Annotated in this window: 66 protein-coding genes, 1 tRNA gene and 1 riboswitch (1 of these 68 running past the window's edge); of the genes, 10 read left to right on the top strand and 57 right to left on the bottom strand. The window is 35.9% G+C overall.

What is annotated here, in order from left to right; all coding sequences use genetic code 11:
- Positions 1–367: 367 nt before the first annotated feature.
- Positions 368–470, top strand: a riboswitch (TPP riboswitch).
- Between the two features lie 99 nt (positions 471–569).
- From EQG49_RS13535 to thiE, 4 genes are read left to right on the top strand one after another with little or no spacing between them, the layout of a single operon-like run.
- Positions 570–1,271 (top strand): thiaminase II/PqqC family protein, encoded by a 702-nt coding sequence (locus EQG49_RS13535; protein WP_133364497.1) that lies wholly within the window; start codon positions 570–572, stop codon positions 1,269–1,271.
- A 1-nt stretch (position 1,272) separates the two neighbouring features.
- Positions 1,273–2,070, top strand: coding sequence for a hydroxyethylthiazole kinase (gene thiM / locus EQG49_RS13530; protein ID WP_133364496.1), 798 nt, complete (start codon positions 1,273–1,275; stop codon positions 2,068–2,070).
- Entirely contained in the window at positions 2,067–2,876 is an 810-nt protein-coding gene (gene thiD, locus EQG49_RS13525) for a bifunctional hydroxymethylpyrimidine kinase/phosphomethylpyrimidine kinase (protein ID WP_133364495.1), read from the top strand. Before thiM ends, thiD begins: the two co-directional genes overlap by 4 nt.
- A complete protein-coding gene (thiE, locus tag EQG49_RS13520) occupies positions 2,869–3,555 on the top strand; it encodes a thiamine phosphate synthase (RefSeq protein WP_133364494.1) in 687 nt (228 codons plus the stop codon). Before thiD ends, thiE begins: the two co-directional genes overlap by 8 nt.
- 1,097 nt (positions 3,556–4,652) lie before the next feature.
- Here the strand turns inward: thiE and EQG49_RS13515 are convergent.
- Positions 4,653–5,516 carry a tyrosine-type recombinase/integrase gene (locus EQG49_RS13515; protein WP_133364493.1) on the bottom strand — a complete coding sequence of 288 codons (864 nt, stop codon included), beginning with the start codon at positions 5,514–5,516 and terminating at the stop codon, positions 4,653–4,655.
- Positions 5,517–5,759: 243 nt separating this feature from the next.
- Here EQG49_RS13515 and EQG49_RS13510 point away from each other — a divergent pair, with 243 nt between their 5' ends.
- The 3 genes from EQG49_RS13510 to EQG49_RS13500 all read left to right on the top strand — a co-directional run bounded on the left by EQG49_RS13510 (position 5,760) and on the right by EQG49_RS13500 (position 7,273).
- The gene (locus EQG49_RS13510) at positions 5,760–6,578 is read left to right on the top strand and encodes a ParA family protein (protein WP_133364492.1); all 819 of its coding nucleotides are present in this window, start codon (positions 5,760–5,762) and stop codon (positions 6,576–6,578) included.
- A 31-nt stretch (positions 6,579–6,609) separates the two neighbouring features.
- Entirely contained in the window at positions 6,610–6,897 is a 288-nt protein-coding gene (locus EQG49_RS13505) for a hypothetical protein (RefSeq protein ID WP_133364491.1), read from the top strand.
- 169 nt (positions 6,898–7,066) lie between these two features.
- Entirely contained in the window at positions 7,067–7,273 is a 207-nt protein-coding gene (locus tag EQG49_RS13500) for a hypothetical protein (RefSeq protein WP_133364490.1), read from the top strand.
- 250 nt (positions 7,274–7,523) lie between these two features.
- On the opposite strand, the gene EQG49_RS13495 is transcribed toward EQG49_RS13500, so the two are convergent.
- The 12 genes from EQG49_RS13495 to EQG49_RS13440 form a co-directional block, all read right to left on the bottom strand.
- Entirely contained in the window at positions 7,524–7,778 is a 255-nt protein-coding gene (locus EQG49_RS13495) for a hypothetical protein (protein ID WP_133364489.1), read from the bottom strand.
- 19 nt (positions 7,779–7,797) lie between these two features.
- Complete coding sequence (locus tag EQG49_RS13490; RefSeq protein WP_133364488.1) at positions 7,798–8,358, bottom strand: hypothetical protein; 561 nt, start codon at positions 8,356–8,358, stop codon at positions 7,798–7,800.
- Entirely contained in the window at positions 8,351–9,505 is a 1,155-nt protein-coding gene (locus tag EQG49_RS14095) for a phage tail tip lysozyme (RefSeq protein WP_133364487.1), read from the bottom strand. Before EQG49_RS14095 ends, EQG49_RS13490 begins: the two co-directional genes overlap by 8 nt.
- A 12-nt stretch (positions 9,506–9,517) precedes the next feature.
- The gene (locus EQG49_RS13480; protein WP_133364486.1) at positions 9,518–9,808 is read right to left on the bottom strand and encodes a hypothetical protein; all 291 of its coding nucleotides are present in this window, start codon (positions 9,806–9,808) and stop codon (positions 9,518–9,520) included.
- Between the two features lie 17 nt (positions 9,809–9,825).
- The gene (locus EQG49_RS13475) at positions 9,826–10,056 is read right to left on the bottom strand and encodes a hypothetical protein (RefSeq protein WP_133364485.1); all 231 of its coding nucleotides are present in this window, start codon (positions 10,054–10,056) and stop codon (positions 9,826–9,828) included.
- A 4-nt stretch (positions 10,057–10,060) separates the two neighbouring features.
- Complete coding sequence (locus tag EQG49_RS13470) at positions 10,061–12,037, bottom strand: hypothetical protein (RefSeq protein WP_133364484.1); 1,977 nt, start codon at positions 12,035–12,037, stop codon at positions 10,061–10,063.
- A complete protein-coding gene (locus EQG49_RS13465) occupies positions 12,034–12,687 on the bottom strand; it encodes a hypothetical protein (RefSeq protein WP_133364483.1) in 654 nt (217 codons plus the stop codon). Before EQG49_RS13465 ends, EQG49_RS13470 begins: the two co-directional genes overlap by 4 nt.
- A 669-nt stretch (positions 12,688–13,356) precedes the next feature.
- Positions 13,357–16,341, bottom strand: a complete 2,985-nt coding sequence (locus EQG49_RS13460; RefSeq protein ID WP_133364482.1) for a VirD4-like conjugal transfer protein, CD1115 family — start codon at positions 16,339–16,341, stop codon at positions 13,357–13,359.
- A gap of 167 nt (positions 16,342–16,508) precedes the next feature.
- Positions 16,509–16,709: a hypothetical protein gene (locus EQG49_RS13455; protein WP_133364481.1), complete on the bottom strand. Its 201-nt coding sequence runs from the start codon at positions 16,707–16,709 to the stop codon at positions 16,509–16,511.
- Between the two features lie 26 nt (positions 16,710–16,735).
- Positions 16,736–17,236 carry a hypothetical protein gene (locus EQG49_RS13450; protein ID WP_133364480.1) on the bottom strand — a complete coding sequence of 167 codons (501 nt, stop codon included), beginning with the start codon at positions 17,234–17,236 and terminating at the stop codon, positions 16,736–16,738.
- Between the two features lie 182 nt (positions 17,237–17,418).
- Positions 17,419–17,697: an HU family DNA-binding protein gene (locus tag EQG49_RS13445; protein ID WP_133364479.1), complete on the bottom strand. Its 279-nt coding sequence runs from the start codon at positions 17,695–17,697 to the stop codon at positions 17,419–17,421.
- Between the two features lie 155 nt (positions 17,698–17,852).
- Positions 17,853–24,176, bottom strand: a complete 6,324-nt coding sequence (locus EQG49_RS13440) for a SpaA isopeptide-forming pilin-related protein (protein WP_133364478.1) — start codon at positions 24,174–24,176, stop codon at positions 17,853–17,855.
- 505 nt (positions 24,177–24,681) lie between these two features.
- On the opposite strand from EQG49_RS13440, the gene EQG49_RS13435 reads away from it, so the two are divergent.
- Both EQG49_RS13435 and EQG49_RS13430 read left to right on the top strand, forming a co-directional pair.
- Positions 24,682–25,749 (top strand): hypothetical protein, encoded by a 1,068-nt coding sequence (locus EQG49_RS13435; RefSeq protein ID WP_165964915.1) that lies wholly within the window; start codon positions 24,682–24,684, stop codon positions 25,747–25,749.
- Between the two features lie 315 nt (positions 25,750–26,064).
- Entirely contained in the window at positions 26,065–27,186 is a 1,122-nt protein-coding gene (locus EQG49_RS13430) for a hypothetical protein (protein ID WP_133364476.1), read from the top strand.
- A gap of 174 nt (positions 27,187–27,360) precedes the next feature.
- On the opposite strand, the gene EQG49_RS13425 is transcribed toward EQG49_RS13430, so the two are convergent.
- From EQG49_RS13425 to EQG49_RS13235, 41 genes are all read right to left on the bottom strand, one after another.
- On the bottom strand, positions 27,361–27,756 hold the full coding sequence (locus tag EQG49_RS13425; RefSeq protein WP_133364475.1) for a helix-turn-helix transcriptional regulator: 396 nt from the start codon (positions 27,754–27,756) through the stop codon (positions 27,361–27,363).
- Between the two features lie 341 nt (positions 27,757–28,097).
- Positions 28,098–28,955 carry a Fic family protein gene (locus tag EQG49_RS13420; RefSeq protein WP_133364474.1) on the bottom strand — a complete coding sequence of 286 codons (858 nt, stop codon included), beginning with the start codon at positions 28,953–28,955 and terminating at the stop codon, positions 28,098–28,100.
- A 92-nt stretch (positions 28,956–29,047) separates the two neighbouring features.
- A complete protein-coding gene (locus EQG49_RS13415; protein WP_133364473.1) occupies positions 29,048–29,845 on the bottom strand; it encodes a Fic family protein in 798 nt (265 codons plus the stop codon).
- Complete coding sequence (locus EQG49_RS13410; protein ID WP_133364472.1) at positions 29,842–30,048, bottom strand: AbrB/MazE/SpoVT family DNA-binding domain-containing protein; 207 nt, start codon at positions 30,046–30,048, stop codon at positions 29,842–29,844. Before EQG49_RS13410 ends, EQG49_RS13415 begins: the two co-directional genes overlap by 4 nt.
- 130 nt (positions 30,049–30,178) lie before the next feature.
- Positions 30,179–30,826, bottom strand: a complete 648-nt coding sequence (locus tag EQG49_RS13405; RefSeq protein WP_133364471.1) for a hypothetical protein — start codon at positions 30,824–30,826, stop codon at positions 30,179–30,181.
- Positions 30,827–30,991: 165 nt separating this feature from the next.
- Entirely contained in the window at positions 30,992–31,810 is an 819-nt protein-coding gene (locus EQG49_RS13400) for a class A sortase (protein ID WP_133364470.1), read from the bottom strand.
- A 17-nt stretch (positions 31,811–31,827) separates the two neighbouring features.
- On the bottom strand, positions 31,828–34,248 hold the full coding sequence (locus EQG49_RS13395) for a phage tail tape measure protein (RefSeq protein WP_133364469.1): 2,421 nt from the start codon (positions 34,246–34,248) through the stop codon (positions 31,828–31,830).
- A 45-nt stretch (positions 34,249–34,293) separates the two neighbouring features.
- Positions 34,294–34,395: transfer RNA gene (locus EQG49_RS13820), tRNA-OTHER, on the bottom strand.
- Between the two features lie 68 nt (positions 34,396–34,463).
- Positions 34,464–34,766, bottom strand: coding sequence for a DUF2834 domain-containing protein (locus tag EQG49_RS13390; RefSeq protein ID WP_133364468.1), 303 nt, complete (start codon positions 34,764–34,766; stop codon positions 34,464–34,466).
- 189 nt (positions 34,767–34,955) lie between these two features.
- Positions 34,956–37,400 (bottom strand): pLS20_p028 family conjugation system transmembrane protein, encoded by a 2,445-nt coding sequence (locus EQG49_RS13385; RefSeq protein ID WP_133364467.1) that lies wholly within the window; start codon positions 37,398–37,400, stop codon positions 34,956–34,958.
- Between the two features lie 179 nt (positions 37,401–37,579).
- Positions 37,580–42,184: a hypothetical protein gene (locus EQG49_RS13380; RefSeq protein WP_133364466.1), complete on the bottom strand. Its 4,605-nt coding sequence runs from the start codon at positions 42,182–42,184 to the stop codon at positions 37,580–37,582.
- A 187-nt stretch (positions 42,185–42,371) separates the two neighbouring features.
- On the bottom strand, positions 42,372–44,168 hold the full coding sequence (locus EQG49_RS13375; protein WP_133364465.1) for an AAA family ATPase: 1,797 nt from the start codon (positions 44,166–44,168) through the stop codon (positions 42,372–42,374).
- A 228-nt stretch (positions 44,169–44,396) separates the two neighbouring features.
- Positions 44,397–45,170: a hypothetical protein gene (locus EQG49_RS13370; protein WP_133364464.1), complete on the bottom strand. Its 774-nt coding sequence runs from the start codon at positions 45,168–45,170 to the stop codon at positions 44,397–44,399.
- Positions 45,171–45,184: 14 nt separating this feature from the next.
- Positions 45,185–46,957: a DNA topoisomerase gene (locus EQG49_RS13365; RefSeq protein WP_133364463.1), complete on the bottom strand. Its 1,773-nt coding sequence runs from the start codon at positions 46,955–46,957 to the stop codon at positions 45,185–45,187.
- A gap of 154 nt (positions 46,958–47,111) precedes the next feature.
- Positions 47,112–53,363: an LPD1 domain-containing protein gene (locus EQG49_RS13870; RefSeq protein ID WP_133364462.1), complete on the bottom strand. Its 6,252-nt coding sequence runs from the start codon at positions 53,361–53,363 to the stop codon at positions 47,112–47,114.
- 166 nt (positions 53,364–53,529) lie between these two features.
- Positions 53,530–54,603 carry a DUF669 domain-containing protein gene (locus tag EQG49_RS13355; protein ID WP_133364461.1) on the bottom strand — a complete coding sequence of 358 codons (1,074 nt, stop codon included), beginning with the start codon at positions 54,601–54,603 and terminating at the stop codon, positions 53,530–53,532.
- 12 nt (positions 54,604–54,615) lie between these two features.
- Complete coding sequence (locus EQG49_RS13350; protein ID WP_133364460.1) at positions 54,616–54,912, bottom strand: hypothetical protein; 297 nt, start codon at positions 54,910–54,912, stop codon at positions 54,616–54,618.
- Positions 54,913–54,938: 26 nt separating this feature from the next.
- Positions 54,939–55,652, bottom strand: coding sequence for a hypothetical protein (locus tag EQG49_RS13345; protein ID WP_133364459.1), 714 nt, complete (start codon positions 55,650–55,652; stop codon positions 54,939–54,941).
- A gap of 130 nt (positions 55,653–55,782) precedes the next feature.
- Complete coding sequence (locus EQG49_RS13340) at positions 55,783–57,129, bottom strand: DUF3991 and TOPRIM domain-containing protein (RefSeq protein WP_165964914.1); 1,347 nt, start codon at positions 57,127–57,129, stop codon at positions 55,783–55,785.
- A 331-nt stretch (positions 57,130–57,460) separates the two neighbouring features.
- Positions 57,461–58,288, bottom strand: a complete 828-nt coding sequence (locus tag EQG49_RS13335; protein ID WP_133364457.1) for a hypothetical protein — start codon at positions 58,286–58,288, stop codon at positions 57,461–57,463.
- Between the two features lie 422 nt (positions 58,289–58,710).
- Positions 58,711–59,409 carry a hypothetical protein gene (locus tag EQG49_RS13330; protein ID WP_133364456.1) on the bottom strand — a complete coding sequence of 233 codons (699 nt, stop codon included), beginning with the start codon at positions 59,407–59,409 and terminating at the stop codon, positions 58,711–58,713.
- A 119-nt stretch (positions 59,410–59,528) separates the two neighbouring features.
- On the bottom strand, positions 59,529–60,668 hold the full coding sequence (locus tag EQG49_RS13325) for a tyrosine-type recombinase/integrase (protein ID WP_133364455.1): 1,140 nt from the start codon (positions 60,666–60,668) through the stop codon (positions 59,529–59,531).
- Between the two features lie 303 nt (positions 60,669–60,971).
- Positions 60,972–61,517 (bottom strand): hypothetical protein, encoded by a 546-nt coding sequence (locus tag EQG49_RS13320; RefSeq protein ID WP_133364454.1) that lies wholly within the window; start codon positions 61,515–61,517, stop codon positions 60,972–60,974.
- The gene (locus EQG49_RS13315; RefSeq protein ID WP_133364453.1) at positions 61,514–62,110 is read right to left on the bottom strand and encodes a recombinase family protein; all 597 of its coding nucleotides are present in this window, start codon (positions 62,108–62,110) and stop codon (positions 61,514–61,516) included. The genes EQG49_RS13320 and EQG49_RS13315 overlap by 4 nt, the downstream gene beginning before the upstream one ends.
- Before the next feature lie 315 nt (positions 62,111–62,425).
- Positions 62,426–62,674 carry a hypothetical protein gene (locus EQG49_RS13310; protein ID WP_133364452.1) on the bottom strand — a complete coding sequence of 83 codons (249 nt, stop codon included), beginning with the start codon at positions 62,672–62,674 and terminating at the stop codon, positions 62,426–62,428.
- A 17-nt stretch (positions 62,675–62,691) separates the two neighbouring features.
- A complete protein-coding gene (locus tag EQG49_RS13305; protein WP_133364451.1) occupies positions 62,692–62,958 on the bottom strand; it encodes a hypothetical protein in 267 nt (88 codons plus the stop codon).
- A complete protein-coding gene (locus EQG49_RS13300) occupies positions 62,948–63,268 on the bottom strand; it encodes a hypothetical protein (protein WP_133364450.1) in 321 nt (106 codons plus the stop codon). Before EQG49_RS13300 ends, EQG49_RS13305 begins: the two co-directional genes overlap by 11 nt.
- A gap of 30 nt (positions 63,269–63,298) precedes the next feature.
- Complete coding sequence (mobL, locus tag EQG49_RS13295; protein WP_133364449.1) at positions 63,299–65,380, bottom strand: relaxase MobL; 2,082 nt, start codon at positions 65,378–65,380, stop codon at positions 63,299–63,301.
- Complete coding sequence (locus tag EQG49_RS13290) at positions 65,373–66,053, bottom strand: hypothetical protein (RefSeq protein WP_133364448.1); 681 nt, start codon at positions 66,051–66,053, stop codon at positions 65,373–65,375. Before EQG49_RS13290 ends, mobL begins: the two co-directional genes overlap by 8 nt.
- A 9-nt stretch (positions 66,054–66,062) precedes the next feature.
- A complete protein-coding gene (locus EQG49_RS13285; protein WP_133364447.1) occupies positions 66,063–66,563 on the bottom strand; it encodes a hypothetical protein in 501 nt (166 codons plus the stop codon).
- A 23-nt stretch (positions 66,564–66,586) separates the two neighbouring features.
- Positions 66,587–66,865, bottom strand: coding sequence for a hypothetical protein (locus EQG49_RS13280; RefSeq protein ID WP_133364446.1), 279 nt, complete (start codon positions 66,863–66,865; stop codon positions 66,587–66,589).
- A 339-nt stretch (positions 66,866–67,204) separates the two neighbouring features.
- Complete coding sequence (locus EQG49_RS13275) at positions 67,205–68,182, bottom strand: hypothetical protein (protein ID WP_133364445.1); 978 nt, start codon at positions 68,180–68,182, stop codon at positions 67,205–67,207.
- A gap of 109 nt (positions 68,183–68,291) precedes the next feature.
- Positions 68,292–68,762 carry a thioredoxin family protein gene (locus tag EQG49_RS13270; RefSeq protein ID WP_133364444.1) on the bottom strand — a complete coding sequence of 157 codons (471 nt, stop codon included), beginning with the start codon at positions 68,760–68,762 and terminating at the stop codon, positions 68,292–68,294.
- Between the two features lie 39 nt (positions 68,763–68,801).
- A complete protein-coding gene (locus tag EQG49_RS13265; protein ID WP_133364443.1) occupies positions 68,802–69,167 on the bottom strand; it encodes a hypothetical protein in 366 nt (121 codons plus the stop codon).
- Positions 69,167–69,373: a hypothetical protein gene (locus tag EQG49_RS13260; RefSeq protein ID WP_133364442.1), complete on the bottom strand. Its 207-nt coding sequence runs from the start codon at positions 69,371–69,373 to the stop codon at positions 69,167–69,169. The genes EQG49_RS13265 and EQG49_RS13260 overlap by 1 nt, the downstream gene beginning before the upstream one ends.
- Positions 69,374–69,398: 25 nt before the next feature.
- The gene (locus tag EQG49_RS13255) at positions 69,399–70,412 is read right to left on the bottom strand and encodes a hypothetical protein (protein WP_133364441.1); all 1,014 of its coding nucleotides are present in this window, start codon (positions 70,410–70,412) and stop codon (positions 69,399–69,401) included.
- Between the two features lie 424 nt (positions 70,413–70,836).
- The gene (locus EQG49_RS13810) at positions 70,837–71,103 is read right to left on the bottom strand and encodes a hypothetical protein (protein WP_165964913.1); all 267 of its coding nucleotides are present in this window, start codon (positions 71,101–71,103) and stop codon (positions 70,837–70,839) included.
- Between the two features lie 168 nt (positions 71,104–71,271).
- Positions 71,272–71,511, bottom strand: coding sequence for a helix-turn-helix domain-containing protein (locus EQG49_RS13250; protein ID WP_133364440.1), 240 nt, complete (start codon positions 71,509–71,511; stop codon positions 71,272–71,274).
- A 631-nt stretch (positions 71,512–72,142) separates the two neighbouring features.
- A complete protein-coding gene (locus EQG49_RS13245) occupies positions 72,143–72,703 on the bottom strand; it encodes a tyrosine-type recombinase/integrase (protein ID WP_133364439.1) in 561 nt (186 codons plus the stop codon).
- 96 nt (positions 72,704–72,799) lie between these two features.
- The gene (locus tag EQG49_RS13240) at positions 72,800–73,645 is read right to left on the bottom strand and encodes a helix-turn-helix domain-containing protein (RefSeq protein WP_133364438.1); all 846 of its coding nucleotides are present in this window, start codon (positions 73,643–73,645) and stop codon (positions 72,800–72,802) included.
- 246 nt (positions 73,646–73,891) lie between these two features.
- Positions 73,892–74,284 carry a hypothetical protein gene (locus tag EQG49_RS13235; protein WP_133364437.1) on the bottom strand — a complete coding sequence of 131 codons (393 nt, stop codon included), beginning with the start codon at positions 74,282–74,284 and terminating at the stop codon, positions 73,892–73,894.
- Between the two features lie 296 nt (positions 74,285–74,580).
- Here EQG49_RS13235 and EQG49_RS13230 point away from each other — a divergent pair, with 296 nt between their 5' ends.
- Positions 74,581–77,316, top strand: a complete 2,736-nt coding sequence (locus tag EQG49_RS13230) for a leucine-rich repeat protein (RefSeq protein WP_133364436.1) — start codon at positions 74,581–74,583, stop codon at positions 77,314–77,316.
- A 111-nt stretch (positions 77,317–77,427) separates the two neighbouring features.
- Here EQG49_RS13230 and EQG49_RS13225 read toward each other — a convergent pair whose 3' ends face one another.
- From EQG49_RS13225 to EQG49_RS13215, 3 genes are all read right to left on the bottom strand, one after another.
- Positions 77,428–77,811, bottom strand: a complete 384-nt coding sequence (locus EQG49_RS13225) for a hypothetical protein (RefSeq protein WP_133364435.1) — start codon at positions 77,809–77,811, stop codon at positions 77,428–77,430.
- A gap of 205 nt (positions 77,812–78,016) precedes the next feature.
- Positions 78,017–78,934, bottom strand: a complete 918-nt coding sequence (locus EQG49_RS13220; protein ID WP_165964912.1) for a C40 family peptidase — start codon at positions 78,932–78,934, stop codon at positions 78,017–78,019.
- A 576-nt stretch (positions 78,935–79,510) separates the two neighbouring features.
- A protein-coding gene (locus EQG49_RS13215) for a cation-translocating P-type ATPase (protein WP_133364433.1) crosses the window boundary here: on the bottom strand, positions 79,511–82,241 show its 3' portion. It continues 38 nt past the right edge of the window; only the last 2,731 of its 2,769 coding nucleotides appear in the window; the start codon falls outside the window, past its right edge — the gene reads right to left on this strand; it ends in the stop codon at positions 79,511–79,513.

The raw sequence follows: 82,241 nt of genomic DNA, 5'->3' as shown, positions 1-82,241 counted from the left end.
AAAGTACTTATATGAGCACATCACAAAATCCGCGATAACTGATTTGTTTAGGACTGTTTTTTGCTAGTTTGAGCATTATTCGTGGCTAATTGCTTGGCGGGCGTAGCCTTTACACCGCGACTGGGGATAGCCTATGCTTATGCCTGCGAACCGGCAACGCAAAACATCCCAGCATTTTGTTGCACAAAATACTGAATCTAATCCTAACGCGATTAGATTAGCCTTGCAGGCTGGATTGTCTTGCTTCCAGCGTGGTGCGCCAAGTAATTTCCAGACACGTAGTGGTCCCACACGCAAATACCAAACACGACACAAAATTGATAGTTGTCAATTAGTTTGCGACGTGCTATTCTATGCTCATATACAAATATTTCACTAGGGGTGTGACGATGCGTCACTGAGATCGGCTAGGCCGGGACCCTTGAACCTGTTGAGTTAAAACTCGCGTAGGAAAGTGGTTAATCAAAGTAACTCTTATTTGATGCTAACTCATACGCGGGTTAGCATCTTTTTTTATGGCAATTTACAAAATGTAATTGCGCTTGTTTCATAATAGATAGGAGACCACGATGAAATTTTCTGATTCACTGATTGAAGCTGCTAACCCGATTATCGATGCAATTTTAGCGCATCCATTTTTGCAAGACGTTGTGGCTGGTACGATTTCACCAGCCCGCTTAATTGCGTACGTCCAACAAGATGAACATTATTTGAGCGAATACGATAAAGGCTTCGCGCAGGCATTTACGATGACTGACAACATTGCCGAACAAGCAATTTTTGCGCCCTTAGTTGCGGTGACAACTGGCGAGAGTGTGGCCCACAACTGGTTACTATCAGCTGCTGGCACTAGTTTAGATGAGTTGGATCTTGGAAAAGCCAATCCCACGACCACCGCCTATCTTAACCATTTGGCATTGGCAGGTCAGCATGACTATCTCACACTAGTCGCGGCTTTGATTCCGTGTGCATGGACGTATCGGGTCTTTGGTGAGACGTTAGCGCCACAAGTTGGCGAAGAAACCGCATTACAAAAATGGCTCCATGTCTATGCCGGCGACTATCCCGAAATCTTAACGACTGAATTAGCTGATGAATTATTCAGCATTCTCGATTTTCACGCCGCATCCTTAACTACCGCACAACGCCAAACAATCCAAACGGTATTTTTACAAAGCTGTGAATACGAATGGCGCTTCTGGGATGCCGTCTACCACCAAGAAACTTGGACTTTTGAAAATACAATCTATCAGCAAGCGGAGGCCATCTAATATGTTAAATTACGAAATCTTGAACAACGTGCGGGCAGCCAATCCGGTGGTTGTGACTTTTGCCAACTTTGTAACACCCCAAATTGTTGCCAATGCCGTGAATGTGATTGGCGGTTCACCAATTATGAGCCTCGAACCGTTAGAAGCCGATGACATGGTCACAATCGCCAACGCCGTCACATTGAATCTCGGTACCGGCAAAGGCTCAGCTTATGATATGCCCGAATTAGTTGCCTTAGGTACGGCAGCAAACCGTTTACAACGACCAGTAATCATTGATCCCGTGGCCGTAAATATCCCATTTCGCAGCAAATTAGTCGAAGAACTGCGCGGCAAAATCAAAATTGATATTATTCGTGGTAACGCGAGTGAAATTGCGTATTTTGCTAATATCACAGCTGAATCGCGTGGTATTGATGCGGTTGGTGAAATAGATGTCGTCACAGTTGCCAAAACCGCTGCCCACAAGACCGGCGCCATTATCGCACTAACTGGGGCCCGAGACGTCGTGACTGATGGTGAAACGACATATGTCATCAATAACAACACGCCGTTATTAGCTACAAACGTCGGGTCAGGAGATATGTTGTCTTCGCTGATTGGTGCCTTTGTTTTACCTCACGAAAACCATGTTGATGCAGTTGCTACCGCAGTCCTTGCAATGGGTGTTGCCGGCCAATTAGCCGCACAGACGGCCCCTAATAAACCTGGCACATTTGCCGTTAATTTACTCGATGAATTATACCAATTGACCCCAAGCAAATTACAGGCATTTGGTGATTGGGAGCTAGTTAAATGAACGAACAACAATTTCCGCAAATTTTGACCGTCGCTGGGATTGATTCAAGCGGGGGTGCAGGTATCAATGCAGACGTTGCGACGGCATTTGCCCATCATGTGTACCCAGCAACGGTTGTAGTTGCAGTCACCGCACAAAACACATATGGCGTGCAAGGTGTTGAGTTAATGCCACTAGCGTTTGTGAGCCAGCAATTTGCAAGTATTGCAGATGATTTAGCGATTAAAGCGGTTAAAACTGGTATGTTGGGCGATGCGTCCCATGTGCGGTTAGTAGCCCAAGAATTGCGCAAATATAATTTTGGCCCGATTGTTGTTGATCCAGTGATGGTTGCCAAAGGGGGCGCAAAGTTGCTTGCCGATGACGCAATTGAAGCTGTCCGTGACCAGTTATTACCGCTAGCAACGCTGGTCACACCGAACATTCCCGAAGCCGAAGTATTAACGCAAATGCAAATTAATAGTGTCGCCGATATGCAGCAAGCCGCGTACAAGTTACAAAAACAAGGTGCGCAGAATGTCCTCATCAAAGGCGGGCACTTACTACAAGCTGAATTGACTGACGTAGTATTAATGGCCGATGGCACGTTCTTAACGTTGACTGACCGCAAGTTTACTACTAAGCGCACGCATGGAACTGGTGATACATTTGCCGCCGCAATCGCAAGTCAACTTGCGCTCGGTAAATCACTACCAGTAGCAATCCAGCTCGCCAAAGCATATTTAGTAGCGACAATTAGTACTGAAATTATTGTCGGGCATGGACACGGCCCGTTAAACCACTGGATTGAGGTGCAAGATGATTGAATTTGAACCACAGATGTTACAAGTGTATTTAGTCGCAGGTTCGAGTAATATGTCCCTTGGTGAGGATTTAATCACTTACGTCGAACGGGCGCTAAAGGCCGGTATCACAATGTTTCAGTATCGCGAAAAGGGACCAATCAAACGAACCCGTGGTGAAAAACTGGCGCTTGCCCAGCAACTGCGCAGCTTAACGCGCCAATATCACGTCCCACTAGTCATTGACGATGATTTAGAATTGGCAATTGCGATCGGTGCTGATGGCATCCATGTTGGTCAATCTGACACGCAAATTCAGCAGGTGGTCCGCCGGGCAAAGCAACAGGGTATGTTCGTTGGCTTATCCGTCAGCACACCCGCCCAGCTCGCAAATTCTGGCGATTTAACTGGTGTTAATTATCTAGGCAGCGGTCCAGTCAATGCAACTAAAACCAAGCTCGATGCTGATCCCGCAATTGGGATTCCCGGCTTATTAGCCTTACAAGATCAGACTGACTTACCAATTGTCGCTATTGGCGGGATTAATGTACCAATTGTCGCTATTGGCGGGATTAATGTACCAGACGTCGCCAAGATTGCCGCAACAGGGATTGCCGGTGTCGCAATGATATCGGCTTTAACCCAGGCTAATGAAGCTGATTTAAAATTACGGGTTAACCAAATAAAAGCAGCTTTCGCTTAACGGCCAATTTTCCGCAATAGACTTAACTTAGTTTTAACATAAGTGTAATGTTTGATTTGCGCAAAATCATGCTATACTCAATAAACCACATTTATTGGAGTATTAGGGATTTGATGTTATTAAGAATAATTGCCCCCGTAATTTTATTGGAAATCATTAGTGTGCTTATCGCTCGCCGCCAAGGCAGCGTATTGTTGCAATGGCGTGAAGTTGTTGCAATCACACTAATGTTAGTACTAGGCTTGGTTGCAATTCACTTTTTGTTTCCAACACTATAATATTTAAAAAGTACCAATTATGTTTCAAAAAAACAGCAACTACTGAGGTCTAGTAGTTGCTGTTTTTGTATTTCTGAGCCACAAAGTGCCGTTGTTTAGGCGTTCACGCTGAAATGTCAGTACGAATGCTACAACAGAGCTACCGAGCAATGCTTACAGTTAATGCGCATTTTAGATTAAAGTGTTAATAGTTAAAATAACAATGCCGCTAGTTTAGATCAGCATCATCAAAAGCTGACTAAGGATATAGTATAGATTCTCTAAATTTATTATCAGAGCGAGTACACGTAAAAGTAACTACGGATCTAATTTCACCACAGATTGATATATTTAATAACTGATTAGGAAGGCAGCACATCAGTAGTGCTTGCAATACGGACACAATTAGCGCAAAGGTGAAGAACACGGATAGTTCCTTACTTTTATGTTTCGCTTTCCACATCTTTGAATAATATATATTATGTAAACTAGGTGTATGGATTGAGCCGTAAACTCGTTACGCACAATGCAACCTAATGTCAGTTGTTTATTTATATTAATTTATGAACAGCCAATAGCCAATAGTCAAGAACAGTCAATAGTCAAGAACAGTCAATAGTCAAGAATAGCCAATAGTCAAGAACAGCCAATAATAACCAATGATAACCAATAATAACCAATAGTTAAAAGTCATAAACAATACTTGAATTGAATCCTGAGATAATAATAGCACATGTGTATTATTGTGCAAATGATTTAATTGTGAACACCATTCACAATTAAATCATAAAATGCAACTTCTCGTATATTTATCCAAGTTTTTAAAAAGCGCAAAAAGTTTTACCTAGTGAAGAATTTATGATATGAATCTAACAACGATTTTGATGAAACATGTGTATAAATCATAGTCGTTGATACACTAGAATGACCCAAAATTTGCTTAATACTTATCAAATCAGCGCCATTATCTAACAAATTAGTAGCCATCGTGTGTCTAAACATGTGAGGATAAACACGTTTAGACACGCCAGCTTTTTCACATATGTCTGCTACGATGAACTCAGCACGCTGCGAACTTAACCGTCTACCGTAACTATTAAGAAATACGTAATCGCTAAATGCTGGTATTTTTTCATTCCGTTCCTCAAAACAATATCTTTTTAATGCAAATTCAGCCTTACGACCTAGTGGAACATATCGTTCTTTAGAGCCTTTGCCCATTACTTTTAGGCGATGGTTTGCGTAGTCAACATTCGATATTTTCATACTTACAAGCTCACCAACACGAATACCCGTGCCATACAATACTTCAATCAAAGCCTCATCTCTCAAACCATTTTTAAAAGTCTCTTGTGTTGGCAAGTAATCAAAAATTCGATCCAAGTCAACTTGATATATAACTTTAGGCAAATGATATTTAGCGTGTACTTTTATACCTACTAAAACATCAAAAACATCATCAGAACGAGCACTTTCAGCAAATTTTAAAAACGCTTTAATTGCTGCAACCTTACGATGGATAGTACTACTAGCCAATCCCTTGTCATACAAAAACGTTAAATACTCGCGAATTCCTACACGGTCAATATAATCTTTATGCTCAATAAAACGGTCAAATTCCTTTAAATCAAAACCATATGAAGTAATGGTAAGTGGTGAATACCCCATAATTTTTAAATAATCCAAAAACTTTGTATAACACATATAATTCACACCCTCCACTTGTGATAACCAATTAAAACAACAGAAAGTTAGTATATGCCTATTTCGGTGCAATTCAACAAATTCCTTTAAACTTTCTTAATCTTTTTTTCGGAAAATACTTTAAAAAATTAATTTCCCTGAAATATGAAAATAGTCATACAATTAACTTACTTTAAACCGCCGAGAATATTAATTTTTTCAGCTATTCGACATATAAACATATGAAAATACAGGAGAAGAAAAATGAAAACAGGAATGTTTGTTTCAAGTAAAGGAGGTTCGGGTAAGACCACAACTGCTTTTAATTTGGCAGGTAAATTAGCATTACAAAACAAAAAAGTTCTAATACTAGACTTAGACGAAAATCGTGGACTATCAAAACGATTTGGGCTAGCAACAGAAGTTCATGGTACGACAAATGATATTTTTTATAACAAACCAGTCAGAGTAGAAAATCCAAAGAAAAATATCTTCATCATTCCTGGATCAGTTAATAACGGAGAATTATTAAATAAACACCTAAATGGAATGCCAGGATGGGAGAAAAAATTACTTAACTGGATATATACACCCACTGAAGAATACAATTGGTTCGACTTCGACTATATCTTCTTTGATACTCACCCAAATGATACGACGTTAAATAAAATAATAACCATGACTTCAGATGTGATTTTTGATTTTATAACAGGAGACAAAATCGGAGCACAAGATAGATTAGAGTACGAAGCTCAATTTGATTTATTAAAAGAAAATAAGATTGAAATAAATCTAGATACTAAACAATTTGAAAGTACAATCAACGGGAAACTATATCATATTGGTTCTGCATTTGATTTTTCAAAAACGGGAACACAAGAGTATGCTGAAACACAGAAAGATGTACTCCTAACGATTATTCCCAAATTCGCGCTCATTGAAAATTCAAAAAAATTCAATGTTAGTGCGAATGAACAGTTTAAGAACATGTACCCTAGTTTAAAAAAGAGAAATAAAAAATTGATGGAAGAAACTGATATTGCTTATAACAAAATGATTGAAGTTCTTGACGCTGCTGAATAGACAAATTAATATGAAAAATGAGGAATAGAAAATGAAATCACCAGAAGAACAATTAGCACCATACAAGAAAGCAAAACAAATGCAAAATGTCCCCCTTCATGAGTCAAAATTTGGTGTTGAAGCCAACTCATTAGAATTGCGCTTACCTCAAGAACGTATTTTTGAAGAACGCAAAAAGTATACATTCAATGCACGTCCATCCGTAATGAATGTTATTGATGAAATGGCAGCCAAACGTGGCATGAAGCGGTCTCCCTTTATTGAATTTCTCGTTGAAGAATTAGCCAGAGAAGAATTAGCTAAAAACGAAAAAAATTAATAAGTTTAGCATAGCGTCACGGCAAAAAAGCCAAACATGTTTAAATGTTTGGCTTTTTGTGTTTCTAAAATACTTAAAATCATGTATTATTACCTTATGGTTGAACTATGAAAATGGTTTAACCTACTGTCATAGTTCTCCTAATTACTAACGAAAGGAGGACGCACCAATGACAGCTTTATTTCAAAGTTTGTTAGAAGCGTGGCGGTCACTTGATCCGCCTAGTTGGGAAAGGAGTTTGCTTATGAGCCTTATATATGCAGCGTTAATTATCTTGATGTTATTTGTTATTGTATTTTTGATAAGAGTAACATTTAAGCAAGCGCGCTTATTAATTAAGGACGCAAAAAAAGCGCTTACCCCATCCAAAGACTAAGCGCTAACAAACATTTTTTAAAGATAACTTCTGCTATTAGTTTAGCAGAGGTTATCTTTTTTTACAATGATACAGTATTACTTTTTTCCAATAATGCGGTACTACTTTTTTTACAGTAATGCTGTATTACTTTTCGACCACACATTTTTTACTCCGAAACGATACTGTACGAATTGCGTACAACAATATGTTTAACATAGCGAACTGAAAACGTTTGCTGAATATCATAATTGTATGTGCCAAATGAAAATCATTCTTGACCGTTTTCAGCTAAATCTGTATTTGTTTCCATACTTTCATTCATTGATGAAAGTGTACCTTCCACCAAACTAAAAGCATCTTCAGGACTCAACCCACCAGGTACTACACTTAAAAATTTCTTACCAAGCTCTAAAGCTTGTTTATTTAATAATGCTTCCTTTTGTTTATTTAATTTGCGAATTTCGGACTTATGTTTCTCGATTTCACGATCAAAATCGTCTACTGTTTTATTTTTACCAGGCATATACCCACCTCCAATATTTTTAATTATCTTGCCATTCAACATCTGTTACATACTTCAACATTACAATCTTATTTTGACGAACATTATAGTGTATCTGATACAATCGCTTCGCCGGTTTAGGCTCTGAAGTCCCAACTGATGAATACACAGTAACTTGTACATACACATTCATAACCATACCCTGCTGAGTCGCGGGATAAATATCAATTGTTTTTAAATCACTAGAAATATCTGGCATAGTACCGTCAATTGATATAGGTTTAAATTGCGAATAAACATTTGACGAGACTAAATACTCAATTGCCTTAAAATTATCCACTCTAGTATCCTTAGAGAAGGTCAACATGCCCTTTAAAACCTTTTTAGTACAATTAGTCATAGCAGCCGTAGACTGGCTCTCATCGTTATTATTTAGGGCAATTTGTAGTTTGTCTTTCAATATTTGATTATTGAAAGATAATTTACTAATTTTTCCATTTAATTCACTATTTGCATTATCTTTTTCAACATTTTTAAAAATTGAAAAGGATAGTACGAGACAAAATATAAACACTATGATAATCCACACATTTTTACGCATTATCACCACTATCTTTCTTTACTCGTCCACCAAACTCAAAATGTCCTCCACCATCAATTGATGAAATGATACAACCTGTTTTTTCATCGGCTTCTTGCGCTATTTTTCCATCACCAATATACAATGCTACGTGATCGATATACTCGCTACCAAAACCATTGTGATAGAAAACCAAATCGCCTGGCTGTAGGTCATCTCTATCAAGTTTTCCATACGCGTCAGCTTGCTGTTGGGCGGTGCGCGGCAAAACAACGTTTGCAGCATGTTTCCACACGTAACTGGTAAAACCAGAGCAATCTGTGCCTGAAGTCTTGAGATTTTCAGGATTACCGCCTAACACATAACTGTATGGTGGAGTATTACTAGCTAATTCCTTTGCTAAAGTTACAACATCTCCGCCACCATCTGCCGAATCACCATCAACATAGCAACCATCAGAACTTGAATCCTCATCAGAACCGTCAGGAGCTGGAGACGTTGCTGTATTCACTGTGCTTTCAGTGATGGGATCTGAACCACCCAACTTTACATACCACGCGGTAGCACTGTTTTTAATTTCATCAGGTTTTGTCTGCGGATCATTCAACAAAACACCTTCATAATACTGAGACCAATCCAACGCAGCTTGTTCGGGATCTGTTTGTGGAGCAACTTTAGTCAGTGTCGCTTGACCATGACTTTCATTTTTAAATTCCCAACTCATCAACTTCATTTCATTATCAAATGTCCAAGTTGACTGGTCATCTGGATTCATAAAACCACCGCCAACCATTCGATTACCATTTGGAGAACCACCAAACGACCATTGAAAAAGACCCCCCACACCGCCGGAAGTATTAATGCTAGTCAAAGAAAACGAACTTTCACGTTGAGCATTTGCAATCGCACCAGCAGCACCAGCAGAAGTAAACCCATCATTAGTGGTTAAGTAATCATATATAGCTTTGGCTGTCTTTTCTTGATCAGCGTCTGAAGGTAAAACTATACTTTGAGAGGTAGAAGAATCATCACAGTCACTACCATCATCTTCATTAGAGGCTGACAGCCCCATAATTACTATGAATACTAAGAAAACACCCAAAATAACGAGGATAGTGCTACCTGAAAATATTGACATGAAAATATGTTTTTTGATCAAATTTATCAATATAAACACCGCCTATTCTATTTTTAAAGCTTCAACCCCCAGGACAAGCAACTCATTTTTATCATTAAGCACTCCGTTAAATTGCATAACTTGATCTTTAAACGAACCAAGTTCTTTAGTTTTCAGTTCATACAAATCTAAAGGCATTGAAACCTGTTGAGAAATAATATCATCAGTTTCACCACCGACTTGAACGACAGCTGTTTTCAAATTTGGCTCAACATCCTCACGGATTATAATAAAAGTGACAACACCAATGAGCATAAAACCATCACCGTTTAATTCAAAATTAGGATAAAACATATAATTCCACCTTTCCTTTACATAAATGCTAGCAGTAAGGCTGCCAGTGCTAATACACCGAAAAGTAATATTAACAACACAAAATTTCGCGATACCTTAGTACTTTCTTCACCAGTTGCCTCTCGTTTATTAATAATTTCAGAAAGCTCTTTTTTTGATTGTTCCATCTTAGTAGCAGTTTCCGACTTCAAAACGTCATATCGTCCGCTCAAGTTGAAAATCGAAGGAGTCAACTTATTCTTTTTCATCACGTTAAATACCCCCATCGAATAATTCATCTTCTCCTTCAAGCAATTGAACATGCCACTCAATATTTCTATCTCCCTGAATAATGGTTAACACATCGCCGCGATTGTAATCACTCACAACCTCAAGTTGATCAATCGTCACTGTCTTACGGAACATATGCGTCAATCGATCCATATCATCAGCAGGCAACTGAAACAAGTTCACATACTGCATCATTCCCATGATTTTAGAAATAGCATTCATATACCGTTTATCAACTGGATCAAAACTAGTCATCATGCCCTCCGGAATCATGTCCTTCATCGTCGGTGCTTGAATACTTAACGAAGCAAAGTTTTGCGCCATAATTTCCATCAAATCCGCAAAAGTCTCAACGCCTTCAATAAAATCACGATTCAAAATACGTTGTGATTCTTCAACGTTGATGTAATACCATTCAACATCTTCAATCGTGGCTTTGTTTTCACGTATTAATTGACGCCATTTTTGACCGTTATTAACAATTTCAGCAGTGGTTAAGAACAACGCTGAATAAACTTGCGAATTAAAAGTAGCAATCCCATGAGATTTCAAGTTATTAATATCAAAAACAACAAACTTCGTATCTGATAAATCGCGAATTGTAGTAGCACCGTCAAATAAATCCGGCTCTTTTGATAACATCATTTCAAAAGTGTTAGTCAACCGACTTATTGAAGAAATCTCATCACCAGGTCTGTTCCGTTGAACATAAGTTTCCGCAACCATTTTGATATACGACACAAAATTGTGAAGAACTGGATATTGGTCATGTGGCAACCCAGTTATTCGGTGTTGTAAGTTCATCTTAGGATTTTTAGCCCACAGCTTCTCTCTAATATAGAAGTTGGTTAAAACTCTGTCTAAGAGCACTATATCGTTCTCAGATAACGACTTATTCTGAAAGATAGCTATCGACTTAATTTTATTAATATTGCTAGCAAAACTAGAGATTTCATCGACTTCAAACTCTTTAGTTGTTCGATTCCAGACAACAGCAGTCGGAAAAATTTCAAACATGTTCACACGATTTTGCGAACCAGATAAATCAAGAATCGTGCCACCAGCAGCGTCAGCTAAAGTATGATACTCACTTTTAATATCAAAACAGCGGAAAAAATGATTCCGAATTATCATATTCTTCACGAATTTTTTCACTAATGTTGACTTACCTGTACGAGGATTACCAAAAGTCGCCATAAACGACCGTGTACGCTTGACTTGACCATCACGTTCTAAGTTATCGCGGTGTAAAAAATCAATAATAACAGCACCATTTTTACGAGTAAAACCAGCATAAAACCCATTAGGGTCATTCCAGTTAGTAAAGTTAAACCAGTAAATACCACCTAAATCAGTAGCTAAGATTGGTGTACCTTTTCTCTTGTTAAGTAAATCAACCTGGTTCATAGTATCCATAAAATTAGATTCAAATTCGTAGAGTTGTTCACCTCGTAAAGATTGAATTTTAAACTTAGATAATCGATCAATAATTCGACTAACTTGCTTGTTCAATTCTTCAAGAGACCGATCATAAACAAACATACGAATATAAACTCTTTTGGCTGGAATATTATTTGCTTTAATATCTTGATAGGCACGACGACTATCATCACGACTAATTTCAGCTTCATCTCGTTCAACTAAAGATTTTGCTTCATTTACCCGCAATGTCCGTTCATCAACAGACTTTTTAGTTTCCTTAGCCATTTCTTGCTGATCTTCTGTACCGATAGAAATTTGAGTAATAGTATTTTTGTTATCAACTAATGAATTGCCCCAAAAGTGAGATAATCCATCGGCGGGATACTCCAAAACTTGAAGCACTTTATAAAATCCATCACCAGCCTTAACAAAATCATCTTCAATAATTATATTTCCCTGGGGCTGAACCCTCCCTAACAGTTCGGGATCAGCACCGTCATCAATTAATCGCTTCCTTTGTCTTTTAGTAATCATCATTTAAGCCTCGTATTCATATTGTTAACACGATATAAAACATCAATTTTTTTGTCATATGATAAAACATCAAAACGCAATGTTTCACCGGCAATTGAATGAGCAAAATCAATATTGTCAGCAAGTTCTTTAGCTGTTTTCCCAAACAGAACCATAATGTATTCCATATTAGGCAAACCACCTTCAGCCTGTTGTAAAGCCCACAATTCTTCCTTAGCGCCACGCAATCTAAAATTGTAAAGTAACCTATCTTCGGAAGTTCTAATTTCATTAGCAGACCGAAGTAGAGCAGTAATTAAACGATTTTTCTTAGCCTGCTGAATACCAGTATCCGTTGGGAAAGAACTATTGAAAAATTGGAGACTAGGCTTATAACTAATTAAAAAATCGGTAAAATCATCAACAAGTTGAAACATCGAATCAGCAGAAATATTAAACAAACCGTTTCCGCGCACCTTAACAATTTCTGCATAGGTATTATCTTTCATTACCAAAAAATGGTTATCATCATTAGTAATATTTTTATAATTTAAAAAATCATACATTTCTTGACTCTTTAAATCTCTTGGTACCGCAGCAGTTTCAACATTGAAACTTTTATCATGCTTGTTCGCATTAATGTGAGCACGCCTTAGACTAAGATGTAAATTCATATTGAACTCCTTTAGTTTTAGTACGATCTAAAAAATCGACTTTTTCTACGAATTACGGGAATCAAGTATTCGAGAGTTTGATAGTTTCGTTTTCCTTTGTTTTTAGAAGGCTGCCATACTAACCATAAGTTAAGGCACAAACCTAAAATAATAAACAAAGCATGCCGTATAGGTGTAGTCGAAGGAAAATAATTTGCGAATAATAAAACAATTCCTGTTAATAAACCAAATACAACAACATCAATTACAAAAAACATAAATAATTTTGTTTGGCTTCTAATTGGTTGAACACCAAAATCCACTTTTGAGTTTCTACTCATTACACACAAACCTCCTATCCGTAATATCCGCGATAGCTTAACCTTATCAAGAATTATGCATATCAAGTTTTAAGAGTACTAACCTCAAAATACGTGAAGAATTATTGCAGAAACTTTGAATATAAGAACAATTAAACATAACAAATCCATTCTGCTAAATCTGAATTATAAATTGAACACAAAAAGGAGCTTTACCGATGGAAACATCGGCAAGCTCCTTTTCTATTATCATTACCAGGCAGTAACTGGTCAGTCACTAATAGTTCCTAATTTCCTTTTACGTGTTCTAAGCACCGCACCAATCATAATTATCAGTACGATATTTCCTAGAAAAAAATCTGATATATAATTATTCAACTTGTTTTGGATAAATTTTCCTTTGTTTTAGCTGCTCAACAAATTTTCCGTATAAAACATCACTTTTAAAATTGTGTTTCATTAGCGATTCAGTTTTTATTTTTGACAAAAAATTGCTCCAATACGGAGATATATTTCCATTTGTATCAATCATTGGTTTATCTGAAATCAATCCCGTAGTTTCTTCAGGGAATACCATTAAAACTGATTGTTTAACTTGAGCTTGATAACTGGAATCGTTTATTTTACTCAAATCTATCAACAATTCATCCGATTTAGTATGTTGTACATCTTCAACGGATAAGAGATTAGAGACAGCCTCATTATTCCCCAAAATTGGAATATTAACTGAACTACTTCTAGTATGGTTCCCAGCGTGTTGTTCAAGTGTAGTCGAAGTTGCAACCTCAAAATTCAGCTTTGCATATTGCGCACCAAAATCTTCAGTTACACCCCATAAATTTAAATCCCGGTGCAATGATTCAACCGGAATATCAGCCACCCTGGTATTTTCATCAAAAAAATCATTTAAAAACATCCAACGAGACGGCATTGAATATTCTCCCTTGTCATATATTGGGTATGCACGGACATTTTTATGTTTTAACGTTTGACGGTGCGTAGAACGACTTACAAACATCTCACCTACTTTGAAATTCATAAACTGATTAACATCAATTACATCTTGACCAATTCGACTTTCACTAACATTTACCGTCTGTAATTGTCCAGCCGTTGCACTTCTATTTTTGACAGTAACAGTCCGCTTACCAGCTAACTTCACCATCATTTCAGCCGTCGCAGTCGATTGCGTCAAAATATAAAACAAATTAGCAGCATTTGACATAATTGTTTGACTGTTCTCTTTAGAGTAGACCGTTTCCAACTGTTCCATATTCTGAATAATAATATTAAACAGAATACCTTGACCTAAACCAATTGATACCTTTGTTGCCATCGCATTTATCGGTGGTAAATTACCAAATTCATCAAGAATAAAATGAATTCTATTATGCAATTTACCGCCCGAGTTTAATGCTAATTCATAGTTCTGGTTAAATGCCTGATCAACAATGAACGATCCAAGAATGTTGTAATCCGCTTTCTGTGGAGGCATAACCAAAAACAACGCTGTTGGTTTATCAGAATATCTTATTTCATAACTGTCAGGATGTTTATCCATTGGCATATCCAATTGATTAGATAAATTTAAATCAACAAAATCAAGCACAGGAATATCTGAAAATTCATCTAATTTTGCTTTCCTGAAACCCGCCATCTCATAAATTTTTGACCCTTCAAATTTATAAACTAAGTCAGTAGATACACGATTTTTAAAAATAACTGTAACCGTAAAATTGTCTGGTAAAAACTCTTTAATTTCATAAGTTAGCCAACCTGCTTGGTCAACAAGCCGTTTTCCACTTGAAACCTCATTACCTTCATCATCGAAAAAAGTAACATCACAGCTTTTATTTTTTACAGAGATACCATCTTTGGAGGTAGGAAAATGAATTGAAAAACGTCTTGGAAAACCCAAATCCTTAAAATCAATCGAATTCTTACTAGTCAATCGAGCAATACCGGTCTGAGAAAATAAACGCAAGCCTTCCAATGCACTAGAATAAATTGAACCAGCCGTTTCATCACCGGCGAAGTTCGATTGTTGGAAATTATCATATGCCATAGACCTAAAATCATCTTTTGGCAGTTTTTGAAACTTCTCAAAATAAATTGATAACTTTGACTTACTTTCGTCAGCTCCTTCAGGGGTATCTTTTTCTTCACCTAAAACAGTCAACATTTTATATGCATTGTATAGCGTTACATCCTTCCAGCAATCGTCTAAATCCTTTTTTTCGGGGAATGAGCCTAAGTCCTTTTCTTTTCTTCTAGCAATATCAATCAGTGCCAAAATCAAAGCACTTAACAAATTCTTTGAGGAATTAATCCAAAAGGCGTCATTTCCACTTTTGCTAGCCCCAGGTTTCTCATAGATTGAAGTCGCTACGGCATTAACCGCTTCTTGAGTTTCATCAACGTATCCTTTTCTGGCATAATCAATAGCCACTTGTAATGGATTGTAAGACATTGAAAACGGCATATTAAGCAAATTCAACACCTGAACGTTGTAATTGCGCATTCTAAGCGTTTTATATGACATTCGGTATAATTCACCCTTGGGGTCAGTAACGACGATAGAAGCTTGTTTCTGCGCCCTTGAGAGTATATCGACAAGAATGTTTACAAACATTTCACCTTTACCCGACCGTGTAATACCAATAACAATTGTATTAACCGTATCTTGATCAATAAAATATTTCCCTGGCGCAGGGGATTTTGATTTAAAAATCTTTGAAGAATTCAAAGTATTTTGGAAAACAAATCCTTTAAAATCATCAGTTACTCCCATTGACTTAGCAAGTTTCTCACCCAACCGATTATGCACTAACTCGTGCATGACAGGGACACCACCATAACCAGCAAAAGTGTCATCAGGACGATATTTTAGCGAACTAGCCATATCATCAATTTCTACATATTGTTCTTTTACTTCTTCAGGAGTTGCCGTTCTTGAATTACCATACTCGTTATAATTCATATCACCGGTTGCAGTAAATGTTTTTCGAGTAAAAACAAGTGCTGCACTCTCAATTAATAAAGCTAACATCACCACAATTATTACGTGTTTTGAAACAAGTAAACTAAAATTCACAAAACCAAACAACGAGAACACGTGACTAAATGAAAAATTAGTACTTGAATTTAAAGCTCCCGATACATTTTTTGGAATAAACCAATTAAAAATATTCAAATGACTTAATTGAACTATGACAGTTACCAAGTAAAGTGAAAACAGTAAAGAAAACACTGCCATGACAATATACAGACTAATTCTCACTTTTGGATTATTCATTTTTATAAAATCAGGTACTTTGGAAGGTCTTTCAGTAAGTTCGTCTCTCAACCCGTTCATCTTTCTCACCCACTTTCATGTTTAATATTTTTAATAACATTAAGCGTACTATGACCTTTCATATCGCGGGTTTAAGAGTATTACTGCAAAAAAAATATGATAAAAATATTCCGTTACGAATACTTTTATCATATTTTTTACCCACAAAACACTGTAAATCTCTTTTATTAATCTCTTTTATCTTTTTTGGGATATGACAATACACCTAAACCAGTAAAAGCAAGCATGACAATAAAACTACCAATAGTACTTGTTAAAAAAGCGCCAAGTTTGCCAGCATACAGAAATGATCCAAAGAAATATTCTTTGTTAACGACAAAAACAATTGCGAGTATAAGAACTAAAATCAATCTCCGATATTTTTTCATAACAAATTCCTAACCAAATTATTTTACTATTTAACACGAGACCATGTAACCCAAGCAGCAGGATAATTACCATAAATGTTTGGTTTATAAACACACTTTACAGCCTTAATTTTACCACGCAAAATCAAGATTGCTGAATCTTTCCACCAATCTTTTTGTCTATCGACAATCTGACTTATGCTCCATGCCGTAGCCGTAGCAATAAAACCCCAAGGACCTGATTTAGTAATTAGTTTTGCCGCATATCCAAGTAAACCATCACCAATTGGGTTGTCAGCATAATGTAACCAATTATGAGATTTGTCCATTTTTGCAAGTTGTTTGAGAACTGCCTTCTTCTTCATGTATGTGACGCTTGTCCCATCACCATTTCCTTTTTTTGTAGCCACGATAAAAGTCAAAGTCCCCACCTTATTAGGTTGACTATTATGTGTTACCGAATCAGCACTAGCAACCGTTGGTACAAATACACTCAACAGTAGCATGATAACAAGACAAAAAGCCGAAATAATATTCATTTTTTTCAAATTAAAATCCCCCAAATGATACATAAACGAGCCTGTAACTTCCATAGTACAAGTTTTCAATTTATATTATTAAACAATAACAAATGCATTTCAAGTACCCCCACTCAATCAATTTTTATTTATAAAAAAAACTTGTCATAGTAGAATACAATCCCAACTGTGGCAAGCTTCATTTTATTCGATTAATTTTTTACTGCTTCTTTTAAAATCTTACCGGGTTTAAATACTGGTACTGTTGTAGCAGCAATCTCGATTTCAGCTCCGGTTCGTGGATTGCGACCCTTACGAGCAGCCCGCTCCTTAACTTCAAAATTACCAAAGCCGACAAGCAGTAGCCCTTGTCCCTGCCCTAGAAAATCAATGATTCCATTCAATACAGCGTCAACAACAATTGCTGAGTCTTTCTTCGTTAAACCAGTTTCTCCAGCAACATCTTTAATTAAATCTTGTTTATTAGCCATTCAAATTCTCCTATTGTTTAATATATCAATTATACCACACTATCCTTACTCTCCCACGGGATTCAAGGATTACCGCAATGGATTTACCATTGAATAATTTGGGCATATGTATACTCACATAATAAATATGTGAGCAATTTTTGTGACTTTCACTACTATCTTTTAATCTTGTATGCCTTGTAGCCAGCTAAAGCTGCTAAACCGGTAAACACAATTGCCATAAGAACAAACAACCAACGTCCTGAAGCAATGAAACCAGTGTTAGCAAGCCGTTCACCATCAACGTGAACAACAATTTTATTTGAGGTCAAATTATGGTCAGCTTTTGCATTAGAATCTAAAGATTGTGAGTTGAATAATAAATGACCTACATTCGGAATCGTGTAACCATTTTTATCCTTATCACGATACTTTTTCTGCATGTAATTCTTATTCAAAGTTACATTGAAGTATACATCTATAGACTTACCAGCCCACTTCTGAGAATCTTTGGCTTTCACTGAAGCAAAGCCACCAGCTTTCTTCTCAATTTTAGCGGTAAATTCTTTGGTAACGTTCTTACCATCAACTTCTACTTTAACTTCACCCGTTGGAGTAAATGCTTCTTCAAATTGATCGTTAATTTCAACATTCTTCAAATCATTAACACTAGGAACATGACCAATAATCAAAGCAGTCAATTTATCTCCCAAGCGAACATTTAGACTCTTTTTCTTACGTCCATGAGCGTCAACCCAGAACTTAGCTACTGACGCTTTTGGTTGTTTCAAATGAACATTTACCTTTGCACTAGTCAAATCAGTACCAGGTGTCTTAGTAGTCGCGTTTGCATTAGAATCAGCGTCCTTATTGTTGTAAGTCATATGACCCACATTAGGAATTACGTACTCATTCTTTTTCTTATTCCAGTACTTAGAATCCGTCGCATGAGCCGAAAGTGTGGCTGTAAAGTACATGCGCACATGTTTACCAGCCCAATCAGTCGGTTTCTTAGCAGTTACTTTAACAGTTCCGGCAACTTTCTTTTCAATGCTTTGTGTCCATTGCTTGGTTACGTCAGTTTCATTGTTTTTATCATCAACCAATGTAACCTTAGTAATCTCTTGCGGAATCAAAGCGTCAACTACATTGTCATAAATAGTGACATTATTGAAAAGTCCGTTATGAGCAAACGGATAGTAAGCGTCAACCATGTACTGAATTACATCAGTGTGTTGAACTGCCTTATCCTTAACTAACTTGTTATTTTCAGAAACAATACTCTTATCAATGCCAGGCATACGAACATGAACATCAACAGGTGGTGTAACAAGGTCATGTGCGTTAGCAGTTGTATTAGCATTAGAATCTAAATCACCACCATTAAAGTGTAAAATACCCACATTTGGTACAACATAATCACCAGTTTTACTATCCAAATATTTATGTTGGAATACATGACTATTAACTGTAACAGTTAAGTGCATTGCCAAAATATGACCATTAAATTGACTTGAGTCATTAGCAGCCCAATCAACAGTACCGCCAAATTTGCCCTTTGGAGCAGTGATTTTACCAAGACTTATTACATCTTTATTGTTATCAGTAACGTCAACAACCTTATCAACTTTAACGAAAGTGTAAGCTTCTTCAAGGTTGTCTTTCAAATGCACATCAGTTAAATTCTTAGCATTATCAAGTAAAGGTAATTGACCAGAAATCACAAAGTTTACATTTTGATCAACATCGTCTTGCGTGGTCTTAACATGTTCACCAACAGTGTCGATATACTTGTCAACTCCAGGTTTAGGTAAATCGGTAATTGGATCACTTACTGTGAATGCACTACCGGTTGGTTGAGCTTCAGCAACAGTTTTAACAGTTGCTACTTCTTTTGAACTATCTTCAGTATCAGCTGAAGTAGAAGTTGTATCAACCGCCGTATTATCATCAGTTGCTTCATCGTCAACTGTCGTATCAGTATCTTCAACAGGCGGTAGTTGTTCAGTAACATAAGCGTTATACAAATTAGTATTGTCAATCGAGCCTACTTGCTTACTGTTTACCGAAATTGTAGTAGCCCCCTTTTGAACGTTGATAGCATATACATCTGTATTAATTGCATGAGTTACATCACTTGATTTTGTTTCATTCATCAGGTATTCACCGACACCTAATTGCTTCCACGTAGCATTACCATTTTTATCTGTTGTTACCGTTTGAATAACTTTACCAGAAGCTGAATCACGAAGTTCAAATACCGCACCAGCACCAGCAATATAGTTATCACTACCAGTATACAAATCATCATTAATAACTTGATTTAACTTGTTGAATGGAACATCAGTTAAGAACAAGTTATTAAGAATATCAGTATCTGAAACAGAATCATCAGTAATTTCATCTTGCTTAATAACCGCGTCATCATTATCCGTAACAACTTCATTTGCAGTTACTTCACCGTCAGTTGGCGTTTCAGCTTCGGGTGCTGCGTCATCATCTGTTTCAGAACCCTTGTCTTGCTTAAATCCATTTGCATAAATTTGGAAGCTTTGAGTATTATCATTATTTTTAGGTGTGTAAGTAAAGAAGTACTTATTTGGATTCAATACATGCTTTGAACCAGAATCAACTTCTTGAACATAGTACTTTCCAGCAGGTAAAAATGTATCAAATTCAAACTTACCACCATTTACTTGAGCTAAAGCCAATGTGGTATCAGCTTTAACAGTAGCACCCATCAAACTGAAGTCGTCAGCATTACGAACGGCGAAAATCTGACCGTCTGTAGCGTCTTGCACCGCAATTTCAGGTTTACCGTCCTTATCGTAACCGTTAATTACTTGTTCTGCTTTATGACCTACAATATTCAATAATTGTACATCGTCATGAACAGTCGTTTCATAGTAGGTTGCCTTAACTGTCTCACCACCATAAGTGACTGAGAAGTCCCAAGGATCTGCAATTGTAACTCCTAAAGGTGCTTTAGTTTCGATTAATGTGTAATCACCAATATATAGAATAGTACCAGTACTTACTTTTCCATCTTCACCAGAGGTTAAAACAAGTCCATCAGACTTATCATCTACACCAGTACCATCAACAGAAACATACTGTCCCTTTTTAACACGAGTTGTACCATCAGGAGTAATCACATCGTCACGAGCTTGTAACATGAAGTCATAGCCAACTCCTGGAACTTCTGAATAATCAAGACCCATGAACGTACCTAAATCACTCTTTTGTTCACCAATTCCTGTAGCTGTCCTAACCACCTTAGTAATATCAAGTTGACCAGGTTGCGGGTCATCGGCAAAGTTAAATTCCATATAATCTTTACCATCAGAGTAATCAATCTTATCAACTGAAACTGTCATTGGTTCAGAAGCTAAGTTATAACCATAAGGGGTATGAACTTCAATCAATTGATAACGATCGACACCATAATCCAAAGGTTCAGTCGTATAGAAATACCCTTCTTCATTAGTTTTAAATGATGTCGTCTTATCAGTTTTATTTGGAACATTCATTTCCAGCAGCTTACCTGATTTTAAATCTAAGATATTAAATTCAGTATTAGCGAACGGAATTACTTTACCAGTTTGACTATCGACTTTATTTACCTTAATTGGCCATTTAAGCCGGTCATCGTCTACATCAAATGAATATCCATTTGCACGAGTAGAAGCACCGTCACTATCAGTAGTCCCATTCTTTTTATCTTCAGAAACATATACAGTGAATGGTTTCATAGCCATAAAGCCATCAGGAATATTTTTAGAACCATCTTGTTTGGTAGCTTCTTCTGAAATCGTATAGTGCCCAAATGGTAAATCTTTGAATACTGCATTACCATTCACATCAGATAAACTTGAGTACCAAACATTACCATCACCAGCTTTTGAAGTAACCGTACCAGTAGTCTTGTTGTACCCTGTTCCATCCGTCAAAGTAGCTTTAAACTCAATTCCTTGTAGCCGTTGTTGAATTGAATCATTGTATTCATCATCATCGTATCCCGGAATTGGTTGTTGACCATCAACCACGGTAGTTGAACCATCCGCATTTTTATGAATCGTAATATCATTACGAATAATCAATTCGGAATCACGGGCGGTTGCATTAACAGCCACACTAGCATTCATACCAGCATATGTGACGCTAAAGTTAACTGGTGTTGAATCAACCAAGTAGCCCTTAGAAGCTTTAGTTTCAGTCAATGAGTAATCAGCAATTTCAAAGTGAGTAGCGTCATACAGACCTAAATCACTCGAACTAAACTTACCACCATCGTGCGTGGTTAATGTCCATGTCTTACCATCGTACAAACGACGCAAAGTATATGTCGCACCATCTAATGACCCAGCACCCGCAGAGCTAACTGCATTCTTATCGCGGTCAGTTTTTTGGAAACTAAAACTACCAAATTGTTCATCGTTTTTCATGTCAATTGAAATATTATTATTTGAATCACTTGACGTAGTTAAACTAATTTTACCCACCCAACCACTATTTAAAATAAAACCATGAGCAGTAGAAATTTCTTTAACATCATATGCGTCCATTGGAACTCTTTGACTAGTCGCATGACCGCCTACGTCGGTAGCAAACGTGTTACCAACAGTTGTACTAGAATTTGAACGATATAACTGGAAAACGGCATCTAACACGCTATAAAAACTACTTGGCATTGCATTACCAAAGACAGTCCCAGTCTTGTTAACTGTTACATTAATCAATGGAATACGTGTACGAGTAGTTGCTGTATATCGAGTACGTAAATTACCCGAATTATCATCTGAATCTTCACCAGACTCAGCAGCACCGGAGTAGTTAATATAAATAGAACCTTGGTCAAAAATTTGTAAGTTGTTACCACTAGTATAATTTCCACCAGTCGTACTTACCGTGTCATTGCTTGAATGAGGATAAATCCAACCATTATCACCCATATGTGCTAATGCATAATCTGGGTTAGGAGTTACATCAATTAACAGGTGGTAAGCGCGATTTTGAAAAGAAATCAAACCAGAACCCATTGAGCCATTTGTAACTGAACTATTAATAGACGCTGAAACTGAAGTTGAACCGTTACTATTCTTAGTAATAGTAGCGTTATTAAACAACCTGTTACCTGCCGTTCCTGAACTATCAGTAACATCGAATAAATCAGAACCTGTTTCATCTGGATTACCGGCATGACTTGCAACAACACGAGCGCCAGTTACATTCCACATCGGATCAATAGTATCGCGTAATATGAAGTTATCTAAATCCCAAACATCATCAGGAATTGAAACAGAAACATCATATGTCTGAGCAGCACGAATTGTCGGTAAAGAATTCGTTTGTACCGCTGTTTCATCAGAATCAGTAACAGTTTTTGTTGGTGCAGGAACTGGATTTCCTACAACTAAATCGTAATTGGCTACCGAACCGAACCCAAGATACTCACGTCCAGAATATCCTTGGCTTACAGCATTTGTAATAGTATCTTGTTGACCAGCGGCAACCACCGAATTTGTATAAGGATAAGTATTACCTGAATTAGCACCTGTTGTTAGTTCAATTGTGTCATAGTGTTTATACCATGTTCCACTAAATGCGAAATTACCAGGTTTAAACATCGCAAATACACTATCAACAGGACGAGTATCTAAATCCATATTATTTCCAGCAACAAACCAATAACGTCCACTAGTGTCTTTACCGATACTAACACCATCAATTTGACGACCATAATAATCCATTGAAGTCCGTGGGTCTTTTGTAATCATCACTACATTATCAGATGTTCCAGCTCCAAAATTAACTGCCTGACTCGAATCAATATCAGTTAATTCAAGATAAGTTGCCGATGTTGAATCAAGATTAGGTGCATTATTCGTTCCGTGAGTAACCATACTATAACTAAAACTAACACTTGAGAAACCAGATTGGTTAACACCTAATAAATTTTTACGAAAGGAGATAATTCCACCATCAACAAAATTACTTTGAGAATCAAACGTTGCCGAGGTAATAGAAATTACAACATCTATTTGTTTACCATCTAAATCAATTTGATCCGTTGAATAAATCATCGTTGGGAGTTGAGTTGCTGATAAAGATGGATTATTCTGTTCATCACTCTTAGAAAAATAAAATCCATAACCGTCGGCGTCATCACCGTTTACCATTTGCTTAAGATTATATTGAGTCGCAATACTTCCAGACGAGCTTACACTTAACCCAGTTAAATGAGAATTGGAAATTTTGATTAACTTATGAATATTGAGTGGTACCTCAATAGTTCCACCATTCGGAACTAGTGAAACTCCACCATAATCAGTTGTACCAGTGGGCATGTACTGATCAGAATCAATATTACCGGCAAATACATTATCAGGAGAAATACCAGGACTTAGCCCTGCTAACCCGATTGTCCCTATTAAGCCCACTCCCAAAGCAATTCTTTTTAATCGCTTAATCCATTTCTCTTTTCTATTCAATTTACTCATATCATCTATCTCTCTTTCTAGTGTCTAAACACTATTTATATCAAACGTCAACAACTGATTTACAACTAAAAAACAGAGTATATATATATATTCGCATAGGCGAAAATTCGAAAGGTTTAACAGTATTAAAAGGAAAAAAAGTATGACAATAATATTCTTTACTGAATACTATTGTCATACTTTTTACTGATTTTCAGATGAATAAAACAATATATCAACGACCAAAAAACAAATTAAAAAAACAGCAAATCTACCCCTAAACGGCTCACATTTACCAGATTCTATTCAGCAAAAAGTAATATTTCCTGCTGTATTTATCCATATTTCTTGCTGAGAAACAAGCTCTAACCTCAGTAATATCAAGGGGTTAGCGGTATAATATAGATGGAGATAAAAGTACGCATAATCTCATAAAATCGAGCTATTTAAATTAATACAGTAAAGGAGAAAAATCATGAGAGTCTCAATAAAAAAATTAACCATGTTGGCACTAGTAACTAGTTTAATGCTTGGTGGCATGTTAGCCACTACGCAATCTACTTCAGAAGCTGCCACACGGTACACACACGTTGTTAAAATAACTAAGCAAAAGAAAAAATACTATCACGTTAAAAATGCGTCAGGAAATATCTACAAGTTTTCTGGTAAGCATATCAAGAAACATGTGACTTTAAAGAAAGTCTATAAAGTTAAGAAATTCAACAAAACAACCCTATCTTCTAAGAAACGTGTTGTCTTAATGAACAAAAAAGGGCTCAAGACAACTTACTACCTCATTAAGAAAGGTAAAAAATCATTGGGCTATGTTGCCAAAAACAAACTTTCCAGTGGAAAATATAATGCCTGGAAAAAGCCAACAGGTGCAACGCCCCAATTAAGTGCTTTGTTGGCTGATGACAGCAAAGTTCCCTATGCTGAAAAAGTTAAAATTACCAACAAATTGCTTACACCTGATAAATTTGGTGACATTCCATATATGCACTTAACTCAAAATCAGATGGAATGTATGCAAACCGGGAAAATGCTGTTCAATGGTATTCGTCGAGCTTCATTTCATGATAATAATATTCCTACACTTGACTTAAATGCGACTCAATCAACGTCAACACCTTTTTATGTAAATTCTTCAAAAATTTACACGACTACGGTTAAAGCAACTGGACATTGGTATACCCAAGCACAAGCAAGCTTAAAGTCATTTTCAACAACTCAATATGGAATATTTATAGGTAATGGATCAGGTACAGATTATATTTTCACTGGCTCAATCTCAAAAGCTATATTCTATAACCAAATTGGTACATCAAATAACTTTCAACTTGTTGAAGGCGCAATGGTTAAAGATTGTGTTTACACTGACCAGCTAGGTACCCCAGGTCATTTCACTATTAGGCATGACGTTTATATTTATAGCATTACAAGTAAAGCACGATTTGTTACGCCAGATGGAAATACAGAAATTTATTACTATGTGACAATTCCTGGAAATACAGGGATTAATGGGACAGGAAAAGATATACAAACTAGTGGCTGGCTACCAGCAAAAAACATTGAAGTAGGCACCTTTAGTTAATGACTTTAGGAATAAATAAGAAAGTATGACAATTGTATTATTCAGAAAATACAGTTGTCATACTTTTTTCTTATTTTTAGATGAAGAACAACAATCAAGAAGTAGACTGAAAAATTCAAATAAAACTTATTTTTGTCATATTATTTGCAGCAAATAGTAATATTTTTCTCTGAATTTATCCATATTACTCGTTGAGCTGTAAGCTCTTAATCCAGTAATACCAATGGATTAGAAGTAAAATGTAGATGGAGATAAGAGTGCACATAATCTCATAAAATCGAGCTATCTAAATTAATACAGTAAAGGAGAAAAATCATGAGAGTCTCAATTAAAAAATTAACCATGTTGGCACTAGTAACTAGTTTAATGCTTGGTGGCATGTTAGCCACTACGCAATCTACTTCAGAAGCTGCCACACGGTACACACACGTTGTTAAAATAACTAAGCAAAAGAAAAAATACTATCACGTTAAAAATGCGTCAGGAAATATCTACAAGTTTTCTGGTAAGCATATCAAGAAACATGTGACTTTAAAGAAAGTCTATAAAGTTAAGAAATTCAACAAAACAACCCTATCTTCTAAGAAACGTGTTGTCTTAATGAACAAAAAAGGACTCAAGACAACTTACTACCTCATTAAGAAAGGTAAAAAATCATTGGGCTATGTTGCCAAAAACAAACTTTCCAATGGAAAATATAATGCCTGGAAAAAGCCAACAGGTGCAACGCCCCAATTAAGTGCTTTGTTGGCTGATGACAGCAAAGTTCCCTATGCTGAAAAAATTAAAATTACAAACAAATTGCTTACACCTGATCAATTTGGTGATATTCCATATATGCACTTAACTCAAAAACAGATGGAAAGTATGCAAACCGGAAAAATGCTATTCAATGGTATTCGCAGGGCTTCATTTCATGATAATAATATTCCTACGCTTGACTTAAATGCGGTTCAATCAACTGCGACTCCTTTTTATGTAAATTCTTCAAAAATTTACACAACTGTGATTAACAAAACTGGTCATTGGTATACGCAAGCACAAGCACGTCTGAAATCATTTTCAACAGTACAGTACGGAATGGGTGGTGTTAGCGATGGAGCAGGCACAGATTACGATTTTACTGGTTCTAGTTCAAAATCAAATTTTTATAACCAAGTAGGTTCTTCAAATAATTTCCAACTTGTAGAAGGTACAAAAATAAAAGATTGCGCCTATACTTTTGAGATTGGAACCCCTGGTAACATTACTACCAAGCGCAATGTTTATATTTATAGCATTACTGGTAAAGCACGTTTTGTTACACCAGATGGGCACACGGCTATTTACTATTACGCCACAATACCTGGCAATACAGGAGTTAATCGAACTGGTGTTGAAATCCTCACTAGTGGGTGGCTCCCTGCAAGCGACATTCAAGTAAGTACCTTTAGTTGATAACTTTAAGAACAAACAAAAAAGTATGACAACCGCACTCTTAGTAGAATACAATTGTCATACTTTTTACTTACTTTTAGATGGATAACAACTATCCAAAAGTAGACTAAAAACTCAAATTCGGCTTATTTTTGTCATATTATTTGCAGCAAATAGTAATATTTTTCTCTGAATTCATCCATATTTAGCATGAAATGTTACAATCGCAGCCTTGAGACGCTCTAATTCTTCAGGACTAGCGTTTGGATCAATCATTCTGGCAATGTCTAATCGCATTTCAGTTTGAGTATTGTTTGGAATAATCATTCTGGCAATTTCTAACTGAGATTCTGTTAAAGGCATGAGTAGTTCTGATTCAAACATTTGCTTAGATGTTAATTGAATAACTTCAATTTGAAAGAATTGCGCTAATTTTTTTAGTGTTTTCCTTCTTGGAACCTTAACAACGTTTTCCCAATTGGAAATTGTTTGACCAGAATAACCAAGTTCGTCTCCTAGTTGTTCTTGTGTTAATTCTCTCTTTTCACGAAGGTACTTAATATTTTTTCCTAAATCTAAATTTTTGTTCATAGGTGCAATAATCGCCTTTCTACTATACGCATATTAGTATAGCAAAATACTATAACAAATAGTTTTAACGAGCAACTTTAGAATATTAATCTAAATCAAATCCCTTGTTAGTTTGTGTCACTGTTAAACTAACAGTAGCCCATTTTTGATAGTTCAGAATGCACCACTTTTGAATTCCAAAAATACTCATGTTGTATAAGCGATGCTTCAACATTATTATAAGTAAACAAACAAAAAAGTATGACAACCGTACTCCTAGTAGAATACAATTGTCATACTTTTTCCTTACTTGCAGATGAGCATAATCAGCCAAACTGCTTATTTTGTTTTAAAAATAAGGTTCACCGGTGCATATCCTTTTTGGAATTTTTTTTACCAATAAATCTACTTAATCGTTTTTCACGTTCTTCACGTTCTTTACGGTTAACTTCAAAATTAGCGTCATACCTACTTAACAGTTCAACGCGCTCACGTAATGTATCCTCAACGATGTTAGCAACCAACTGATTCATTGGCTCATGACTTGCATTTTCTGTGGCTTGCGTCATATACAAGGTGTCGTTGTACAATTTTCGCGAAGCTTCATCAGGTTTAATCGAGATAGGTAAATACCCCGATTTAGTTAACTGAAAATTCATCAGCAGCCGAGCAGTACGTCCATTACCATTGACAAAAGGATGTATCGTAACAAACCGCTGATGTATCTCACTAGCTAATTCAACAGAATGTAATTTTTGACCATCTGTATTAACCCATTCGACAAAGCTACGCATTAAATCGGGCACAAGGATTGGTGCAGGCGGTGTATGAAACCCGACGACAACTGGCACATCACGATATTGTCCAGCCGTCTCACCAGGCTTTTCTGTCGATTTATAAACCAACCGATTAATATCTTTTATTATTTGTTCATTAAACACTTCATCTGGATTAGTAGCTAACTCCGCCATATAATCTAACGCTTGACTAAAATTAACAACTTCTAAATAGTCTTTGATTGGTTTTTCCGAAATTGTAATTCCTTGTTCTAAAGCTACTCTCGTTTCACTTAAAGTTAGTGTGTTTCCTTCAAGCCATGTTGAGGCGTGAGATTCCTCAACCCGGTAATTTTGCCAAACAATCTTAGCTTGTTCAGAATCTAAAGAACGATACGAATACATTTGTACCTTTAACTTATCAATTTGAGTATAATCAACCAAGTTGCACCGCTTTCATTCTATCGACTGCGCCAGTAGTGCAGAAATGTATAATAGAAAAACCTATTTTTCATGAGTCAACCTATAAATTATTGTTACCTTTTAGGCTTTTTGGAGCTAGCTTTTGTACCACTGAAATGTTCATTATTATTCAACGTATTGTTAACACCTTGTTGTGGTAAATCAAAACTAGATTTAATTATTGATTCATTAATAACGGAGTTAACAATCATTTTGCCTAAATTTTCAGAATCTTCATTTTTCAATAAATTGATATATTCGTTTCTTTGATTCACTTCTATAATTACAGGATTTTGAAGTCTTTTCAAAGTTGCGTAAAGTAATAACATTCTACCTGTTCGCCCATTTCCATCGGGGAATGGATGAATTTTTTCAAAATCAATATGCTGTTGAGCAACTACGCTTGGAAAAAACTCATCACTAACATTTTCTAACTGGTAATTATAATTATCAACCCACTGCATTAACCGAAATGGGGTCTCACCGGGAGTGGCAGGTATAAAATTCGCTCCCAACACGATATTTTGCTGCGTCTTAAACTCACCAGCGTCATCACGAATATGATTTACCAAATCAAACTGAATTAATTTAATAAAATTCAAATCCATAGGTTCACCAGAAGCAATCTTATTCAACACATCTCCCATCGCCTCACGGTGATTAGCAACTTCATACAACTCACGTAAAGACTTCGATCCGTTAGGAGTCATTTCATCAACAAGCACAGAAATAGTATCACTCAGCGATAACGTATTTCCTTCAATTGCGCTTGAGTGATGAGCCATACGGACAAGCGTATTTAAAGCATATTCTGGTTTTAAAATATTTGTTTCTGCAACGATGTCTTGAAACTCACCACGCGTAATAGTCATTTTTTTGTACTTAGCCCCTTCAGTATTTTCATTTTTTCATCCCAGGTCATATCTTCAGCAGGACTCACTTTTAAAATATGTAACCCGTCCACTTCTTCAACTAAACTAACTGAATCCCCAATCTGCACGCCTAAAACGCGTAATTCGTCTGGAGACAATGTTATCGTAGCTGAAGTACCATTTTTGCTAATTTTCTTTCTCATAATTTTACACCACCCTATAAGTATATTATACTCCGTATACTTATAAAATGCAGTCAAATTACAATACTTCGATTTAATTCCTCTAACGCTTTCTTTTACCAGCCAAACGGAATACTTTTTCCATATTATTCTAACCCAACTTATATGCTCGAATAACTGCCCGAATACGTGCTTGACTAGTATTAAAATAGGCAGCCATCTCACCTACATTACTATCGGCACGTAACATCTCACGTAATTTATCAACACTAATGACAACGAATGAATAATTATTACGAGTTAGCTCAAGTACAACTGCCTCTTGTAGTAACTCAAAATCTGCATCCTCATCTGTAATCACTAAAGGGTGGTCACGAATAACCTTTTCCTTAATCAAAAATCTAAACACGCGCATATTTGAAACGTTTAATTCAAGTGCTATTTTATTGATACCAGCGCCCTCCGTGATACGTTTCATAATCTGATTAGAGAAAACTACTGAATCAAGCTTAGCATTCGATCGCAACTTTAACGATTTAATACGTTGACGTATGACAAAAGTTGAAAGTCCAAACTCCTTAGCAATCGCTTGACTTGAACTATTCAAGAAAACCATACGATGAAATTTTTCCAATTCCACCTTTGAAAAAAGAGTATCCGCACCATGTACTTCATACGTCACCATTAGTGCACCAATTTTTGATCGTTCAGTATTTAAAAAATCGGCTATTTGTTGATACGTAAAATCCTGCTCATTCAAATATTCAAGCAGTTCTTTTGTAATATGAGAATTTGACATGTTTCCACCACTTAATTAATTTTATTGTTTCAAATATCAAATATTCTCATATTACGAAGTGCACCTGTTTTAACAGTATTTCCAAACAAAAAGTATGCTAATCAAAATACAATTAGCATACTTTTGCCATACAATAATATTCTTTCTATCAGCAGCACATCTTATTTATTTCACCAAATCAGGTGAAATGTTAAAAAGCTTTTTTGCATTTTGCTTATTTAAATCATACTTTTTCAAAAAGTCACCACGGATAATAATTCGTTTACGTGCGTGTGTCCAGTATGGTGCCTGTTCAAAGCACGTTACCAGGGTAATAACTGGATTAATATCTGTCGCTTTCGTATTCTTAATCCACTCACTAGCTTCACCATCATTATTAACAATATATTTTGCCGTATGTTTATATTTATATACATACTTCCCATCTGTTACATATATATTGAACCCCTCGAGGGACGTTCCCATAATATGTCGTTGAAATGGACTAAAATAAGTCAGGTAATCAGCCATATTATGTCCAGAAAGCGCATAGTTAGAGGCACCTAGAACATCAGCTTCATTTAATATCCCATCGTGCTTTCCTTTCATTGTACCAGCGCCCATTGCCAGGGTGTACTTAGTAGTTCCCTGATAAATTGGTAATTCAATTCGTAATTTTGGAACAGCTATATATGCGCGCAACCGTAAACCAGAATCGTCCTTGCGAAGTTTACCTAATTCTCCCCATGTTGGCATATCAACGTTAGTTAGATATTTACCCTTTCCTTCACTCACAAAAGGATGACGTTTAGCTTCAGCCATTACAATACTTTGATTTAACCGACCTTGAAAGTACTCAGGATGTAATGACCACACAGTTGATATTCCAGCAAAAATCACCAACAATACGGCAACAATAATTGGAATTAAGCGCCTCCTTCGTCGAGATTTAATACGTATGCCTCGTGTTCCCATTCTTGTTTGTTTTGAGCTTTGAAAAAACATAATCTCACCTCAACATTCTATTTTTTTGAGTCTATGAGATTCAGCAACTGAGTGTTGTGACCTTCATTCGTATACGCAACCATTTTTGCTGAAGTAGTTGCACCAGTATCTAAAAAAAGCTTGCCTACAGCCAAAGTACGCGATTCAGTAACCAAATCTTTGCCAGCGAATTTGCGTTCATAGATAACCGTAGAACCAGCCTCAAGACTTTGATCCAATGCCGTAAACTTATTCTCATCTGACGTTACAACTGGCGGTTTTTCCTTAGATTTTTTTAACTCATCTGTTAAATCAGATACTTTTGATTGAGCTTTGTCATAATTAGCTTTTGTATCGTCAAGTTCTGCTTTAGTACTAGAAGCTTGTTTACTCATATCTGATTGTGCTTTTTGAAGAAGGTTTAATTGTTTCTTGTTTTTGGTCAGGGCAACTTGATGTTGCTTGTTACTAGTATCAATTGCAGACTTAACACCAATACCACCACCAATCAACAATAATAAGACAGCGCCCATACTAACCTTTTGCCAATTTTTCACATGAAACTGCTTTGCCCTCGTTTGAACTGAATTAGTATCTTGAGATATATTAGATGTTTCATCTTTTTGTAAATTTGCTAATGTCGTAGCAGTTAATAAACCAATTGAATCTTTAAGAACTCCTTCACCGCTATTTGACTTGTCCAAACTCATTTTAGTACGTAACCAATCGGCTTTTTCAGCTTCAAGTTCAGCAATACGGTCAGCTTGTTTCTGATTTTTCGATACCAGGTCATCAGATTTTTGCCGCACATCAGCTACATACTTTTGAAATTCTTCAATGCGCTGACGCGCGTCAAGTTCAAAACGTCGGTTACTAATAGCCCCAGCTTCATTTTCATGAACCTGTGAAGAAAAATCTTGCAAGTCATTATTCAACTTTTTATACAAATCACTGGAACTAGCTTCAAACGAACTAACAAGTGCAGTTCGATTTTTTATAATAGCTTGGTCAGCATATTTCCGACTTTCCTGAGTTAAATCAGCCTCTAAATCAGCATTTTCTTTCAGCTTTTGGGCTTCACGCTTTTTAAACTCATCTGCCATTGAGTGATTAACATCAGCAATTATTTTATCGTTACTAATCTGAATTGATGAATCCGCAACTTGTTTTAACTTTGCAATAGCCTGTTTGTGACGGTCATCTTCAATAGCCGTCTGTTCAGCAAGCTCATTCATAAATGCTTGATTAGCAGCATTAGAACGTCTTGCAATCTCATCTTTTGACTCTTCAGAAATTTGTTTTTGCAATACATCATAAAATTCATTTTTAGCTAACATATCAGTAATTTTATTAGACAAATTATCTTCAAAAGTCTTTCGTTGAGCAGCTAAGTTCTTAATAATTTCAACAGTAGCAATTTCTTCAGCTTGACTAATGACAACGTTTAACTGCTTCTTACGTTCATTTAAAAGTGCGTCCATTGCACCATCAGCCCCAGGGCTGTATTTACTTAAATCAGAATCATCAATCTCAAACTTCTTAAAATTCAAAGTAACATTATGAACTAAAGGATCAATTAACTTTATGTCCTTCACCGGTAAACTCAATGATTTACCAACTTTCGTACTTCCCGCTTCTTTATCATCTAACACCACACTTATTTTTTCGGCAGAAACAGACGGAGTTTCAGGAACAAGGTCAAAAATATTATCTTCATCATCAGAATCGTCGTGAGAACTACTATTAGAATCGCTACGAGCATTTAAATCACTTTCGGTGTCATTATCTGCTAATGGATTAGAATTCGTTACAGTGCTATCAGTGACGTCAGCCGAATAATCATTACGATTATATTCTTCATCATCAATTGAATCACCATGTACACCCAACGAATAATACAATTCAATATTATTCTTCTCAATATCACGATTGAAGATTTCTAAACTTGGATACTCAACAATTGGGTAACTAGACCCCATACTAGCAACTAATGATTTTTCAATATCCTGAGCTTCTTCTAATCGAGTGTCGTAATCATAATTAGAAGCGTCAAGATTAAATAAACTCTCAAAAATTGTTTTAGTTAAATTTACAAAATCGCTATTAATTTCCACGTCCAACAGTTCAAAAACCAATTCTGGACGGAAAGAACGTTTATGTACACCTTTAACCGTATAATTCTCAACAATTGATAAATTTTTTAAAATAATAGTTTTATTGGGTAAAAAACGTTTACGCAACACGCCAATAAATGATTCTAATGCAGCAATACCAATATACGGACTAGAATCATCCATTGGTGTTAAATTAGCTTGTCGCTGAACATCATTGGCTTCAAGTACTACAGCTTTAACTTCTTCATCCGTTAAATTATTTACTTTTTTTTCAGTTAAACCACTCCACATACCAGACCCAATCTTAAAAAAGAATCGGTCGTTAATTGCTACACCCTTGCTCATAACATTCCTCCAAACTATCTATTCGTACAAAATTAAAATTTATAACGCAAACACCAGGAATCGAACCTAGTTCTCAAAAGAAATGGAATCAGGGAAAGACCATTTTGAAAAAAGAACATTGACGCTCTACCATTGAGCTATGTTTGCAAATGACCTTAGTATAAGGTCATAAAATATCGAGATTGAAAAATTTGAAACTTATACTTGATTATTAATCAAGACGAAACTTGTGTTTGTAAGAATGAGATTGCGACTGCCGCGCTAAATCCAACGATAATAGCTACGGCAATAGCTAACCAGTGTTTCCGAACTTTACGCTTACCTTCGTCGCCTGAAAATATATAGACAATTGCGGTTACAACCGCAGCTAACACTGAACCAACGGTTAAAATAACTTGAGCGCGACCTGTCCACGTTTGCAACAAAGTCGTAGTTTTTGTGAACGGATCGCTCGCCAAAATATGTTGACTCAATTCAGGAAACTTTGAGAATAGTGTTGAAGTAATAATATCTAACATGCCCTTTTCCTCCAATTCTTGAAAATTTTATTCGGTTGGTTGAGTAACCGTTAAATTAACTTTAAGAGATTTATTAGGAGGCTAGTTTTAAGAGTATTGGTGCCAAAACCATTGAAGAAACCATGAATTGTATAGACAAAAAAAGACGAATATTATTCATATTTCGTCTTTAAAAAAATCTATTTTTTATTAATCTTCATCTTGATGTTCCATCAGTTCATTTTCACCTTGAATATGTGTCCCTTGGGACATTTTATTAAAATTCTGGCTTTGATTTTGAAGTGACATACCAACATTTCGCATACCTTCACCTATAGGTCGATGGTTTTGAACTGAACTTGGACTATGATCAATGTAACTAGAACTAGATTTAATTGAACTTGAACGGTCAATGGACGAGCCCGAATTGTGTCTCAAACTATCGTATGAAGCTTGTTGCGATTGAATACTACCACGTTCAGATCTAATTCCGCTATTACGGCTTGCATTCGAGTTATTACCACGTTGAGTCGAAATACCTTCACGACCTGAATTCAGATTTTTATCAGAATCACTAATCCCACCCTTACCGTTATTACCTGAAAGGTTATTAGGCGATTGAGATGTTTTAGAATTAAAATCAGTTTGGTTACTGTTAGGCATGTTGCCAGAATCAGATTGCGAATTTCGATTAAACTGTCCATTTTCACTACTTGGAATACCCATATTTTCGGGTTTTCCTTGGATTCCCGAATTAATTGCATTACTTGGTTGATTTACATCACTACTATTTCTGTCATCTTTAATTCCAGTAGCTTGACCCTCTCCATTCGTTTCGCTTTCAGGTTGAACCCCATTTTGTTGTTCTTCCTTAGTCTCACGATTAAGCGTATTAGAATCAGTAGCACTGTTTTGTGCATTTTCATCAACATCATTATTTTGATTTTCATTATTATTCTGAGTATTGCTTTGGCTATTTTCGTTACCAGCAGTATCACTAGCTACGTTGGTAACACCATCAGCTACAGTAGCCTCACCTGGTGCACTAGTATCAATTCCACCTTCAGATCCCGAACCCCAATTTCTAACCGACTCAGCCCCCTCCTTAAAAGGAGCAGTAGCAGAGTCCTTAATACCACCAGCAACTGCCTTAGCAGTCTGCCCAGGAGATTTAGCAGCTTGAAATGCTCCACCAATTCCCTTAGCAATATTAGACGCTCCACGAGAAACTGAATTAGCAATGCTGCTAGTAGCCGTCATAACTGAACCACCACCTCGCATTAACAAGCCGGCACCAGCCATCGTTCCAGCTAGAGACTCACCTTGTGATTGACTTACACCAGTAAGTTTTTCAATATATGAAACGCCTTGGAATGCAGCTAATATACCACCCGCATAAAGCATAATTGTAACGAACAAATTACCAATAATCCCGAGGTTAGCTTGACCTGCTATCATACCAGGTGCAACTGAGAAAAATTGATTCAAAATACGAATGACTAAAATTTCACCCCAAATTGAAGCTATTGCGCCCAATATTTGAGTTGTAATTTCTTTCAAGTGCCGGTTATCACGAGTATCAAGAAACAAAGCAATTGGAGCTACAATTTCAATAACAACAATATTAAACAGTGATTTTACCAACCTAATTCCCATCGACACAAAGAAAACTGCAAAAATAATTAATTGAGCGTAAATACCAATCCAATTGATTTTGTATCTAGGATAATACGAATCAAAAATTTTAGTAAATTTCATCGTTCCTTCGTTTGTCATAGTTGTTGGATTTTTAATCGCCCCCATACCCGCTTTATAAGCATTTGCAAACGGTGCACCAGCGGAATCATGCTTTTTATTAATCATTCCAACCATATTGTTATCACCACTATTGGAAATTAAATCACCAGACTGCTGAAGTAAAGCTAAAACATCACTTGAATCAGTAACACCAGCTTTATTATTAGTTTCAAGATTTTGATCAGGTTGTATAGCAACTTGACCATCAATCAAGTCAGGACTAATAAGATTTCCATTGTCATAAACTTTCCAATTGTTACCCGCAACAACAACCATGTCCGTCACATTCTGCAAAACAACCTGGTCAGCTAAACTAGAACCAGACTTTGAAAAATTAACTGCGTCAGTTCCAACAGCAGAAATTACTGAGTTCACTGTGGTTGGCAACACAGTACATACAAGACACCCAATTACCAAGTTTTGAAGTATGCTTTTATATTTCAAGGGTTTACCGAACACACTGAAAGCTATCATCATAACTAAAATAAACAATCCAAGTACTAAGCCAAACGCCCAAAAATAGGAGTACCAAGAATTGAACTCTGTTATCTGTGTAATATCAGTAAAACCAGTTAATTTAAAAAGTGCATTAAATGCACTTTCTATCGCCGATACCAATTCCCACAAACCAATCGCAAGTATCCCTAAAAGCTTTCTAAAAATACTAAAAAAACCGCTACTAAAATTTAAGTAACCATTCCATTGTTCGTAAAAATCAACCACCGCACCTGATGGTTTTCCATCGCCTATCCCAAAAAGATATGCAAGACCTTTGTTAGCCGTATCTGTCCAATCACTAGCACTTGGCGGCGAACTAGCGCTAGCTAACAAATTAAAAAAATTAGAATAATTAAACAAAATCTCGTCCTCCTTGTATTTCTTTTATACAATGATGACCGTAATTAGAGCAGAGCAGTTTTAACAGTAATTTGCGCATAAAAAAATATGACAGCCGTCAGCCAGTTGTCATATTTTTTCCATATTCAATTCTTATTACCGTCAGCTCAAATGCTGATAATAAACCTATTTTAGGCTGATTAGCGTCCCTTAATCCCGTTGCGGTTTAATTTGTCGCCTGAATCATCCAAATGTTTATCTGTAACTATTACTTTTTTATCAATATCTTCTACTGTGCCGACAGAAGGAATAATATGTTTACGTACATCTGCAATTTTTTCTTGAAGCATGTCTCCTACTGGATACGACTTATAACCAGTATTGGTTTCCAAATATGACAGCATATTAGCGTAATAACCATCCACTAAGTCTTTAGTTAGCGGAACAGTTGGTGTAGTTGCTATCACGTCGCCATGACTTCCATATATTACAGTTTTACCAATCAATTCATCTTCTTTACCTTTAACGAGCTTTTTTTCATCATTTGATAGGTTTTCATACGGGATTAGCGTTACAACTGCCTTAGTACCATTTGGAAAATTCTGTTCAACGTAGAATTGTTGACCATTTTCTAATGCAAGTGTAGCTGCACTATTACCAACAACAACATTTTTATACTCAGTTTGAACCTTTTCAACCAAATCATTAAATGGTTTATCAATTTCGACTTGATGATTAATAATAGATTTTTGAATCATATCATCATGTAATACCATATCCTCGACACTCAAGTATTGTTCATATTGACCATCAATCTCACGATATATTTTCGGTACTGGAATCCCATTAATCGGATTAAATGTATCTTCATCAATGAGAAACATTGTCTTATCAAGCCCGGGTAATTCATTATAAACAACGTCTAATTGTTTTTTTAATGAATCAGCAGAATCAATATCATGACCACTAATAGCTATACCATTCCATTTACTTGACCATGCCAAAATATTGACAATACTGTCATTGCTTTCTTTCACTTCATCAATAAAAGTCTTAATGTTTGGTGACTTATCGTCAAAGTAACGTTTAAAACGAGCAATTTCATTTAAGTCAAATACTACCACTTGCGGTTTATCTAGCTCTGAATCAAAATACACAAACTGAACCTCGTCATACTGACTTCGATAAGGGACGAATGCAGTTTCTTGTGCTTTCTCAAGCATTGAACTAGTTACATCGGGATTACCAAAATCATTAGTAATGCCACTAAAGTTAAACTGCCGGAACATATCAATGCCAATATAATCTTCACTATCTTGACCAGCAATTTCAGATAACATATCAACAACATTATCGTGATATGTTTCAGTTGAATCTTCTTCAAGTTCATTACTTAATTTCAAAACACATTGACCATCTTTATCAGCAACACTCAAAGAATATCCATTACCTGATAATAAATCACCAAGTTTTTCAGAAATATATTCGTTATTATGTTGATCAAATGTGTACACCGGTAGTTCATTCATCGCTTCAATTTTCTTTTCAATGATTTTTGAACAATCACTATTACCAATAACATTTTCAACTGTTTGTATTTTTTCATTATCGTTTGTTGTTGGAATGTTAAACATATTTTTTAAATCCGCATTATTCATTGATAATTGCGGAATTGAAACAAGACATGATTTTTTATATTCAATAAAATCTGCATAATGTTCCGAATCAACATCAACATCATTACTCAAACCATTTTTATCAAAATAAGATTTACATTCCTCATCAACAACAGACTCTGCAACATACTTAGCGAACTTATCAGAACTAATCAATTCTTCAAAGCTATCAAATTCTAACTCAGGAGCAAAAGCAACCACAATATGACCAGTTACAGAATCAATATTAATACGTAAATCAGTAACCATCTCCGCTATTTCGCTCACTTGTCGTCCAACGGTTTGCATAGGTTCGATTTTTACGTGACTTTTTAAATACATGCCAGCATTAGAACGAATTTTTTCAAATGATTTTGAATTATCCACTAATAACGCACTATGCTGATTAATCATGTGCATATTAACAAGGTCTTGTTTCCAATTACTATCAGAGAGTCCAATATCCTTAATGACCAATGAACTAAGTGCCAAATCATATGAATCTGATCCTACCAGGTCAGATATGAACCCATCAGCTTGAATAGAATCAGAAACAAAATCATCACGACTCAAACTACTACTCCAAACATTGTTATAACCATGCTGCCAAACACCACTAGAATCAGTACGGTAATCACAAGAAACTACATAATTATCTTCACCGTCAACATCATACAGCCCACTAAATTGACGACCTTGTTGTTTAGCATTAAGACGTGAATCCGCACTTAATCGTAATTGTGTACGCAAACCACTTTCAGAATTCAAAATTTCAATTACAGAACCATCGTATAATGCTTCAGCCATAGAACTAGCAGAATTTAATTGACCACTAATATCAGATTTTTCAACATCTGAAACATTCTTCTGTGAATCAATTTTAGCCAATTCAGAAATTGTTTGCTCTTGAATTCCAATATTATTAGCATTCGCTAATTCCTTAGCTGTATTCATCCAATCATAATAAATCAAATTTTTAATATCAGAGTTTTTATCTTGATATAGAGTATCCTCATCATATTCACTTGCAATTTCATCATGAATATCACTACGAACATTCATTGGATAACCTACATCACCATAAGGACTATTAACCGTTTGAACAGCAAAATCACCATTTTTATCAACGATAGCAATCACATCTTGATCCATACCATCTTCATCAAATTTCAAAAAGAAATTATCACCTTCACGGTTTGTACCAATTGGGAAGCTACCACTATCTAATTGTTTTAAAATTGCCGAAAAATCTAAATCTGAAAAATCAACATCAGAATACTTTTTTTGTAACGGAGATACTATGTTCAGTAAGCCCTCATCACCTTCAAAAAGCTCCTCACCCAATTCTTCAGCGGCTACATTAACATCCAATGCAATCAAGTGCGCTTTCGCGTCACTATTCTCCCCAAGTACCGCTTGTTCAGCGTCCAAAGAAGGCTTAAAGCTATCCATTTCAAGTAATTCAGAAACATTATCATACGTTTCTTGAAAACCTTTAATATCGCCCTTATTCCACACAGTACGTCGAATAACCTTAACACGAGAGTTATCTTCATCTGAAACACCATACAGCGTCTGCCATACATCTGTTTCATATTCACTACGATCAAATCCAGGGATAACGTTTGCAAAAGCGTCTAATTTAGCACTCGAAAAATCATCGGTAATATCCTTCACACGGACTGGTTTAATAGCTCCTTCAGAACTAGCAACCATATCTGTATACCACTGATTCATCGTTCGATAACCATCAAAAGGTAAATCGTAAAGAACGTCATACACCGTCTCTAATTTACCGAAATTGTTATTAAACTTAATATAATCATGAATTTGTTGCCCCGACACTTTGATATAATTTAAATCTTCAGATAAACGACCTTCTGTAACAGGATAATAACCAATCCTATATTTTTGTGCCATTGCAGAATCATTCAATTTCCTTTTCCCAGCACTAATCACAGTATCTACAAAATCATTATTATCAAATTGAGTCAAAACATCCTTAAATCCATTATCAATACTGCTACTCCAAGCTAAATCACTTAAATCATCAGTCACTTCTGAAGTACTCAAACCCGCTAAGTAATGCATACTAAGTTCAGCACGATTATCAGCACCAATATACACACGGTCACGGTCACTAAGCGTCTCAATTGCCATTGCGGCAGCTTCTTGTATATCTTTTTTAGTAATAATTTTCAAATTATCACTATCATCACCAATCACCTCTAAAGGTACATCATCTTGGCTTGAAAAAGCTAAAGGCGAATAGTAAACGCGATTAGGAACATCATCAGTTGAATCAGTATAAATTTGCCATACGCTATCAGTTTGTGGAGACTTCAAAATACTACCAATGCCATCATCAAAAAAAAGACCGGCGTCACGTAAAATCTGCTCCTCTTTTGAAAGACGCAAACCATCAAGTTTGCCATCATGATCTTCAAGTGCAATATTCAAAGAATTATAAGCCGACTCAATTTCATCGCGCTTTAAAACTTGGCTATTATCATAATTTGTCCTCATTCCAACCAATTCAGAAGCAGAAATATCACCCCAACTTTTTCCAGCATTAATCACATTTGCCGCATTAAGCGCAGCGTCAATTACACCATAACTCCGTTGCATGCCACCATAATTTTCAACATCATCAGCTAATTTACGAGCAATATTAACCTTAGTTGATTCATTACGAGGTAACGCATGAATTGATTCCAACATCGTATTAACTGCATGCTCATAATCAGAAGTTAACTTCCCATCTTTATCGAAAATCAAAGTGTTGGGTACATTGACCACACCACGTACTTTATCAATTTCAGGCTTATACACATCGAGAAAAGTATTAACCACCTCACGATTAATCACAATCGGAGCATTGTGAAATACCTCATGATTAGCATTATCGTAAATTGCAACCAACAGATACTTATCATCTGAATACGCGATACTAGAATTATTCTCAGAAGCTAATTCTTGTTCTGCCACATTTAATTGATTGTAATCAACTAGTGCCAAAGAAACAGTTGTACCATCTGGAAATTTAACCGGGTCAACATTTTTAACACCATCACCATTCTTCACTTCAAACAAATAATTAACATTTTCTTTCAACTGCAATTCTTCTTTTAAATAATTACTCTCAGCCATATATTAGTCTCCATATCGAATCAATTTTTAACATAAAACAATAATCTCATCTATAGAGTTGTAGCTGTTTCAACAGTATTTCAAATAAAAAAGTATGACAAGAGTATTCCTTTTGTCATACTTTCAGATGTTTATTATCCGTCATTTCACTTATTTTTATCATATATTTTCCGGTAAATCATGCGCGTCACTTTCCGAAATTATTAATACTATCCAAACGAATTTCCCTTGTTGAAAAAACAACCTCACGAGAACCATATCTGTCAGCATCAGAAGGTGCCTCACCAGTCACATCCGCAATAATCTGATATTTGACAGGCATTTCTCTCTCAACGGAACTAAACCGTAATACTTTAATCGCTAGCGTATCTTTCAAAACTCTATTCATTGCACGTTTTAGTGGACGAGCACCCTTATCACGGTCATAACCAATATCCATTAAAAAACTTTCTAAATCTTCCGTCCATTGAAAATCAATTGACCTAGGTAATAAGTCTTGGCGCAAAATGTTAAGCTGCTTATTAGCAATTTCACGAATAACAGGCTTTTTAAGTTGATTAAACGTAATTATATAATCAATTCGATTAATCAATTCAGCACGAAACTCTGCTCCCAATTGTTCTTCCATCATTGCGTCAAAACTTTCATCTGTCCCTTTCTCCCATGTTAAGTGGTCGCTAATAAGCTCTGCTCCCAAATTAGAAGTAATAATCACATAGGTATTCTTAAAAGAAACTTCACGTCCACGCTTATCAGCTAACCGTCCATCATCTAATACTTGCAATAGCAAGTCATGCGCCAAACGATGACCTTTTTCAATCTCATCAATCAAAACGATCGAATAAGGAGTATGACGTACTTTTTCCGCCATATCAAATTGCAAAGAACGTGCTGCCTCAGGCTTAGAATATTCAGACATATCAAACCTAATCATATTATCCTCGCTATCAAACATTGCTTCAGCTAAAGCTTTTGCAAGCTCTGTTTTACCAACACCAGTGGTACCTAGAAACATGAACGAGCCTAAAGGTTTATTCATCTCTTGTAAGCCAGCCAGCGCAATAGTAATAGCACTAACAACGACATCAATAGCCTCTTTTTGACCTTTCACACGTCCATTGAGTTTCTTCCTCAATGCACTAACTCTAGAAACATCATTTTTTAAAATTGAACTAACTGAAATACCCGTCGATTCCTCAAGTACTAAAGCAATCTCAGTTTCTGTTACTTGACCATGTGTTACTGAAACTAATGAACCACTGGCGTCTAGCAAATCAAACGCCTTATCGGGCAGAAAACGATCTGGAATATAGCGTTTAGACAATTTAACTGCCTGTATTATCGCCTCATCTGTATATGTTACTCCATGAAAATGTTCATAATTTGGCTTAACACCCTGCAATATTTCAATTGCTTGATTAACAGTTGGCTCATCTAGTTTAATTGTTTGAAAACGACGTTGCAATGCCGCGTCTTTAGCAATGTAATCTTCATATTCTTCAATCGTAGTTGCACCAATAATTTGTATTTCGCCTTCAGCCAATGCCGGTTTAATAATATTACCAGCGTCTAAAGCACTACCCACACTACCACCAGTACCAACTATCGTATGAATTTCATCAATAAATAGAATAACCGAATCAAAGTTATCAGTTGCTTCACGAATAATGTGTTTAAATTTTGAGGTAAAATCCTCACCATCACTTTTATCCATCAAGACAGATAACTCAATCATATAAACAGTCTTTTTTAATAATCTTTCAGGAACTCTATCATTCAGCACAATACGTTTGACCAACCCCTTAACCAAGGCTGTTTTACCTACACCAGCTTCACCAATCAATAATGGAGAGTTTTTAGTCCAACGAGTCAAATCATGAATAACCTGATCAATCTCACGGTCTCGACCAATTGCATTAGCTCGTTCTGGATTGGCTATTACTTTCTCATTCATATTTGTACCATACTTATTCAAATACTCCATTATTCACCCCCTACCGTCATTTTGAGCGATTTTGACATAATATCTATACCAATTACTTTAATGAACGATCAAAACGACAATGAACAAGTGGCACTGAATAAACATCAACACCACACTTAGATCCAAATTTAACATATGACACTAAATTATGAGATTGAATAGCTTGCAACCACTTAGAATGTTGACCAGTCATGATATTAGTGTTCGTTTTTTTTAATGGTCTCTTCATTACATATCATCCTCATCGTCAAAAACATTCAATATTTCTTCATTTGATTTTTTGCTCTCAGGTACAAAAGTATCAACACCACTATCCACATCAGTATCATCAGTTGCTTCAACGCTTTCGCGAACTTCAGATGAACGCTCGATTTCAACAGGTTCATCATTAACTGGCTTCTCAACAACGTCATCCTTTACGTTAGGATTAAAGTCGTGTTTCCGTTTTGCTAACACTGTATCCTCAATTAAAGCCGTTTTATCCAAATCAGGGTCTGGTGAAGCTGATTTCACCATTTCTTTAAATCCATCTAAATAACCGTCATCTACGTCTTTGTTTAGCAAATCAGTATGCGACTTAACATTTTTTTCTTCAACCACCTTTTCATTAACCCCAGGATAGTCAACATCGCTGACACTAGTATATTTATTTTCTCGATACCATTTTGATAACGCAGAAACCATTAACCCATAACTACCATTACTGTTAACTTTAGTAATATCAGAAGCAATCACAACCAATTCACCTTTAGGATTGAGATAAAGTTCACCACGAACTTCTACTAATCCGCGTTCTTCTAATTGATCTAATTTATTTACAAAATCATTACCTTTTACAATAACGCTAACTGCGTCATTAACCTCTGTATCATCAACAATTCGAGGCAAAATATATTCAGGTTGAACCTTGATTACCTGATATTTATCCGCTAAATCACTAATCATAGGCTTAGAATCCATTAATAATACACATCCAGTAAACTCAACGTAACTTTTTTTCATTTTCACTCTCCAATTTAAGCAGCAAACTCAGCAACTTTTTCTTTAATATCATCACGAACAATCTTAATAAATGAATCTAAACTAGCTTTACCTTCACCAATCAAACAAAGCTGTTCTTCCCACATAGTTGTTGTAGGAACATCAATAGACCCATGGATGAATTCAAGAACAATCGTCGCTTTATCGGTTAAAAAAAGTTCTTTTTTTTGTAGTTTCAAATATTGTTTTTTATTCAACAATTGATTAATAATTTCAGAACGGGTTGCTTCAGTTCCCAACTTTAACTTCTTGAGTCCCTTAACCAAAGTCGCTTGCGTTAACCGCTTAGGTTTTGTATTAACGCCCTCAACAAGTTTAGTCGAAACATTAATATAACTAGATACCGAATAATTTGGCATTTCAACATCGACAACACTTGTTTTATCAAATTCTCGCCAGCCTTGAGCAATTGTCACCTTACCAGTTGCCTTTAACTCAACCCCATTATCTAAAATGACCGTTGTTTCCTCGTACTCCCAATCAGGAGCAAACATCATCAAAGTAGCTTCAGTAACTAAACGTAAAATATTCGCTTCATCATCTGGTAACTTAGATAAATCAATAACATTTACAGAAGGAACGAGTGCATAGTGAGCCGAGACTTTAGAATTATCTACATATTCCTTACGTGGAGTAGTATTCACAGCGTCAAACTCTAATCCAACCATTTTTTTATAGTCATCTAAATGTTCCAACAAATAAGCGAACACTTCATCTGTAATATATCTTGATGAACCACGCGGATATGACATTAACTTTTTCAAATACAACTTTTCAATAAGGTCATCAACTTCAATTGGTGCATAACCCCATCGTTCACCAGCCAATTGCTCCACTTCAACCATTGACAATAATTTAGGAGCTGCTTTTGTTTTTTTTATAGTTTCAACCGAGACTACCTTAGCAGTTTCATCCAAACCAGAACATACTTTAGTAGCTTCATCAAATGAATCATATTGCACAGAATTATTAAATTGAATATTCGCAGACTTATCTATCGCGCTAATACTCCAATGTTTAATAGGTTTATACTCTTGAATCTGTTTTTCACGCATTCCAATTAACTGTAAAATAGGCGTCTGAACACGCCCAATCGAAAAACCACCCGTATTTTTAGGTGCATAATGCTCTTGATTTCTCAGACCGAGGGTCACAGCACGAGTCAAGTTATACCCAAACTCCCAGTCCGCAATTTGGCGAGCTAAAGCCTCAATATGAAAATTATACGTTTCCTTCCAATCGCGCAAATTTGCAAAAGCACGTTGAAATTCACGAGCAGTCATATCATTAAACCACGCTCTTTTTAGTGGTTTCGTTGGTTTATTGTTTTTCATAATGCCAATCCTATTTAAAACTAAATAGGCAATATGCTCACCTTCACGGTCTGGATCAGTAGCGATAATAATATTAGAAGCAGCTCTAACTTCCTTAGCTATTGACTCATACAATTTTTTTGACCAATCCTTTTGTTTAGATGTAAATCCAGAATATTGAAAACTGGGATTGTCAGGCAAGAAAAAAGGCAAATCACTCAACCGCCAATGATTACTATCAAGATTACTAAAATATTCTTCAGGTGATTTTAAACCAAATAAATGACCTTGAGCATGAACAATTTTTACATCATCGTTCAAAATATCAGAAAAACCAGAATAAACATTGATTCCTACTTTTGTAATTTTCCCGAATAATCCCAGCGCAATATTTTGTGCTTGGTCTGGTTTTTCTGCCAAAATAACTGTACTCATACTTATTCTCCAATCTAAATTTATAAATTAAAGTATGACATCAACATATTATTAACGGATATAAGAGTACTACGATAGAAACCGTTGAAAAAAGTATGAAACCAACAAAAAAAGGTGTGCTGAATTTCTAAAATTCAACACACCATATTCATATTTAGCGTCTTTTACCTTCAAGCTTTTGCTTAGCATTACCCAAACTTGGAATATCACTAAACACATTACCTAAACCATCAACATTTTTATTTCCACTCAAGTACCAATTTTTTAAATTTTTCAATTCTTCACTAGTAACATCAACTTTAGACTTTTTTACGGCATTCATGAAGTGCTCTAATGTTTGCAATTTATAATCATCTTGTTGAGGAGTAACATCAATTTGCAAGTTATTCTTTTTAATAATACTGCCAACCGTAATACCAGGTTTAACTTCAGTAGCAATAAATTCTTCAAGAACAGCTTGCACTTTTTTCTTCATTACCTTATCACATTTATCTAAACCGATTAAATTATCGGAGTACTTAACTAACCCACCATAACTATACTCATTGGCTAAATCAACAAAATGATAGTTTCCAGTTTGTTCATATTTTTGAAGTGAATTAACCACCTTTTCATCTAGCGGTAATTCATTTAATTCCAAATAATCACTCAACAAAGTACTAATGGGCTCACCTTGTTCTTTAGCAATTTCCATAAACCCAGCAGTAACTTTATCAACACGATTAGGGTCATCATGAATCACATCAAGTGCGTCAAAACATAAATCCCATTGTTCCTCATTCAAAAATGACAGTATATTTAGCACTTTATCATTTAAATCACTAATATTTGAATTTGCCACAGCAGAATCATAATCACTTCCACTTCCAATATATTTCAAGTCATAATTAGCAATTTCGTTTAAATCAAGTTTATTTGAGTACGCAACAGCTCCGTACTTATCGTTCTTATCATCATTTTTAGCAATAAATCCTTTGGGTTGCGCACCTAATCCAACTGGACGCTGCATTAATTCATACCAATACTGAGTTACATTGTTTGCCGAAACATCATTGCTAATCCCATCATCAACTGAAATAGCCATCTCTTTTTCATTTTCTGAAGGTTTAGTATCATTTGGGGTAATTACACTCTCATTTTGTTTAACAACGTTAGAAGCCACTTCTGTAACGGGTGAAAACACATTTAAATTGTTTTCTTCATAAAATTTAGGATTTAAGTCACCTTTATGCCATTTTTGTTGCAACTCATATTCACGATGTGCAACATTATACTCAAGTTTCTCAATACCATCATAATTATATACAGTAGCCCAACGCACATATTTTTTATCCATCATAGCCAACTCATCTGCACTAAAACGATTATCATCTGCATTGTATATCTTCTCTTGCCCCAAATTATCAGTAACAATTACTCGATCAAGAATGCTAATGACCCCTTTACGGTTTTGCAAATAACCATGTAAAAACAATGATTTAGAATCATCATTGTCAATTTTAGAGGCAATAAAGTTTTCGGTATTTAAATTTGAAACTGGTAAATCATCACTAATTTCATTTGTTGAGTTATCATGAGTATCTTCAATCTGCTCCACTTCCTCAACTTTAGAATCAGAAGTAGGATTAAAAGTATAATACGCAGCTTCTAACAACCCCTTTATTTGACTCGCAGTATTAACACCTAGCGAATCATAATTTCCACTCATAATAACAATATCTTTACCATCAACATCTTGATGAACCACAAAATCACAGCTTTTCTTTTCATCCCAGAAAATTGTATTCTTAAACAATAAATCTGAAGTTAAACTAATCCCATTGTCATATTTAATTGGAACACTCAATGACCGTAAATTTTCATTCTGCAATCGCTTATTTAAATCTTCTGATACTGTATCAAGCGTTCCATCTATACTTCCAACTAATAATTTTTTAAATTCCGAAGTTTCATTTTTTCCAAGATAATCGACAAAATATTCATTATTAATGATTAAATTTTTCAATTGCCCACCAATCTCATCCCAAGAAAGAAAAGAGTTAGGTACTTCAGCAGTTGTAGCTGCAAAATGTAGTCCGTCAACACCGATTACAACATCATAACTTTCCTCACTAGAAATACCATAAATTGCATCTTCTTTTGATCCAGCTAAATGAATTTTTTCTTTATTACACTCATTTGCTAAACTTTGTCCAATTTCTGAATCGCTTAAACTAGGATTATTATGAACAAGCATTGCTAATTTTAGTTTCGTATCAGTGCTAAACTTCTCTCTAAGCCAACCATCAGTAACTTTTTTAATCGGATATGAATCTACATATTCTGGATATAATCCATCATTTTCATCACGTCCTCCGCTGATATTTTCAGCTTTTCTCCAAGAATTCCAACTATTAACAAAACTTGCCTTAAACTCATTAGTAGTCAAATAATGTGAAATTCCAAATGTTAAAAATTCATCATGCTCCTGCCAATTATGGTCTAAAAAAACCTGATAATTCACTGCAAAATCTTGATTTACATTTATCCGAATATTACTATCACCAATTGAAACATTATAGGTAACATCACCATTAAATTTAAAATTTGGTGATATTGTTACTTCATTTTCTTGAGTTGCCATCTTAAATGTTGAAGCATTACCACTCTCAACCACTTTTTGGAACTCATCTTTAAACGTCTCACTGGCGAGATAGGCATTATGACCAGACTCCAAAACGTCTTTTCTTGCGTCTACATTATCATCACTGGAATCCGCTGCATAACCATTTTGAATCACTTGTTCAGGCTGATAAACTAGCCCTTTATCGGTCAATAATTTGTTAGCAACCGCTCCTACATGGTTCCAGGAAACATGTTCAGAAGAAAGTAACGCAGATGACGAAGTAACTTGCATACCATTCTCAGAAACATGGATAAAAACATCACCTGTGGGATAATCATAATAATCATCCACCATCGACTTAATTAAAGTACCTAATTCACTATCACCCATGCTAGATTGTTCAGACAACAGATCAATAATGCTTTTTGTTTCAGTTCCTTCTCTGTTTTTCAATAACTCGTACTCAACAACCGAATCAATTGAACTAAACTTGTCATGAAAAGATATATCTTGAAAATTTGCTAACTTCTCACCGGGTATATCGACCTGTTCAAGCCGAATAGCGGAACTATCCAAAATGCCATCGTCGGCAACAAGACCATTCCTAGCGTTCGCGTTACGGCGATACTCATTCCAAGAATTAACATATGCGCTAAGGAAATCTGAACTTTCAACAATTTCTTTAAGTCCAAGATAATTGCTTACTAAAACAAAATCATCGGCTTGCCTTGAATCCGTTTCTAATCGGTATTTTGACGATTTATTATCAAAAACTATGCGTCCATTAAAAGACCGTGCACGACCATCGTCAAAGCCACTAGTAACAGAAATAACAGCGTCATCATGACCAAAAACGGCTAAATATTTTACGGAACCTACTCCGGCAACATTTAAAACTTGCTCAGTACCAATGTTGCGTAACGCACTATAAAGACCTTCGCTAACTTCATGCTCAGTTTCTTCTATACCAGAATTATCTAAATCATTATCAGGTGCCACATTCATTGGTTTTTCACCTCCCAATTGCCAAACCAAATTAGTATCTGGACTTAAAACTTGATTAACTGCACTTAATGATTCACTTAAATCCAGTCCTTCATCTATTTTGCGTCTCTCAACGTCCCACCCCAATAAGTTAGCTTGTTGGAAAAGTGAAACACGCTGATATTTGCTATGATTCTGTACATTTTCATCTTCATGATGAATATACGCTTGATGAATATCGTTCATGGAATTCATAAACTGTAATACAAAACGACTTCTATTATCCTGTAAATATTTAAATTGTTCTATCGGTAATACATTTCCGTTAGTCAGTTCAAAATCAACATCATTGGGAACAACCAAAGCTTTTGAAAAATCAAAATAAGAGTCAGGAGCGTTGTTTTGAGGAGCTGCAAATTGGAAAACATCACGACCATCTTTTTTTGCATAAAAATCTCTTTTGGTAGAGCCTGGAATGAACATTGTCACTTCACTGTTTTGAAACAATAAATTCGTTAAGTATGGACGTTTGTTATTCTTATTATTTTCTAGTTCTGTATTTTCTTGTTCGCGCTCATCTAAATATTCTTTTGGTAACTTATAACTCGCTAATTTCAATCCCAGTTTCAATTGGAGCTTATTGTTAGGTTTGTCAAAATCTGCTATACTTTTAGTTAAAGGGAGAGTTTGATTTGTATGATTTGAGTAGCTCTCACTAAACAAAAACTCATCATTCTGTGTGGAGGTTTTAAGGGGCGAAGTTATCCACGTTAAACTAAAAAGCTGTAAAGAAGAGTCTGGCAACGTAGGTTGTTGGACTTTTTTTGTGCCCTCGTTTGTCTGAGTAATCTTGCTTGCCTCTAACTGCTCAACACCATTATTCGCCATTTCTTTTTCAATAGATTCCTTACCGATATTCAAACCAACTTTATCAAAGTACGCAAAGGCAAGTTCTTTCAACCCATTGTTCAACAATTGATAATCAGTTTCATTGTCATAAGTTTTTTGAGGAGCCAAAAACATATTTTTATCATCGTTTTCTTGGCTTTTCTTATATAGCTCAAAAGCTCTAGCAAAAACTTCAGTAGGCGTTGAGAAATACCCTTTATGTTTATACACATAACTATCATGATCAAGCTCATCAATCCTATTTCTATACGTATCAACAATTTTCATAAAATCATCGTCCATAGACAAATTTTTACCTGGCTTGAAATGATAGTCCAAATAGTGAGCATATTCATGCGTAAGTGAATAAATACTATTACCATCAATAGCAATTGAATTAGCACCGGGAAAGAAAATACCTGCTGACCGATAATTACCTAGCTTTCGGAATCTAATATCTGGTTGCTCAAACGGTACTTCAGGAAAACTATAAAAATAATTAGCCCATTCCGCTTCAATGGTACCTATACTACCTAAATCAACATCATTATCAAACTCGACATATTTAAACCCATTTTGATAAAATGATGAATTTTCCATCGCTGCTTGAGTTGACTTATTGATGTTTTTCTTAGTCATAAACGGCTTAGCATAATCAGAATCCAGCTCTTTTTCATAATCATTCATTAACTTGTAATTTAAAAACTCATCATACTGTGCTTTAAAAGAGTCAAGAGCATATACAACGCCATAGCGAGGAACACTCACACCAGCACGCCAGCCCTTGGCGTTATAATATAATGTGTCAAATTTCGTGGACTTCCCATAAGAATGCCGTTTTAGCCTATCCTTAAACAAAAAAGCAATACTACCTTGTTCTTTTTCAGGAGTCATTTCACTAATTTCGTCCAAACCATTAATACTTTCATCTCGGACTTTTTTTATTTTTTGAATAACATCTTCATCAATTAAAATTGGTTTACCTTTTCCACCACTAACATATAACTTGGAACATGCTAAAGCAGCCGAAACAATTGATGTATCAGATGAAAAGCCACCATTTTCATAAAAATCATCAAGAGAAAGACGGTTATTAACAAAAGAACCTTGCTGCAATACAAAATAATCACTCAAAGGACGAGTTCCGTCAGCCAATTCATTTCTAGCAACTTCAATTTTATGAATTTCAGTATCAAACGGTGAAGCCAAATTACGTTCTAGTCCAGCAACATCAATAGCACCGCCCTTTTCCTCAAACCTTTTCTTAGTAACTTTATACAGATTATTAATAGCAACTAAACGATTTGCGTTGTGAACGTTCCAAGAGCTTATCCAAGGTTTGTCACCAGACTCTATAGTTGGAAAAAACTGGCGTAACATGTACTCCCCAGAATCATTATCTTTAATATCATTTTTTAAAGAAACAATTTGAACACTTCCAAATACATTATCAACACGTTCAGAACCATCACGCCTTACAAATTTCTTAGGCTTTGCTTCATCAGATTCACAATAAAACGCAAAATCAGATATATCAAAACCATCAATATCACCCAAAATATCTTTAACCGAAGTATTTGTCTCAACACCATTAATGGTTAGCATTTTATTATTAACAGTTCGTCCACTAGACAAAGTACGTACAACGTCAACAACACCAACATCTAATTTAACAAGTTTCTGCTCAATAGAAGCATTCACAACTAATTCATTCACAGCCTCACTTAATTCTTGTGTGGTATACTCTTGATTCTTTGTCATCCATAGCACCGCTTTTTCAAGCTGATTTGGATATGGATTATTTTCGTTCACCGTGAAGTTACTTGGTTCATTCTTTGTACCAAATCCCAAATTCTTTTTAAAAATAGAATAATAATCGTCACTAGCAATAAATCCTGTATCCGTAGTGTTATCAACCGTTTTTTCCATGTCTACACCTCGTAATCTATTTATATATAAAGTATCGACGAAACTTGAAGAAACCGGTTTTAACAGTAAAAACGGCAAAAAAAATATGACAAATTGAATACAATTGTCATATTTTTTGCGTTTTTTCGTATTCTCTTTTTCATACAGTTCGAAAGTACATAAATCTTTAACGAGAAATACCGCCCTTGTTTTTATGAACTTCAACAACTTGTTCTTTCGATTTAGTTTCTGTCTCTACTTGAGAAGCTTGAGCTTTTTTTTCAGCACGAACCTTAGCGCGTTGCTCAAAATCATGTTCGACAACCGGTTTATCAGTTGGTGAAACATTTTTTGCCCATACCGCATTTGAAAAATGTTCTATATTTTCATGGTCAGTATAATCCTTTCGTAACGCCACTTTAATTTTGAGCGGTTGATTCAAAAGAACTTCCTTAGCTTCTTCAAGATTAGTGATTTTCTTGTCGCCTAGCAAACCAGCCGCGTCGGCAATATCATTCAAGTGATCATATCCCGCCTTCAAACTACCGTCGTTGGCTGCCCATGTACGGTCAGAAAAATTCATACCAGCCCCATGAGCATATTTCTGTTCAATATCATTGCGGAACGTATATTGAGTTGCAAGAAATTCCCGATTACCTTTTGCCTTGGACGGACGCTGCTTAATATCCGTAATAATCATTTCACCAACCGTGTTTGCACTTACTGGTGCGAAAGTATAATCACGGGCATTTACCTTTTCTTCAGCCATTTTTTCCACCTTTTTTTCTCTTTCTATGGTTTCTAAATTAACAAGTGTTTTAAGCGTTTTTCTATTAGACAATTTAACCGAAACATTATTAGCATAATTAATGAAATTAACGTCACATAAATCAATTCCATTTTGTTGCAATGTTTCAAAAATTGTTGTCAAAGTATTGTTTACATTTTTGTATTTTTCAATGAAATCAAGCTTAGATGACTTAATATTGATTACATGATTAGCACGGTTCAAAGAGTGATACTGATTATCATAACTATGATTCGATAGGCGGACGCTCCAGCCATCAAAATTCTTTGCTTTAGTACGTCGATCTAAACCAGTCTCTTGATTAAACATAAAATAAACAGAATCCAAATGCGACGAAATATCAACCGTTGTATTTCTAAAATATGTTGATATTTCTTCCAGCTCTGAAGCATATTCTCTAGCTTGGTTCTTACTAACATTAAATGACCTTTTACGATACGAGTTATACGCCATACGTTCACCCCTCTAACTCAATTTTTCACCATCAACCTGAAATTTAGCTGCTAAATCAAACTGCCATCCACGAATAAACGGTGCGTCAAATTCAATATCATCAGAGTGCGCGTCTTGATAGTTTTTCAGAGCGTCTAAATCACCATAATCCACAAAATATTCTGGATATTCACTACGTTCAATCAAACTAACTACGTTGTAGCGAGTATTCTCACTATATTCAACAGGTTTACCGTAACTACGGCGTATACTCCACGACATATCATTAATCAACATCGCTTGGGCTTTAAAATCATCTTTAATAGTCATTCGTTAACAACAACTCCTTTCTGTCATCAAATAAATTGTTTTCCAATTGCTAAATCAGTTTTTCGAGAATCAAGTAACTGAATAAATGACTCTACAATCGGTATACATTCCGATACAAAGGCAACTTTCCCTAAATTCACCTTATCTAGGTCAGTTAGTTCTTGTTTTTGAATATTGAACTTATTCAAAATCATTTTTGAATGCCTTTCAAAAAAATCAATTACATCAGGCTCAGTTTCAAAATCGTCTATTAAACCATGCTCAACCACATATCTAATGCCATTGCTTGCCAGCATAACAACAAATGATTTAAAATCAGAATCTACTAAACGATTTTCAAGTGTTCCATAAAAAAACGCCTTTACATCGTAATAAAGTAAATCATCAGGACTTAAAAATAATGAATCACTAAATTCGTTAGTCTCCTGTTCAACAATTTCTCCAATAGATTTTTCATATATTTCAAAATACGATAAATCTGATAACAAAATGTTTTTACCGAATGATTTAACAGAATGAAGATAATCAATCAATTTAGCAATTAACAAATCAACATTTTTAACATCATAAGTACCTACCACACCATTTACAGAGTGCTTTAGCCAAATTTTGTTAACTTGATCACTGCCCATCAAACTAAAACCACTTGCAGCCAAATAACACCGTAAATCGCAAGTAATAGCCTTATCTGCCGTAAACAAAGTAACTGCTCTATCCAAAAACGCGTTCAATTTATCCATCACTAATATCCTCGTATACTTTCCTTTTTCCCTGAGTTAAGAATAAAGCACTTTTTTTTATTACAGTTTTAACAGTATTTCGGCACAAAAAAATATGACAATCATATTCAGAAAGTCATATTTACAACATTTATCTAGTTTTTCCCCGACCAATACTACTGTTTTTCCTTGAAATATCTTTATCATCATTAAAACTAACAACCGTAGGAACATAGGCACCGCCACGACGTGCTAACTCGAATCCATTAGCAGTATATACAACACGCCCGCTAGCACCTGATTGTAATTCTTCATTCCAATCCTTACCTTCAATAGGTAAATGAACTTCAACATCCGTATTCTGTAACAAAACTTCCGCATTCTGTAGAAAAGAATCAACTGCACTTAAACCCTCATCATCGTTATCAAAACCGATAATTATCTTTTGTGGCAATTTACCGCTATCACGAAGAAAAGTAGGTAAGACACCGTTAAATTCAACTTTCCCACTGCGTTCAGTACGATTCAACAGTTTTAATACACCACTAGTAGACAACATTGTAACTGAAGATTTTTCGTTAAACATATCATCATTCACTTGATAATAACTAATTAAATCAATCGGTGATTCGGTTATTACTAAAACTTCATCGCCCCCATTATGTCGAAACTTAAATCCATAACCTTTAGCAGAACCACTGGCAATTCCTTTAAAATTACCATGTTCGGGAAACTTCTTATAATTCTTCACAGTACCTTGTTTATCAGCACCAACAATTTGACTACCATCATGGTCATACCACAAAAAATCTATATTGTTCTTTGTATCAACACTAATTAAATTAGCACCATATAAATCATCAACTAACTTTTGACTAATCTTACGTTCTTCAACCAAGTAAGTATCAATAACATCCTTTTTGCCAAGAACTAAATCAAGTTTTGATAATGAAAAAACATTACTTTTTTTAAATGGTACATCAACCTGACTTTCTGGTTTAAAATCCGAAAGCCATTCCTTATACTCTTTAATTGCTTTTTCATCAGAAACCTTATAGTAATCTCGGATGAAATTTTTAACTCCTCCAAACTCACCATCATGACTCATCGAAGAATAATAACCAACAGATTCATCAAACCGTAATCCATGATGATTAACTTGATCAATCAAAACCCATCGACCAATTGAAAAAAGGCTATGTTCAATGCCTTTATCATCTAAAAAAGCTTCAAATTCAGCATTTCGATTAGCTATTTTCGTACTCTCATTTGCTTGATAGTTTAATTTTGTTGAATCACTAGGTGTCAACGTTCGTACATTCATTTTTTCACCATTAATGGATAAAATAAATTTAGTACCAACTGGCTGACTGCTCGCAAGTCCATGTTCATCGTAATAATGAATTTGACTACCTTTATTTCTCATTTTAAAACTGTTTGTCAGCTCTTTAAGTTCTCTAATTGAACTTACTTCAATCGATAATTTATCGTCTTTCATAAGCAGGCTCCCATGTAGATGTATTATCATTAATCTTACTAAAATACAGTTCAATAGATTTTTAACAGTATTCTTGAATAAATACCCAGCAAAAAAAGCCATTCACTTACGAATGACTTCCTTTTATTATCTTAGTGAAATAAGGAACGTTATGTTAAATCCAGTATAAATGAATGCATTGAATTAACACAACTATCAAACCAACTGAACTCCCTAAAAATGTGACTTTAGGGTTAGGCCAGACCGTATTTTTATACTTATCTCGTAGCAACATCCAACCTGAAACCAACCATTCAATGAATAGTATAATCAGCGCAATTATCATAAACAATCACAACTTTTTAATTTTTGCTTGTTTAATTGACTTCAAGGACGAAATTGGAAACTCGTCAGTTACCGTGATGCGCGCCCCGCCTTTTGATGAACCTTTCGCAATCCATGCCTTTATATCAGATTGCGCGGCGTTAGCTCGTTCAATTAAAACTGTACTACCACTAACAAGTAAAAGCGCTCCAATAGGACCTGAGGCTGCGCCAAGACCAACCCCTTCAGCACCAGCAATCTCTATACGTCCATAATACGAACGTAATTTAGGTAACGCTTTCTTGCTTGAAGCGAAATCGTTCACGCCGCCTTTTGTGATTTTTTCATAAAATCCTTCAACTGTTAATACACGAGTATCACCTACATTATCAGCAAATTCATATGATACCTCTGCACCATCATATTTTGTTAATAGTGATTGAATTTGATTTGCTTTCGCTTTATCAGACGAGTTGGAATAACTAGATGACGCTGTTAAATCATTTAATGCCACTTGAAGATTATCCCACAATTCATTCGTTGCAGCATATGCTGTTTGGTCGTCATTCGCAGCAATCTCTTGAATTCCTTGAGGAACATCCGATTTATTCGCTTGTTTAAGAATTGGATTATTAGCAACAATCCCCTCAAATTGTGCATTTTTATCAGTATCTAAAACAGTGACGTGAGAACTACCGATAACATCTGAATCGCTTGAAACTACTTGTCCAACTTGATAGTTCCCCGAATTCTGAGATACTTGTTCAGCAGATACTACGGATGGAACTACAACACTCCCAATGGTTAACGCTGAAATGGTTGCAATACTTACACGTAACTTTTTATCTAAGTACATATAAATCCCCCCTATATTTGGGATGAACTTCTCACCAGAAGTTGTAAGTGGAAAGGGATACCAGCCCTTAAACTGAATGTGGAAAATGTGGAGATTGTGGAACTTGTGTGCAACGATACAGTTTATAATTCACTTTGTCAAACATCTGTAAAATTAATTTCTATAATTAGACATAATTGCGCTAATTCACTGCTTAATGCTATGGTGCTAGTATGCTTTAGCAGACACTAAATTTCTATTTTTAATTGCAATTGATCCTGTATTAACCATAAAATAGTCAATCCCTATATTCTCAAGGGATTGGCGAATATACTATGTGTAAAAATCAAAAAAAGCTGCCAACAATTACTTGGCAGCTTTTTTCTATTTTCCTAAACACATGAATACTTGGCGCGTAGATATACAAACAGTTATTACCATGGTTATAAATATGGAATGTAGTTACTGTTATATTTGACGTAATCAATCGCTGTGTAATATCTTATGGTTACACCAAAGTGATTAAGCTTCGCTAGGTGCAATGATTTACCCATATATTTCTTGATTATTTTATTCATCTTGATATAGTCTTTGCGTTGTTTTTTTGCATCATTCTTAGAATCAATTCCCATTCCAAATGGATTTACGCTTTCAACACTTTTCTTTATCAATTTGACGTTCTTTGATTTGGCATAAATGGTGAGCGTTGTTGAGTGCGCTTGCTCACTATTAACGATCATCACTTTTTGTCCGTTTACCTTGAGTGCTCGAACAACTTGAATACCCTGACCATTTAGTAGATAAATGGTATTTGATTTAATCCCTTTTCCACTGGTTTTATATGGCATGAATTGCCACTCTGACCCAGCATCAGTAAGTGCCATAGGTGAAAACTTCTTTGTGTATTTTGAGTAATCAAATTTCTTAGCGCTTACTTTCGCTTTTATATAACCGTTGTGAGATACACCTGTTTGTTCATTATCAATATAACCATACTTGTACCACGTACCTCGGAATGCCTTGGGCACACTTGTTATTTTGTGTACGTCAGGCATTGTCGATGCGTTCACTGGAGTAAGCGCTGCTGGTGCGATACTTAAACTGACAACTAAAGCTAACATTACCTTACTGAGTTTCTTCATTTTTCAAATTACCTCATTTTCAACTGTAATCTTGATTATAAGTTCTATTATCTCGTCAACACGACCTGTTTACTTTTCTACAAGGTTATATGTTTATTATACTACGCATTCATTATTTTCTATTTTCCCAAGCGTAAATATTCATGAAATCTATTTATACGTCTTTTTCTAGCTCGGTTTGTTATATGAATATATGTTTGTACCGTAGTTTTTGAATCCGAATGACCAAGCTGTTCTTGTATTTCTTCAACACGTATTCCAGCGTCAAACGCTAACGTTGCAAACGTGTGTCTGAATCCGTGAATTGATATTGGTTTCAACTTATAACGTCGGATAATTCGCCGCAACCAGGTATCTGGACGCGTCAAACTCAACATATTGCCAACAGAATTAGGAATAATAAATTCATCAAATGACTTTGGGCATACAAGTGTACGGTACGCTGCCAGAATAGAACTTGTCTCTGAATCAATACTAATAATTCTTGTTCCAGATGGAGTTTTCGTAGTATCACTAATTATTTGTTTTCCGTCTTGGTCGCGTGATGCACTCTTATGGATGAATATTTCGTGACGAATCGGATCAATGTCATTCCAGGATAATGCAATCAGTTCGCCATTCCGCATACCTGTGTAAGCTAATAATCTAAAATACACAAATCTTCTATCAAGTTTCCACAAATCTTTTGGCTGAATAATCTTCATGAATTTATTCAAATCTTCCATCTCCCAAAAATTCTCACAGTGTGGAGATACCACTTTATTAGTTGTAACTTCACCAGGAACATAAATAGCTGCAACTGGATTCTCATTGCAAATTTCTTTTTCGAGGGCAAATTTAAAAACTTGAGATAAATAATAAATACAACGCTTGTATTTGGTCACTTCACTGATTAGCACTTCAATGACTCGCTTTATTTCACTTTCTGAAATTTCAGATACTTTAAAATCTCCAAGCATTCGAGATAATAGAAAGTGACATTCAAACATCGACTTAGCCCTCAATACAGTACTTCCTTTTACCTTTTTTGCATAATCCTCAAACCATAAACGTACTAAATCTGAGAAATAAACTGCTGACGTAACAGGAACATTACGATCAACAATTTTGCGACTTGCCTCAACGGCTTGTGCTCTAGTAGCGTACCCTTTGCGCCAATTACGTTGATACGTTAATTTACCTAAACTGTCATCACAATCAATTTCCAGAAATTCCCACATTACCGAATAATCTTCTAAATATTTACGATACAAAATCATTTAATTCCCCTCTCTTCTTCATCATTTTTTATTTATGCAACGATAAACATATCAAAAAACAACGAAAATAATTATAGCGCTTCCATTTTTTAAAAACAAGCGTTCATAAGATTTTTATAATACGAAATTGAAACATAACTTCATTTACTCTGATTTACAATTAATGATGAAACCAGTGTATACATAAAAAATAAGACTCAAAGTTTCAAAAAAAGAAATCTTGAGTCTTATTTTTCTATGATGAACTATTTTTAAATACCGTAAGCAATCACTTCAACAGTTTCTCCAAAAGGAATTTTTGGTTCATCCTTGTCTTTTACCAATTCTACGTGCAAAAATCAACAATACTACATATGCAACAAAGTAAGGCAATCCTTGTAACGCAAGACTATTTACCGAACTAACGCTATTTGTAATCAACCCACTACTAACTCGCACCACTATGATATTAACCACAGTAATCAGCCATTTCCCAGAAAAATGACCATTTAAATTGACCTCTATTAATATCAAAGCAGCATAAATCATCAAAACGAAAACCGCGCCCATATTCAACATGGAAACAATCGTAGCAGTGACACTTTGTACATTTACATTAGCACTTAGGTTCAAAATCAGTAAAGAACTTATCGCTCCTGGAACGCCATACAACAATACCGACCACCGAGCAATCTGCAAGAACACATTTATTACGTTCGACAGTAAAACTTTATCATCTCCAATTTGATAATTTACTCTGCTAAGCAATTGTAAAAATTTCTTATTAATCGTAATGCCCTCTATTCTTTCAACTATTTTCTGCCATTCACGCTGCTTGCTTACATCACCGGCTTTAAAATGCCGGTTCATCTCTTTTTTATTTCATACACAGTATGACGAGTTATACCAACTGACCTAGCGATTTCAGAAACAGATAATCCTATGCTTAATTGATATTTCACTTGATTATATACTGCACGTTTAGCCAAATTCTTAGCATTTGCAGAATACTCAGGAACTTTCCCCTTATAAACCCCTTCCGCTTTAGCAATCGCAATGCCTTGCGCTTGTCGACGCTTACTTTCTGTTCTTTCACGCTCTGCTATCCACGCTAACATTTGGAAAATCATATCTCGAATAAATTTTTGCATTGACGGATCACCAATCTCTTGATTAAGAATTGGCATACTAGTTACAATTAGCCCAACTTTTTTCTTATCGAGCAACTCAATAACAAATTTATCATCGTCATAATTGCGTCCAAGCCTGTCCAATGCTTCAACAACTAAAAAATCACCTTCACGTAAATAATCAATTGCTTTTTGAAATTCTTTACGATTTTCAAAACTCGCACCAGACAACTTCTCTACAAATAATTTTTCAACACCAGCTTCAGTTAATGCGGCAATTTGACGATCAAGATTTTGACCGTCAGAACTAACACGAGCATAACCAATTTTCATACACTTTAACCAACCTCATCTACTGATTAAACAATTTCGATATTGCACACCCTTAGTGCACAATTGCTATGCCTGGTATATCACCTTTCCAAAATGAGCATTAACGGTATACCCATAATGCACACAGTCATTCTTCTTACCATGACTTAATATTTGTAACGATAATAGAACTAATAATATCTTTAATAACCCAAGCAAGAACTAATACTAGTACGAGAGCAACAACTCTGATAATCTTGTTTTCAATAAAATTTACAGCAGACAAAGCAATCAACACTAGTAAAAGAAAAGTAAAACAAATCCACACCGCTATAATCATGCTTTTCCCAATGCCTTACTCTCATTCATGAGTAACTCATCAGAACTACTTTTGTGTGCATTCACAGTTAACACTGGGCATGGAATTCTATAGATTTCACCACCAACCAAGTTAACTAAACTAACTGCTTCATCATACGTACGTTTAATAGCTGCACACATAAAATCCTCAGTACCATCATCATTAATAAAACTGAACCACTTCCCATTATCCAATCGAACAATAAATATTAATTCCTCTTTCATAACGCACCTCCAATTCATTAATCAATCAACCGATGAAATGCCCCGACGGCAGCCCAACGTTTAGTATCTGCCTCGGCTAAATTCAAATGTGCAGCTTGCAATGAATTAGCTATTTCAATCAAATGACTTTCATTTTTTATATGCACCTTGTTATTCGCAAAGTATGAATTCACTTCACGCATAATATCATTGGCAACAGAACGATATAAATCAATATGCTTAAAGGTAAGATTTTCCTTTAATACGATTTCTAAATCATTGACTTTAATATACTTATATTTCATTATCTATTTCTCCATTAGCGCCATCATAAGGTGTCACATCTTCATTTTTTCGGTAACTCATCTTATTTTCCAAACCAACATCGTACAAAGCCCTCTCATACCCATACTGAAAAATAAATTTTTCGCGTTCTGGGATTTCTGACTTACCTGTACTTACTAGCGACTTGAATTTATTTTCCGAGATTTCACGCCTACTACTCAATTTCTTAGAACTAATATAGACCATTTTAGTTACTGCAAAAAAAATAATTAATTCCAAAATTATTAATAACACCAATATAATAATCTCTAAAATCATCTTATCAACCATTACTGTTTCACCTTTTTCCTTGTGTTAATGCTAAATATTCAAATTAGTCTGTTTCATATCTTGCTCACGTTTACGCTCCTCAAGTTGCAACTCAATTTCATCAGAATCAAAATCAGAATCAAAAGAAATTGGACGCTTCAAAATTGCAACCTGACGCTCTTTTGAAGCTAAAGCAATAAATGTACGAACACTACTCAAAAAAGAACCAGACAGCCTTAAACCGTTGTTATTCCGTTCAGCACGTAGCTCCTTACGGTGACGAGTATTTGAATAATTCGCAACTACTAAAACTCGCTCACGCTCAACATCAGTAGCAGCCCCGCCAGCGTACAAGACTTTCAAATTATTGAAAATTCCACCAATTTCACCACGGATCCGTTTAGCATTCAAAGAATCTTTATCCATGTTTTTTAGCAAAATATTTTTATCTCGAACCTGTCCTTTATATTCAGTTATTTGCCGCAAACGATGTAATTCATTAATCTGATTACGGCGACCTAGTACAGAAGGTTGCAATCCGTAGATGTCACCAAATTCCTTAAACTCCTCCTCGGACACTTTAGAAATTAGCCTGCTTTCTCTATCAAGCATATGCACCAAATTACCCTCACTCTTAGCTGACAATTTGTCAGGATTAATATTGACCACATCAATCCCATAAACTTCCAGCAACTTCTTTTCGTCACGTTCATCTTGGCTCATCTGATAAGTTGCTTTTAGTGAAAGTTCATAAAAGCGTGATTGCATTCGGTACTGATTTTTTTTAAAAGATAAAAGTTCTTTTCCGCTATTATGAAACTTCACACTAGCTTGCTTCTCTAAGCCCAATACATTTGAATACCGTTCATCAGCAATAGACTTTAAATCATCAATGTGGTGCTTTCGGATTGCCATTTTTCGTAAACCAATTTCTTGCTTCAATTTGCGTTGCAAAGTACTGTCACTAGTACGTTTCAATTGGTCTTTCAAACTATTAATAGCTTCTTCATTCTCTTTATCAGATGAATTTTCAAATTCCTCCTTTATGTCCTTTTCAAAATCACCAGAATCCATATCTCGAAATCTAGCGAAAATTGCGCTAGATAAATCTGCCTTTAATTCTTTAGTGCCTCTTTCAACCTGGTCAACACGTATATCACCAAAATTCGCACGATACGTAGCGTTATAAGATTCCAAAGTTCCAATAAAATCTTGAAATAATGGGTCATCTTTTAATACATTTTCAATATACTCATGAACTAATTTTTTTGAAGCTGCTATCTGCTTTGAATTAGACTTTTCACGCCAAACTTTTTTATTTTTTGGAAGTGCTTTGAAAGCTCTATTAAGTAAATAATCATTTTTTAGGTTAACTTGCATAACATGTCGTTTCTGAATATCTTTACTCAACTCATTCTCAGTTCTTTCTAATTCAACCAGTCTATTATTTTGACTAACATAATCGTAAATAGCTCTTTTAAAGTGATCAATGGAATGCTGCCTAAATTCGCCTTTAGTTTCACCTTCATTGGTCAAATCTCTTTTCGATTTTCCAGATTCACAAATACCAATATGAACATGAACATCATCAGTATTTAAGTGAACATTCCCCCACCAAATCGGCGAATTAAATTTTTCCATATCAAGTAATCCACCCTTTTCTTCAAGCGCATTTTGAACTGCTAACTTCAATTTGTTTTGAAAAACATGTCTATTACCATTTTTAAAATTAGTCACATCGCCATCATCAAAACTTACAATACCGTTATCAACCAACCAATCGGTCTTAAACGAAATCACACCTTTTTGTAATGGACTACCATGGTCTTGTGCCAAATTTAGTTGTGCCTCCAGGGCAGCAACATCATCAACAGTCATATGTGTTGTTGAACCATTAAAACATGTTGTATAGCTATCCGAATTTTCTTCATCAAAATCAATAACACGCGCAGAATCACGTGAAGTGTACCCAACATAATCACTATAATCATCACGTTTGATTGCTTCATTTCTATTAGTATATTTCACAAAATTTGAAAACTTATTTGTATTACTAGGTAACGCAAATTCCCACATAGTAACAACATTCGCATTGCTACCTTTATCTGAATAAAATCCTTTGTTTTCACTCATAAACACAAACGCTAGTTTCCGCTATTGAACTAGAAACAAACCGAGACAAATCCCGCGAATAAATCACATTATTAATTTGTTTTATAGAAGTTTCAATACCCAAATCAGCAAGTGAACTAACCATCTCTGAAACTTTAAAACCAAATTGCATGAATGTTTTTACATAAATAGCTAGTACATCAATATAATCTTTACTGCTGCGTTTACGAATTGAAACATATCTTTTTAACTTGCGAGAATCTATAACATTATTCACTTGTTTTAGTGAAGTGACGATTCCTTTTTCAGATAAAAATTCAACTATTTGCGTTGTCGTATAACCAAATTTACGATAAGTATCAACAAACGCTTCAACTACCGTAAGATGATATTTACTAGCTCGAGAACGGGTTGTTTGACTATCGTTAGCAGCAACGCTTATTTCCTTCTCATCACTGTCATCACCTCCTAAAAGGCTTTGAAACTCGACAAGTCTAACGTACAATTCACGTTCCGTACTAATTCTTTGAATGATATTTTCATCACTACTTATTGATTCAATTGGCTCTACAAACCTCTTAAAATAAAAATCATACTCACCGATTTCAGCGAACCATCGTAAATTCAAACGTGACAAATTTTCCAAAATATCAAACAATTCAGTTTGACTCTGTTTTTCAAAATTAGATAACATTGCACACACCTAGTTATGCCATTTTGTTTTATTAAAATTGACATCCTTTCCATCTTTTCTTATATCTTTTAATTTTTCATAAATCTCGTTTTCACGAGTTCCTCTAACATAAAATGAATTAGTTTTTTCCAATTCGGTTTCGTAACTAGGCGATAACAATATTAAAGACCTCATCGCAAGTAATAAACTCTCAGTAATCATTAAATCAATTTGATTTTGTTGGGATTTCAAATCATCATGGGACTCAATTACAAACTTTTTTAATTCAACAATTGCTGGATCCGTAGCCGTCATATTAAAAATATTTTCAGTCCTTTTTAAATAATCATCGCTAAAATTATTTGCAACAAAAACATTATAAAAGCTACGCAAAACTTCTTTCAAAACGGGACTATACGTACCATTGCTGTTGCCTAAAACAATCTTTGATTGTTGGCTAAAATAATCAACAATTTCATTAAGTATTTGAGTCTCATTATCGTTCAAGCGGATAGTTATATTTTTTCCCATTCTTATTCCTCACGTCATTTGTTTTACCCATTCTCATCAAAAAACATATCGAATTGAACCTGCAAATCATCAAGTTTATCCACAATTTTTTTATTCCCATTGGTTAACTTATTCAGTAACATATTTTGCTGATTTAGAACATATTGATACGGCGATAAAACTTGTTTTTCATTCTCAAATCTAAGCGCAAGCTTCAGCAGCCTAACAGAATATTCAGACCTACTCATATTTCTTTCAGTAGCACCAACTTCAATTTCTTTAACAACATCATCAGGTACGTTTTTCAAATCTAGCCGACTCATAACAGTAAAACCACCTTTCGTTTTTCTATTTTGGATGAACCTATAATCTCTACAAATTCATTCAGAATTAGCACACGCCGTAATATTTTCTAAAGAGCATAAGGGAAACTATCGCCTGACAAGCAGCCGACCCCACAGTGTGGGGGTTTCCAAAGGCGCCTAAATTTTCTCGCTGTGTGCTGTCCGTGTGCTATAACGAGTGCTTTTATTTCACTTTGCGTGCTTTTTGTGCGTTGTACTGTGTGCACAAACGAAACAGCTGTTTTGCCAATCAATATGACAAAACGCTATATAAAACAGTCATAAAAATATGACCAAGAATACTTTTTTTAAAGTGTCTTACTTCATTTGTTGAACAACAACTTTACCGCCTAACTTTACAACCCCGGCTTTAATATCACTTTTTTGTTTCTCAAGTAATGCAATTTTTTCTTCAAAATTTTTGTTATTAGCATTAATTGAATCGATTTGATTTTGAATTGAACCTATATCACTTTGATAGCCTTGAATTGTATTGTTATCATTATCAATTTCAGATTGAACATCGTACTTCATTTTGTCTTGTAATGTTTTAATCTTTTGCTGGTTTTGTTGTATCTCTTTGTTGTGAAGTTCAATACGATCAGTTCCCTTTTTGATTTGCGCTTTTAAAACACTAATTTGTGTATTCACACCAGAAACGGCATAACCTATTTTTGAATCAATCGTCATTTTGTTATCGACCATTTTCTTTGTGGGAAGCACATAAAAATTCAAAATATCAGGTGTATTTTGCTGCGACGATGACGATGATGAATACTCATTAACTAAATCTACATCTGTCGCTAAATCAGAATCATCAGCGCCTAAATCGTCCACATCATTTATGTTTGCAACGCTAAAAGTCAAAGCTTTATAGTTATCTTTCAAGCCCCTAATTAACAGCACGAAATGACTCTCGGTTGTTGGAATTATTTCAACTTTTGCGTCCTTAGCAGCTCTTAAATTCTTTACCTGAACTTGGAAAGCAAGTTTGTTAAACGGCACTGTAACACCATCATTTGAGTTACTTATTGCAAATTGAGCAACCAAAACATTTTTAGTTTCAGAATACTTTTTTGAAACTAACGCAATTGAATCATTTGAATTAACGAACCCTTGGTACATATTCAACGGTGTAGGTTTTTCACTAATAGGGCTTGCGTCAAAACGAGCTGACACAAATAATGCAATCATCGTTAAGAACACGGCACCCACCCAAACAAAACGGTGCAGTATTTTTCGAGGCTTCCACCACCGAAAAAAATATGCAGGATAACTTTCACCAATACCTCTCATTATCTTTTCCTCTACACTTTCTCAAAATAATCAACAAATTTCGCTGAAACTCATAAATCCCACAATTGCTCTATTTCTCCTCTAAAAGTTGATTACAGAGTGAGAATCATCATTCATTTTTTTCAAACATTTCGGTAATTTTTTTTACATCAACCCCTTGATATTTACTAACAAACCCATCGTCCATTCGCTGAAAAGTAGGCACATGTTTCACCTTATACAAATCAAAATAGCGTTTACTTTTAGCAGATTTAGCGTCTAACTTAACCGTCAATATATCGGGATTTTCTTGCACCAATTCATTAACTTGTTTGGTCACAGACTGACAATCAGGACATCCAGATTTAAAGAAAACTAATATTACCTTACGGTGTCTAGCAAGGTTCCGAGAATTCATCACACTGTTTAAACGTACAGTTTGCTTCAAATCCAACCCACTGCCTAAATCACTTTTTATTGAATTTTTCATGTAACCATTAAAGAGCAACAAAGTTAAAAAAATCACACCCAATCCAACGATTACTACAATCACTTTTACCCGCAAACTTAATCCTTTAACTTTTTGATTTTGACCTTGCATAAAAAAACCTCCAATTTTCAAACACTAAAAACAGAATTACTACTTACGCAGCAACAATTTAGAAACAGATTCCAATGCCAAAGTTTGAATGATTGGCTTAGCAATATCTGCATACTCGCCAATGTTGCTAAGCACAATGCCTTCAGCTTCTAACTCTGAATATTCTGAGGAAAAACGGAATGGACGTGCTTCAACTCGAACCATTCCCATGAATTTCCAATCACCTTTGAAAAATTGAACACTAACCACATCACCCGCTTTGTAATCATCTTTTGAATTTGACCGGGGAATATCAAACTTTAATAGTTCCTCCGACAAACCAGCGACAGAATTACTTGGGTCGCCATCTACTGGTTGAACAACTAATGCACGAGCTATAACGTGCCATGTATTAACAATACTCATTACTTCACCTCTATTTTTGTATGAATAAAACCTAAGTGAACACCAATTTCAAAAACTAATAACACCAAGAAAACACCAAACACAATACAAATAATTACTTCAAGCCAATCCGACTCTTTTTTGTAAACGGCAACTTGGCGAAATGAAACTGGTAACTCACCCACGACTTTCTTTCTCTTTATTTTTCTGTACTCTGAACGATTCATGTGACATCCAATTCCTTTGCACAACTTAATTGGCACTTGAGTTTAAATACTCAGTGTGGAAAATATCAGCAACTAACGGAATATCGTGAATTCGTAATTCAGACTTCTCTGCACGTTTTTTATGCAAGTTCGATAGTGTTGTTTCAAAATATTTTACAGGTGCATTTGTAGGCGAATACAGACTCGTAATTTCTATCGCACTCATGAGGTCATCCCGTGAATATTTTTGAGACAATTTTCGTACATGTTTTTTCTCAGTCGGATTTAACGCTTTCCCAAATGAATCCTCAAATTCGCGAATTACTGTTTCAGACATTGATTCTTTTTCAGCGCTATCATTTTTTTCTGTTTTTTCAGGAACAACTGAATCTTGGCTTTTGTTGGCAGATTTCATTGACACATATTCATCATCATCATCATTTATTAAGTCTTTATTTATTAAGTCTTTATTACTTGTACGGGCTGAACAGCTCACGGTGAGCTGTTCAGAATGCACACCTGAAGAATCCTTGATTTGACGGGCTTTGTTGAGGTGTACAAATTGAACACCTGAGGACATACCTTTTTCGTGCATTTTTTGAATCTCATCTCGATCCGTATCAACAAAACTTTCTGGTAACGCCGACCGAATATCAGTTTCAGGAGTTAGTAATTTAGCTCCCAATTCTTTGCGGTATATCATCCACCCAGAATTGTATCGTTCCTCTACCAAAGCTAATACTTCACTTGCTGTAAAACGTTCAACAGAAAAATCATAAGCATAATCTAGGCGTTGACCATTACGTTTACGCCATTGAAATAAATAGCCTGCTTCAACAAGTTCCTGCCAGTATTTATCAACAACTCGACGACCATCTACTGAATTTGTAGTATATAACCACGTTTTATGCAACGTAAATTCAGTAGAATGACTTACCATGTTACTAAGAAGTCCCATCGCACCAAATGAGATAGAGTGGTCTTGTAATAAATCTCGAGGAATCATCTCAAATGGATTACGCTTACTTCGATTTGTTATTGTTCCAGTTTTCTCTGTCATTTTTTTCTCCTCTAAGTTTCTTTAAACGAATATTATGATGTGACAACATTTACCTGTTTTTTCAAAAACGCTTAAATACATGTGAAAACATTTGAACTATATGCAAAAAAAATGTATATAATTTTTTTTGCTTTTTTTTGACGGGCGAGTAAATTCCGGTTAAAATTTACTTATAAATTAATGACCAGTGCCATAGTTAAGCACAAACAGCCGTAGAGCTGTAGCTCCGTAGCTGTCGCAGCAACTGACAACTGACATCAGTATTTACAAAGTAATTACCAATGACTTACTATTTTTGAATTGATTCTAATTTTGGATTGACTCTACTTTTGGATTGATTCTAATTTTGGATTGACTCTAATTTTGGATTGATTCTAATTTGGAATTGATTCTAATTTTGAATTGATTCTAATTTGAATTGATTCTAATTTTGAATTGTTTCTAATTTTGTAATTTTGGATTGATACAAACTTTGCTTTGGATTGATACAAGCTTTGAATTGGTACGAGCTTTGAATTGATTCCAGTTTTGAATTGATTCCAGTTTTGAATTGATTCCAGTTTTGAATTGGTACGAGCTTTGAATTGATTCCAGTTTTGAATTGATTCCAGTTTTGAATTGATTCCAGTTTTGAATTGATTCCAGTTGATTCTCGTTGTTTCTTGTCGGTTCCATTAATTTTGAATACCACCCGCCAAAGTGGTTTATCAGGTAAAGGTTGCCAAACCTTCCGTTTTTAAAGAAATGAGTACTACGTTTTTACAATTTTTTCTTCAAACCAGCCGACAGCCAAGTTAACTGGTTTTTTTTCATATAATTCGTTCTAAGCGATTTTCAAGTGCCAACTCGAAAAGAATCACTAATCATTTTCTACCTTGTCTCTCATGCGACCTTGACCATATACAAGCCATGACTGCCGAACTCCATACACACTAGCAATTTTTTTATATAATGGATTTGGATCAGCAGGATAAGCATTATGCTCCAACATCGAAACAGTAGATTGAACAACACTAATCCTCCGAGCCATTTGAAGTTGATTTTCATTCTCCAATATTCTTAAAACGCGTATCCTATAACCTATACCAGTAGTAGTCATGTAACCCCTCACTCCCTTCTTTTCGATAAAATATCAAACTTAATTCAATAAATATTCACATTTGCTGTATTAATATCTCAAATGTGAATAAAAAAATAAACCCTTGGAGTTCCCTCCAAGGGTTTATTAGCTAGAAACTATTCTCATTTATTAGTATTAGCACTATTATTATTTTCACTATTGCTTTCACTATCACTATTACTTTCACTATTACTATTACTTTCACTATCACTATTACTTTCACTATCACTATTACTATTCATTTAATATAAAAAACTAGACTGACAACACAAACGTTTTAACGTAGTTAACATACAATATATATTATGTAAACTAGGTGTATGGATTGAGCCGTAAACTCGTTACGCACAATGCAACCTAATGTCAGTTGTTTATTTATATTAATTTATGAACAGCCAATAGCCAATAGTCAAGAACAGTCAATAGTCAAGAACAGCCAATAATAACCAATAGTTAAAAGTCATAAACAATACTTGAATTGAATCCTGAGATAATAATAGCACATGTGTATTATTGTGCAAATGATTTAAGTGTGAACACCATTCACACTTAAATCATAAAATGCAACTTCTCGTATATTTATCCAAGTTGTTAAAAAATGCGAAAAGTTTTACCTAGTGAAAAATTTATGATAAGAATCTAACAACGATTTCGATGAAACGTGTGTATAAATCATAGTCGTTGATACACTAGAATGGCCCCAAATTTGCTTAATGCTTATCAAATCAGCGCCATTATCTAACAAATTAGTAGCCATCGTGTGTCTAAACATGTGTAGATAAACACGTTTAGACACGCCAGCTTTTTCACATGTGTCTGCTACGATGAACTCAGCGCTCTGCGAACTTAACCGTCTACCGTAACTATTAAGAAATACGTAGTCGCTAAACGCTGGTATTTTTTCATTCCGTTCCTCAAAACAATATTTTTTTAATGCAAATTCAGCCTTACGACCTAGCGGAACATATCGTTCTTTAGAGCCTTTGCCCATTACTTTTAGGCGATGGTTTACGTAGTCAACATTCGATATTTTCATACTTACAAGCTCACCAACACGAATACTCGTGCCATACAATACTTCAATCAAAGCTTCATCTCTCAAACCATTTTTAAAAGTCTCTTGTGTTGGCAAGTAATCAAAAATTCGATCCAAATCAACTTGATATGTCATTAAGTTAAAGTTAAGCGCGACAACAAAAAAGGCTGGAACATTCCAGAGGAATCACCCAGCCCACAAAAATTAGTATTGTGTCATATATACCACAAATTAGTTAAAACTATCAAGATAATGCCTTTTTAACGCTACGAGTTCTGAATCACCTAACAATTCCATTACTTGTAAGGCGTTATCACAGCGTTTTTCACCTGCTTGCCGATCCCCAAACTTTATTTCATAGAGTCCCTGCACAAACAAAAAATTGGTACGACTCGAGTAATATATATCATCCATTGAAATACGCTTAACCTTAGCTAATATCCTAGAAGCATACATACGCTGTCCGTCTTCAATGAAAACTCTAGCGATATTTAATAGTGTATCAACTACAATTCTTTTGTTTTTTTCAAAATTAATAAGCGCATCCTTATTCAAAATTTCATCAGTCAATAACATAATCGTGTTCATGTCAAATATATGCACTGAATTGGCAAAAAGAATAACCTCATACAACGTCCACTCACTTATTCCAACAAGATAGTTAACTATATAATTCGTAAATTCATCGTCTAACTTCTCATCTTCCAAGTCAGAAATCAAACTTCGAACCATTATCCAGTTACACTTATAACTCGGAACATTGGTATCCCGATAAATGCGTAATTGTTCATCAGCCAATGCAATCAACTTACTAATATCTGCATTTGTATAGGCTGTATTCATCTCATCAAGCAATACTGAAAAATAATCATTGTGCGTACTATCCAAAAATAAAAATTCTTCAACCGTCACATTCAATCTTTCGACCAAGTGAACTAACTTATCAAAACTAATATTTGTTAATCCTTTTTCAAACTTCCCCACGAACGAGTCGCTTGCAATTCCTTCACTAACTGCCCGTAAAGATACATTCTTATTAAGTCGTATCGCTTGAAATGTTTCACCGTATGTATTCATTATAGAAATCCTCCGAAAAATATATGACACGTTTCGCTTCACTAATAGGTTCGCTGTCTTTACGACAAAATGTATGGTTAATAGCAAAAAGGTCAAATTACAAATATGGAAATAATAACTAAGAATAAAACCAAACTCAATCTTTTTAATGTTTTCATATTCTACGATTCCTTTGCTCTACACTTATCCGTTGAAATTCGATAAATTTTTCGACTGATTTTAAGCTTTTTGCTTACCCAACCCTAACTAAACTTCTGGTAATCCAGCGTAATAATTAGTTATCTTTTCAGTACCAGTGGCGACATGCACGTTATCTTCAATTACATTGGCCCAATCTTCATCGTTCATTTCATTAACGAACATAGCGGTCTTAACCATTTCAACACCGCCATCAATAACTCGCTTGTTATCAGCAATCATTTCCTGAACTTCCGTGATTTTGTTTTGAATGTACGTTTGATCCTCGGCCAAAATCTTGATGTTTTCCGCACTATTTTCATCGGCAATATGCGCAACATAATAGTCAGTCAGCCGTTTATTTTTTTCAAGTGCCTGTTCCATCGCAGCAATGGTCAACGTTAGCTTTGCCGTCACATCAACAAGTTGCTGATATTTTATTTCATCATTTTTTACAGTCATAATGTTTGCCCTTCTCAATCCGAGTATATAAGCAGTATACCACATACGTAAAATCAACGGTTTCCCTTATATTATTAAATGCAGCAGAAATACAATTTATTATAGCAAGTGTGCCAAAAAGTGGTTTGCAACCTTATTATAATGAAGCTTATTTCCCATACACTTCCATTAACCTCGAAGCAATTCCCTTCAGCACTAGGCATTCACCGTCTTTTCACGCTCAACTCATGCTTTCTTCACATTCTAAACGTAATATGAATGTTGCGATTATTAATTAACAAATTGGAGTATTTATTATGGAAAACCAAACCAAACAACATTTTAAAATGTACAAAAGTGGGAAAAACTGGGTTTATGCTGGCCTTGCCACAATTACCCTAATTAGTGGCATGGGCGCAACACCAGTTGTATTGGCCGATGCCTTAGTTACGGAACAAAGCGAAATAACAGCAACTGACAGCTCAAAAGATGACGAAGCAACTGAGACAACTAGTCCCGTCATCGAAATTCCCGATGTGTTACCAGATGGCGACTTAACGATTACCAATGAATCCGAAACTACAAAGGTGACCGAAGATACTACTACTTCAACTGAAGTCTCAGCTAAAGAAACAGCTGAAGATCCAACTAAAACCACAACTACCAACAAAGTAGACCAAGCAAAATCAGCTAAACCTGAAGTTGCCAAGGACACCGCAACCAAAGCTAAAACGCCTCGTACTGCGCATACTTTCGTCAAAAGTGACTTCTCATACGACGCGGCCGGCACAACAATTACTGGGTTCAGTTCATCATTCACTAGTAGTGATGCCTTTAAAGCTTGGGACGGTAACTTAACAATTACTGGTGATGATTTTGCCAATGTCGTTGCGCTTGGACAAGGGGCATTTCTGAATACTGCCTACCCAATTACCTCTGTTACAATTAAAGGCTTACCCAATTTAAAAATAATTGGTAAGCAAGCATTTCTGAGTAAGAGTTTTACCTCCCTTCAATTAATTAATTTGCCTGTTTTAACAACGATTGACGATTATGCATTTGAAGGTAATGCTAGTTTAGGCACCGTTTATTTTGAGGACGTACCGAGCTTAACCACTTTGGGTATGGTTTCTTTCTCAAACTGTACTTCCTTGTATACCATCAATCTCGACAGTGTCACGAGTTTGACAACGATTGGTCAAGGGGCTTTCTCTAATGATGGTTGGTTTGCTACTTTCTCTGGGTTTGATCTTTCAAAGTTAACAAATCTTACCACCATCGGGCCGAGTGCGTTTTCTGCCTGTAACTTTAGCGAAATTAACCTAACTGGTTTGCAGAAATTACAATCCATCGGTGATTGGGCTTTCTCCGGTAATTATTATATGCAAAACATTAATTTAGTTAACCTACCTAGCTTAACTTCAATTGGATCAGGTGCGTTCTCCTACAACTACTATTACACTACCTTCTACGGACAAACACCCACTCTGCACATTGGTGGCCTGCGTAATGATTTATCACTACCTACCTCAACAAATGCCTTCCCAAGCTTAGTAGGTAGCGGTATCATCACGCCCGTTGGTGCCACGGATTCTAATAATCCCACCGAAGATGACCTAGCGATGGCGATTAAATTCCGTGATTATATTAATACTGGGAATAGCTTTAAAACTGCCAATTCAGTTTGGTACATTAATGCTACGATTACTTCTGAATATATCGATGAAAAAGGTCGGACAATTACTAAGGGAACAGATGGCACTCCGATTGCCCCCCAAATTTTCAATGTCCGTATTTCAGATCCCGCACTTAACCAAAGTGATTACTTCACAGCCCCTGATGCTCCTAGCATAGCTGGTTATGAAAATGGTAAGCTTCTCAGCGATTCGCCACAGGCAGTGACTGAACTGAACCAAACAATCACTTATGAGTATGATCAAGTCGCACCACATCCATTTACAGTTTATTGGGTCGATACTGATGGTAACCCATTAGATACTCAAGTGTTCAATGGTGAGTATGACACTATCGTTGACTTGGCACTACGTGAGTTCCCTGATTACGGCTTCCGTACTCTAATGAGTAGTGATAACGCCGATTCTGCCTCAACTGGTGATTGGGATGATGCTATTGACATGCTTGATAACCCGGATGAGTTGGATTATGGTGATAACAATGGCCGCAGCTATAAATTTGTTTATGCTGCGAAAGGTTCCGTAACATACAAGTATATTGATCAATACGGTGACCCGATTGCAGTTGACGGTGATGGTGCTGATGTAACGCCATTTAATTTTGCGGGGCTTAAAGGTGATACTTATGATTTCCCTGGTGTACCAAGCATCGCGGGCTACGGTCCTGGACAATATGTATCTGGTGTTGAATCTGGATCTATTGACGCCGGTGATCGCGAAGTAGTTTACCAATTCCGTAAAATTGCTGCGCCAATTACGATTTACCGTGTTGACGATAACGGAACTAACCTTGAAGACCCAGAAGTGATTTCTGGTTACGTCGATGATATCATCGATTTGACGCCAAAATCATTTGCAAATTATGACTTTAAGGATCTTTATGGCACTACCCTCCTCGCACCATCACGTTTCATCCCCACTGCTGGCTGGGAATTGCACGATGAATTAGTTGGCACCAAAGTGACGTTCGATGATAACGCTAATCGTAATTATACATTCGTCTACGATAAGCAAACTGTTACAACGCCGGACACACCTACAACGCCCACTACGCCAGGCGGATTGCCAGGCACTGGCGGATTGCCTACCACTCCAAAACCAGTAGCAAAGCCGGTGACAAAACCTGGTAAAACGCCCGGTAAGTTGCCTGGTACTGGTCAAGATAAAAAGCACAAGCAAAACAAACCAAAGAAAGACCACGCCAAAAAAGGTAATACCAAAAAGCAAGCTAGTGCCAAGCGCACTAAGACGACGCTTCCTAAATCCGGTAACATGGCAAGTTTCTTGCTACCATCACTTGGTGCCCTCATTCTTGCGGGTCTCCTCGGTTGGTTTGGCTTAAACAAACGCCGTTCTTAATAATTGGATACACAAAAAGGTTGGAATTTAATCGTTCCAACCTTTTTTGTGTGCCGTAATAACACTTTATTAATATCACACTTTATTAATATCCATTTACTGACTTAAAAATCATTTAGCACTAAAATCAGTTGGCGCCGCTGAAGAACGTTGATACGTGACCGTTTTAGTACTATCTGCTGTTTTCACGAATAGTGTTTTATTATTTTTTACAACAACAATCGTATTTTCACCCTTACTAGCTTTTAACTCAAAAATATTATGCCCAAGATATTCTTGTTCCCCAGCACGAACTTGTTCGCCAGCATCATATTCGACAAACTTTTTTCCATACAAAGAAATCAATTTTTGGTTTTGATTTGGCTTTTCATTCACAAATGATCCACGGATATTGTTAAAATTCCTGGGAATAAATTCAATTAGCAACACAATAAGAACAATTACTAATAATACATTCAATACAGCAGAAATTACTAATCCTTTATTTTTACTCATATTATTGCTCACCTCCAACATCAATCTACATTACACGCGTACAGCCACAACGTGTTTCAACCAATTTACAAACTAATAAAAGCCCTATCCATTGAATAGATAAGGCTTTTTTACAATCTATATCATACTTACCAAATTTAGACTACTACGCACAATCACTAACTAGCACATTAATCCATTTTGGAACATGCCAACAACCTTCTTATTACTTCACACGAAGTGCAGTTGACCATTGACTTGGATAGTACGCACTGTAGTGAACCCCACCGATAAGATCTTGCAAAACTTGACCATGTCCAATATACATACCAACGTGTCCATGGCGCCAAACAAGATCAGCGGGCTTAACTGAGTGCAAACTAATGTGTCGCATCCGTGAGTGTTGGCTAGAAGTCGTCGAACCAATGTCTTGCTTCCCAGCTAAAAGATAAGCCAGTTCGGTAAATCCGGCACAATCCGTACCTGCTGAGAGCGTGTGTCCGTTGTAAACGTAGCGACCACCTTTTAGTGATTTAGCTTCCTTAACCACTAACGTCCGCCAGTTAGCGTGTGACAAACTTGTTGAGTTATTTACTTGCAGTTTATTATCTGACAAGACTTTGCCATTATATTTAACAGCTGTATCTTTTGTTGCATTTGTTGACTTAGTAGCAAGCGTTACCATGTTGTCTGACCATTTGAAATACAGATTATCTGCATTAGACCAACCAACTTTAACCCCGTTAATAATCTTAGCGTGGCCTTTAGAAATCACATAATACGCGGGATTGCCATAACCAGTAGCAGCAGATGGCTTCGTGACGTAAGCTTTACCATTACGCATCATCCGAATATTAAATTCTTCGACCGCGTTACCACGATTATGTGCATGCCGAGTTTGACTAACTCTGTTGAACACCAAATTAGCATGCCGGATTAGCTTATGATTTTTCGTTTCTTGATACCCAACCGTGATGTGCTTTGACACTACTTTTTGCTGATAGATTGGCGCATCATGATATTCCATCCCCGTCAGATATGCTTCAGTACCGTTAATCATTGCATGTCCTTGTGGTTGCGCAATTGCAAATACTCCAGCCATAGCAAGTGCCGCGATTGCTCCCTTAAAAAGCTTGTTCTTCATGATATAATTTCCTATCCCTTTTAGTATGTGCATTTCTGTTTGCCCTACCAAGCAGAAACAATTGTTCAAATAATTGCTAAATCGCTTAATACGTTCACTGAGTAACATGAGAATCACCTCGTTTCCTCAAGTGCTTTCCGCACTTAAATTGTACGATGGTTCTCAAAAAATTGCTTAACACAACCCTCAGTTTTGAATACTATTAGTTTGAATAAACTTATACGGGATTAATTATACCCCATATTATCAGAGCCGACATCCCCCATTTGTGAATATTCAAACAAATAAATTAAACAAACCCCAAAATTACCACACACACGCGGAGAGCGTACACAACGGTCCAATTCTTTATACATAAAAGGGGCTGGGACATAATTTGTCCAGCCAGCAAAATAAGCCGGATTTCTCCTTATTGTGTAAGGTAGAAATCCGGCTTATTAACGTGGAACAAAAGGCTGCAACCATTGATATAACTCACTTAATTCATCACCACGTTCGCTTTGCTCACTATCGCTGACGAATTAAGTTTCATTATATCAAGATTGCAAAACACCTTTTGTCCCACTTCCTACCTTATTAAAAAAACTTAACCCCGAATAGTTCTTTGATCCCTGACAAGACAAATGTTGGAATTGCAGGAACAAATAATACCGCAAGATAAAGCGGGAAGCTCAATGGTGCTGTACCCATTACAGTGTTGAAGAATGGTAATAATGTCACAGCGATTGAACTACTACCGGCAAATAATACCGCTAAAACTAAACGCTTATTGTCAAATGGATTCCGGTGATACAGTGTACTTGAACTCCGGGCATCAAAGACGTGCCATAATTGTCCAAATACCAAAGTTAAGAATGCCACCGTTTGCGCCTTCTCAGCTGGCATCCCCATATGTGCTGCCCATAGGAAGGCTAGGAATACCATCAACCCCATAATCGTCCCCCGAATCAAGACCCGTGACCACGTCCCATTTGCTAGGATTGATTCTTTGGGATTACGGGGCCTCTCACTCATCAGGTTAGCTTGTGCCGTATCATAACCTATTGCAAATGATGGTAGTGAATCACTAACCATGTTGACCCACAACACCATTAACGCCGTTAATGTCGGTGTTCCCACCTCAACTTTATTGATAGTTGTTGTGATAAACAACAGACCAATCAGTAATGATAAGACTTCAGCAACGTTGGTGATTAACTCATGGCGGATAAAATTCTTGATATTCGCGTAAATCATCCGGCCGCTTTCAATCGCTTTTTCAATCGTCGTAAATTTGTCATCTAGTAAAATCAAATCAGCGGCATCTTTGGTAACCTCGGTCCCAGTAATCCCCATCGCAATTCCGATGTCGGCAGCTTTCAACGCTGGTGCATCGTTCACGCCATCACCGGTCATTGCCACAATTTCACCATGCCGTTGCAATTGTTCAATAATTCGTTGCTTGTGTTCTGGTGAAACTCGCGCATAAACTCGCACATCAGGCACGACGATAAACAATTCTTCATCCGTCATTGCCTCAATCTGGACACCTTGGATGACCGGCGCTTGTTTGTTATCAACAATCTGCAAGTCGTAGGCAATTGCCCGTGCCGTTGCTTCGTGATCACCAGTAATCATCACCACATTGATATGTGCATCGTGTAATGTTTTAACGGAATCACGCACTTCTTCACGCGGTGGATCAATAATTCCGACAATCCCGGTAACTACTAAGTGTTCTTCTAAATCGTTAACACTACCGCCAAGTGCCTCAGCTGCCGTAATTTTGCGTTGTGCAATCGCTAATGTCCGTAAAGCACCCTCCGCAAATTCGGTAATTTTTGCTTGTAAAATTGCCTGGGCTGCCGTAATTGCAATATCCTTATCCGCAATAACCGCACTTTTAGCGTTTTGAATAATGATGTCTGGTGCACCCTTTGTGTATAGCGTATATTCATCACGATATTTGACAATCACACTCATCATCTTACGTGTACTATCAAACGGTAGCACCCGTACAATTTCGGTTGATGAGTCTAATATCGCTTCACGCGTCTGCCCAATCTTTTCACCCAATACAACTAAGGCGACTTCGGTTGGATTACCATAAGGCACGCGCATCCCTGTTTCATCACGAGAAACACTTGCCTCATTATTTAGCAGCGCGCCTTTGATAAATTCATCATAGCCATTCGCCGACTCAGTTTGTGGCATGACAGCCCCCGTAGATTCATACCCTCGTCCCGTCACATCAAAGGTCGTTCCATTTGCAAAGAATTTAACGACGGTCATTTCATTCTTGGTTAACGTCCCAGTCTTGTCGGAAGTCACAAACGACGTCGCCCCTAAAGTTTCAACACTCTTGAGGGATTTGATAAGTCCCTTATTAACGACCAACCGACTCGCCCCAATAGTTAACACGATTGAGAGGACAACTGGTAGCGCATCCGGAATAGCGGCTACTGCTAAGACAATCGCGGTTGACAGCATATTAACCACGTCCGTAATTGTGATTGTCCCACTTATATTGTAACCACGGACAAAGCTGACGATGATCGTCAAGGTTACTAAGCCAGCAGCTACAAACATCAATACCTTAGCTAACTTATCAATTGATTTTTGTAATGGGCTCGTTTTATCCGCAACATTTTGAATTAATTCAGCAATTTTACCAAGTTCCGTGGCTTGGCCAGTGGCCACAACGATACCTTGTGCGCTACCGTTTGTAACTGTTGAACCTGAGTATCCCATATTAGTACGATCACCAATCGGAATATCCTTGTCTAAAGTATCAATCTGCTTTTGAATTGCATCAGACTCACCGGTCAAGTGCGACTCAATTACTTCTAGCTCCGACGTTTGTAACCACCGGACATCGGCTTCAATGAAGTCACCTAGCTCAACTTTGATAATATCGCCGGGTACAAGTGCAGTTGCATCTAGATAGCTCCATACACGATCCCGTAAAGTTGCAGTTTGGCGGGTTGCAATTTGCTTTAATGAATTAAGCCCTTTACGTGCACTAACTTCTTGCCAAAAGGAAAGCGTTGCATTAACGATGACTAAAAATAAAATTGCAACCCCTTCATAGATTGAAGCCATTCCATGCGCCGTATCATGTGCGACATTTAAATCATACAATGCACTAACAAACGATAAAATTACCGCCCCGACCAATACAATAATCAGTGGCTCTTTGAAACTAAGTAAATACATTTTCCAATACGGAATTTCTGCTTTAGTAGTTAGCGTGTTAGCTCCATATGTGTCGTTGGCTGCCACAACTTGCGCTGCGGTTAAGCCAATTTTCTCGTCAACCTTAAACTCA

The organism is Periweissella cryptocerci (genome assembly GCF_004358325.1).
GTDB classification, from domain to species: domain Bacteria; phylum Bacillota; class Bacilli; order Lactobacillales; family Lactobacillaceae; genus Periweissella; species Periweissella cryptocerci.
Note: the sequence above shows the minus strand (reverse complement) of the source record. Positions and strands in the feature narration are given on the sequence as shown.

What these genes read in the sequence shown, in the direction of transcription:
- EQG49_RS13535 (WP_133364497.1), top strand. Translation starts at nt 570, where the DNA reads ATGAAATTTTCTGATTCACTGATTGAAGCTGCTAACCCGATTATCGAT.
- thiM (WP_133364496.1), top strand. Translation starts at nt 1,273, where the DNA reads ATGTTAAATTACGAAATCTTGAACAACGTGCGGGCAGCCAATCCGGTG.
- thiD (WP_133364495.1), top strand. Translation starts at nt 2,067, where the DNA reads ATGAACGAACAACAATTTCCGCAAATTTTGACCGTCGCTGGGATTGAT.
- thiE (WP_133364494.1), top strand. Translation starts at nt 2,869, where the DNA reads ATGATTGAATTTGAACCACAGATGTTACAAGTGTATTTAGTCGCAGGT.
- EQG49_RS13515 (WP_133364493.1), bottom strand. Translation starts at nt 5,516, where the DNA reads ATGTGTTATACAAAGTTTTTGGATTATTTAAAAATTATGGGGTATTCA.
- EQG49_RS13510 (WP_133364492.1), top strand. Translation starts at nt 5,760, where the DNA reads ATGAAAACAGGAATGTTTGTTTCAAGTAAAGGAGGTTCGGGTAAGACC.
- EQG49_RS13505 (WP_133364491.1), top strand. Translation starts at nt 6,610, where the DNA reads ATGAAATCACCAGAAGAACAATTAGCACCATACAAGAAAGCAAAACAA.
- EQG49_RS13500 (WP_133364490.1), top strand. Translation starts at nt 7,067, where the DNA reads ATGACAGCTTTATTTCAAAGTTTGTTAGAAGCGTGGCGGTCACTTGAT.
- EQG49_RS13495 (WP_133364489.1), bottom strand. Translation starts at nt 7,778, where the DNA reads ATGCCTGGTAAAAATAAAACAGTAGACGATTTTGATCGTGAAATCGAG.
- EQG49_RS13490 (WP_133364488.1), bottom strand. Translation starts at nt 8,358, where the DNA reads ATGCGTAAAAATGTGTGGATTATCATAGTGTTTATATTTTGTCTCGTA.
- EQG49_RS13480 (WP_133364486.1), bottom strand. Translation starts at nt 9,808, where the DNA reads ATGTTTTATCCTAATTTTGAATTAAACGGTGATGGTTTTATGCTCATT.
- EQG49_RS13475 (WP_133364485.1), bottom strand. Translation starts at nt 10,056, where the DNA reads ATGAAAAAGAATAAGTTGACTCCTTCGATTTTCAACTTGAGCGGACGA.
- EQG49_RS13470 (WP_133364484.1), bottom strand. Translation starts at nt 12,037, where the DNA reads ATGATGATTACTAAAAGACAAAGGAAGCGATTAATTGATGACGGTGCT.
- EQG49_RS13465 (WP_133364483.1), bottom strand. Translation starts at nt 12,687, where the DNA reads ATGAATTTACATCTTAGTCTAAGGCGTGCTCACATTAATGCGAACAAG.
- EQG49_RS13460 (WP_133364482.1), bottom strand. Translation starts at nt 16,341, where the DNA reads ATGAACGGGTTGAGAGACGAACTTACTGAAAGACCTTCCAAAGTACCT.
- EQG49_RS13455 (WP_133364481.1), bottom strand. Translation starts at nt 16,709, where the DNA reads ATGAAAAAATATCGGAGATTGATTTTAGTTCTTATACTCGCAATTGTT.
- EQG49_RS13445 (WP_133364479.1), bottom strand. Translation starts at nt 17,697, where the DNA reads ATGGCTAATAAACAAGATTTAATTAAAGATGTTGCTGGAGAAACTGGT.
- EQG49_RS13440 (WP_133364478.1), bottom strand. Translation starts at nt 24,176, where the DNA reads ATGAGTAAATTGAATAGAAAAGAGAAATGGATTAAGCGATTAAAAAGA.
- EQG49_RS13435 (WP_165964915.1), top strand. Translation starts at nt 24,682, where the DNA reads ATGCTTGGTGGCATGTTAGCCACTACGCAATCTACTTCAGAAGCTGCC.
- EQG49_RS13430 (WP_133364476.1), top strand. Translation starts at nt 26,065, where the DNA reads ATGAGAGTCTCAATTAAAAAATTAACCATGTTGGCACTAGTAACTAGT.
- EQG49_RS13425 (WP_133364475.1), bottom strand. Translation starts at nt 27,756, where the DNA reads ATGAACAAAAATTTAGATTTAGGAAAAAATATTAAGTACCTTCGTGAA.
- EQG49_RS13415 (WP_133364473.1), bottom strand. Translation starts at nt 29,845, where the DNA reads ATGACTATTACGCGTGGTGAGTTTCAAGACATCGTTGCAGAAACAAAT.
- EQG49_RS13410 (WP_133364472.1), bottom strand. Translation starts at nt 30,048, where the DNA reads ATGAGAAAGAAAATTAGCAAAAATGGTACTTCAGCTACGATAACATTG.
- EQG49_RS13405 (WP_133364471.1), bottom strand. Translation starts at nt 30,826, where the DNA reads ATGTCAAATTCTCATATTACAAAAGAACTGCTTGAATATTTGAATGAG.
- EQG49_RS13400 (WP_133364470.1), bottom strand. Translation starts at nt 31,810, where the DNA reads ATGTTTTTTCAAAGCTCAAAACAAACAAGAATGGGAACACGAGGCATA.
- EQG49_RS13395 (WP_133364469.1), bottom strand. Translation starts at nt 34,248, where the DNA reads ATGAGCAAGGGTGTAGCAATTAACGACCGATTCTTTTTTAAGATTGGG.
- EQG49_RS13390 (WP_133364468.1), bottom strand. Translation starts at nt 34,766, where the DNA reads ATGTTAGATATTATTACTTCAACACTATTCTCAAAGTTTCCTGAATTG.
- EQG49_RS13380 (WP_133364466.1), bottom strand. Translation starts at nt 42,184, where the DNA reads ATGGCTGAGAGTAATTATTTAAAAGAAGAATTGCAGTTGAAAGAAAAT.
- EQG49_RS13375 (WP_133364465.1), bottom strand. Translation starts at nt 44,168, where the DNA reads ATGGAGTATTTGAATAAGTATGGTACAAATATGAATGAGAAAGTAATA.
- EQG49_RS13370 (WP_133364464.1), bottom strand. Translation starts at nt 45,170, where the DNA reads ATGAAAAAAAGTTACGTTGAGTTTACTGGATGTGTATTATTAATGGAT.
- EQG49_RS13365 (WP_133364463.1), bottom strand. Translation starts at nt 46,957, where the DNA reads ATGAGTACAGTTATTTTGGCAGAAAAACCAGACCAAGCACAAAATATT.
- EQG49_RS13870 (WP_133364462.1), bottom strand. Translation starts at nt 53,363, where the DNA reads ATGGAAAAAACGGTTGATAACACTACGGATACAGGATTTATTGCTAGT.
- EQG49_RS13355 (WP_133364461.1), bottom strand. Translation starts at nt 54,603, where the DNA reads ATGGCGTATAACTCGTATCGTAAAAGGTCATTTAATGTTAGTAAGAAC.
- EQG49_RS13350 (WP_133364460.1), bottom strand. Translation starts at nt 54,912, where the DNA reads ATGACTATTAAAGATGATTTTAAAGCCCAAGCGATGTTGATTAATGAT.
- EQG49_RS13345 (WP_133364459.1), bottom strand. Translation starts at nt 55,652, where the DNA reads ATGGATAAATTGAACGCGTTTTTGGATAGAGCAGTTACTTTGTTTACG.
- EQG49_RS13340 (WP_165964914.1), bottom strand. Translation starts at nt 57,129, where the DNA reads ATGAAAGACGATAAATTATCGATTGAAGTAAGTTCAATTAGAGAACTT.
- EQG49_RS13335 (WP_133364457.1), bottom strand. Translation starts at nt 58,288, where the DNA reads ATGTACTTAGATAAAAAGTTACGTGTAAGTATTGCAACCATTTCAGCG.
- EQG49_RS13330 (WP_133364456.1), bottom strand. Translation starts at nt 59,409, where the DNA reads ATGAAGAAACTCAGTAAGGTAATGTTAGCTTTAGTTGTCAGTTTAAGT.
- EQG49_RS13325 (WP_133364455.1), bottom strand. Translation starts at nt 60,668, where the DNA reads ATGATTTTGTATCGTAAATATTTAGAAGATTATTCGGTAATGTGGGAA.
- EQG49_RS13320 (WP_133364454.1), bottom strand. Translation starts at nt 61,517, where the DNA reads ATGAACCGGCATTTTAAAGCCGGTGATGTAAGCAAGCAGCGTGAATGG.
- EQG49_RS13315 (WP_133364453.1), bottom strand. Translation starts at nt 62,110, where the DNA reads ATGAAAATTGGTTATGCTCGTGTTAGTTCTGACGGTCAAAATCTTGAT.
- EQG49_RS13310 (WP_133364452.1), bottom strand. Translation starts at nt 62,674, where the DNA reads ATGAAAGAGGAATTAATATTTATTGTTCGATTGGATAATGGGAAGTGG.
- EQG49_RS13305 (WP_133364451.1), bottom strand. Translation starts at nt 62,958, where the DNA reads ATGAAATATAAGTATATTAAAGTCAATGATTTAGAAATCGTATTAAAG.
- EQG49_RS13300 (WP_133364450.1), bottom strand. Translation starts at nt 63,268, where the DNA reads ATGGTTGATAAGATGATTTTAGAGATTATTATATTGGTGTTATTAATA.
- mobL (WP_133364449.1), bottom strand. Translation starts at nt 65,380, where the DNA reads ATGAGTGAAAACAAAGGATTTTATTCAGATAAAGGTAGCAATGCGAAT.
- EQG49_RS13290 (WP_133364448.1), bottom strand. Translation starts at nt 66,053, where the DNA reads ATGTTATCTAATTTTGAAAAACAGAGTCAAACTGAATTGTTTGATATT.
- EQG49_RS13285 (WP_133364447.1), bottom strand. Translation starts at nt 66,563, where the DNA reads ATGGGAAAAAATATAACTATCCGCTTGAACGATAATGAGACTCAAATA.
- EQG49_RS13280 (WP_133364446.1), bottom strand. Translation starts at nt 66,865, where the DNA reads ATGAGTCGGCTAGATTTGAAAAACGTACCTGATGATGTTGTTAAAGAA.
- EQG49_RS13275 (WP_133364445.1), bottom strand. Translation starts at nt 68,182, where the DNA reads ATGAGAGGTATTGGTGAAAGTTATCCTGCATATTTTTTTCGGTGGTGG.
- EQG49_RS13270 (WP_133364444.1), bottom strand. Translation starts at nt 68,762, where the DNA reads ATGCAAGGTCAAAATCAAAAAGTTAAAGGATTAAGTTTGCGGGTAAAA.
- EQG49_RS13265 (WP_133364443.1), bottom strand. Translation starts at nt 69,167, where the DNA reads ATGAGTATTGTTAATACATGGCACGTTATAGCTCGTGCATTAGTTGTT.
- EQG49_RS13260 (WP_133364442.1), bottom strand. Translation starts at nt 69,373, where the DNA reads ATGAATCGTTCAGAGTACAGAAAAATAAAGAGAAAGAAAGTCGTGGGT.
- EQG49_RS13255 (WP_133364441.1), bottom strand. Translation starts at nt 70,412, where the DNA reads ATGACAGAGAAAACTGGAACAATAACAAATCGAAGTAAGCGTAATCCA.
- EQG49_RS13250 (WP_133364440.1), bottom strand. Translation starts at nt 71,511, where the DNA reads ATGACTACTACTGGTATAGGTTATAGGATACGCGTTTTAAGAATATTG.
- EQG49_RS13245 (WP_133364439.1), bottom strand. Translation starts at nt 72,703, where the DNA reads ATGACATATCAAGTTGATTTGGATCGAATTTTTGATTACTTGCCAACA.
- EQG49_RS13240 (WP_133364438.1), bottom strand. Translation starts at nt 73,645, where the DNA reads ATGAATACATACGGTGAAACATTTCAAGCGATACGACTTAATAAGAAT.
- EQG49_RS13235 (WP_133364437.1), bottom strand. Translation starts at nt 74,284, where the DNA reads ATGACTGTAAAAAATGATGAAATAAAATATCAGCAACTTGTTGATGTG.
- EQG49_RS13230 (WP_133364436.1), top strand. Translation starts at nt 74,581, where the DNA reads ATGGAAAACCAAACCAAACAACATTTTAAAATGTACAAAAGTGGGAAA.
- EQG49_RS13225 (WP_133364435.1), bottom strand. Translation starts at nt 77,811, where the DNA reads ATGAGTAAAAATAAAGGATTAGTAATTTCTGCTGTATTGAATGTATTA.
- EQG49_RS13220 (WP_165964912.1), bottom strand. Translation starts at nt 78,934, where the DNA reads ATGAAGAACAAGCTTTTTAAGGGAGCAATCGCGGCACTTGCTATGGCT.